The organism is Agarivorans sp. MS3-6 (assembly GCF_054112545.1).
On the sequence record NZ_CM134202.1, the window covers coordinates 4287763 to 4403105 of the forward strand.

Annotated in this window: 110 protein-coding genes, 1 pseudogene and 1 other annotated feature (1 of these 112 running past the window's edge); of the genes and pseudogenes, 61 read left to right on the plus strand and 50 right to left on the minus strand. The window is 43.8% G+C overall.

Translation table 11 applies throughout. From position 1 onward, the window contains the following. Both ACVFI8_RS19745 and ACVFI8_RS19750 read left to right on the plus strand, forming a co-directional pair. Nucleotides 1–1691, plus strand: partial view of a marine proteobacterial sortase target protein gene (locus tag ACVFI8_RS19745; protein WP_457872440.1) — the 3' portion only. It extends 526 nt beyond the left edge of the window; 1691 of the gene's 2217 nt are visible here — the last part of the coding sequence; its start codon lies beyond the left edge, outside the window; its stop codon occupies nucleotides 1689–1691. A gap of 114 nt (nucleotides 1692–1805) precedes the next feature. Then, the gene (locus ACVFI8_RS19750; RefSeq protein ID WP_457872441.1) at nucleotides 1806–2426 is read left to right on the plus strand and encodes a class GN sortase; all 621 of its coding nucleotides are present in this window, start codon (nucleotides 1806–1808) and stop codon (nucleotides 2424–2426) included. Between the two features lie 137 nt (nucleotides 2427–2563). Here ACVFI8_RS19750 and ACVFI8_RS19755 read toward each other — a convergent pair whose 3' ends face one another. Next, nucleotides 2564–3196 carry a DUF2959 domain-containing protein gene (locus tag ACVFI8_RS19755; protein ID WP_248711881.1) on the minus strand — a complete coding sequence of 211 codons (633 nt, stop codon included), beginning with the start codon at nucleotides 3194–3196 and terminating at the stop codon, nucleotides 2564–2566. Further along, nucleotides 3196–3423 (minus strand): hypothetical protein, encoded by a 228-nt coding sequence (locus ACVFI8_RS19760; RefSeq protein WP_248711880.1) that lies wholly within the window; start codon nucleotides 3421–3423, stop codon nucleotides 3196–3198. The genes ACVFI8_RS19755 and ACVFI8_RS19760 overlap by 1 nt, the downstream gene beginning before the upstream one ends. A 224-nt stretch (nucleotides 3424–3647) precedes the next feature. Between ACVFI8_RS19760 and ACVFI8_RS19765 the strand changes: the two genes are divergently transcribed. Further along, complete coding sequence (locus ACVFI8_RS19765; protein WP_457872442.1) at nucleotides 3648–4781, plus strand: exonuclease SbcCD subunit D; 1134 nt, start codon at nucleotides 3648–3650, stop codon at nucleotides 4779–4781. Further along, nucleotides 4781–7837: an SbcC/MukB-like Walker B domain-containing protein gene (locus ACVFI8_RS19770; RefSeq protein WP_457872443.1), complete on the plus strand. Its 3057-nt coding sequence runs from the start codon at nucleotides 4781–4783 to the stop codon at nucleotides 7835–7837. The genes ACVFI8_RS19765 and ACVFI8_RS19770 overlap by 1 nt, the downstream gene beginning before the upstream one ends. A gap of 49 nt (nucleotides 7838–7886) precedes the next feature. Here the strand turns inward: ACVFI8_RS19770 and ACVFI8_RS19775 are convergent, their stop codons facing one another. The 6 genes from ACVFI8_RS19775 to dinG all read right to left on the minus strand — a co-directional run bounded on the left by ACVFI8_RS19775 (nucleotide 7887) and on the right by dinG (nucleotide 13351). Beyond that, entirely contained in the window at nucleotides 7887–8630 is a 744-nt protein-coding gene (locus ACVFI8_RS19775) for an outer membrane protein OmpK (RefSeq protein ID WP_248711877.1), read from the minus strand. A gap of 314 nt (nucleotides 8631–8944) precedes the next feature. Beyond that, entirely contained in the window at nucleotides 8945–9133 is a 189-nt protein-coding gene (locus ACVFI8_RS19780) for a DUF2496 domain-containing protein (RefSeq protein WP_457872444.1), read from the minus strand. A 66-nt stretch (nucleotides 9134–9199) separates the two neighbouring features. Continuing rightward, entirely contained in the window at nucleotides 9200–9949 is a 750-nt protein-coding gene (locus ACVFI8_RS19785; protein WP_457872445.1) for a YccT family protein, read from the minus strand. Nucleotides 9950–9960: 11 nt separating this feature from the next. Further along, a complete protein-coding gene (priC, locus tag ACVFI8_RS19790; RefSeq protein WP_248711874.1) occupies nucleotides 9961–10569 on the minus strand; it encodes a primosomal replication protein PriC in 609 nt (202 codons plus the stop codon). After that, on the minus strand, nucleotides 10548–11327 hold the full coding sequence (locus ACVFI8_RS19795; RefSeq protein ID WP_248711873.1) for a TSUP family transporter: 780 nt from the start codon (nucleotides 11325–11327) through the stop codon (nucleotides 10548–10550). The genes priC and ACVFI8_RS19795 overlap by 22 nt, the downstream gene beginning before the upstream one ends. Next, nucleotides 11327–13351 carry an ATP-dependent DNA helicase DinG gene (dinG, locus tag ACVFI8_RS19800; protein WP_457872446.1) on the minus strand — a complete coding sequence of 675 codons (2025 nt, stop codon included), beginning with the start codon at nucleotides 13349–13351 and terminating at the stop codon, nucleotides 11327–11329. Before dinG ends, ACVFI8_RS19795 begins: the two co-directional genes overlap by 1 nt. Nucleotides 13352–13700: 349 nt before the next feature. On the opposite strand from dinG, the gene ACVFI8_RS19805 reads away from it, so the two are divergent. Then, on the plus strand, nucleotides 13701–14672 hold the full coding sequence (locus ACVFI8_RS19805) for a porin (protein WP_248711871.1): 972 nt from the start codon (nucleotides 13701–13703) through the stop codon (nucleotides 14670–14672). Nucleotides 14673–15069: 397 nt separating this feature from the next. After that, nucleotides 15070–16149 carry a porin gene (locus ACVFI8_RS19810; protein ID WP_457872447.1) on the plus strand — a complete coding sequence of 360 codons (1080 nt, stop codon included), beginning with the start codon at nucleotides 15070–15072 and terminating at the stop codon, nucleotides 16147–16149. A gap of 63 nt (nucleotides 16150–16212) precedes the next feature. On the opposite strand, the gene ACVFI8_RS19815 is transcribed toward ACVFI8_RS19810, so the two are convergent. Beyond that, entirely contained in the window at nucleotides 16213–16587 is a 375-nt protein-coding gene (locus tag ACVFI8_RS19815; protein ID WP_248711869.1) for a TraR/DksA family transcriptional regulator, read from the minus strand. Nucleotides 16588–16775: 188 nt separating this feature from the next. After that, nucleotides 16776–17714 carry a tRNA-dihydrouridine synthase gene (locus tag ACVFI8_RS19820; protein ID WP_248711868.1) on the minus strand — a complete coding sequence of 313 codons (939 nt, stop codon included), beginning with the start codon at nucleotides 17712–17714 and terminating at the stop codon, nucleotides 16776–16778. A 431-nt stretch (nucleotides 17715–18145) separates the two neighbouring features. Between ACVFI8_RS19820 and apt the strand changes: the two genes are divergently transcribed. The 4 genes from apt (at nucleotide 18146) to ACVFI8_RS19840 (ending at nucleotide 22052) form a co-directional block, all read left to right on the plus strand. Further along, nucleotides 18146–18691 carry an adenine phosphoribosyltransferase gene (gene apt / locus ACVFI8_RS19825; protein WP_248711867.1) on the plus strand — a complete coding sequence of 182 codons (546 nt, stop codon included), beginning with the start codon at nucleotides 18146–18148 and terminating at the stop codon, nucleotides 18689–18691. Nucleotides 18692–18705: 14 nt separating this feature from the next. Continuing rightward, entirely contained in the window at nucleotides 18706–20940 is a 2235-nt protein-coding gene (gene dnaX / locus ACVFI8_RS19830; protein ID WP_457872448.1) for a DNA polymerase III subunit gamma/tau, read from the plus strand. 71 nt (nucleotides 20941–21011) lie between these two features. Further along, the gene (locus ACVFI8_RS19835; protein WP_248711865.1) at nucleotides 21012–21338 is read left to right on the plus strand and encodes a YbaB/EbfC family nucleoid-associated protein; all 327 of its coding nucleotides are present in this window, start codon (nucleotides 21012–21014) and stop codon (nucleotides 21336–21338) included. 288 nt (nucleotides 21339–21626) lie between these two features. Then, the gene (locus ACVFI8_RS19840; RefSeq protein ID WP_248711864.1) at nucleotides 21627–22052 is read left to right on the plus strand and encodes a DUF3010 family protein; all 426 of its coding nucleotides are present in this window, start codon (nucleotides 21627–21629) and stop codon (nucleotides 22050–22052) included. Nucleotides 22053–22133: 81 nt separating this feature from the next. Here the strand turns inward: ACVFI8_RS19840 and asnB are convergent, their stop codons facing one another. From asnB to ACVFI8_RS19855, 3 genes are all read right to left on the minus strand, one after another. Then, the gene (gene asnB, locus ACVFI8_RS19845; protein ID WP_457872449.1) at nucleotides 22134–23801 is read right to left on the minus strand and encodes an asparagine synthase B; all 1668 of its coding nucleotides are present in this window, start codon (nucleotides 23799–23801) and stop codon (nucleotides 22134–22136) included. 194 nt (nucleotides 23802–23995) lie between these two features. Further along, a complete protein-coding gene (locus tag ACVFI8_RS19850; RefSeq protein ID WP_248711862.1) occupies nucleotides 23996–25588 on the minus strand; it encodes a cation:proton antiporter family protein in 1593 nt (530 codons plus the stop codon). A gap of 19 nt (nucleotides 25589–25607) precedes the next feature. Then, nucleotides 25608–26357 (minus strand): HAD-IIA family hydrolase, encoded by a 750-nt coding sequence (locus ACVFI8_RS19855; protein ID WP_305883127.1) that lies wholly within the window; start codon nucleotides 26355–26357, stop codon nucleotides 25608–25610. 132 nt (nucleotides 26358–26489) lie between these two features. Here ACVFI8_RS19855 and ACVFI8_RS19860 point away from each other — a divergent pair, with 132 nt between their 5' ends. The 3 genes from ACVFI8_RS19860 (at nucleotide 26490) to lpxM (ending at nucleotide 28941) form a co-directional block, all read left to right on the plus strand. Beyond that, nucleotides 26490–27506, plus strand: a complete 1017-nt coding sequence (locus tag ACVFI8_RS19860) for an adenosine deaminase (protein ID WP_248711861.1) — start codon at nucleotides 26490–26492, stop codon at nucleotides 27504–27506. Between the two features lie 67 nt (nucleotides 27507–27573). Continuing rightward, nucleotides 27574–27903 carry an antibiotic biosynthesis monooxygenase family protein gene (locus tag ACVFI8_RS19865; RefSeq protein ID WP_248711860.1) on the plus strand — a complete coding sequence of 110 codons (330 nt, stop codon included), beginning with the start codon at nucleotides 27574–27576 and terminating at the stop codon, nucleotides 27901–27903. Between the two features lie 90 nt (nucleotides 27904–27993). Beyond that, a complete protein-coding gene (gene lpxM, locus ACVFI8_RS19870) occupies nucleotides 27994–28941 on the plus strand; it encodes a lauroyl-Kdo(2)-lipid IV(A) myristoyltransferase (protein ID WP_457872452.1) in 948 nt (315 codons plus the stop codon). Between the two features lie 38 nt (nucleotides 28942–28979). Here lpxM and ACVFI8_RS19875 read toward each other — a convergent pair whose 3' ends face one another. The 3 genes from ACVFI8_RS19875 to ACVFI8_RS19885 form a co-directional block, all read right to left on the minus strand. After that, nucleotides 28980–29663 carry a DUF2982 domain-containing protein gene (locus ACVFI8_RS19875; protein WP_248711858.1) on the minus strand — a complete coding sequence of 228 codons (684 nt, stop codon included), beginning with the start codon at nucleotides 29661–29663 and terminating at the stop codon, nucleotides 28980–28982. 98 nt (nucleotides 29664–29761) lie between these two features. Further along, complete coding sequence (locus ACVFI8_RS19880) at nucleotides 29762–30058, minus strand: DUF1244 domain-containing protein (RefSeq protein WP_248711857.1); 297 nt, start codon at nucleotides 30056–30058, stop codon at nucleotides 29762–29764. A 140-nt stretch (nucleotides 30059–30198) separates the two neighbouring features. Further along, the gene (locus tag ACVFI8_RS19885) at nucleotides 30199–31188 is read right to left on the minus strand and encodes a DUF2333 family protein (protein WP_248711856.1); all 990 of its coding nucleotides are present in this window, start codon (nucleotides 31186–31188) and stop codon (nucleotides 30199–30201) included. A 336-nt stretch (nucleotides 31189–31524) separates the two neighbouring features. On the opposite strand from ACVFI8_RS19885, the gene ACVFI8_RS19890 reads away from it, so the two are divergent. After that, complete coding sequence (locus ACVFI8_RS19890) at nucleotides 31525–32079, plus strand: porin family protein (protein ID WP_248711855.1); 555 nt, start codon at nucleotides 31525–31527, stop codon at nucleotides 32077–32079. Between the two features lie 41 nt (nucleotides 32080–32120). Here the strand turns inward: ACVFI8_RS19890 and ACVFI8_RS19895 are convergent, their stop codons facing one another. Next, on the minus strand, nucleotides 32121–32423 hold the full coding sequence (locus ACVFI8_RS19895) for an ArsR/SmtB family transcription factor (protein WP_248711854.1): 303 nt from the start codon (nucleotides 32421–32423) through the stop codon (nucleotides 32121–32123). A gap of 106 nt (nucleotides 32424–32529) precedes the next feature. Here ACVFI8_RS19895 and ACVFI8_RS19900 point away from each other — a divergent pair, with 106 nt between their 5' ends. After that, complete coding sequence (locus ACVFI8_RS19900; protein ID WP_248711853.1) at nucleotides 32530–33450, plus strand: permease; 921 nt, start codon at nucleotides 32530–32532, stop codon at nucleotides 33448–33450. Between the two features lie 240 nt (nucleotides 33451–33690). Here the strand turns inward: ACVFI8_RS19900 and ACVFI8_RS19905 are convergent, their stop codons facing one another. Both ACVFI8_RS19905 and ACVFI8_RS19910 read right to left on the minus strand, forming a co-directional pair. After that, a complete protein-coding gene (locus tag ACVFI8_RS19905) occupies nucleotides 33691–35007 on the minus strand; it encodes a ferredoxin reductase family protein (protein ID WP_457872453.1) in 1317 nt (438 codons plus the stop codon). 312 nt (nucleotides 35008–35319) lie between these two features. Continuing rightward, a complete protein-coding gene (locus ACVFI8_RS19910) occupies nucleotides 35320–36990 on the minus strand; it encodes a SulP family inorganic anion transporter (RefSeq protein ID WP_248711851.1) in 1671 nt (556 codons plus the stop codon). Between the two features lie 307 nt (nucleotides 36991–37297). On the opposite strand from ACVFI8_RS19910, the gene ACVFI8_RS19915 reads away from it, so the two are divergent. From ACVFI8_RS19915 to ACVFI8_RS19925, 3 genes are all read left to right on the plus strand, one after another. Next, a complete protein-coding gene (locus ACVFI8_RS19915) occupies nucleotides 37298–37477 on the plus strand; it encodes a hypothetical protein (protein ID WP_248711850.1) in 180 nt (59 codons plus the stop codon). Between the two features lie 9 nt (nucleotides 37478–37486). Next, a complete protein-coding gene (locus ACVFI8_RS19920) occupies nucleotides 37487–38692 on the plus strand; it encodes an MFS transporter (protein WP_248711849.1) in 1206 nt (401 codons plus the stop codon). 356 nt (nucleotides 38693–39048) lie between these two features. Then, nucleotides 39049–39483: a universal stress protein gene (locus tag ACVFI8_RS19925; RefSeq protein ID WP_457872454.1), complete on the plus strand. Its 435-nt coding sequence runs from the start codon at nucleotides 39049–39051 to the stop codon at nucleotides 39481–39483. Between the two features lie 485 nt (nucleotides 39484–39968). On the opposite strand, the gene ACVFI8_RS19930 is transcribed toward ACVFI8_RS19925, so the two are convergent. Together ACVFI8_RS19930 and ACVFI8_RS19935 are read right to left on the minus strand one after the other, a co-directional pair. Then, nucleotides 39969–40190, minus strand: coding sequence for a polysaccharide lyase family 7 protein (locus ACVFI8_RS19930; protein ID WP_457872455.1), 222 nt, complete (start codon nucleotides 40188–40190; stop codon nucleotides 39969–39971). Next, nucleotides 40190–40357, minus strand: a complete 168-nt coding sequence (locus ACVFI8_RS19935) for a hypothetical protein (protein WP_457872456.1) — start codon at nucleotides 40355–40357, stop codon at nucleotides 40190–40192. Before ACVFI8_RS19935 ends, ACVFI8_RS19930 begins: the two co-directional genes overlap by 1 nt. Nucleotides 40358–40771: 414 nt before the next feature. Between ACVFI8_RS19935 and ACVFI8_RS19940 the strand changes: the two genes are divergently transcribed. Both ACVFI8_RS19940 and ACVFI8_RS19945 read left to right on the plus strand, forming a co-directional pair. Then, nucleotides 40772–41527: a hypothetical protein gene (locus ACVFI8_RS19940; RefSeq protein ID WP_457872457.1), complete on the plus strand. Its 756-nt coding sequence runs from the start codon at nucleotides 40772–40774 to the stop codon at nucleotides 41525–41527. Nucleotides 41528–41643: 116 nt separating this feature from the next. Continuing rightward, nucleotides 41644–42339, plus strand: coding sequence for a hypothetical protein (locus tag ACVFI8_RS19945; protein WP_248711846.1), 696 nt, complete (start codon nucleotides 41644–41646; stop codon nucleotides 42337–42339). A 55-nt stretch (nucleotides 42340–42394) separates the two neighbouring features. Here ACVFI8_RS19945 and yfcE read toward each other — a convergent pair whose 3' ends face one another. After that, complete coding sequence (gene yfcE, locus ACVFI8_RS19950) at nucleotides 42395–42940, minus strand: phosphodiesterase (RefSeq protein ID WP_248711845.1); 546 nt, start codon at nucleotides 42938–42940, stop codon at nucleotides 42395–42397. 497 nt (nucleotides 42941–43437) lie between these two features. On the opposite strand from yfcE, the gene ACVFI8_RS19955 reads away from it, so the two are divergent. Continuing rightward, a complete protein-coding gene (locus tag ACVFI8_RS19955; RefSeq protein WP_457872458.1) occupies nucleotides 43438–45789 on the plus strand; it encodes a CotH kinase family protein in 2352 nt (783 codons plus the stop codon). Nucleotides 45790–45915: 126 nt separating this feature from the next. Then, nucleotides 45916–46068, plus strand: coding sequence for a hypothetical protein (locus tag ACVFI8_RS19960; protein WP_457872459.1), 153 nt, complete (start codon nucleotides 45916–45918; stop codon nucleotides 46066–46068). A 32-nt stretch (nucleotides 46069–46100) separates the two neighbouring features. Here ACVFI8_RS19960 and ACVFI8_RS19965 read toward each other — a convergent pair whose 3' ends face one another. The 8 genes from ACVFI8_RS19965 to ACVFI8_RS20000 form a co-directional block, all read right to left on the minus strand. Continuing rightward, the gene (locus ACVFI8_RS19965; RefSeq protein ID WP_457872460.1) at nucleotides 46101–47408 is read right to left on the minus strand and encodes a DUF4832 domain-containing protein; all 1308 of its coding nucleotides are present in this window, start codon (nucleotides 47406–47408) and stop codon (nucleotides 46101–46103) included. A gap of 250 nt (nucleotides 47409–47658) precedes the next feature. Beyond that, nucleotides 47659–48504, minus strand: coding sequence for a hypothetical protein (locus tag ACVFI8_RS19970; RefSeq protein WP_248711842.1), 846 nt, complete (start codon nucleotides 48502–48504; stop codon nucleotides 47659–47661). Further along, nucleotides 48501–49613 (minus strand): LVIVD repeat-containing protein, encoded by a 1113-nt coding sequence (locus ACVFI8_RS19975; protein ID WP_248711841.1) that lies wholly within the window; start codon nucleotides 49611–49613, stop codon nucleotides 48501–48503. The genes ACVFI8_RS19970 and ACVFI8_RS19975 overlap by 4 nt, the downstream gene beginning before the upstream one ends. Before the next feature lie 507 nt (nucleotides 49614–50120). Next, nucleotides 50121–50303, minus strand: a complete 183-nt coding sequence (locus tag ACVFI8_RS19980; protein WP_248711840.1) for a hypothetical protein — start codon at nucleotides 50301–50303, stop codon at nucleotides 50121–50123. A 459-nt stretch (nucleotides 50304–50762) separates the two neighbouring features. Further along, nucleotides 50763–51194 carry a pilin gene (locus ACVFI8_RS19985; RefSeq protein ID WP_248711839.1) on the minus strand — a complete coding sequence of 144 codons (432 nt, stop codon included), beginning with the start codon at nucleotides 51192–51194 and terminating at the stop codon, nucleotides 50763–50765. A 178-nt stretch (nucleotides 51195–51372) separates the two neighbouring features. Beyond that, nucleotides 51373–51822 (minus strand): DUF4124 domain-containing protein, encoded by a 450-nt coding sequence (locus ACVFI8_RS19990; protein ID WP_457872463.1) that lies wholly within the window; start codon nucleotides 51820–51822, stop codon nucleotides 51373–51375. A gap of 385 nt (nucleotides 51823–52207) precedes the next feature. Continuing rightward, nucleotides 52208–52825: a GDSL-type esterase/lipase family protein gene (locus tag ACVFI8_RS19995; protein WP_248711838.1), complete on the minus strand. Its 618-nt coding sequence runs from the start codon at nucleotides 52823–52825 to the stop codon at nucleotides 52208–52210. A gap of 174 nt (nucleotides 52826–52999) precedes the next feature. Further along, nucleotides 53000–53341 carry a zinc ribbon domain-containing protein YjdM gene (locus tag ACVFI8_RS20000; protein WP_248711837.1) on the minus strand — a complete coding sequence of 114 codons (342 nt, stop codon included), beginning with the start codon at nucleotides 53339–53341 and terminating at the stop codon, nucleotides 53000–53002. Nucleotides 53342–54133: 792 nt separating this feature from the next. Here ACVFI8_RS20000 and ACVFI8_RS20005 point away from each other — a divergent pair. After that, on the plus strand, nucleotides 54134–54634 hold the full coding sequence (locus tag ACVFI8_RS20005) for a hypothetical protein (RefSeq protein ID WP_248711836.1): 501 nt from the start codon (nucleotides 54134–54136) through the stop codon (nucleotides 54632–54634). Between the two features lie 106 nt (nucleotides 54635–54740). Further along, the gene (locus tag ACVFI8_RS20010; RefSeq protein WP_248711835.1) at nucleotides 54741–55355 is read left to right on the plus strand and encodes a hypothetical protein; all 615 of its coding nucleotides are present in this window, start codon (nucleotides 54741–54743) and stop codon (nucleotides 55353–55355) included. 97 nt (nucleotides 55356–55452) lie between these two features. On the opposite strand, the pseudogene ACVFI8_RS20015 reads toward ACVFI8_RS20010, so the two are convergent. The 9 genes and pseudogenes from ACVFI8_RS20015 to hisG form a co-directional block, all read right to left on the minus strand. Next, a pseudogene (locus ACVFI8_RS20015) lies at nucleotides 55453–55745 on the minus strand (IS4 family transposase); the annotation flags it as partial. 912 nt (nucleotides 55746–56657) lie between these two features. Further along, entirely contained in the window at nucleotides 56658–57275 is a 618-nt protein-coding gene (hisIE, locus tag ACVFI8_RS20020) for a bifunctional phosphoribosyl-AMP cyclohydrolase/phosphoribosyl-ATP diphosphatase HisIE (protein ID WP_248711834.1), read from the minus strand. Beyond that, the gene (hisF, locus tag ACVFI8_RS20025; RefSeq protein ID WP_248711833.1) at nucleotides 57272–58045 is read right to left on the minus strand and encodes an imidazole glycerol phosphate synthase subunit HisF; all 774 of its coding nucleotides are present in this window, start codon (nucleotides 58043–58045) and stop codon (nucleotides 57272–57274) included. The genes hisIE and hisF overlap by 4 nt, the downstream gene beginning before the upstream one ends. Next, a complete protein-coding gene (hisA, locus tag ACVFI8_RS20030) occupies nucleotides 58035–58787 on the minus strand; it encodes a 1-(5-phosphoribosyl)-5-[(5-phosphoribosylamino)methylideneamino]imidazole-4-carboxamide isomerase (protein ID WP_248711832.1) in 753 nt (250 codons plus the stop codon). The genes hisF and hisA overlap by 11 nt, the downstream gene beginning before the upstream one ends. 1 nt (nucleotide 58788) lies before the next feature. Then, complete coding sequence (hisH, locus tag ACVFI8_RS20035; RefSeq protein ID WP_248711831.1) at nucleotides 58789–59397, minus strand: imidazole glycerol phosphate synthase subunit HisH; 609 nt, start codon at nucleotides 59395–59397, stop codon at nucleotides 58789–58791. 30 nt (nucleotides 59398–59427) lie between these two features. Further along, the gene (hisB, locus tag ACVFI8_RS20040) at nucleotides 59428–60504 is read right to left on the minus strand and encodes a bifunctional histidinol-phosphatase/imidazoleglycerol-phosphate dehydratase HisB (protein WP_256469272.1); all 1077 of its coding nucleotides are present in this window, start codon (nucleotides 60502–60504) and stop codon (nucleotides 59428–59430) included. Further along, a complete protein-coding gene (gene hisC / locus ACVFI8_RS20045) occupies nucleotides 60505–61563 on the minus strand; it encodes a histidinol-phosphate transaminase (RefSeq protein WP_248711830.1) in 1059 nt (352 codons plus the stop codon). A 1-nt stretch (nucleotide 61564) separates the two neighbouring features. Then, complete coding sequence (gene hisD, locus ACVFI8_RS20050) at nucleotides 61565–62851, minus strand: histidinol dehydrogenase (protein ID WP_457872468.1); 1287 nt, start codon at nucleotides 62849–62851, stop codon at nucleotides 61565–61567. 4 nt (nucleotides 62852–62855) lie between these two features. Then, nucleotides 62856–63755 (minus strand): ATP phosphoribosyltransferase, encoded by a 900-nt coding sequence (gene hisG, locus ACVFI8_RS20055; protein ID WP_457872469.1) that lies wholly within the window; start codon nucleotides 63753–63755, stop codon nucleotides 62856–62858. Between the two features lie 21 nt (nucleotides 63756–63776). Next, nucleotides 63777–63904 (minus strand) — a sequence feature (His leader region). Nucleotides 63905–64095: 191 nt separating this feature from the next. Between hisG and ACVFI8_RS20060 the strand changes: the two genes are divergently transcribed. The 7 genes from ACVFI8_RS20060 (at nucleotide 64096) to rnd (ending at nucleotide 71146) form a co-directional block, all read left to right on the plus strand. Further along, complete coding sequence (locus ACVFI8_RS20060) at nucleotides 64096–64311, plus strand: hypothetical protein (protein WP_248711827.1); 216 nt, start codon at nucleotides 64096–64098, stop codon at nucleotides 64309–64311. Between the two features lie 66 nt (nucleotides 64312–64377). After that, nucleotides 64378–66294, plus strand: coding sequence for an ATP-dependent DNA helicase (locus ACVFI8_RS20065; RefSeq protein WP_457872470.1), 1917 nt, complete (start codon nucleotides 64378–64380; stop codon nucleotides 66292–66294). Continuing rightward, entirely contained in the window at nucleotides 66291–66980 is a 690-nt protein-coding gene (gene tsaB / locus ACVFI8_RS20070; protein WP_248711825.1) for a tRNA (adenosine(37)-N6)-threonylcarbamoyltransferase complex dimerization subunit type 1 TsaB, read from the plus strand. The genes ACVFI8_RS20065 and tsaB overlap by 4 nt, the downstream gene beginning before the upstream one ends. 18 nt (nucleotides 66981–66998) lie before the next feature. Further along, entirely contained in the window at nucleotides 66999–67259 is a 261-nt protein-coding gene (locus tag ACVFI8_RS20075; RefSeq protein WP_248711824.1) for a hypothetical protein, read from the plus strand. Between the two features lie 22 nt (nucleotides 67260–67281). Next, nucleotides 67282–68115, plus strand: coding sequence for an alpha/beta fold hydrolase (locus ACVFI8_RS20080; protein ID WP_457872471.1), 834 nt, complete (start codon nucleotides 67282–67284; stop codon nucleotides 68113–68115). Between the two features lie 198 nt (nucleotides 68116–68313). Continuing rightward, nucleotides 68314–69975, plus strand: a complete 1662-nt coding sequence (fadD, locus tag ACVFI8_RS20085) for a long-chain-fatty-acid--CoA ligase FadD (RefSeq protein WP_248711822.1) — start codon at nucleotides 68314–68316, stop codon at nucleotides 69973–69975. Nucleotides 69976–70024: 49 nt separating this feature from the next. Next, on the plus strand, nucleotides 70025–71146 hold the full coding sequence (rnd, locus tag ACVFI8_RS20090; protein ID WP_457872472.1) for a ribonuclease D: 1122 nt from the start codon (nucleotides 70025–70027) through the stop codon (nucleotides 71144–71146). Here the strand turns inward: rnd and minE are convergent. The 3 genes from minE to minC are packed head-to-tail and all read right to left on the minus strand — an operon-like array spanning nucleotide 71121 to nucleotide 72937. Continuing rightward, nucleotides 71121–71384 carry a cell division topological specificity factor MinE gene (gene minE, locus ACVFI8_RS20095; RefSeq protein ID WP_248711820.1) on the minus strand — a complete coding sequence of 88 codons (264 nt, stop codon included), beginning with the start codon at nucleotides 71382–71384 and terminating at the stop codon, nucleotides 71121–71123. The genes rnd and minE overlap by 26 nt on opposite strands. A gap of 2 nt (nucleotides 71385–71386) precedes the next feature. After that, complete coding sequence (gene minD / locus ACVFI8_RS20100; RefSeq protein ID WP_248711819.1) at nucleotides 71387–72199, minus strand: septum site-determining protein MinD; 813 nt, start codon at nucleotides 72197–72199, stop codon at nucleotides 71387–71389. Nucleotides 72200–72229: 30 nt separating this feature from the next. Further along, nucleotides 72230–72937, minus strand: a complete 708-nt coding sequence (minC, locus tag ACVFI8_RS20105; RefSeq protein WP_248711818.1) for a septum site-determining protein MinC — start codon at nucleotides 72935–72937, stop codon at nucleotides 72230–72232. Between the two features lie 112 nt (nucleotides 72938–73049). On the opposite strand from minC, the gene ACVFI8_RS20110 reads away from it, so the two are divergent. From ACVFI8_RS20110 to ACVFI8_RS20125, 4 genes are read left to right on the plus strand one after another with little or no spacing between them, the layout of a single operon-like run. After that, nucleotides 73050–73334 (plus strand): YcgL domain-containing protein, encoded by a 285-nt coding sequence (locus ACVFI8_RS20110; RefSeq protein WP_248711817.1) that lies wholly within the window; start codon nucleotides 73050–73052, stop codon nucleotides 73332–73334. A 9-nt stretch (nucleotides 73335–73343) separates the two neighbouring features. After that, nucleotides 73344–74309 carry a lytic murein transglycosylase gene (locus tag ACVFI8_RS20115; RefSeq protein WP_248711816.1) on the plus strand — a complete coding sequence of 322 codons (966 nt, stop codon included), beginning with the start codon at nucleotides 73344–73346 and terminating at the stop codon, nucleotides 74307–74309. A gap of 2 nt (nucleotides 74310–74311) precedes the next feature. Beyond that, nucleotides 74312–74977, plus strand: coding sequence for a fumarylacetoacetate hydrolase family protein (locus tag ACVFI8_RS20120; RefSeq protein WP_457872473.1), 666 nt, complete (start codon nucleotides 74312–74314; stop codon nucleotides 74975–74977). Then, entirely contained in the window at nucleotides 74970–75425 is a 456-nt protein-coding gene (locus ACVFI8_RS20125; protein ID WP_457872474.1) for a YcgN family cysteine cluster protein, read from the plus strand. The genes ACVFI8_RS20120 and ACVFI8_RS20125 overlap by 8 nt, the downstream gene beginning before the upstream one ends. Before the next feature lie 132 nt (nucleotides 75426–75557). Here the strand turns inward: ACVFI8_RS20125 and ACVFI8_RS20130 are convergent, their stop codons facing one another. Next, entirely contained in the window at nucleotides 75558–77594 is a 2037-nt protein-coding gene (locus ACVFI8_RS20130; protein WP_248711813.1) for a methyl-accepting chemotaxis protein, read from the minus strand. Between the two features lie 310 nt (nucleotides 77595–77904). Between ACVFI8_RS20130 and ACVFI8_RS20135 the strand changes: the two genes are divergently transcribed. The 6 genes from ACVFI8_RS20135 (at nucleotide 77905) to ACVFI8_RS20160 (ending at nucleotide 83483) form a co-directional block, all read left to right on the plus strand. Beyond that, nucleotides 77905–79365, plus strand: a complete 1461-nt coding sequence (locus ACVFI8_RS20135; RefSeq protein ID WP_457872476.1) for a COG3014 family protein — start codon at nucleotides 77905–77907, stop codon at nucleotides 79363–79365. A gap of 12 nt (nucleotides 79366–79377) precedes the next feature. Then, a complete protein-coding gene (locus ACVFI8_RS20140; RefSeq protein ID WP_248711811.1) occupies nucleotides 79378–79767 on the plus strand; it encodes a YcfL family protein in 390 nt (129 codons plus the stop codon). 14 nt (nucleotides 79768–79781) lie between these two features. Further along, complete coding sequence (gene lpoB, locus ACVFI8_RS20145) at nucleotides 79782–80372, plus strand: penicillin-binding protein activator LpoB (protein ID WP_248711810.1); 591 nt, start codon at nucleotides 79782–79784, stop codon at nucleotides 80370–80372. 7 nt (nucleotides 80373–80379) lie between these two features. Then, nucleotides 80380–81408: a beta-N-acetylhexosaminidase gene (gene nagZ / locus ACVFI8_RS20150; protein ID WP_457872477.1), complete on the plus strand. Its 1029-nt coding sequence runs from the start codon at nucleotides 80380–80382 to the stop codon at nucleotides 81406–81408. Between the two features lie 47 nt (nucleotides 81409–81455). Continuing rightward, entirely contained in the window at nucleotides 81456–82004 is a 549-nt protein-coding gene (gene ycfP / locus ACVFI8_RS20155; RefSeq protein ID WP_248711808.1) for an alpha/beta hydrolase YcfP, read from the plus strand. A gap of 183 nt (nucleotides 82005–82187) precedes the next feature. Then, on the plus strand, nucleotides 82188–83483 hold the full coding sequence (locus ACVFI8_RS20160) for an NAD(P)/FAD-dependent oxidoreductase (RefSeq protein WP_248711807.1): 1296 nt from the start codon (nucleotides 82188–82190) through the stop codon (nucleotides 83481–83483). A gap of 107 nt (nucleotides 83484–83590) precedes the next feature. Here the strand turns inward: ACVFI8_RS20160 and ACVFI8_RS20165 are convergent, their stop codons facing one another. The 5 genes from ACVFI8_RS20165 to ACVFI8_RS20185 all read right to left on the minus strand — a co-directional run bounded on the left by ACVFI8_RS20165 (nucleotide 83591) and on the right by ACVFI8_RS20185 (nucleotide 90687). Continuing rightward, complete coding sequence (locus ACVFI8_RS20165; protein WP_457872478.1) at nucleotides 83591–84265, minus strand: 2OG-Fe(II) oxygenase; 675 nt, start codon at nucleotides 84263–84265, stop codon at nucleotides 83591–83593. Nucleotides 84266–85119: 854 nt separating this feature from the next. Beyond that, nucleotides 85120–85503: a DUF2919 family protein gene (locus ACVFI8_RS20170; protein WP_457872479.1), complete on the minus strand. Its 384-nt coding sequence runs from the start codon at nucleotides 85501–85503 to the stop codon at nucleotides 85120–85122. A 13-nt stretch (nucleotides 85504–85516) separates the two neighbouring features. Further along, nucleotides 85517–86659 carry a peptidoglycan binding protein CsiV gene (locus ACVFI8_RS20175; RefSeq protein ID WP_457872480.1) on the minus strand — a complete coding sequence of 381 codons (1143 nt, stop codon included), beginning with the start codon at nucleotides 86657–86659 and terminating at the stop codon, nucleotides 85517–85519. Continuing rightward, the gene (gene mfd / locus ACVFI8_RS20180) at nucleotides 86643–90134 is read right to left on the minus strand and encodes a transcription-repair coupling factor (protein ID WP_371923070.1); all 3492 of its coding nucleotides are present in this window, start codon (nucleotides 90132–90134) and stop codon (nucleotides 86643–86645) included. Before mfd ends, ACVFI8_RS20175 begins: the two co-directional genes overlap by 17 nt. Beyond that, nucleotides 90106–90687, minus strand: a complete 582-nt coding sequence (locus tag ACVFI8_RS20185; RefSeq protein ID WP_457872481.1) for a hypothetical protein — start codon at nucleotides 90685–90687, stop codon at nucleotides 90106–90108. The genes mfd and ACVFI8_RS20185 overlap by 29 nt, the downstream gene beginning before the upstream one ends. A gap of 212 nt (nucleotides 90688–90899) precedes the next feature. Between ACVFI8_RS20185 and ACVFI8_RS20190 the strand changes: the two genes are divergently transcribed. Genes ACVFI8_RS20190 through lolE form a run of 3 tightly spaced genes read left to right on the plus strand, consistent with a single transcriptional unit; the run spans nucleotide 90900 to nucleotide 94015 of the window. Next, nucleotides 90900–92084 (plus strand): lipoprotein-releasing ABC transporter permease subunit, encoded by a 1185-nt coding sequence (locus ACVFI8_RS20190; protein WP_457872482.1) that lies wholly within the window; start codon nucleotides 90900–90902, stop codon nucleotides 92082–92084. Then, on the plus strand, nucleotides 92077–92775 hold the full coding sequence (lolD, locus tag ACVFI8_RS20195; RefSeq protein ID WP_248711799.1) for a lipoprotein-releasing ABC transporter ATP-binding protein LolD: 699 nt from the start codon (nucleotides 92077–92079) through the stop codon (nucleotides 92773–92775). The genes ACVFI8_RS20190 and lolD overlap by 8 nt, the downstream gene beginning before the upstream one ends. Nucleotide 92776: 1 nt before the next feature. Further along, nucleotides 92777–94015 carry a lipoprotein-releasing ABC transporter permease subunit LolE gene (gene lolE, locus ACVFI8_RS20200; RefSeq protein WP_457872483.1) on the plus strand — a complete coding sequence of 413 codons (1239 nt, stop codon included), beginning with the start codon at nucleotides 92777–92779 and terminating at the stop codon, nucleotides 94013–94015. A 110-nt stretch (nucleotides 94016–94125) separates the two neighbouring features. Here lolE and ACVFI8_RS20205 read toward each other — a convergent pair whose 3' ends face one another. Beyond that, complete coding sequence (locus ACVFI8_RS20205) at nucleotides 94126–94629, minus strand: DUF2062 domain-containing protein (RefSeq protein WP_248711797.1); 504 nt, start codon at nucleotides 94627–94629, stop codon at nucleotides 94126–94128. A 68-nt stretch (nucleotides 94630–94697) separates the two neighbouring features. Between ACVFI8_RS20205 and ACVFI8_RS20210 the strand changes: the two genes are divergently transcribed. The 6 genes from ACVFI8_RS20210 (at nucleotide 94698) to ACVFI8_RS20235 (ending at nucleotide 101116) form a co-directional block, all read left to right on the plus strand. Continuing rightward, nucleotides 94698–96884 carry a DNA internalization-related competence protein ComEC/Rec2 gene (locus tag ACVFI8_RS20210; protein ID WP_457872484.1) on the plus strand — a complete coding sequence of 729 codons (2187 nt, stop codon included), beginning with the start codon at nucleotides 94698–94700 and terminating at the stop codon, nucleotides 96882–96884. Between the two features lie 56 nt (nucleotides 96885–96940). Continuing rightward, nucleotides 96941–98689 (plus strand): lipid A export permease/ATP-binding protein MsbA, encoded by a 1749-nt coding sequence (msbA, locus tag ACVFI8_RS20215; RefSeq protein WP_248711795.1) that lies wholly within the window; start codon nucleotides 96941–96943, stop codon nucleotides 98687–98689. After that, a complete protein-coding gene (gene lpxK, locus ACVFI8_RS20220; RefSeq protein ID WP_457872485.1) occupies nucleotides 98689–99675 on the plus strand; it encodes a tetraacyldisaccharide 4'-kinase in 987 nt (328 codons plus the stop codon). The genes msbA and lpxK overlap by 1 nt, the downstream gene beginning before the upstream one ends. Then, nucleotides 99659–99847, plus strand: a complete 189-nt coding sequence (locus ACVFI8_RS20225; protein ID WP_248711793.1) for a Trm112 family protein — start codon at nucleotides 99659–99661, stop codon at nucleotides 99845–99847. Before lpxK ends, ACVFI8_RS20225 begins: the two co-directional genes overlap by 17 nt. Then, a complete protein-coding gene (gene kdsB / locus ACVFI8_RS20230) occupies nucleotides 99844–100578 on the plus strand; it encodes a 3-deoxy-manno-octulosonate cytidylyltransferase (RefSeq protein WP_248711792.1) in 735 nt (244 codons plus the stop codon). The genes ACVFI8_RS20225 and kdsB overlap by 4 nt, the downstream gene beginning before the upstream one ends. Before the next feature lie 61 nt (nucleotides 100579–100639). After that, a complete protein-coding gene (locus ACVFI8_RS20235) occupies nucleotides 100640–101116 on the plus strand; it encodes a DUF2947 domain-containing protein (RefSeq protein ID WP_248711791.1) in 477 nt (158 codons plus the stop codon). Between the two features lie 89 nt (nucleotides 101117–101205). Here the strand turns inward: ACVFI8_RS20235 and ACVFI8_RS20240 are convergent, their stop codons facing one another. After that, nucleotides 101206–102477 carry a citrate synthase gene (locus ACVFI8_RS20240; protein WP_248711790.1) on the minus strand — a complete coding sequence of 424 codons (1272 nt, stop codon included), beginning with the start codon at nucleotides 102475–102477 and terminating at the stop codon, nucleotides 101206–101208. Between the two features lie 336 nt (nucleotides 102478–102813). On the opposite strand from ACVFI8_RS20240, the gene sdhC reads away from it, so the two are divergent. The 11 genes from sdhC to ACVFI8_RS20295 all read left to right on the plus strand — a co-directional run bounded on the left by sdhC (nucleotide 102814) and on the right by ACVFI8_RS20295 (nucleotide 114942). Next, the gene (gene sdhC, locus ACVFI8_RS20245) at nucleotides 102814–103257 is read left to right on the plus strand and encodes a succinate dehydrogenase cytochrome b556 subunit (RefSeq protein ID WP_248711789.1); all 444 of its coding nucleotides are present in this window, start codon (nucleotides 102814–102816) and stop codon (nucleotides 103255–103257) included. Beyond that, nucleotides 103251–103592, plus strand: coding sequence for a succinate dehydrogenase, hydrophobic membrane anchor protein (gene sdhD, locus ACVFI8_RS20250; protein WP_248711788.1), 342 nt, complete (start codon nucleotides 103251–103253; stop codon nucleotides 103590–103592). The genes sdhC and sdhD overlap by 7 nt, the downstream gene beginning before the upstream one ends. A gap of 5 nt (nucleotides 103593–103597) precedes the next feature. Continuing rightward, complete coding sequence (sdhA, locus tag ACVFI8_RS20255; RefSeq protein WP_457872487.1) at nucleotides 103598–105367, plus strand: succinate dehydrogenase flavoprotein subunit; 1770 nt, start codon at nucleotides 103598–103600, stop codon at nucleotides 105365–105367. A gap of 11 nt (nucleotides 105368–105378) precedes the next feature. Further along, complete coding sequence (locus ACVFI8_RS20260; RefSeq protein ID WP_248711786.1) at nucleotides 105379–106092, plus strand: succinate dehydrogenase iron-sulfur subunit; 714 nt, start codon at nucleotides 105379–105381, stop codon at nucleotides 106090–106092. Nucleotides 106093–106215: 123 nt separating this feature from the next. Beyond that, a complete protein-coding gene (gene sucA / locus ACVFI8_RS20265; protein ID WP_457872488.1) occupies nucleotides 106216–109020 on the plus strand; it encodes a 2-oxoglutarate dehydrogenase E1 component in 2805 nt (934 codons plus the stop codon). 21 nt (nucleotides 109021–109041) lie between these two features. Next, the gene (gene odhB / locus ACVFI8_RS20270; RefSeq protein WP_248711784.1) at nucleotides 109042–110220 is read left to right on the plus strand and encodes a 2-oxoglutarate dehydrogenase complex dihydrolipoyllysine-residue succinyltransferase; all 1179 of its coding nucleotides are present in this window, start codon (nucleotides 109042–109044) and stop codon (nucleotides 110218–110220) included. A gap of 92 nt (nucleotides 110221–110312) precedes the next feature. Further along, nucleotides 110313–111479 carry an ADP-forming succinate--CoA ligase subunit beta gene (sucC, locus tag ACVFI8_RS20275; RefSeq protein WP_248711783.1) on the plus strand — a complete coding sequence of 389 codons (1167 nt, stop codon included), beginning with the start codon at nucleotides 110313–110315 and terminating at the stop codon, nucleotides 111477–111479. Continuing rightward, nucleotides 111479–112351, plus strand: a complete 873-nt coding sequence (gene sucD, locus ACVFI8_RS20280) for a succinate--CoA ligase subunit alpha (protein WP_248711782.1) — start codon at nucleotides 111479–111481, stop codon at nucleotides 112349–112351. Before sucC ends, sucD begins: the two co-directional genes overlap by 1 nt. A 162-nt stretch (nucleotides 112352–112513) precedes the next feature. After that, complete coding sequence (locus tag ACVFI8_RS20285) at nucleotides 112514–112987, plus strand: hypothetical protein (RefSeq protein ID WP_248711781.1); 474 nt, start codon at nucleotides 112514–112516, stop codon at nucleotides 112985–112987. Nucleotides 112988–113501: 514 nt separating this feature from the next. Next, complete coding sequence (locus ACVFI8_RS20290) at nucleotides 113502–114134, plus strand: SGNH/GDSL hydrolase family protein (RefSeq protein WP_248711779.1); 633 nt, start codon at nucleotides 113502–113504, stop codon at nucleotides 114132–114134. A gap of 49 nt (nucleotides 114135–114183) precedes the next feature. Further along, complete coding sequence (locus ACVFI8_RS20295; protein WP_457872489.1) at nucleotides 114184–114942, plus strand: hypothetical protein; 759 nt, start codon at nucleotides 114184–114186, stop codon at nucleotides 114940–114942. Nucleotides 114943–115343: the final 401 nt, after the last annotated feature.

The window sequence follows — 115343 nt, forward strand, 5'->3', positions numbered from 1 at the left end:
TTAGTTATCAGCAACAAGTGGCATACCAGGATGGGGAGTTTAGTTTGCGTTTTCCTATGGTAGTTAATCCGCGTTATACACCGCAAATATTTAGAGACCAAATGGCAAATAGTTTGACTGATGAGCAAGGCAACAGTTTGTCGCTTGCTTCGTTGATGGAGCAGTCATATCAGCCATCGCCTAGCAGTCGTTATGATGATGTTGTGCAACTAATGCAGCATAGCTTTCGCCAATATGCACAAGCTGAGCAACAAACACCTCCGTTAAAGGCAAATATACACATTTCCCTAAATAGCGGCTTTGAGTTAGACACCTTGCAAAGTGAATATCATCCTATTGCTAAGACAGTACGCGATGATGGCAGCATCGATATTCGCTTATTAAACACTGATGCTAATCGTGACTTTGTATTGAAATGGCGACCTATTATTGGTTCGCGACCCGAGGCCGCGGTGTACAGTCAGCATGGGCTTACTCATCAACCCCGTGGTCAGTTAAACAAAGATGATTACGCGCTGCTAATGCTTATGCCTCCGCAAGGCGATAAGGCCGATCTACTTAATGTGCCGCGTGAGCTAGTGTTGGTGATAGATACCTCTGGGTCTATGTCGGGTGAGTCAATGATTCAAGCCAGAGAGGCGTTGCATGAGGCCTTACGCGGCTTAGACAGTAACGATTATTTCAATATTATTGAGTTTAATTCGAACTACCGCCGCTTTCTGGCTAAATCCGTTGTGGCTAATAGTCACAATTTGTACCAAGCCAAAGCATTTATTAACGGCTTACGCGCTGATGGCGGCACCGAAATGTTTGGCGCATTACAGGCAGCACTAAGCGATGCCAAGCAGAATGAGCAATCACAGAAACGGTTACGCCAAGTGATCTTTATTACCGATGGCTCGGTGAGTAATGAAGCCGCGTTGTTTGAGCTCATCAATAACCAACTGGGTGATAGCCGCTTATTTACCATTGGGATCGGCTCAGCACCCAATTCCCACTTTATGCAACGCGCCGCCGAGCTAGGTAAGGGCACGTTCACCTATATTGGTAAGCAGAGTGAAGTTAAACACAAAGTCACTAGCTTGTTTGAGAAAATCGCGCACCCGGTAGTGAGTGACGTTCAACTTGCCTTTAGCGACGGTACCGTGCCTGAATATTGGCCTGCCAATATCCCTGATGTGTATCGCGGCCAACCCTTGATGGTGAGCATTAAATTCGCGAGTGGCTCGCAGCAACAATTGGTGATTAGCGGCAATATTGGAGAGCAATTCTGGCAGCGTAATGTCAATCTGCAAAGTGCTAATTATCCAGCTAGTCAACAAGTCGCAGGCTTAGATTTATTGTGGGCGCGTCAACAGATCGCCGCCTTAGAGTTAAATAAAAACGCTGCCAATAAGCCACGAGTAGACAAGCAAGTATTAGCGCTGGCACTTAAATATCATTTAGTTAGCTCGCAAACAAGTTTGGTGGCCGTAGACTTAAGCCCTGCTAAACCTCAGGGGATAACTGCGCTAGACAAACAGCTTGATGGGGGCATGCCTAAAGGTTGGCAAGCGGGTGGCGTATTACCACAAACATCTACCTCTAGCCGATTAACCATGCTAGTTGGATTACTGCTGTTAATGGTGGCACTTGGATTGATTTATCAACAAGGTAGGGCTGGCGCAAACCCACCGTTGCAGCAGCGTTGACCCGCTAATGGCTCAATGCGTTGATGCGGGCACCAAGCTAGGCCCGCATTAGCCAGCACCTACAGCCCCTACCTTTTCACCTCAGATACCATTGCCTAACTGTAAGGATTTGATATGAGCATCAGCTTTTTGGCAAAACACCCTGTGCCTTGCGCGTTGTTTCTACTTGGTTTGTTAGTGTTAAGCCATGGCGCATATATTCAAGCAAAGGCCTATTTAGCACAATATTTAATTGCTCAAGCTTGGCAGCAAACCTTAGATGACCAACAACCCCATAAACCTTGGCAATGGGCCGATACTTACCCTGTCGCCAAGCTTAGTTTTGTGACAAAACAAGAAAGCATCGGTTTCAAACACCAAGTAGACTCTGTGTTTGTATTAGCGGGGGCGTCGGGGCGCACCTTGGCTTTTGGCCCTGGCTTAGTATTGAGCGGGGCAAACATAGGTGAGGTCGGCAACACCGTGATAGCGGGTCATCGCGATACCCACTTCGCTAACTTAGCCGCCATAAATAAAGGCGATCTACTGCAAGTTGAAGACAATAATGGTGGCGTATTACTGTATCAAGTGGTGAATACTCAAGTTGCTCATCAAAGCGATACGCATTTTATGGCGCCTAGCGACGATAACCGCTTAACCCTGATTACCTGTTATCCCTTTAATCAGCTCAGTGGCGGGGCAGAGCAACGCTACATTGTAGAGGCATTGTTGGTGAGTAAACCTAGGCCGATATAATGTCTGTTGAATAGCCTTGGTCACTCAATCTGCGTAGATTGGGTTGCGAGAAAATACAGGTAGGTAGGTTAAACCCCTAGAGAAAAGGAACTCTCTAAAAAAGGCTACAAACATGGATTTGTAGCCTCGGCCATCGCTTACTTCATCGTTGCGATAAATTTGTCAGACTCTGCAATTGCTTTGCTCATTTGCTGAATAACATCGGCCACTTCTTGTTCTAAACGAGTAAACTCTTTACCCACTGCGCCAATTGCCCGAGCATTGAGGTTATGTTTTAAGTACAGTTGATTGTCGTTTAAACGGCTTAGTACTGGCTGCATTTGGGCTTCCGCTCGGCGCATGGCTTTAAGCATCGCTGCATAACGCTTACGTGTGTCGTTCAGTTGTTGTTTACTCTCGGCTTTTAGGCTGGTGGACTGGTATTGTTCTAGCTCTTCTTGCCATTCATCAAATAGGGCCTCAGCGACACTGTCTACTTCGTCAATTCGTTCGCTTACGGTTTCGGCAGCCGCTTTAGAGTCTTGGTATTGCTCGTTGACATCATCGTAGACAGCTTCCAAATCACCACCATCAAATTGGGTGAGGCTTTTAAGTTGCTCTAGCGCCGATGTGAACTGTTGCTGCGCATCCTGTTGGCTTTCTTGCGCTTCTTCGACCCGATCTACCAATATTTCACGTTTGTGATAACCCACTTTTTCCATGGCTGAATAATATGTCGACTCACAGCCAAATAAAAAAACGACCAAAACGAGAGATGTGAATATTTTCATTAGCTGCCTCCTGGCTTAAAGCGCGCCGCATCGACAATGGCCCAAATATGAACGATCACCGCAATAATAACAGGTACGATCAACCACCAAGCTAGGTAACCGCCACCGGTAATAACAAAAAATAGAAGGGCAGGCAAAAAACGCCCTTGTACTAACTGGCCAAGACCTGGAATAAAAAAGCTACATATAGCGGCAAGTACATTGCCAGTTGAACCTTGCTCGGACACGCTTCATCCTTGGATATTTAGTGAGTAATTATCGGTATGTTGCCAGACTATTTGCTTGCGTGCGAGTTTCAATAATCGATTTTACTTAAAAGCTGCAATTTTTCGCGACAGTATCGCGTTGCAGCGGGCTTATCGATTGCTATCAATCTGCGGCTTGGCGATAATAAGCCCCAGCGTTGTTTGAGAAACATCTGTTTTCTCATTTACTTACCCACGGATATTGAATGAAATTTCTCCACACTTCAGATTGGCACTTAGGCCGGCAATTGCATAACCAATCTTTACTCGAAGATCAGCAATATGTGCTGGAGCAAATTGTCGAACTTGCTCGGCAACATAGGGTGGATGCATTGCTCGTAGCCGGTGATATTTTTGACCGCTCTGTCCCCCCTAGCCAAGCAGTAAAAGTGCTGGATGATATTCTGCACCGCTTTATTAACGAGTTAGCGATACCGGTCATTATGATTGCCGGTAATCACGATGGAGCGCAACGCTTGGCTTTTGCCGCTAGGCATATGCGAGACTTACATATAATAGGGCCTTTAACAGACAGCATTGAACCGATAACGCTTAGCACCAAAGCCGGTGATACAGTGCAATTCTATGGCTTGCCTTACGCAGAGCCAGCCACCGTTAGGGAAGTATTTAACTGCGAAGTGACATCTCATCAAGAGGCGATGCAAGTATTACTAGAGCAAGTGACGGGACACGACAGCCAAGGCCATAACAAAGTCGTGATCGCCCATTGTTTTCTGGACGGTGGTGATGAATCTGAGTCAGAGCGGCCCTTAAGTATTGGCGGAGCTGACAAAATAACGCCTAGTTTATTTAGTGATTTTGCCTATGTGGCACTTGGCCATTTACATGGCCCACAGTATAAAGGCGAGCAGCATGTGCGCTATTCGGGGTCACCATTAAAGTATTCTTTTAGCGAACAACATCACGCTAAGTCGATTACTTTGGTTGAACTCATTGGTGAAGATTGCCAGATAGAATTACTCCCGTTAAAACCTTTGCGCGATGTGCGAATTATTGAAGGTATGTTGGTTGATGTGCTTAAAGCTGGCGAGATAGATCCTAATAAAGACGACTACTTAATGGTCAAGCTCCTTGATAAGTCAGCCATATTAGATGCCATGGGCAAGCTTAGATCCGTTTACCCCAATGTTTTACATTTAGAACGTACCGGTTTAATGGCAGAAAACAGCCAGCTTGTGCAAAATCGCGAACATGTAAAAAAGGGTGAATACGCCATGTTTAATGACTTTTTCTCTCAAGTATCGGGTGAAGACCTCAGTGATGCTCAACAAAGCCTGCTAAAAGACACCATAGAAACCTTGCACCGTGGAGACCAATAATGCGCCCAATTAGTTTAAACATGAGCGCCTTTGGCCCCTTTGCGGGGAATGAGTTTATCAATTTTAGTCTGTTAGGGCGCAACCCCCTGTTTTTGCTAAATGGGCCAACCGGTGCCGGTAAAACCACAATTTTAGATGCCATGTGTTTTGCCTTATACGGCAAGAGCACCGGTGACGAGCGTGAAGCCGCACAAATGCGCTGTGATTTGGCGGATGAATCACTACTTACCGAAGTCAGTTTTGAGTTTGAATTGGGGGATCTGCGTTATCGGATCCGCCGAGTGCCAGAGCAAGCAAGGCTTAAAAAGTCGGGAGACGGTTACACCCAACAAAAACCTGAAGCGCAGTTAGTTCGCATTGAACAAGACGGTAGCGAGAGTTTACTGGTGCCTGCAAAAGTCTCTGAAGCTAATAGTGAAATAGAACGTTTAACCGGGCTAGACGCAGACCAATTTCGGCAGGTAATGGTATTGCCGCAAGGGAAATTCCGTCAGCTATTGATGGCCGATTCTAAAGAGCGAGAGAAGATCTTTAGCCAGCTGTTCCAAACCCATATTTACCGCAGAATCGAAGAGAGTTTAAAAAGTCAGGCAGCTAGCATTCGTAGTGCGGCAACCGAACAAAAAAATATTCGTGAAGGGATATTGCAAAGCGCTAACCTCACTGAACAATCCAGCCTAGAGCAAGAGCTAGACCAGTTAAAGCCAGCTTTAGAAGCGGCCTTGGCAGAGAAAAAACAAGCTGCAGAAAGCTGTGATAGTGCCAGCAAGCAATTTGAAGCAGCTAAGTTACTCAGCGCAGACTTTACAGAACTCACAGCCTTGAAAGCCGCAATGGCAGAGTTGAATAAACAAAAATCTGGGGTTGAGAAACAGCAACAGCAATTGGAACAGGCCAGAGCTGCGCTAGCCATTGAGCCCTTTGATAAAGCTAAGTTACAACGCTTTAATGAGGCGAAACAAGCCAGTTTGGCGCAAAGCCAATCTGAAGCAGCGTTAACCAATGCCAAGCTAGAGCTTAAAGAAACCGAGCAGCAATTTGCATTGCTTCCTGAAAAACAAACACTGTTAGGTTCAGCTGAAGAACAGCAACGTGTGTTGTTAAGCTTTAAACCGCTTATCGCAGAGCTAGAACGATTAACCACTGAACTGAAGGTCAATAAAGACAAATTAAGCCTGCAAACACAGCAAGGTAAGCAGCTAAATCAACAGCTTAGTGACATCGCGGCTGAAAAAATAGCCTTGCAGCAACAGCAAGCGGCGCTTCGTCAACAAGCCGATACTCAAGTAGAGCAACAAAAGGCCGTCAGCGCGGCTGAACACAGTTTGCAGTTAGGCCTACAGTTAACCAAGCTGGATGAAACGTTGGCAAGCAACCAACAGCTTATTGAGCAATCTATTGCTCAAGGTCAGCGCATGGCATCTGAATATAACGCTGCCCAACAACACGCCAACCAAATTCAGCTAAGCTGGCACCAAGGACAAGCTGCCATCATGGCGCAGCGCTTACATGCAGGCGATGCTTGCCCAGTTTGTGGCAGTATAGAGCATCCGCAATTAGCTCAAAGCCTCCAGCAACTCCCTACAGAGAGTGATGTAGAGCAAGCTCGGTTGCTTGAACAGCGTGCACAAGAAAAACTGAGCGAGGCGCGTCAACAGCATAAAGCCTTAACGGTGCAACAAGCGGCATGGAGCGAACAACATAAAGGCTTGATTCAGCAACTAGCCAATAAAGCTCAGCTCAGTGTAGAGCAGCTAAGTGCTGAATTGCTGCACGCTAAGCAGGCACTAGAAGCCGCCCAGCACGCGCATGCTAAAGTGACAGCATTACAAACTCAGCTGGAACAAAATGCGCAGTCAGAGCAGGTAACCCAGCAGAACATTGAGCAAGCTAGGGAGCTTTACCAACAAATAAGAAGCCAAGTAGATGTATTGCAAGGGCAGCTGGCTCAGGCTCAACAACGTTTACCCGAGCAATACCGAGAAGCCAATTTGCTAGAGCAGGCTATTGAGCTTCAATTAGCAAAAGTAACCCAGTTAAAACAAACTATTCAGCAATTAAATGATAGCCATGCTAAAGCGCGAGAAGCCTTGACCGCGGCACAGGCGGCTGGGCAGGCGGCACAGCAAAACTTAAAGCTGGCCCAAAACGCCTTAGCAGAAGCGCAACAGATATTTGCAAAACAGCTAGAGCAATCTAGCTTTGCCAATGAAAACGCGTTTAACATGGCGTTGATTAGTGACCAAGAGATTGCTGAACTTGATGCAGCAGTAGCGAGTTTTAATCAGCAATACACCACTAAAACGGCGCAGTTTGATCAGTTAAAACAAAAATTGAAAGGCAAAAAGGCGCAAGATTTAGTCGCGCTAGAGCAAGCACTGAAGGACTTAGTTGAAAAGCGTAATCAAACTGATACTTTATGGAACCAGCTAAATAGTCGCACACTTAACTTAAGTGATATTCAACAGAAACTGTTGGCGGCAGATAAAAATGCAGAAGGCTTACAAGCCAAGTACCAAGTGGTTGGAACCTTGGCCGATGTTGCTAATGGCCAAACCGGAAACAAAATCAGCCTGCAGCGCTTTGTATTAAGTGTGCTGTTAGATGATGTGTTGTTGCAAGCTAGTCAGCGCTTACAGTTAATGAGTAAAGGGCGTTATCAGCTTATTCGCAAAGAACAGCGAGCCAAGGGTAATAAAGCGTCTGGCTTAGAGCTTGAAGTTGAAGACAGCTATACCTCTAAAGTGCGCTCGGTGGCCACCTTAAGTGGTGGCGAAAGTTTTATGGCCGCTCTTGCTATGGCCTTAGGGTTATCTGATGTTGTACAAGCCTATGCGGGTGGCATAAAACTCGATACCTTGTTCATTGATGAAGGCTTTGGCAGTTTAGATCAAGAGTCACTAGATTTAGCGATTCGCACACTGATTGATTTGCAAAGTTCAGGGCGAATGGTGGGGGTTATTTCTCATGTAGCTGAAATGAAAGAACAAATCACCAGTAGAATTGATGTAACTAAAAGCGGCAGTGGAAGTGCAATACAGCTTATTGTTCCTTAAATGAAAAAGCCAGGATTAGCCTGGCTTTTTGCTCATCACGTTTGCAAACTTAGAAGTTGTAACGTAGTGAGTAAATTACAGCATTTTGGTTACCGATAGTGCCTAGCTTGTTGTAAGCATAGCGGTATTGAATACCCGTTGTTACGTGGTCTGTTGCATCCCACCAAAACGCTAGAGCGCCGTTTGCTGATACGTCGTCGTTTTCACCAGAGATATCTGTGTAGTCAGACTTACGAGCGAATTCAGATTCGTGCCAGTTAGAGATCCAGAATTTTTGATCCCAAGCTGTGAAGTTATATACTGCAGTCCAACCAAGCATACCACCGTTAAAGCCAGTGAAACCATCGTTCCAAGCTGGGTTAGTGATTGTCATATGTGCGCCAATCCAAGGCGTGAAGAACCAACCATCACCTTGTAGGCGGTATTGGCCACCTAGTACGGTATTGTTTGCCGAAAAGCTTTGTGAGTCAGTGGCATAATGCTGAGCATATAGACGGAAGTCTGAATCAGCAATTTTGTATGCAACGCTACCTTTGTATGCTGTACGTAGTTCGCTTGAACCATCTTGTACGTTTTCTAAGTCGAAGAAACCGTATAATTCACCCCAGTCAAAACCTGCACCGCCTTCTAATTCTAGGTAGGCAAAATCTTCTTGGAAACCAGTACGGTCTTGGGTGTTTTTTGACCAGTCAAGGTAGTTAACGCTAACGTTACCAAACCCGTATAAATATTCTGCGCTTGCTGGGGCACTCGCTAATAATGCAGCAGCTGAAAGTAGTGCGATTTTTTTCATTTGGTAGTTCCTTGTTCACATTTAGGTGAATTACCGTGGTGTGTATTGTTTTGAGTTCACGGAGGATTTTATAGAGGAAGCTAAACAAAGTTCAGTGCTATATCACAAATAACAGCCTATTTTTTAAGCGAATGAGTTATAGTTACCGAATATGTTTAAAAGTGTGTTGACTATTGCTGAAAAAAGTGTGCAAAGTTATTTGATGGAAATGTTAGTAGTGAGTGTTGCTTGTTACGCTGAATTAGCAATCGGTAGTAGTGGTATCTCAGTCTATTTTTCAATCATGCCACGTATTACAGAGTTCATAAGGGGGGCTAAACGGCGCTATTATGTGCAGTCACATCGTGGTCGTTATCGTTATTGGCTTGCAGTTTTTGTTGGCAATCGTTGGATACAATTGCTAAAGCATCTATCGCTGTTTGAGGGTCAATATGGTTTTCTTCGAGCAACTGAATGAGGTCAACGGCTAACTGAACATGCTTAGGGGCAGAGGCGAGTGACATAATTATCCTGAATCAAAGTGGAGAGGGAATAAGGCCTGAATGATAAGCGTAATTCAGGCCTTCATGTTATTGCTGTTGAATGACCCAAATTTGAAACTGTTTACGGGTGGCTGCATCGGCTCGTTGGTACCAAAACTGTAGCATTTGCAGCTCTGTGTTATCACCAGCGGGCACCATCATCTCACTATCGCTTACAGGGGGCTTTACGCTATCACTGGCCACTACCGCTGTAGCAGCCACTGCTGCAGTGGTTGCTGCTGCAGTGTTAGTAGAGCTGGTTACTGCGGTTTCTGCTTTTGGAATCGTACTCGCAGCTACAGCTGCTGTAGCCGCCACGGCAGGGGCGTTACCTGCTTGTGTGGCTTCTATTTCTGCGATTTCTTCTAAGTAATCACGAGAAAATTGAACACCTGGCTTCATCGGGAGTAGGTAATGGCTCTCATTCACTTTGCTGCCATTTTTGTCGCTGAGTGTAAATGTAGGCTTTGCCGCGTATTTCTTAGCGCGATTTATGCTTGTTTCCTGTTTTGCCTTTAGCACTATGTCTTGGCCTTGCTTAATATCAAGATTAATGACAATAGGTGTAGATTTAATAATCTCAGAATTATTACTAGAGCCAACGTTATCGCTGTAACGAACAACCACTTGGTGCGAGCCCGTGTCTAGTTTAGCTTTGGTTTTACTGAAAGCGCCGGTCGACTGTTTATCAACATACATAATTTCAAAATGACTGGGTGTAGAAAAGCTTGCCGCGTATGCGCTCCAGCTTGCTAAAAAAACAAGAGATAAGCTTAAAACCTTAACTAAGAATCGCATGAATTACTCCTTTAACGGGACTCTAATTGATTAATTTTCTGTTCTAGTTTCCAAGTAGTTTTCTGACACTCACCTAAACGACTCTTTAAGCTGAGGATCTCGGCGCTTAGTCTAGCAGTATCTGTCTTGGGATTACTACGAATAAGTACTTGGTTTTTTTCCGCAATTTTTTGTTGTAACTGTTGCTCAAATTGCTTTTGCTGTAATAGCTTGTCTTGCAGTTGCGGGCGGTCGCCTGAATTAATTATTTTCTCAAGTTTTTTCTGCCAACTGGCTACGCGCTGCTGTTGGGGGATGAATTGGCGCTTCTGGTAGCGTTTTACTTTGTCTATTTGGGTTTGCAACATGGCAAATTTGCCAACAAATCGATCACAGTAGATTTGCAGTAGTTCTATATCTTTACTGAGTTGGCTTAAATGATAAATATGTAATAGGTCGCGTTCAAGCTCACGAACATAGTCGCTAAACAAGTCACTTCGGCAGCTGAAGCGCTCGTCTAAGACTGCCATTTTTGCATAAGCGCTTCTTTCACCTTGCAGGTCGCGTTGATCGGCTTGTAGCCTTAATTGCTCAAGTTTTATGCTTAATTTTTTTAGTTCTAACTGAACCATGCTTGCCATGCTAATTTGCCTGCGATAACCATTACTACAGTAATAAATACTGGGCGGATAAATTTGGCACCAAAATGAATCGCTGAATGAGCGCCAACCACGGCACCCAGCATAATGCTCACTCCCATTGTTAAGCCAATGGCCCAATTCACATGACCTAAATACACAAAGGTAATAAAAGAAACAAAGTTGCTGGTGAAATTCATCGCTTTGGCTAGGCCTGATGATAGCAAAATATTCATTTTATACATGGCCATTGATGATACGGTCCAGAATGCGCCCGTACCTGGCCCAGCGACACCATCGTAAAATCCCAAGCTAAAACCTTGACCAAGCATTTGCTTAGTGAGCTTTTTGTTGGCTTCGGGTAGCACTGCCTGACCGTCTGCTTGCTTCCTATTAAAGATGGTATACACCGCGGTTGCCATAATCACTAACGGCAGAAGTTTCTCCAACCATTGCGTACTAATGAAATCGACGATAAAGGTGCCAAAAAAAGCACCAATTGCAGTCGCGATAAAGCTCCAGAACCAAAACACCGGATTAAATAATTGTTTCCGGTAAAACGTCCACGCGGCGGTACTTGAACCAAAACTTGCCGCAAGCTTGTTGGTTCCCAATGCAATGTGCGGTGGAAGGCCAATACTGAGTAGCGCTGGAATAGTCAGTAAGCCACCACCACCTGCGATGGCATCAATAAAACCGGCGGTTAAGCCTATTCCAATAATAAGGAATAAAACAGAAGGGTCGAGTCCCAATTCCAGCATTAATTATCACTTCTTTTATATGGAGGTAATGCAGCCAGTAATTGGCTGCCATAGCGGCGAGAACTTAGCCGACTATCAAGCAGCACGATTCTACCTGAATCACTTTCTTTTCTCATTAACCTTCCGCAGCTCTGTACCAGTTTTCTACTCGCGCTAGGTAAGGTCAGTAACATAAACGGATTTTGATTGCGGCTTTCGAGTAACTCCGCATGGCTAGCCATAACCGGTTCGGTAGGCACTGCAAAAGGGAGCCTAGCGATAATTAAGTCAGTTAACAAGTCTCCGGGCAGATCGATACCTTCACTAAACCCAATGGTGGCTAAAATTGTACTAGTTTGTTGTTGTTTTATGCTGGCGCGGTGTTTTGCAATGACTTGTTGGTTGGTTAATTGGCCTTGAATCCACAGATTCTCTAAATTGTGCTGTTCTAATTGTTGCGCGACTAGGTCTACCAAACGGTAAGAGTTACAAAGTACCAAAATGCCACCTTTATGTTGCTGAGCCTTAATTATGTACTCGGCAACATCGCTAGCAAAGTTTGGCTGATCGGGTTCGGCGATATTGTTGGGAACGTCAAGCGTCACTTGTTGATAGTTAAAAGGAGAGGGGAGTTTTATCAGCTGTTCACTCGGCAATTTTGCTAAACCGATTTGGGCTAAGTAGTAAGAAAAGTTACCAAGTGCACTTAAGGTGGCTGATACCGCAATCACCGAAAAAGCATCTTGCCACAATAAGTGTTGTAAAACCCCGCCAATCTCAATCGGTGAACTACAAATCATTATTTCTTTTTCTTTACGACTAAACCAAAAAGCATAGTTCTTTTGATTATTTTCATTGGCGTAGCTATAAAGGGTATCAACCCAAGATTCGGTTAAATGTTGTAATATACTTAAGCGGCTAAGTAATCCCTCAGCTTGGGATGATTTTAACTGATTATCGGCCACACTTTCTTGAATTAGGCCAGCGAAGGTTTGTAGGCTGACGGTCAGTTTATTGGCTTCTTTATGGTAGTTACTTGCGATATTAGTGATAGCGCTGGGTGTTTTAGCTAAGGCAAAACGCCAATGACCACTTTGATCGAAGGCTTCTTTATGAAGGGTGGCTATATCTTTCAGTTTATTAAAGCAACGATGAAGTTCAGTACAGGCTTCTTTTAGCCTTAAACTGGCACTGGCTATACCGGAAGGGTTGATTAAGCTGGCTAGCTCTTTGTCTAGTGCTCTAATACTGTCAATTTCTTTTAAGGCGTGTTGTAGGCCTAGTTGATTAGCACTGGCGTCGCGCGCAATGTCGGGAAATTGATGCGCCTCATCTAATATATAAATGCAATCTTCTGCTGCAGGTAGAATGTGGCCACTACCAGCATGTAAGTCGGCCAGTAAAAGGCTGTGATTAGCGACGATGACATCGGCTTTCTTAAGACCTTTACGGGCTTTATGGAACGGACAACTTCTATGCCGGGCAGATTGCGCTGAACAACTTAAGCCATCTACTACAACATGCTGCCATACCTGCCAGGGTATTTGGCTAGGCCAGGTATCTCTATCGCCATCCCACTTTCCTTGTTGAAGAGCAACGGCCATCCGTTTTACCAGGCCAAGGTGTTTTGGCGTTAAGCCAACTTCTGGCGCAATCGCCGCAACCAGTTTATGAGCGCAACAATAACGTTGACGACCTTTAGCTAAACAAAATTGAAATTCTCCGTGAGCGGCAAGATGAACTAAAGGTATGTCGCTATCAATCAGCTGTTGCTGCAACGCAACCGTCGCTGTAGAAATAACCACTTTCTTATTTAAGGCTCTTGCTAAAGGAATTGCTGCCAAAAGATAAGCCAGAGATTTACCGGTACCGGTGCCAGCTTCAGCCAAAAGTACCCGATTTGATTTATCAATGTCGCCCGCGATTGTTTTGGCAATTTGAGCAATCAAAGCAGTTTGTGCAGGTCTAACCACAAATGTTGGATTTTGCTCCTGAAGAGTCTTGTACCAATGGCGTATTCGTTGCTTGTTTTTATCCGTTAACATGAATTTCTCAATCTAGTTAAGCACTTAACTGTGAAGTTTATCGTCTATTGCTAGTAGGCTTGGAGATATATACCGACATAATACACTGGAAAAAGGTCAAATATTTAACTTTACTGCTGTTAGAGGTGGATCACGTTTTTTGGGGAAATACACACCGTTATCACCGCTAAGAATAGTTTAACCGCTTTAAATGCACGTAGATACGGGGTTTTACGTGATTTTATAAAAGTTCAATTTTTTATTGCAATAATTTTTCAGCTTGATAATGTATTGGCCAGACAGTGAGAAATCACTGTCGCACAGGGAATTTAAGGAACAAGTGTTTAATTGCTAAGAAGGCACAGGAAAAATGAAAAAAACTATTCTAGCGGTAGCAATACCAGCATTATTCGCAGCATCAGCTCAAGCTGCAACAGTATATGACGCAGACGGCGTATCTGCAGATGTTTACGGTCGTATGCAGTTTGATATTTCTGACAGCGGCGAAAATACAGACGGTACTGGTTCAGCGCGTATGGGCTTTAACGCTAAGTCAGTAATCGCTACAGGCGTATCTGGTGTTGCTAAAGGTGAGTGGCAATTAGCTTCAGAATCAAGTAACGCAACTAAATTCACTGCGCGTCACTTATACGCTGGTTTTGAATTTGATGATGCGGGTACTGTAGTATTCGGTCAATCTGATACTGCTTTCTACCAAGCTGTAGCAGCAACTGATATCTTCAACACCTACGGTTACGAAGCTTTCTCTCTAATTGAAGATGGCCGTCAAGAAGGTCAAATCATCTACTCTGGTGAGTTCGGTGGTTTCTACGTTGGCGCATCTTACCAGTTCCGTCGTCCAGACTTTTCTATCAGCATCGGTAACCCAGAAGATCCTGAATATGTAGAAGTTGGTAACCTAGATTCAGGTTACGCTGCTACTATCGGTTACAACTTTGACTTCGGTCTTGGTGTTTACGGTGGTTACCACGTAGAAAAATTTGAAGAAGCAGACAAGAAGAACATGGCTCTTTCAGCTTCTTACTCTTGGGAAGACCTATACTTAGGTGCTGCCTTCGTAGGTACTGACCTTGACGGTTCTAAACTACAAGGTTACGACCTAGTAGCTTCTTACGACATTAACGCTACTACTATCTACGCTGGTTATGCAGCTCAAGAAGGTAAAGGCGACCTAAGTGATTTAGGTGATACTGCTGATGCAGCTAAACTAGGTGTTGCTTACAAGTTCAACAGCAACATGAAAGTTTGGGGCGAGTACTTGGTTGACGGTCTAGAAGATGCTGATAACCAGTGGACTGTTGCAGTACAATACAACTTCTAAGTTGTTTTAATGAGTTAAACATCTTTGGTGTTTAAACATTATATATAAGCTCGCTTCGGCGAGCTTTTTTGTGTGTATTTTTCTCATTTAGTTTCTCATAGCCCCACCAATTATTGTTTGAGTTGCCACTTACTTTTAGTTGTTGCCGATAGCGACTTATTCATTTTGCTTATATCTACTAGTCATTGATTAGATGAAAGTTTTGCTTTATTGCCTATTGCGTTCGGTATAAAACCAAAAAGTTCACTTTTTTTGTAGAAAAATCTTGAATTAAGTCTAATTATCAGCAAATATGTCGGCCGTAAGAAGGACTTTACTGCTAAGGAAGCCATTCGCAGGACATTAGAATGGATCATGGAAGAGATAATGTATTAATCTCAAAATAGGCAGTGGAACATTGAATAAGACAATTTTAGCAATCGCAATTCCAGCATTATTTGCAGCTGGTGCAACTAACGCCCAAGAAATTTACAACGACGGCGAAAACGCATTCTCAATTGGCGGACGTCTTAACCTTATGGTTGAGTCTGCGAATGAAGATGGAGAGCGTGACGCTCGTGCAGAAGACAACGCATCGCGTATTAACCTAAACTTCTCTCGTGAATTAACCAATGGCTTCGCTGCACGCGCTACCATGGAATATGGTTTAGACAACCCAAATGGCGATAGCAGTAACCCTTTCTTCAATCGTTTAGGCTTTTTAGCGTTAGATCATGATGATTATGGCTCATTATCTTTCGGTAAGCAGTGGTCTACTTACTACAGTGTTGTAGGTAATACTGATGTATTTTGGGTATACGGCGGCACATCTATGGGTATCTACGATGGCGCAACTGGCATTAACTCTGATGGTGAACTTACTGGTGGCCACGGTGTTGCTGGCACAGGCCGTGCAAACGATGCGTTACAATATAATGGCAGCTTCGGTGGTGTTAACTTAAGCGGTCAATACCAATTCGCAGATCAAAGTAATGGCCGCAAAGACAGCTACTCGGGTGCTATTTCTTATGACTTTGATTTCGGCCTTAATGTTGGTACAACCTACCACCAGATGAACCGTACAGCTGAAGCAATGAGTGATGTAAAACGCTCAAGTGGTGGCAATTCTGGTGATGCAAAACTAGCTGCTCTAGCTGCAACTTACAATCAAGGTCCTATTTACGCTGCAGTAACCTACGGTGAATTTAAAGACCACGTTTCTTTTGATGGCGAAACTGTTTCAGAAAAAGCTATCGGTCATGAAGGTGTAGTTGCTTATACACTAGACATGGGTCTCCAGCTTTACACTGGTTGGAACGTACAAGATGACAAAGCTGCTAATTCTTTAGGTGAACTTAAAGAAGGTTACGTTGGTGCAATGTATGATTGGAATAATATCTTACTTTATACTGAATACCGTAACAGCAAAGAAAAAGACGTTGTTGGTGTTAAAACCGACGATAACCGCCTAGCTGCGGGTGTTCGTTACAACTTCTAACTTTATCGAGTAGAAGTAAAAAGGCCACCGAAAGGTGGCCTTTTTGTATCTGCAGTATTCATGCTAAAGCGCAAAGCTTTCACGCCGCTTGGTGAGTCGATGCTTATCACTACAAATCTGACAACGTTGAGTGCTAGGGTCGTTATTTAATCGCTCAATCTCAATAACTTCCTCACAATCACTGCACAGTCCGTACAAGCCTAGATCTACTTGGCAAAGAGCCGCGTCTACGCGTTGCAATTGTTTTAGCTGAGCATTTAACTCTGAAAATTGTAATTTTAAAGCCTGATCGATGAGCTGTTCGTTACTCAGGGATTGCAGCTTCTCAGCGGTTAACTGCAAACTGGTTTTTTCAGAAGCAGTTAAAAATGAGATTATTTCAGACTTTAACTGCTCTAATTGCTGCGTTAATCGCAGTTGATAATCTCTAATTTCCACATCTACGCCCAAATAATAAGTGAGTTTGCAGTATAAACAGCCAGCTAACTGACAGGATATGATGTGAATCAAACCAGCAGCCTATAAAGTTATATAACTACTTTTATTAGGGTTTTGTTGATCTATTACAGAAAACGGATATTTGATACGAGGCTTCTTATCAGCTGCGATGAATGGCAAAGGGTCACTTAGTCTTCCTGTTGTTCCCTAATCGCTTTAATAATTGATGGCGTATCTTTAAAGCTACGTATGGTTCTAAATAGCTGGTCTGCTTCAGGATAATAGCCCGTCAAATAGCGCAGCCATTGCTTTACCCGACTTTGGTAGTATTTGGCTTTTTCACTCGTGATTTCATGTTGCGAATAGCGAATAAGCAATGCAATTACTGCCTGCCACGCTAGGGGCTGTTCTTCTCCGCGAACCACTTTGGCTAGGTTAGGAATGGTTAAAGCGCCTCGGCCAATCATTACATCGTCGCAGCCGCTTGCTGCTTGGCATTGCAAATAGTTTTCTCTATTCCATACTTCACCATTGGCAATAATAGGAATAGAGAACTGTTGTCTCACTTTTTTGATGTAATGCCAGTGAGCAGGGGCTTTGTAACCATCAAGTTTAGTTCGAGCATGAATGGTTAATTCATCAGCGCCGGCTTCTTGAACCGCTTGAACAATCTCAAAACAGTCGTCCTTGTTTTCCCAACCTAGGCGGATTTTGGCTGACACGGTATGTTGCTTGGGCACTGCTTGGCGAACGGCTTTTATCACGTCATAAATTGATTGTGGAGCTTTTAACATTGAAGCCCCGCCACAACTACCAGTAACGGTATTGCTTGGGCAACCAAAATTTAAATCTAGCCCATGAGAGCCTAACGCGATGGCGCGAGCGGCATTTTCGGCCATAGGTTGCGGGTGCTGACCTAATAACTGAACTCGCACAGGAGTCATGTTGTCTATGTACCCGTCTTGATATAACTCGGGGCAATACTTATAGAAAACTTTGTCCGGTAAAGCGGTTGTGGTGACGCGAATAAACTCAGTGACACACCAGTCATATCCGCCACAACTAGACAATAGCTGACGCATTGACGCGTCTGCGACACCTTCCATTGGGGCTAACACAACTCGCATAACGAACCTTCACTGAAAAGGGCGCCATTCTAACGGTTTGGGCTGTTAGTCGCTAGCTATATTCTAGTTAGATGGAGCAAACTACGTTGCTAAACCCTAAAGATAACACCCTTTTTTTGTGGGTATTTATTGGCTATATAGTTTAGTATAATTGATCTAGATCAATGTTGATTGAAATTAGTTTTAGGATGTTTTCCAAATGGACCAGCAGTTTAAAGAAAGTTATAACGTATTCTATTTCCTAGGTTTTGTAGTGGCTTTACTGATACCAACCTTGCCGTTAAGCCTGTCTCTAGTTAAAATTTTAGCTTAATTATCCCTCTCTTTTGCTTGAAGCTGCTCGTTGCTTTATCGCTATAAACTGAGATAATTAAAGATTGTAAATAGCGCCCACCTCGATTGGGCGTTTTTTTTGGAAAATGGAAGCCGGTATGAGCAGCTCTAACCTTGAATATATTAAAAGTGCAATCAAAACTATCCCTAACTACCCTAAAGAGGGAATCCTATTTAGAGATGTCACTAGCCTAATTGAAGATCCGAAAGCATTTGCTCTGGTTATTCATGAATGGCAACAGCGCTTTGAAGACTTAGGTATCACTAAGATTGTTGGTACTGAAGCTCGCGGGTTTATTTTTGGTGCCCCGCTTGCTTTAGCCTTAGGTGTTGGCTTTGTACCGGTGCGTAAACCTGGAAAGTTACCGCGACAAGTGATTGGCGAAAGCTATGAGCTTGAATACGGCATGGATACCCTTGAAATTCATACCGACGCCATTAAGCCTGGGGATAAGGTGCTTTTAGTAGATGATTTAATCGCCACTGGCGGTACCGCTGAGGCTTCAGTGAAATTGATTCGTCAACTAGGTGGCGAAATAAACTACGCGGCTTTTGTGATTAATTTGGTAGACTTACCTGGCGCTCAAAAATTAACGACCTTGGGCGTAGAATCAACATATTTAGTTGAGTTTGAAGGCGAATAGGACTTTTATATTTAATGAATTACCAAGCACTAGCAAGAAAATGGCGGCCAAAAACCTTTCAACAAGTGGTTGCACAGCAACACGTTCTTGCGGGCTTAATTAATTCTTTAGACCAGCAGCGCCTGCACCACGCTTATTTGTTTAGTGGTACGCGTGGTGTGGGGAAAACTACCATCGCGCGCTTGTTCGCCAAGAGCTTAAACTGTGAGCAAGGTGTATCATCTCAGCCCTGTGGAAAATGTAGCAATTGTATAGAAGTCGACCAAGGTAATTTTGTTGATTTATTAGAAATAGATGCCGCATCTCGAACTAAAGTTGAAGATACCCGTGAACTATTAGATAACGTGCAGTACAGCCCAGCGAAAGGGCGTTACAAAGTTTACCTTATCGACGAAGTTCATATGTTATCGCGCCATAGTTTTAATGCTTTACTTAAAACGCTGGAAGAACCACCTGAACATGTTAAGTTTCTACTGGCTACTACTGATCCCCAAAAGCTGCCGGTAACGGTATTGTCCCGCTGTTTACAGTTTCACTTAAAAGCGTTAAACGAAGATCAAATCTCCAAGCAATTGGCTCACATTCTCGATGCAGAGCAAAGAGCCTATCAACCTTCGGCACTAAACGCATTAGCCCATGCTGCTGATGGCAGTATGCGCGATGCTTTGAGCCTTACCGACCAAGCTTTGGCTTTGTCTAACCAACAACTTGAATATCAGCAAGTACTAGACATGTTAGGGGTGCTTGATCCCCATCAGTTACGACAACTGCTATGCCATGTTGTTGCAGGGCAAACAGAGTCGGTATTTAGCAAAGTATCTGAACTAGCGAGCTTGGCTCCCGATTATGAGTACTTACATCAGCAACTAGCTGAAATTATTCATAAGGTGTCGATGGCGCAGGTTTTACCTGCTAGCCAATCAGATGAAACTATTCAAATGTTGGCTGAGCAATTAGATGCTCAGTTATTGCAGTTGCTTTATCAAATAGTGATTACAGGCAAACGTGATTTTGCTTATGCGCCTAATCCCAGAGTCGGCTTTGAAATGACCGTATTAAGGATGTTGGCTTTTCAACCGGTTAGCGCAGAAACGGCGCTGGTTGGTGAACCATCGATAAACGCATCGCCCTCTAATGCGGAGCTTGAAGATAGTAGCTTGGTCAAGGAGCAGCAAGAGATATTAGAGCAGGCCACTCAACAAGGCTATCAGTTGCAGCCCCAACCTGCGCAAACAACTCATGAAACTCCTCTTGTAGAACAAGATAAAGCCGAACGGGAAAACCAAAGAGAACAAAGTATTGCTAAGTTGAAAACTCAGCTTAGAGCAGATGATAAGCAATCATCGCCAGACAAACGGGTACAAAGTAAACCGATTGTTGATGCACCTAAAGTCGAGCCTCACACCACGCCAGTCGAAGCTGTGTTACCCGCCGCTTCAATACCGGCTAGCTCTGCTAATAGCGAGCAGTCAATCACTCAGACAAGTGAACTCAATGAGCAGCTGCCGCCAGTTGATGATAGTTATTATGCTCAATTAGCCGACAGAGATGATGAGCAAGCAGAGCATGATCCCGCTTACTCTGTAGACTATATGCCCTTGGATGTTGAAAGTGCTTCAGCCCCTGCCGCTTCAGTCGCACCTGAGCAGGCTACGCCGATTGAAGATACTGCGTCGTTATTGCAATTGCGTAGTCAGCTTAGAGGGCGGGGTAAATCCGAAAAAAAGTCTGAAGGGGCGCAAGCCTCACTAAATATTGATCGATTAGCGACTTCGACGTCGCAAGCGAATATAGCCGATGGTGTTGGCCATTCTATTGAAGAGCCACTGCAAGCCGCAGAAAAGCCAAGTTTTCAAGCGCAAGCTAGTGATGAAAATGAACGTTGGGCAGAAATGGTAAATTATATGGAGTTAGGCCCTATTGCTCGCCAGATTGCGATCAATTCCCTTTATAGTTTTGATGGGACTAACGTCGGCTTATTACTAAAGCCAGACTTATCCCATCTACCTAAACCAAGTTCACTGACAGAGCTAAAACAACAACTTTCAGTTTGCTTAAAAACCGAGGTTGAATTGCGGATTGAAGTCGGTGAAGACTTAGCACAAAAGACGCCTTTAGAGTTACAACAGCTGCTTCATATTAAGAATACCGAAGCAGCCGTTCAACGTTTACTCGGCGATCAGAATATACAGATCCTTCAGCAACAGTTTGGGGCTGAATTAGACAAAGAAAGCGTGAAATACCACTGAACAACTTGATTTCCGACATTATTACCGATGTAATGTCGCTGTTATAACTAATAGAAGAGAAGAGTGTAGTTATGTTTAAAGGCGGAATGGGTAACCTAATGAAACAGGCGCAGCAAATGCAAGATCGCATGCAGCGCGCTCAAGAAGATATCGCTAAAATGGAAGTTACCGGTGAAGCTGGCGCAGGCCTTGTTAAGGTGGTTATGTTAGGTAACCACAATGTGCGCCGAGTTGAGCTAGACGATAGTTTAATGGAAGACGATAAAGATATGATCGAAGATTTGTTGGCCGCTGCGGTTAATGATGCAGTGCGCAGAGTCGAAGAAACCAGCAAAGAAAAAATGGCTGAAGTAACAGGTGGTATGCAGATGCCTCCTGGTATGAAAATGCCATTTTAATCTGACCAATACTTAATGCTGATGAAAAAGGCCGCTAAGCGGTCTTTTTTAATGGCTGACAGCTAATACAACGATTTCTCATAATTTGAGCATTGTTCAGGGTGAAGGTCGAGACTCAAAGCGTAATGGATTTTGTGATTAGAATAAGCTTTTAACCAAATTCATGGCTAGTGTTGTTCGGTTTTGCTGCGCAATAACTAGATTGTACAATTAGCTGCTTTGGTAAAAGTTCTCTCTGCTTTGTTGTCAGCATGTTTTATACTAATTTTTTTATACTTGGGTTTTATCATGAAAGTTTGTGGCGTCGAAATAAAAAGTAACGAAGTAATTGTTAGCCTGTTGACCTTAGAAGACGGCTTGTTTTTAATACCTGATTGCCGGGTGCGACGATTAACGCTCACTGATATTAATAGTACCCAGCACCTTCGCGAATTTCAGTTTGCTTTTACTAAACTTATGAGTGACTACAAAGTCGAAGTGGTTGCTATTAAGCAACGACCAATGAAAGGCAAATTTGCCGGTGGGGCAGTAGGTTTTAAAATGGAAGCCGCCATTGAGCTGATTGCCGACCTTAAGGTTGAGCTGATCTCAGCACCACAATCTAAGCAAGTACTAAAAGATAACCCCATGCCTGTTGAGTTTACTGCAACTGGCTTAAAAGCCTTTCAAGAAGTTTCTTTTACTGCCGCTTATGTTGCCTGCATGATTCAGTAATACACTTCAATTCGCCAATAAAAAAACCGATGCTGCGGCATCGGTTTTTTGTTTTTAGCGGTGGTTCAAGCTAAAAAGTGTTTAGTAGGCTTCGTTGTGTACTGACAGTACCGCGCGTCCAGAAGGATCGGCGTTATTAGCAAAGCTGGCATCCCATGCAATCGCCTCAGGCGTTGAACAGGCTACAGATTTACCGTGAGGTACACACTCTGCCGCCGAGTCTTGTGGGAAGTGCTCTTCAAACATGCTGCGGTAGTAGTAAGCTTCTTTAGTATCTGGAGTATTAATTGGGAAGCGGAATGCCGCATTAGCTAATTCTTGATCAGATACTTCCAGTTCAACTAACTCTTTTAAACTGTCGATCCACGAGTAACCAACACCGTCAGAGAACTGCTCTTTTTGACGCCATGCCACTTCAGCGGGTAGGTAACCTTCAAAAGCTTCACGAACAATATGCTTTTCGATTTTATCGCCAGCACACATTTTCGCTTCAGGATTGATGCGCATGGCAACATCCATAAACTCTTTGTCTAGGAATGGTACACGGCCTTCAATGCCCCAAGCAGCAAGCGATTTGTTAGCTCGGTTACAATCGAACATGTGTAACTTCTCAAGCTTACGTAAAGTTTCCTCATGGAATTCTTTAGCATTTGGCGCTTTATGGAAGTATAAGTAGCCACCGAATATTTCGTCAGCGCCTTCACCCGACAATACCATTTTGATACCCATGGCTTTAATTTTACGCGCCATTAAGTACATAGGAGTAGACGCACGGATAGTGGTTACGTCGTAGGTCTCTAGATGGTAGATAACGTCTTGAAGCGCGTCGATGCCTTCTTGAACCGTGAAGTGAATTTCGTGGTGAACAGTACCTAAATGGTCGGCCACTTTTTTGGCTGCAATAAGGTCTGGAGAACCGACAAGGCCAACCGCAAAAGAGTGTAGCTGTGGCCACCACGCTTCAGAGTTGTCGTTGTCTTCAATACGTTTGTCCGCGTAAATCTTAGTAATAGCAGAAATGACTGAAGAATCTAAACCACCAGACAGTAATACACCGTAAGGTACGTCACACATTAGTTGGCGTTTAACCGCTGCTTCTAAAGCAACTTTTACATCTTCCACGCTAGCATCGTTGTTTTCTACGTTGCTGTAATCCATCCAGTCGCGTTCATAGTATTTAACGGGCTCGCTGCCATTTTTACTGTATAAGTAATGGCCTGGAGGGAACTCACTAACGGTTTTACAGATAGGTGTAAGAGCTTTCATTTCTGAAGCAACGTAAAAGTTACCGTGCTCGTCGTAACCAGTATATAGCGGAATAATACCGATATGGTCACGACCAATAAGGTAAGCATCTTCTTCTGCATCGTATAAACAAAAACCAAAAATGCCGTTTAAGTCATCTAAGAACTCAACGCCTTTTTCTTTGTATAAGGCCAAAATGATTTCACAATCAGACTCTGTCTGAAATTCAAAATCTACATTTAACTGAGCTTTAAGGTCTTTGTGATTGTAAATCTCGCCATTAACAGCAAGAGCATGCGTTTTCTCGGGATTATAAAGAGGTTGTGCGCCAGTATTCACGTCAACAATAGATAAACGCTCATGTACTAAGATGGCATTTTTTGAAGTGTAAATACCTGACCAGTCTGGGCCACGGTGGCGTAAACGTTTTGACATCTCTAGTGCTTGCTTACGCAATACACTGAGGTCCGATTTAATGTCTAGAACTCCAAATATGGAACACATACTCTTCCCTTAACTACTTTGTGTTTGCTCTCGAACAAATGGTACTTCGCCATTTATCCAAATATTGCCTTCAATTTGCCAAGATCAGAAATTATTGCAAGCCCTGAAAGGTATTTTTTGCTAAAAAAAGCCAGAAATCGATGAATTATTAACAAACTGGCTATTTTTATAAGTCTTTCTGTAAAATTTAGGCCTTATTCTGGTGGTTTATTGTTAGCAATTAACTGCGCATGTACGTGATCGGCAAAACCCGCACCTGCTTCATTGTATAAGTTGAACACTTCATCTGCACCAAGCCGTTTTAGCTTTTCAGCGTCATCTGCAAACTGAGCGATTGCCGCAATTTTTGCATTAAACGGTCCTTTTTGCAGCTGTTTTAAAGCGTATTGATTACCGTGGTGATGAGGCATGGCTAACAACACTAATTTTAAGTCGGTAGAGGGGGCCAGTTTTTCCCAAAAGTCGGAATCTGTGGCATCACCTTGAATAACCGCTCGACCACTTTCAATTTGATGTTGAATTTTTTCTAAATCGGTATCAATACCGATCACTAAGTCAGGATAATACTGTTGCAGCATATCGTAGGCGCCTTCACCAATTCGGCCCATACCCAAAATGACTACCTGCATTTGACCAAGTTCAATGGGTTGATCTTCAAGGTGTAGTTTACTGCGCTGCAAGCGTTTTAGCGCTGGTCGAATAAACTGGTAAATGATGTCAGCGTTTTTATGTACGGGCGCTGCCACTAAGAAACTAATCGCCACCGCGAGGGCTAAGGTAGCCATCCAGGAGGCATCAACCCATCCTAACTGCACCGCAACCGCGGTCACAATTAATCCAAACTCACTGTAGTTTGCTAAACTCATCGCGCCTAAAAAAGACGTGCGCGAACGTAATCTAAATATCAATAGATAGAGGAGATAGAAAGTAGATTTTACGACCAGTAAGCCAACTAAAAATAACGCTATATAAATCGACTCTACACTCAGTTCACTCGATAGACCGATGGAGAGGAAGAAAGCCACCAAAAAGAGCTCTTTAAAGCTGAATAGTGCTTTGGCCATACCACTCGCCGCGGGATGCCCGGCTAACAACATACCTATCATTAGCGCCCCTAAATCAGCTTTTAAACCGACCAGATCGAACAGTTGTGCGCCGAGTACAAAAGTGAGGAAAAACCCCAAAACTAGTTGTAATTCACCATGGCCAACCCGGTTGAGTAAACGATAAAGCAGTGGCCTTAATGGCAGTAAAATTAACAACAGCGGGGCGTACATGGTGGGAAGCTTGCCAGTAGTCGCTGCTAAGAACACCACGGCGAAGATATCCTGCATAATCAATACACCGATGGCTACTCGGCCATACAGCGCATTCATTTCACTTTTATCTTCTAATACTTTTACAGCGAATACGGTGCTTGAAAAACACAGTGCAAAAGCGAGTACTAAAATACCATTGCTGGAGAGTTCACTAATGCTGCTAATACCAAACCATTTTACCGCTGAAAGGGTGCCTACAAATAGCAGCATGTTGGTACCTAAATGCGCGGTAGCTGTTCCCCATACTTCTCGTTTGAAAAGGGTTCTAACGTCGAGCTTTAAGCCTACAGTAAAGAGCAGCAAAGTAACGCCTAAGTCAGCGCAGGTAGAAATAAGTTCGTTTTGCTCAAAGCCTATTTCACGCAGCAGAAACCCTGCAGCTAAAAAGCCAATCAATGGCGGTAAATGAGCCAAATGAGCGAGAAATCCCGCCAAAAAGGTGATTGTAATTAGTAATGAGATATCCATTGTTACCTAGTTTTTATATTTATACGATGTCGATAGCGGCCACATTGGGAAAAATATAATTGGGTCTAAATGGCACCATATCGATGTCTTGTTCACTACTTACCCCCGACAGCACTAGAATGGTTTCTAAGCCAGCTTGAAAGCCCGCTAATATATCGGTGCGCAGATTGTCGCCAATAATGACAGTGTCTTCAGCATGGGCGCCAATTTTGTTTAATGCGGCGCGGATAATCCAAGCGCTAGGTTTGCCTACAACGAAGGGCTGGCGACCGGTGATTCTTTCAATGGGGGCGCATAAAGAGCCGCAGGCAGGGCTCATGTTGGGGCCGTGGGTGTCTGGATTAGTCGCAATAAATTGTGCCCCTTGAGCAACAAATTTGGCAGCATGTTGAATCATATTCCAGTTATAGTTTTTGGTTTCTCCTACTACTACAAAGTCAGGGTTGATGTCGGTAATGGTGAAACCTGCACTATACAGTTCGTGTATTAAAGCCCCTTCGCCAATCACGTAGGCTTTGTTGCCATCTTGTCTTTTCAAAAAATCAGCCGTCGCCATCGCTGAGGTATAGAAACAACTCTCTGGAATATCGACCCCTGCAGTTTGAAAGCGGTTTTGTAAGTCTTGTGGGGTCTGTGCTGGGTAATTGGTTAGAATTACCAATTTGGTCTTCTGTGCCAGTAGACGTTCGATAAATGCTTTGGCTCCGTCGATTAACTGGTTGTCGTGTAACAACACTCCATCAATGTCACAAATGACTGCTTTACTCATTATTCTTCCTTAGAACCAGAAATATCACTAATTTAGGGTAACGTAGAGTGCCCAAAAAGCGCTAGGAAAAAATAACTTATCAGCAACAATAGTGAGAATCTTTGTTAAGCTCAGAAGAAAAAGGAGTAATTGATGTCTAATAAGTCCGAATTTATTAAAAAAATACCTAAAGTTGAGCTTCACTTACATATAGAAGGTAGTTTAGAGCCTGAGTTAATGTTTAAGTTGGCAGAGCGCAACAATATAGTTTTACCTTATCCATCGGTAGATGCCCTTAAACAGGCTTACCAATTTAGTAACTTGCAGGAGTTTTTAGACCTCTATTATCAAGGGGCTGAAGTACTGCAAACAGAGCAAGATTTCTATGATTTGGCTTGGGCTTATTTCGAAACGTGCCAACGTGATAACGTATTACATTGCGAAGTATTCTTTGACCCGCAAACTCATACCGAAAGAGGGGTAGCGCTTGCTAATGTTATTAGCGGCTTAGTCAGGGCTAAACAACAGGCCAAGCAACAATATGGTATTACCTGTGAGTATATACTGTGTTTCTTACGTCATTTATCACAACAATCTGCCATTGACACCTTAAACGCTTGTAAACCGCATTTGCAGCATATTATTGGCGTGGGTTTAGACTCCAGTGAACAAGGGCACCCCCCTGAAAAATTTCAGCAAGTCTTTGCCATGGCTAAAACTCTTGGATTACAACGTGTAGCGCATGCTGGAGAAGAAGGGCCTGCCAGTAATGTCACTAATGCTTGGAAGCTACTCGATGTATCTCGGATCGATCATGGCGTTCGTTGTTTAGAAGATCTTGAGCTAGTGAAACAGTTGGCAACTGCCAAAATGCCATTGACCGTTTGTCCGTTTAGTAACGTAAAACTAAAAGTAGTAAAGCAGTTGGCTGACCATCCATTACCCAAAATGTTGCAACATGGTTTGGCGGTAACGATTAACTCTGATGACCCCGCTTATTTTGGTGGGTATTTGTTAGACAACTTGCAAGCTTGTGCTGATACCTTTGATTGGAATATACAGCAAATAGCCGATTTAAGTACTACGGCTGTGCAGGCAAGTTATGCCAGTGACCAGCGAAAAACTGAGTTAAGTCAATTAATTGATAACTGTGTAGCAGAGTTTACTTAGTCAACTTGTGTTTTTTGACTCGCTGACACCATAGTTAGAGATGTATTAAGCGTTAAGGAGTGTGCCGATGTACGTAGTGTTATTTCGTTGGAAATTAAATGAAGAACATCTTCAGTCTTTTAAAGAGGGATGGTCGGAAATCATTCACTTTAATATCGATAAATGCGGGGCTTTAGGTTCGCGCTTACACAAAGCGTCTGATGGTACTTGGATATCATATTCGCAATGGCCAAGCCGTGAGCATTGGATTAGCTCTAAAGAGTTTGAACCACAGGTGCAAGATGCGCGATCAAAAATGCGTAAAGCGATTCTATGGCAAGATGAACCACTACTAATGGCACCGCAGTTAGACCATTTTGTTTCGTCTAACCTTGATGCAACCCATTCAATATTATGAGGTGCTTGGCGTGCAGACTTGCTTTACCTGCTAAGGCCAGTAAACTGACGCGCAGTTTAAAAATATCTATGTGGGTTGTGTTCTATCGCTATGTCTAAGTTTGAGTCTCAAGCATTTTCTATTCCTTTCTCAAAGGCTTGGTTAGCCCCTAAATACTGGGGCTCTTGGCTACTCGGCGGTCTAATTATTTTGTTTGCGTTTGTTCCGGTTAAAATTCGCGATCGGATCGCAGTAGCTATTGCTAATAAAATCTTTAACTTAAAGGCCCTAAAAAAGCGCCGGGCTATTGCAGATACTAATTTAGAGTTATGCTTTCCAGAGATGAGCGCCTACCAGCGTGAGCAGGTCATGCTGAAAAACATGCAGATTTTTGCTCAGCTTATTTTGGGGGCGGGCGAAATGACCGTTCGTTCTAAACGCTACTTGCAAGGCAGAATAGTGGTTGACGGTGAAGACAATATTAAAAAGCTGCTAGATAACAACGAACGCTTTATTATTTTGTTGCCACATACCTACCCTGTTGACTTTTTGGGCACTTACTTTTGTACTCGTGGTCATGATATGTGCACCATGTTCAAGAAAACCGGTGACCCGATTGTTGATTGGGCGATGGCGAAACAACGCACCCGATTTGGTGGCGTTATTTTTGAGCGAGATGCGGGTATTAAAACCTTGATTAAGGCTGTACGAGCGGGTTTTGGCTGTATCTACCTACCAGATGAAGACTTTGGCCCTGAAGCCAGCCTAATGACACCATTGTTTGCTACTCAAAAAGCCACCTTGCCCGTGCTAGGGAAGATGACTAAGTTGAGTGGTGCTAAGGTGGTGCCTATCTATGCTGGGTATGACAGCGAGTTACATAAAGTTAAATTGTATATTCACCCACCAATGCAAGACTTCCCAAGCAACGACGTTGCTAACGATACCTTGCGTATGAATCAAGAAGTAGAGAAACTCATTTTGCGCTCACCAGAACAATATATGTGGACATTGAAATTGCTGCGCACTGTTGAAGGTAGTGATAAACCTAGGTATTAGTAGGTTAAAATGCCTCGCTGTATCACTAGGCATGTTATCTAATGATGACTTATCGCACTATTTTTGTAGTTGCGTACCAGAGCCACAAAATCTTCTGCTTCTCTATCTAAAATGGTTTGGTCAATTAATAAATCGTAGCCGGTTAACTCACGTAGTTTTTTCATGCGATTGGCAAACATGCCGGTAAGTCCGGTATAAATTTTGCCACTGGCAGACTTAAAATAGTCGTCTTCAATCAAATGGTCACTCACATGACTATCTTGGCAATGTTGGCAACTGCGTCTTAGTGATGCCAGTAAGGCTGCACGTTGCTCGGTGAGTAAATGGGCTGATAGGCGAGGTGATAAACTGTCCAGTAGGTAATCAGGATCGTTTAAGCGCAATCCTACGTAGTTCATATCATGCCAATTTAAACCGTCATGTAAGCGCGGTATATCGATCCTTTGAAGTTTGTCCCAAGGCAAACACCAGCCGCCATAACGATGGTGAAACTGCAAATGGTCATAACAAAGCACCACTGAGTAAACCGGTTGTAACAGTTTTTCTACGCCTACTCGGATCCCCAAATAAGCGAGAAAAAACAGCATTGAAGCAACAATCGATACCAACACCGCAGGCACATAAAGTGTGCTAACAGCCAGCAACGCGAGCAATGAACCTGCCAACACCAGGGTTTTTGCGTTGTTGCCAGCCTTGCTTTTAATCCATATTGATTTTGGCATCTACTCACCTCAATCATCGTTGGTTTAGTTAACTATACGGACCGGATGAGTAATGCGCTCATTGCAGCTCAAGTTTTAGGGTTTGTTCGTTCCGTTGCTTATTTGGATTTAGCGGCTTCTTTTGCTTTGAATATGGCCATTTGCTCATCGGTAGCAGGCAATTGGTGATGCTCTTTCCATTGTGAGTAGGGCATTCCGTAGACTTTTTCGCGAGCTTGTTCATAGCTTAATGTTTCACCCTGCTCTTCGGCAGCGCTTACCATCCATTTAGCTAAACAATTACGGCAGAAATCAGCCAAATTCATCAGTTCAATATTTTGCACTTCTTTGTGTTGGTCTAGGTGTTCTAGTAAGCGCCTGAAAGTGGCCGCTTCAATTGCTTGTTGCTTGTCCATGAGCGTTATATCCAAAAAGAAAAGTTAGGGCAGTGTAAATCGACAAAAGCAGCGAATCAACGCTGCTTTTGTTGTGGGTATTTATTCGTAACGGTTGAGCGTTGCTATTGGTGTTTTAAAACCATCAACGGCTAAGGAGCCTAACCATTGGTAAGCAAGTTATTTAAGTTAATGATGGCGGCATTAGCTCTAGATATATAGTTAGCCATCACCAAAGAATGGTTTGCAACTAAACCAAAGCCTGTACCATTCAAAATCATCGGACTCCAAATCGGTTCTTGGGTAGCCTCTAGTTCACGAACAATTTGGCGAACCGCAATGGTGGCGTTTTTCTTCTCTAACACCCCTTTAAAATCTACTTCAACCGCTTGGAAGAAGTGCAATAGCGCCCAAGCCTCGCCACGAGCTTCATAAAATACATCGTCAATCTTCCACCAAGAAGTTTTTACCATGGTTTCTGAAGGCGTAAATGTCGACTGCTCAGCGCCTTCCTCACCAACTAAGCTGGTATTTAGTCGCTCACGGCCTACGGATGCGGATAGCTTTTGAGACATACCGCCAAGCCGAGATTGCACCTCGTTTAACCAAGTCACTAAGTTATCGGCCCTGGCATAAAATTGAGCATTGGGATCGGTAGGGTCAGCGAGTTGGCGGCGATACTCTAATAGGGCCTTGATCGCTTCTTGGTATTCGCCCTCTGCGCTGGGTAACTGCCAACTAGTGTGGTCAATGTTAAACTTGGGTTGGGCTATTTTTAGCTGAGCATGCTCAACTGATTGAGCTTGAGAGCGACTAAAGTCTTTACGCATAACCAGCGATAAATCACGTACCTGGTTTAATGCGCCTAGTTCCCAGCTAGGCATGTTGTCCATGAATACACTGGGCGGCATTTTGTCATTACTGAGATAACCGCCTGGTTTATCTAATAGGGTTTGAGCCACAAAAGCCAAAGCGGTAGTCGTCGCATAGCCTGTCACCATCTCTTGCCCATCAGCTACCGCCTGTTCTTGCGAGTATAGCTTGATGTCGATGCGCTCAGGTTCGGAGCTCCAGATAACGGCAACAATGTAATTAATGATTAAAAATATTAAGGCAAAAATAACTACTTTACGGCCCGTTAATTGGAACATCGCTAAATCCTCTCATTATCTATTCTGTTCAGCATAGTCAACTTAGCAATTTAATCAATAGCTTAACTAGATTCAATCAGCATAACTATAGATAAATAATGCCAGGGGAAATCGCTAAATCACTCAACAATAGCCATCTTGTAAATGTGTCTTATGCAGCCCATATTAGAGCGTAAATAGCTAAAGAAATGACTGTGTTTAAAACCACCCTAAGCGGCAGGTGCTATCGCTAATTGCTGCTGATGGCTTGTTTCAATTTAGCACAAATAATGAGACTATTAGCCCACTTAAAAACATACAAGGAGGTAATAAAATAAAGGTTTAAAGGTGTTTCAGGTGTTGTTTTTTCCAATCATTAGTCGTAAATCTAGGTTCATTTCTTTTTTATTAGTCGCTACGTTTTTATTGTTTAGCACTCAACCTAAAGCCAGCACGGCTACAACCATCCCTTGGGCGGCCGCCTTTATCGATTATCAGCAAGCCACTGATGATATGTTGGGGATTACCATTGCGGTAAACCACTATGATAAAAACTACTCTCGCTGGGGCTACTATCTGGGTTATGCAAAATCTAAACAACAAAGCCTGCCGTTAGACGCCCCCGCACAAGGTCAGCGTGATTTAACCATGCTACGGATTGGACTTAGTTACAGTTTATCTAATGATATTAGTGTTTACGGTGGTGGGGCCTTGCTTGAAGACACGCAACAATACACCGATGGCATTACGCTATTTTGCACCGACTGTGAAGCCGAGTGGCATACAGATACAGACAAAAGGTGGGGCGGTGAAATCGGTTTACGTTATGCGCCGACCAAGCATCTTATATTTGGCATCGGTTATAACTCGGCGATAGAGGGCGGGGTATTTAGTCTCGGATATCGCGGCTAATGAGCGCTTATAAAGCTCTTTACCGAAAGTTTTAGAGGTAGTTACCCTTGCTCTAGTTGTTCGTCGGCACAGCATTCATCTTGTAAAAAGCTAATCACTGTTTGTAACTTATCGAACTCGGCTATGCAAAATAAGGTTCGGCCCTCGCGCCTTTGCGATAATAAGCCTGCAGACACTAAACCGGCTATATGGTGAGATAAAGTAGAGCCAGGTATCGATAACTGCTCTTGCAGGCCACCCACTGCGATACCTGCATGGCCAGCTTTAACCACTCGTCGAAAAACATTTAAACGAGTAGGGTGACCTAATTCCTTAAGGGCTTTAGCAATTGTGTCGGTATTCATTTTAGGCTCCGCTTAATTATATATTTCGATATTACTGGAAATAACTTGATCATTCTAGCCGCTGCCTTTATATTTCGAATATTCTAGAAATATGGGTTTATTTGAAATGTTATTTATAAATAGCGAAATGGTTATGCAAGCACTAAACATGTTTGCTTTCTTGGCACTAGAGCTAAGCGTGTTGTTTTTAGCAATTAGTTACTTAGTGGGAGTACTGCAGCACTACATCTCTCCAGAAAAAATCCAACGCATACTGAGTGGAAAAAATGGCAGTGGTTATTTGGTGGCTGGTTTTCTGGGGGCGATTACACCATTTTGTTCGTGCTCTACCATTCCTTTTTTAAAAGGCTTACTTAGAGCGAAGGCGGGCTTTGGCACCATGATGGTGTTTTTGTTTGCCAGCCCCTTACTAAACCCCATTATTATTGGTTTGTTTGCGGTAACGTTCGGCCTAACGGTGAGCGTGTTCTATTTTGTCATCGCGATGGGTGTTTCAGTGGTTGCCGGATACAGTTTAGAGAAACTAGGTTTCGAAAAATATGTCAAAGCCGAGGCTTATCTTAGCCCAGAAAAAAGCTGTGCAGGCTCGACGTGTGGCGCTAATACCATAACGACACCAAGCAAGTGGCAACTTATTTGGAATAGTACGTGGGGCGATTTTAAGAAAGTATTACCTTACCTGCTTGGTGGTATTGCAGTGGGCTCTCTTATTTATGGTTTTATGCCAAGCGAGTTCGTCGCTAAATTTGCCAATGATGATAATCCTTTGGCAATACCTGTGGCGGCGGTGATTGGTATCCCCTTGTATCTTCGTGCTGAAGCGGTGATTCCTTTAAGCGCAGCATTAGCGGCAAAAGGCATGAGTTTAGGCGCGGTGATGGCTCTGATTATTGGTAGTGCTGGCGCCAGCTTAACCGAAGTTATTTTACTCAAATCTATTTTTAAAAACCCAATGATTGTGGCTTTTTTGATGGTGATTTTGAGTATGGCAATAAGCGCTGGTTTCCTCTACAACGTTATCTTCTAAGCTAAGAAGGAGCGAGCTTAATCTGCGCTTGCTACCACAAAAAACTAACTAATGTATGTTGTTTTACTGTAGTTACTCGGTGCTTTCCTTTAGGGCCCAAATAAAATGGACCTGTGTTTATAGCTCTAGTACTTGTTAAAGGTTTAGGTGGAAACTGAATTGTTCTAGATCTTAGATAAACTCTCAGTATATTGACGACAATTCAGTCCCTAGCTTAGCCATTGTGGCTAGTATAGGCGTTTAGCGCATTTCAAATAGCTCTTCATGGTAGTGTGCTAAGTTGTAACCTTGTTTGCTCAAATCTCGCTTGATTGCGGCAGAGAACTTAACCGGCCCACAGAACCATATTTTGCGTGTGAGTAAATCATTGATCTGTTGCTGCAATGTTTCAACGCACAATAAAGGTTCCTGTTTATCGACAATGGTAAGCGTAACATTGGCGTTAACAGCTTGCTGCTGAAGTTCGTCAATAAGCTGTTCATCTGGCGTATCGGTGCAGTAATACAAGTCAGTTTTAACATTATTCATTGAGGATTGACGCTCCTCCAAGATGGCCTTAAAGGCAGCAATGCCAATTCCTCCGGCTAACCATAGTTGTGGAGCGGGGTCGCTAAAATTAAAACAGCCGTAAGGCCCTTCAACTTTTACCGCTTGGCCGATGCTAAGCGTATTTTTTAGGGTTGAGGTAAAGTCACCCAACTCTTTAATCATAAAGCGCATATTGCCACTTTCTGAATAGGCTGACGCAATAGTAAATGGATGAGGTTCTTCACCAGGGAATTGCACAAAAGCAAATTGACCACTGTGATGACCACGCCAACGAGGCACATTTAGCTGTAGATCTACGACTTTATTTTGCGCCGAAAAGTTAAAACTGGCGACCTTAGCAAGGTAGTGTTTGGATTTACCAATACGCCCCAATAAGCTGTAAACTGCGGCAAGGCTGCCGGCGGCTATCAGCGTTAAACAAAAGTAGGTAATCGGGTAGGGCCAATAACTGTGTTTAATCAGTATTGCCGAGTGGAAAGCGATCACTAAAAACGCAACTGACATGAGCTTATGAGAGAGCTTAAAGCCTTTATAGCGAATAAGGCCGACAACAGCGACAATAGATAAAACCACCAAGGTGTAAAAGGCCAATTCCCCTAGCTGCTCGGCTAAACCTCGTAGTGGTTTAACGAGGGCATAAAAGGAATCAGGGTTATTGGGGCCGCCACCCTTAATGGGGCGCTCTAGTAAGCCCGCCCCCACTAAGTACTTAGGCACAATGGCGATAAGCCAGTGAACGGCACCAGTTGATACTGCTGCGATACCGGTCCATTTGTGTAAGCGGTAGGATTTATCTAAGCCGCGGGTAAATTGTTCAATTAACGGCAAACGTAAGGCCAGCAGCATGGTAAGGCTCATTAAAGTAACCGCAATCATCCCGCTATACTGGACAAAAGCGGCACGCCATTGGAAGAAGTTATCGTAAGGCAATAAATGGGCCTCTGCGTGAAACCACATGCCTGTAATTACTGCTATAAGCAGCGCTGCAGTTATCTTAAATTTTCTCATGATGGGCCTCACTCTTCTCTAAGTATTAAGTATACGCGGGCCTATATAAAGCAAGGTAAACAGGAGTAAAGAAGTGTAAACATGGCTGATTTTCGCTCTAGGCTTAATCTACCGAGTGAGTTCTATCTCAGAGGAAAGAGTGGGTAGGGGAAGAGAGTATCGAAGTGAGTCAATTATCACAGTTGTGAACCAAGCTAATCTGCAAGTGAAAAGTGAGTAAAACAAGCATTGAATTAAGCTTAATGATTTAGTCAGTTAAGCTTAATTCACGTGTTGCCAGCCTGTTAGAGTCACAGAGACATGTTTACAAACCTAACTCACACTCAATGGCTTGATTTCAGTCGCTACATGTTTAAGAGCGGCTTGCAAAGCTTGCTCTCTAAACGAGTAAACATTGTCGTCTGAGATTAATTCCAAGATATTAAATTTTTCTAATTGTTGGCGTGTTTGGGTGTTTGGACACAGCAGTAAAACTTCACAATGAGCATCTTGGGCATCTTTAATCGCATTTTCTAGCGCCAAGCCTACGGTGACATCGATCATTGGCACGTCGGTTAAATCTAAGATCATTACTTGGTAATCAGCAATGCTAGAGTGTTGGCGCGATATCGCTTTTGATACACTAAAGATCATTGGCCCAGACAAGTAGAAAAACAACACCTTACCGTCAGCTTGATCTAACAGTGCCCGCTCACTGTCGGTGAGAGGAACATCATTTTCATCTGCATCACTGATCGCCTTCACTTGGCGGGCTTGCTCTCTGCTTAGCTTCTCAATGATGATGATATTAGAAATAAATACACCTAGTCCAACAGCGGCAATGAGGTCAACAAAAACGGTCAGTAACATCACCCCATACATGATGGCCATGCCTTGGATGCTGACTTTGTGGGCGCGTTGAATAAAGCTCCAATCTAGAATGTTGAAACCCACGTAAACAGCGATGCCGGCTAATACTGCCATAGGGATAGGTTCGGTAAGCCCACCCGCCACCAGTACCACTAACGCCAGTACCAATGCACGCACCATGCCCGAAATGGGGGAGCGCGCACCCACCTGAATATTGGTGACGGTGCCCATGGTAGCACCCGCTCCAGGTAACGCACCGAATAGACCAGAAATCATGTTGGCTAAGCCTTGGCCGCGTAGCTCTTTATCTGAATCGTGCTCTTTTCGGGTTAAGGAATCTCCAATAACGGCGGTAAGCAGGGTATCTATACAGCCTAAAGTACCTAATACTAAGGCATCAATCACCATGGTGGTAAACATCTCAGCATTAAAATGAGGTAGCACTAATGAAGGCAAACCAGCCGGAATTTCACCGATACGGCGAATACTTTCGCTATCAAATAAAAATACCGATATCAGGGTAACGGCCACTAATGCTACCAGTTGTGCAGGCACGTATTTTCTATATTTTTTAGGGAAATAAAACAATACCGCTAAGGTCAGTAAGCCTAAAAATAGCTCACTAAAATCGATGTTTTCTAAGGTTTCTGGTAGCGCTGACAGCGTGCCTACTACTCCACCAGCGGGTGCTGAGTGACCGAGTAGGGGAGACAATTGCAAAATGATTAAGATCACGCCAATTCCAGACATGAAACCTGAAATTACGCTATAAGGCATTAAAGTGACGTATTTGCCCAGTTTTAGGGTGCCCAATAGTACTTGAAAAGCCCCTGCCATCATTACCACCGTAAATGACATCGCCATACCCGTTTCTGGATACTTAGCCATCATACTGGTTAGTACCGCTGTCATGATAACGGTCATTGGGCCGGTGGGTTCAGAGATAAGGGTGTTTGAACCGCCGAACAAGGCAGCAAAAAAGCCCACCATTATCGCGCCCCAAAGGCCTGCCTCAGCACCCGCACCAGAGGCAACACCAAAGGCGAGAGCTAAGGGTAAAGAGATAATAGCAGTGGTTACACCGCCAAACAGATCACCTTTGAGATTAATATTGTCAAAACGATTTCCGAGCACAACTCATATCCCTGTTAAAAAAAATCGCGTAATGTTAGCAAATGTTTTCCCACAAAAGAATCTCACTAAGCAAGCTGTTTTTTCGCTAGGGCATATAGTTAACACAACGCTCAAGCAGCAATAAGCTCTCCTAAATTGAGCCTAAGCAACGCAGTTAAAGTGATTGGCTTCATTGTTGGCTATCACGCACTATTCCAATCAGTTCGTATATATGCATAAAAATCATAAGCTACCTTACATATCGTCATTTGATTCGCCCTTGCCAATTATCTAGTATGCCGGCCCTTATTTCCCTTAGAAGTGCGGTATGTTTTCACAATCTATGTTTGGTGAGCTGCTCAGAATAACCCTTTTATTAGTTTTAAGCTTAAGCGCTGTACACCATTATCAACCCTTGTTAGACCTGCTTGCCGAGCAAGCAATAAATAGCGGCTGTCACCAGCAAACCGCAGAGTCAGCTAACCATGATTCTCACCACCATCATTAAGAGCATTGCATGAGTATTTTTCGTTTTCCAGTATTGGTTTGGCTTGGCATTGGGATACTAATTGTCAGTTTAGGGATCCGGCAATCGTTTGGTATTTTTATGATACCCATCTCTGAACACTTTCAAACCGGGCGAGAGCTGTTTAGTTTTACCATTGCACTGCAAAACTTACTATTTGGTGTATTTCAGCCTTTTGTCGGTATGGCATCAGATAGATGGGGAGCCAAACGGATCATCATTGTTGGAGCTATTGCCTACGCACTAGGCTTAGGCTTAACCTCTATCGCGACCACGCCAAGTATATTGTATTTATCCTTAGGCGCTTTGGTGGGGCTTGGATTGAGTGCCACCAGTTATGTCATCATCCTGGGGGCGGTGGCCAAGGTTGTACCCGCCGAGCATGCCAGTAAAGCTTTTGGCTTAACTACGGCTGCAGGTTCCTTTGGTATGTTTGCTATGATACCTGGCGCGCAAACCTTATTGCAGCAGTTTGACTGGCAAACGGCCATGCAGGTATTTGCCATGTTATGTGCTTTTATCGTGGCTTTTGTACTGTTTATGAAACCTGATAAGCCAGCAACGCCGCAAATACAGGTGACTGCTCAACAAACCTTAGCCGAAGCCTTAAAAGAAGCTTTTTCTCATCAAGGTTACTGGTTAATTCATGCCGGTTTTTTTGTTTGCGGTTTTCATGTCATGTTTATAGCTACCCATTTGCCTAGCTACTTAGCGGATAAAAATTTGCCCGTGTCTAGTGCCGCGATGGCGCTGGCCTATGTGGGGGTTTTCAATATTTTTGGCTCGTATTTTTGGGGCATGATGGGCGATAAATTTAATAAGCGTCATGTGATGTCAGCCTTATACTTTTTCCGTGCGTTAGTGATTGCCGGATTTGTTAGTTTACCGATTACAGAATACTCGGCTATTGCTTTCGGTGCAGCCATTGGTTTTTGCTGGTTAGGCACGGTGCCGTTGACCTCGGGCTTGGTTCGTCAGATATTTGGGGCGCGTTACCTCGCTACCTTGTATGGTTTGGTTTTCTTTACCCATCAAGTGGGCAGCTTTTTAGGGGCTTGGGTTGGCGGCAGAATTTACGATTATTATGGTTCTTATGAGCCAATTTGGTGGTCTACGGTGATATTGGCTTTATGTGCGGCCTTGATTCACTTTCCTATAAATGACCGCCCTGTAGCACGCCTACAAGCTGCCATATAAGTATCGCTATTATCACTTAACGTCAATTAGCTTAGTTTCGTCATTTGGCTAAGCAAATTGACACTTAGTCCGGGTTAACTAAGCGCTTACAGAATGAATGATATGACCCCAGGTGAAATGTTCTCTTGCCGTATCGAAGCGCTAGGTAACACAATGACTATAACCATCCTGTGTGAAGGTATGTCAGACACTGCTCAAGTGATTGATATGAGAAAAAGTGGATACAATGTCGGTGGTAAATACTGACCCAAGTCAAACTGTCCTGAAAAAAACTAAAACTGGCGCAACAAGCAGATCTTTTATTGTTGGTTAGTACTAAACTTATAGTGATTAAATAAACAAACGAGGAGCACCTCATGAGCTATCGTCATATTTTAGTCGCCATTGATTTATCGCCGAATAGCAGGAAATTAATCGACAAAGCTATTTTGTTAGCTGACGCCCTAGACGCAAAATTGTCGCTGATTTATGTTGATGAGACAGCCTATGATGCCGCTTTTAGTGGATTGATTGATCTCGACCTTGCGGCAATAGAGCCCTTGCATCCGAGCCTTAAAGAATTTGCCAACCAACTCAAAGCCCTTGTCGCAGACACTGACTACCCAATCGAAAACCAGTTGGTTATGCACGGGGATTTGAGTGTAAGTTTAGATAACACCATTAAGCACATTGAGGCTGATTTGATCGTTTGTGGTCACGAGCATAGTTTTTGGCATCGCTTAGCTTCTAAACATCATGAGTTGGTGAATAACGTGTCGGTAGACTTACTGGTTATCCCTTTAGATAAATAAATATTAATCGGGATAACGAACGCGAAACCGGCTAGCGATTAGCTTGTTGAGTATTTTGTCGCTAAAGAGAGAAGTATTTACTACTTTCTGCACGCAGAGGCTTTTGGCAGCACTACTAGCAGGCCGTAGCCTGCGAATAGTGCCACATTGGACTTACCAGTACTAGTGGTTGCCGTAAGAGGTTTTTAACTCATGGAAGCTAGTCTGGGTATCACCCGCTTCAATACCATTGTTATAGCATCCTGTGCCCCACACGGGGGGCTCTGTACCTTGGTAACACTGGTTGTATGCACCTGCTTTAAATTACATCCAATCTGCACCCTACTCAGTATCAAGTGTCTGGTCTAGTTAACCGGAGACAAGGTTAACGCGGTTAACAATAGTTTCTCGGTTTTCACTTTTACCTCGAATGAAGGTTAAGGTCATCGTGTCGCCTTTCACATCCACATCCACATCCACATCCTATGAGATAATTTCGCCCAAGCTTATTCCATTTTTAGGAGAGTCATCTTTTTGAGTGAGAGTGAAGTCACCCCAGACATTGTGCGAAATATCATAGCGTTTTTTTGGGCAGGATTAATTTTATAGTTCCAGAAAATAGACCCTTTGTCGTGGTTTGGCATTTTACGATAGTAGATCTTCAAGGGCTCATTTTTAGAGCCATGAATTTGCCCAATTACCGCAGGAAAAGTAGGGGTTAGCATCATTACCACTGGTGCTTACCCAGGTCTGGATGGGTATTGAGCACCCAATTATTACGTGGGTGTTTGTCGCCATACATCATGTTGCCTTTACGCACCATTTCGCTAAATTCACTGCGAGCGTTTTTACTGTTCTTGGTGGTTGGCGCGGTGTTTAAGGCTCTAAATAGCATCGCACCGTTTTCTGGGTCTGTTTAAAACCCTTGGTTGTTGCGAGGAAGCGGCTTCTCAATATTATTTAGGTCGTTTGCTACAATTTCTAATATCGGCCATTTCCCGGGCGGTTTGGGCTCTGGTAGGTTAATTTTCCAAGCAGTTAAGTTACTATTTTGAGATGGCGCTTTGCTAGGGTCTAGCTTAAACGGACCAAAGGTATCCGCCGCACCAACACTATTGGCTTACAACATAGCTGCGCAGCCACAGATTACATAATTAGCTAACAAAATGCCCCCCTTTAGTAGGAGTAGGGCGCTTACGTTATAGTTGTTGCCTAAGGCTAACTCTTTGCCCATTATCTATAAGTCGTCTATATCTAGGTGATGAGCACAATAAATAAGTTCAAGCGTCAACTAAATTAGGAAATGTGAATGAAAGCCACCATGATGAGTACGTTGATAGGTGTCATGTTGTCTGCGCCTCTTATGGCTGACATTCCGACTGAAATAACCCTTGCTACAACGCATTGGGCCCCTTACACCTCAGGAGACAGCCAACACAATCCAGGGATAGTGTCTGAATACCTCAGTGAGATCCTCGCGAAACATCAAATTACTTTAAGCATTGAGTACTACCCGTGGACGAGGGCAATAAAATTAGCCAATACAGAAAGCCATATACATGGACTGCTTACTGCGGTTCATAAAGAAGCGCCAGAACTATTGTTTACGCAGACTCCAATCATGAACTATAAAATGAGCTTCTTTACGACGAGCGATTCTAATTGGCAGTTTACCGATAAAAACTCATTGCAAACGCTGCCTACGCCATTTGGTGTTATTGCAGGTTATGGATACGGAGAACCCATAGATAGCTTCATTAAGGATCCCAACAATCGTAATAGCATACACTCTATCAAAGGCGATAATCCGCAAGCGAGATTAATCAAAATGCTGGAATATCAGCGAGCGGCGGTCATTATTGAAGATGAGCGAGTGATTCAACGTTTTATTCAAGACAAATCCCATGTTCGTTTTGCCGGAACATTAAATCAATCACCCTTTTACCTTGCTTTTAAACCAACACTTAGTTGGGCGAAAGAAGTCATCCTCCTATTAGATAAAGAACTCGCCGCTCCCGAAAACCACCAACGCTTAGCAGAGATAACTGCTAAATATGTACAATAAGTTGGCTAGGGATAGCTAAGCCCAGCTAATTATCCATCTCGGTTATTATGCTATTGTTTTTTATATAAATAACTTCTGCTACACTGCGTTTTTTTCAATAAAGGAACGCAACGACAATGTGGATGTTGTTCAGCAAAATGCTCCAAAGGAAGGGGTCTATCAAAGTGTTTGTGGTTATTTGTATGCTACTGCCAAACCTTGCCAATGCCGAGCTAGGCTATGGGGACTACGCAAAAGAAAATAACTGGGATCTACTGTTAAGTTTAGGGGCTACCTATGGCGGTGATAATATCGCTGAAGCCTATTACCTTGATGAAAACTATAACGTTGTCGATGATGCGATTATTAAAGGTGGCGGCTTATTTAAAGCCAGCATCGGCGTTGACTGGCCGCTGGTGGATGATTTTCGCATTATCACAAGTGCGGGTTACCACGTAGATAGCCAATTTAGTTTTGCTAGTACTTCAAGCGGTAACCAAGGCATGTGGTTTACCCGTTTTGTTCTAGAAGCCTTACCTTACTACCAAATTAGCGATTCGTTTAAGCTAGGTGGCGGCCTCACCTATCATATGAGCAATAAAGTGGGTGGGCAGTTTATCGGCAGCGACCAAAAGTATTACGCTCGTTATGAGGATACGCTAGGTTACACCGGGTTTATCGGATATATGTTGGGCGAGTCTCGCTCATGGCTTGAGCTGCGCTACACCCATATTAAGTATGATTTAGAAACCGCACCTTTTCTTGAAAGTTTCTGTACATCTAACTGTGACGGCAGTCATGTAGGCTTGATTTTTCATTGGGCTATTTTGTAATTCAGTGGGTAACCCAATAAAAAACCGCTGTTAAGGCGGTTTTTTATTGTTTCAATTATAGCAACTCGCAGCTTAGCAATACCCCGTGGTCACTTAAGCGACATACCTGTAGTTGCTGTTCGGTGATCAGCGCATAGCTTGCTTGCCAAGATTGACGAGGCATAGAAACCGACCCGGGATTGAGCAAGAAATGCTTACTTACTTTGCTGGCTTGCGGAATATGGCTATGGCCACTCACCAATATGTCGCCCTCAGCCAAAGGCGGTAATTTCTCTGGGCCGTAGTTATGGCCATGACACAAAAACACTTTACGTTTTGCCATTAACAATTGGTTATAGTCTGCTAATAACGGAAAGTCACACAGCGCTTGGTCCACTTCGCTGTCACAGTTTCCTCTTACAGCAATGATACGCTCAGCAATGGCATTTAAATCCGCGGCTACCGCCAAAGGATCATAATGCTCGGGTACTGGATTTCTTGGCCCATGGTTAAGTACATCACCCAAACAAATCAAATGGGAAGCACCGCTATGTTCAAACGCTGCCAATGTGAGCCGTAAAGCTTGATGGTCGCCATGAATATCGGAACATATAAACAACATAGGGTTCTCCTCTGCGCCTAACAGCAGCAAGTTATAAATATCAGCGAGCCAAATGGGCTTAGTAGCCCGAAGAGCAAAGTGGCTGATTTTATCGTGAAATAGCAAAATATACAGCAGTATTTCAATTCCTTGCCTGGTAACAATTACTGACCTTGCTGGCTTTCTACAGCAACAGAATCTAAGTAGGTGTGAGTTAGGAGAGGCTAGGGGGAATTGGGTGTTTGCTTGACGACAGCAGTCTGCAAATCTATTGAACTAAAAGAGACTGTTAACCGTCGGAGTATAGCAGCTGAATATCTTGATATTTGGGTCTTCGTCGTTAATGATTGATTTGTTATTATTTGTGACCTAAGGCCTATTTTTAGTCTTTATATGATGGCTCATACCGAGTGAGTTCAAGCCTTTAATAAAACCTTCACATTCACTTTCACTACTTGGGTACACTGCCGTATGGCATAGGGAAATTGCACAATCGTTTATATGATATGGAGTGATAAATGTTCAATAAATCAACGTTAAGCTTGGTAGCTTCTCCCCGCTTACTGGTGGCATTACCGGTATTGTTAGCGAGTTGCGGCGGCGGTGATGATCCTGCTCCTGCTCCCGAGCCACCCATAACATTCTTCGTATCAGGGGCAGTGACCGGCACTCCAGATTATGGTGTATTAATGGTATCGCTAAACGGCGGCCTACCAGAGCCTATTCAAATTGCCAGTGCTGGAGACTCTGCTGGCACATTTAGTTTTCCTGATCGCTTGCTTGAAGGTGCCAGTTATCAAGTAAGTCTAGCCGACTTGCCCCCCCGCATACACTGTGAAATTGAAAATGGCAGCGGTGTTGTACGTACTGATAACATTACGAACATTAGCGTTAATTGTACTCCGGTTGTGTTGGCGGCTGGTGATTTTACTTTATCTGGCAGTATCAATGGTTTAGCCAATAACACCAGCGTGCAACTAAGCCTAAATGGCGAAGAACAGTTAGTTGTTTCTCAAAATGGTCGTTTTATGTTTGAGACCACTATGCTTGACCTTCAAGGTTACCAAGTCGACATAGAACGAGATCCTGCTCGGCAAGAGTGTGAGATCGAAAACGGTGAGGGGTTTATAACTGCCAACGACGCCGCTGATATCATTATTTCATGTGAGCAAGATGGCTCTGCCGGTATTTTCGCCACCGATCGCTTGCATAATGTGCGCATCACTATGACAGCGCAAGAGTGGCTAGCCTTTGTGTTGGACACAGAGCGAGCCCGCTACACCAATGGTGATGCCCATGGTTGGGGCGCGTGGAATTTATGGACCCATAGTGAAGTGTATCGAGAAGTGACTTTTGAATATCTCGATGACAATGGCGATGTGATTGAGCAGCTCGATCATGTCGCCTTTAAAATGCGAGGTAATACTAGCCGCCAGTGGCCCGAAAAATGGTATCAACAAGATGATGAAAGCTGGACAGCCAAACCTAGCCGCTTCCACTTCTCACTGAAATTTGACGAAGAGTTTGATGATGACGAAAGTGTTTATGCCTGTATTGATGATGACGGCCAACCAGCGGCTGTAGACAATGCGCATTGTAGTATGCGTGTAGGGCGCGATATTCCCGACGTGCCAGACAATGATGGTCGCGAGTTTAATGATGTTGAAAAGCTCTACTTCAAATTTAACAAAGATGACCCTAGTTATCAGCGTGAAATGCTCGCTCATGATCTATTGAATACCGCGGGCATCCCCACCAGCCGAATGGCGCATGCCAGCGTTGAATTAGTGCTCACCGGAGAGCAGGGCGAAACCTTATATGGGCGGTCGTTGCCGCAACGCTACAATATGGGCGTATTTATGATGGATGAGCCGGTTGATAAGCCATATTTAAAGCGGTATTTCGGTGAAAATGGTTACCTATTTAAGGTGGGAGGCGGAGACTTGAGCAGCGCCGATGCTGCTAACCCAAACTGTACTCCCTACGAGGATGGCTCAGGCTACGTTAACAGCAATTTCTGTTTGATTGGTGTTGAGAAGTCAGATCCCGAAGATAGAGAAGATTGGTTGGGCAGTGACAACTTCCTTAATCCGGATTTTGTAAACAGTGATATTAACGACAACGGCGGTAATACCTCACAATTTGCCCCTTATCGGCCTACTTACGATATGAAGAGTAAGAAGAAATCGATTGCTGATGCCAGAGTTGAATTGCAAAACTTTATGCATTTTGTGCAAAGTGAACCAACGGTAGCAGAATTAGCCGAGCAATTTGATATTGATGGTTTTGTAAGAGCGCAAGCTGGTGACATTGTGGTGGGTGCGGTTGACCATTATGTGCGTGTAGCTAACAACTATTACCTTTACCTCAATCCAATAACAGAGAAGTGGACTTACCTCACCTATGACTACGACTTTACCTTCCGTGATAACCACCCTGACGCGTGGGGAAGTCATGTTGATGCGTTTAGAGATGTCGCCGGTAGTTATGTGTTCCCAGGCACGGGGAGCAGAGATTGGCGCAGCGAACGCTTACAAGGCGTAACCCCAATCCTTTGGGACATCGTGTTCGCCGATGATGTGTACAAGCGCCGCTTATATCAGGAAATTAAACGCATCCTTGATACACAGATGGACTGGGATAGCCAACTGAAAGCGACGTTAGCATCGCGTCGAGAGATGATTGAATCTACCGTACTGGCTACTGATGCAGCAAACCCGCCAGGTTGTGAATTAATCTATGATAGCCGCGCGATTGATGCTGCAGCCAGCACTCCATTATGTGATTCTGGTGATGTATCGATGAAAGCGTTTATACAGCAAAAAGTAAGGGTATTGCGTAAGGAATTAGCCAAGCACGGTATCGAATAAAAACAATCTAAAGTAAAAGGGTCAGCTTACGGCCCTTTTGTTGCTCAAACGGGAGGGGGGGGGAATTACGTCACTGCCTGTTTTTCGCTTAGTAAAGACGTTACTAGCGAACAATGTGACCCCTCTGTGATAGAAAGTTATGGCGATGAGAAAGGTTTCTATGACGTGAATATAACGGTAACGGGCTATCAGCAATGGGCAAAGCAGGGCATAGAAGTAAGCGTTGATATGTGTGGCTTAGTCACCGTTGAACTAGAGATACCACTTACAGCGCTATAAATATAAGCCTCATTGATAGTCAGTGCTGTAATTTATAACTTAAGCCATTCTCCCTCATATTCTTTATTGGCAAAGCGCAGGGCAGATCCGCCTTCCATAGGGTTTGGTATGCGTAAGCTAATTTGGGTTGCACGGCTATCAATTTTTATGTGCCACTCGACTGGTTTACCGGGAAGAATTTGCGATAGCTCCCAGTCTGGGTAAATCGTTTGCGTTTGGCCATTGGATAACATGGTGCGGAGCTCTATAGGCCAGTTGTAATAAAAGGGTGCTACTCCACGGTTTTCAATCTTTAGTATTAGCTGGTCACCTTTGCGGGTGACTGTAGATACATGAAGTTCATAGCCCATTTTTCTCACTTCAATCATCGCGCGTTTTTTGCGTTCTTCTCCGAGGGTAAATCTCTCTGCAAATAGCCCTGAGTCCATCAGCCAACTCACGTGTGTTTCAGAAACACATTGGGCGAAATTTTGTTGCTGCTTTATAGGCTGTTTGGTAAATATTGTCGGCCATAACTCAGGCCTTATCTCGCCCCCAATGGGGACTGTTTTCCACTTATCTGTCATCTGCGCTTGCTTTAATAAGGGGATGAAAAACCAGCCTTCAGAAGGGTTGCCTGTATCTAACGTACCCCAAGCAAAAGAGTCATCATGGTAACCCAGCTGGTTCGTTCTATTATCTGCGTATTGAGGGTTGTTTTCCCCTGCAGGGTAACGCAATAAAACAAAAGTATCTCGGAAGGCGCTTTCGTAAGATGTGATGATGTCTTGTTGTACTGATTTGTCAGCCCATAAGTCAGTTCGTGGATAAGTGTGCCATTCCCCCCAAAGTCCTAATATGCCCGCCGTTATAAAGGCAATTCGAGGGTCTCCATCGTATTTTTCCCCCATGGCGAAAATGAAATCACGTATCGCTTTACGTAGGCGCAGGTCGGCATAATTGGGCGTTATTACTGATTGCTGATTAGCCGTTTTCCAATGAGTGACGATTAGTCCTTCGTCTAATAGAAACTGGGGGATCGCTGTTGGTTTCCCTGGGTACTCCAAATACACGCGGAAAATGGCCTGTTTACCGCGTTTCTTACTGTCATTGAGGCTTTGTTCAATCGCTTGCCAGTCAAAATTGCCCCAGCCTTTCATTATCTGCGCCATGCCTATATAACGAAACTCCATCGAATGCGGAAAACGTTCTTTTTTCCATTCATTTGCGTAAGGCACCAAGCCTTTGAGAGGATTATCAACGGGGGCTGCTTGGTATTCTAGGCTAGCCGCTTGGGTATTAAACACCACCAATAAGCTAACTGCCATAATTGCAATTTTTCTGGGTAGCTTCAAGGTCATGGTAAACACTCCATGTTTGTTGGATACAAGGGTTAAATGTTGAACTGCTGGTGGATTGGCTGCTCACTGCTTAGTCGCATGTGATATAACAGAATACTACCAAGAGTGAAGCGGCGCAGTAGTTAATTGGATGGATATTGTTGAACGGGATAGTTAAACATTGACAGCGCCCTAATGGCTAACATGTAAGCGTGTATTTAGATGGCGAAGCCTCATTTAGCTTCGCCAAAATAAACACCCATGTATTTAGTTATAACGTAGGTATTTGGCTGATGATACTAACCCCCTCGTTACTGACTAACAGTTGGGTAACACCTGACTCACCAACCAGCATTAAACCTTGTTCTGTCGCCAGTACATCTTTACAGCTAAAAACATCGTTAAGCGTCTGCTTAACCAGCAAGTGACTAAATTCAGCCGCATCGTCAGGGTTCACCTCTAGTTGCAGGGCCACTAAGCCTTCTACAGCATCACACACGTAGAGCAGCCCTTCGCGATAAGCCAAGCCAATGGGTTCGGCTAGCTGTCTATACTCAGCTAGGGGTAAACTTGTGTGCCGTTCAAATTCGGCCCCTTCATCTATTTCCTGCTGAGTAGGAGGAACATAAGCCAAAATATCAGCAATGCTATCCACAAAAACGCCGTCTCTAATTGTTAACTCATCTTTATTACCATCACGGGTTGAATAATAAGCTAAGCCATCGTGAGCAACTACCGGGTCGAAAGCCCTTATGTGGTTTAAGTCTGCAATCCAAATGGGTCTGTCGGTAGCGACTTCGGCGGCGCGGTATATTGTTATTCCATTAGGCTTACCATGCAGTATATGGCTATCTTGGTAAACGTGCAGCGTTTCTACATTCCAACCATAACGGTTAACGAATTCAGTGCTTAGCGGCTCCTCCGAGTGAAGTACCGACACATCATTGTCAGCATTCACGGCGTGTAGATTTTGCTGAAACTCAACCAAGGCTGCTAATGAGCCGACTTGACCAGTTCCGGTATAAACGATAGTACCGCCTCCGCTAGTCTCAGAGCCGCAGCCGGCCAAAGCTAATGCGGTAGCTATAGTACTAAACCAACGTATAACCATGCTCATAACAAATCCTCCAAAGCCCAGAAGTAGAACGGTTTACCTTCAGCATTTTTGTAGCCAATTACCAAGCCGTATTCATGATCCAAACTAATTGCTTGGTATTCTTCTGTTGCTTCGTTAATTTGCGCGAATATTGTTCCTTGAGGGATTAGATTGTCATAGTAGGGACGCTCTAGTGCCAGCTCATCTGTGACCAAATTATTTAAGTCGTTGAGATCTATCATTACCAAATCAGTTAGTGCGGCTACTACGATCATACCTTTATGGATCAGTACGTCTGATGCACCAGTAACATGAATAAAACCTAAGTAAGCGGGGGTGCTACTATCGCTATTGTCAAACACATATACGCCGCGAAGCTCTGATACAACAAACATTAAATCCTGATGCAGATACAGCTTACCGGAGTGCTCCAAACCAACAAATTCTTGTATAGCGGCTCCACCGTCCACATAGCTTTGGGTTAGCGGGTTGGCGTTTTCAGCGCTAAAGCTAATGTGTCTGTTAGCACGAAAGCTCGCCCAATCCAAATACAGGGGTTCTACAGCGCAAATGGCTTGGCTTTGGTCTGGATAGGTACAAATTTCTCGGGATAGCTCGTCCACTGATTTATTCTCATAGCTGCCCAGCATCATGCTACTACCTACTAACACTGCCAGGGGGGCGGCAAAGCGTGTAGAGTTAACTTTGCTTGATATTGGAGCGTGATGACCACGTAACAAAACACAAGACACTAGCGTAGCTGCAAACAATGCTGCAACATCCATCCACTCGAAGTTTCCATAGCTGAGTACACCAAATTGGGTTGATGCTTGAAAAAATTCAAAGCCAAGATCAACAATCAGCCAAAATAATGGAATGGTAAGCCAGCGTTTTTTCTCGGTTCCTAGTAAACCAGCAGTGAAAAGACTCATCCCCAGAACATGTAAGAAGCTTGGAAACCATTCCGATGCATAGCGAGGCAGCTCGATTGGAGTCTCGAATAACTTTATCCATTGATAAGCGGGGATGGCATCAAATAATATTTGGGGTTCTCTGAAGTTGGCATAAAACAACATGCCAATCACTCCTGTGAATACTCCCCACCAAAACAAATTGGGGTTCTTTATCATCGTCACTTCCTTGTAAGCTAAATATTAAGAATGATTTTAACAATAAAAAAGGGGGGGTGTATAAACAATTGATTTTTATGTTGTTAACCATGCAGAATTAAATACGAAATCTGTGAATGAAAGCGCTATCAACATTATGCGCTATGAGTTTTTCGCTTTTGAAGGGGCGCAAATAAAGAGGGGCGGACATTTAGTGTAAAACCTGACAAGAATTGAGTTCAAATCTTCATTTGAATGTGTTCCGGCCTTTGTGTTCATTAATCATGGCTCGGTTGACTCGTTCTTCCACTTGCTGTTGAGTGACATCGTTAAGTGCAGTATTGGTAAAAAATCAGTGGCTAGCTGAGGTAAATATGTGCTTATTAATCGCTCGCTTTCCGCTTTGGGAAATCTAATATTTAACCAATAAACGTTGAGGTTCGGGCATAGCTTAAAGAGCATCGTTGTACTTAATCTGTTTGCAATTGAACTTCACTCCACCCCGTGTTTATTAGTGCTTTATTGTTCTTAGTGGCATGCAACCGTCCATTCGGTACTAAATGGCGCGATGACCACTTCACCCAAATCTACCGAACCTTTAGCGTTGGTAGGTAAGCCAATCACTTTGCTGTTCGCGGTGTGGTTTCTTTCCCTAAATTGATAATAAAAGTGTCGAATACTTATTTGAAACCCCCACCTGTTCTGAACCATTTCGCTGAGGCGTTCGGGCGAATAGAAAAAGCCACGAGGAATAGGGTAGCTTGGCCTGTGTTCATCAGTTGCTTGTGGTGATAAGTAAAATCGTTGCTAGAAAGCCAGCGACGCGTAATGTGATACTACTAATCAGGGCATCTTCTGCGGGCGCGCCGTTGTCATTGGCAAGGTGAGCGGCCCGTAACAACCTAAGCGATTACACGCCTTGCAATTTTGGTAATAGGCATAGCTATATAGGCTATAGCTAACCACAACACGCTGAAACCAATTAGCCATCCTCTTAGGGGGGGCGAACTATTTTGTAAGACTTTGCCACGCTTACACACCTCTATGCGATAGCTACATAGTAATAACTAAAATAAACGATTAACTAGCTCAGCTTAGTAAGTCTACATATCCAAAAAATGCCCAACCATGCCCATCATCGGTGCTGTTTAAGCCTGATCGTGATTCATGCTATAAAAATAGTTGCTGATTGTACTCACAGGGGCTAAGGCTTTGATAGTTAGGCGTTCGGCATTGCCAACGTATACCTATTGTGTCACTTGGCTCGGGTTTTAACTGGATAACTCCATTATGTACACCCGATTTCTTATTGTAAGTAAGTGTAATGATGCCTGCTTCAGACACATGTAAACTTGTTAGTGATTGGCCTCTATATTGTTCAGGAGAAGCAATGCCTAATTGTTGGTTTGAGGATGGAAACTCTCCATTGATACTAAAATAAACGTCTATTTGTGCTTTAACTTGACCACTAATGGAAAGCCCCTCAATAAGGTAGGCATTTGCGGCATATTGTAGGTTACGTTTTTGGTTGAGTAGCTCTAAGCCTAAAAAACACACCATTACAGCAATCACTATCGTGAAGAATATTTTCAAATAAAACATATTGGCGATGATCTCTAATTAAATAAGCGCTGGTTAATGGCTAGTTTATCACTTGCGATAATTTGTATACAAAAAATTATTTATTTCGTGTAGTCAGTATGTAAACCCTTAACGTTGATAACGTGTAAGAGGTAACATGACAATGGCTTAATATTTATTTATAGCAATAATGCCATTGCTAATAGTCATAACGCTTTCCGCAGTCTACAACATCGGCATTAGATTTAGTTAAGCATTTATAATAGTTGTGCACTTTACCGTCAGATGACTTGCACTCGCTTAACGACATTTGATTTAGCGCTCCTTTCAAGTTTATATTTCCAGGGTATTTTTTTAACAGTTTTTTTACTTGCGCTTCACCTCTGTTTACGGCTACTAGGCAATTTATTGGCGATGGAGTGTCATAGTCGGTGTTATCTGAGCTCAAGGTACTCTGTGGGGTGTTAAATGTGGGCGATAGTTGTATATCAACTTCATTGTAACTTATATCCATTGGAGGAAATTGGCTATAGTGGGCAGTCCCACTTTCATCCGTCCATGAGTAGATTTTTGCAAATAGACCATTCGATATTGATAATAACAAAATAAATAGAGTTACTAATCTACCCGTTGTTCTCATTGGTGGCATCCTTATCACTAATTTCGATATTTATATCACTAGTGGATTTTTATTAATAGCCTTAGTGATTTTTTTATTATAATTGATGGTTTTTTTAGTGATAACCGTGAAGGCAGGGCGTGTGAACTTAATATGTTAAACTTCTGAGGGGCTGTTCCTGGTGGAACTGCGCAACATGACATTATCGTTTGCATTTCCATCATGATTTCTACCTCATATAAACATTAAATGAAATTTATATGAGCGCCGCCGCTAAGCCAATAATATCCATTGAATCATCTTAAGCCGTGACATTAGTATCCTTAGCTTTAATCACCAGATAGATGTGGTTGATAAAGAGTATACAGAGCATTACTTAACCAATTGACCATACATATTTTTATAGGTTATTTCACTATAACGCTTGGAGCTTAGCGTTCACGGCTTTTGCTAAAATTTGATGCTGGGCGCTATTCAAGTGTACGCCATCCTTTGGGTCAACCTTCACCAGCTTCGCCGCATCAAGATAATCACAGCCAAGTGAGTGAGCAACAACGTGGTAATGCTCTGCCAGCAGCTTGGATTTTTCATCAGCGCCACTAAAGTACCGAGCAAAATCACCGGTTTTATTAATGGTGGGTGGTGCAATCATTAGTAGATTAGGTGCTGTGATATGCTGGCTTAGGCAATGTGCTTGCAACTGTTTAATCATGCGGCCTTGGTTTGCGGCTACTTGCTCTGCACTTAGCTTAAAAGCGGGGTATAGGTCGTTAGTGCCCAGCATCAATACTAAATAGTCAGCTTGATGCTTTTTGACGGTATCTAACAAGTCAGTTATGCCGCTACTTAGGCCAAAATCTGTGGCATTCAGGTAGCTAGTACGCCCCGGTTTACCTTCTTCAATTATCTGAAATGCGTCGCCAAGTAACTGGGCTAATATGCCGGGCCAGCGAGCATTAAAGGCCAAGCGTTGGCCATTTTCAGGTGAGTAACCCCAAGTATTTGAGTCACCGAAGCAAAGCACTGTTTTCATTTCAATTTAACCTTAAACTCATCTTCAATCTCGCTACAACTTGACGATGACTTTAGCCTTATTCGCTTGCCAGTGTATTGACTTAAGCTAATTGTTGTTATTTCAATGAGTAGATTAAGACATAAAAAAACCTGCATAAGCAGGTTTATCATTTAGCGCTAGTCATTGGCTTAATTAGCTTTGTTTTCTTACAAACTTTGACTTAAGCATCATGTGGCCGTGGCCATCTACTTTACAGTCGATATCGTGGTCAGAATCTACAAAGCGCTTAATGACCGCCTTGGTGCCTACTTTTAGTACCAGCGATGAACCTTTCACTTTTAAGTCTTTAATCAAGGTGACTTTGTCGTCTTCAGCCAATAGGTTGCCTACCGCATCTTTTAATACAATGGCATCTGGGTCAACGGCCACCTCGTTAGGGTTCCACTCATGAGCGCATTCAGGGCAAATAAGTAGCGAACCATCTTGGTAAACATAGGCCGATTCACATTGTGGGCATGGAGGGAGATCGCTCATGATAGTTTCTCTTTAGTCTCTAATTTATGGTGGCTCAGCAAACGCGCATCTAAGCCACAATGACGTTAGGTGAAATAACACCTATGGTTTGTGGCGTTATTGTAGGGAAGATTGCGCCTATCAGCCAGTGCATACTATTGATTGATGTCAGAGAATGTTGAACTTTGGTGTTAAACCAGTGGATTTGTGGGAGTAGGTGGGTGATCTACCGCGATTGAGTGCTCTTGGCTATTGTGAAGCGTTTGGCCTAGGGGCGACGCCTTGAGCGTTGAATAGCTAAAGCTGATACAGCAAAACAAAGGTCGCCCAGCATTATCGTTACTCTTCATTGCTCAGTGACAAGCAGCCTGCGCAACTCGCAGCGCTTCATCATTTGTCACTTACGCAATTCAGCGATAATGAAGGTGCAGGTGAGTTAACTCATAGAGAAGCGGAGCCTTGTGTTGGTTCGTACTAGTCTGATGTTTTTCTACTGTAAGTTCTAACTCGTTTATGCCCCGTTACGTGTTACCGCTCCTTCAAAACTACTCTTAATAAACCTATGTACCCTTAATTTTTCTACTTTAGTGGACAAAGCTCTGTGATTTTATACAGTGCCGTTGTAATTCCTACTTTCTGCAAGTGATTGCATACTTTCATGCTGATGTTTTTGTTATTTTTCGAGCTAGGTGGCTGATGTTACTTAGGAAAGGTGATAACCTTGTTTTTATCAAATGTATGATAAGAGGAAAAATTCCTTGTTTAAACAAGGGGTTTTTCCTCTTAATAAGTTGTTAGGCAGAGTAAATACACATGAGTGACCCACATTGGACAAGTTACGTTGGGATGGTGACTGGCATTGTTGGCTCAATTGCCGGTATTACTGGAGCAATTGTGGCTTCACTAAGCTTAAAGAAGACTCGCGAAATTAAGGCTTTAGATTTACGTCTAACTTTAAAGAAAAATGTTAACGAGTTTAGATCCCTGCTAATTGAAACCGAAGAATTACTACCGAAAATTGATAATTCTAGAAAAAGGGTATTCTCCGCTACTGGCAAACTCGGCTCAGGGGAAAGGAAAAAGTGGGAAATGGACTTTGAAAAAGACACTGATTCTCTTGAAGTTATCTCGAATACATTCCAAAGAGCTGAGAAAGATCTAGATACCGAAAGTTATAATGGCTTAGAGCATAAGCTAGATTCACTCAATCAACTTAAGTATCGACTAGATAGTATTTACAAAAAATATAGTGATGCCTATCAGGATGATGAGAAAACACGCGCTAGGATCAAGGATTTTCATGGTATAGCCTAACAAACTGATCAAACAAGCTCCCTCTGGTCGCCGGAACTCACTTCGTTCGTCCGGTTATCAACGACGTTAGCCAGCTAAATAAGTTCAGTTCAAATATGAGATTAATATGGAAGTTAATTATACAAAGTATGACGCAGAATCGTTACTTGAAGCTCTATCAGGTATTGATTCAAAATTGTATCCAGAAAACTATGCCGCTCTAACCGCAGAGATTGCGTCTCGACGTAACGATATTGATGAGTACTATCAGCAGGAAGCTGAACGCACGAAAAATAGATGGAATAAAACCCAGTCTAGTCTGGGTGTAATGCAGATACTCACAGCTATTTCTGTGCTCGTTATGCTTGTTCTCTCAATTTCAAATACACATGGCATTGTAATTTTTGCTACTGCTCTAATAATTGTGCTCAACGCTACTGCAGGGTTAACACTCTTAAAACGAAAATCTCAATTTTATATACTGTCCTACTTGAATCAAGGACTTCAGGTATTCTCGTTTGGCATGGGTACTTTTTATTATAATTACTATGGCTTAGGCGGTGTATTTTTAATGGTTGACTGGGTAAATGAAACCTTTAATTGGATTTCAGCCTCATTCAACCTTGGAGGCTCTGTCTTTGAATTTTCAAACGAGTATAGCTTAGGATTCGTTCAGATCGATATCCTAGCCATATTTATTATCTGGCTAATTTCAAAGTGTGATTCGAAAACAGCTGGCTAACAAAACGCCCAATCCGACACTTAACGCTTGGCATTTTTGCTTCGCAAAAGTATACGCCAAGGTTTCGTGCGGTTTAGCTAAGCGCTGGAGGATCCCCTCATAAATCTTTGAGTCCCGAAGCGTGAGTTAACCAGCGAAACGTATTAATCGCCCAACGTATTCGCTGTTCTGTTATCACATACTCAGGCCTTCGCCGTACTTCTTTTCCTAATCTTACTACCGATAAAACCGCCCGTTTGCAGATGGTATTAGCCTGAAAGTGTCGTTGCCATCCAACCTGTTGTGCCACTAAACCTAACCACCATAAAATGATGTCTGCCAGCATTGCTATCAGCAGTAGTACGCATATCGGCGAGGACATCGTGAACGGCTATGGCGCAAACCAAAGCCCGAATGAGCCTAAGTGAAATTACACGAAGGGGTTGTGGCGTTATTATAAGGAGATTGCGTCAATCAGCCAGCGATTACTATTGATTGATGTTAGAGATAATTGAACTTTGGTATGTCAAAAAGTAGTCTAACTAATTGTTAATAAATTTTGTAGTTTTAGAAACGTTGAAAATGGATGTGCGATACCCTAAGAGTTGATTATTTTGAAAGTCAACACTGTGGCCATGATAGGCAAGCTAGAACTCTATAGATAAAAATGTTTATAATGTTTTTATAATTCTATTTTTTCAATGGCTTGTTCACTTCTATGCATTGGTATGAACCACCTGGCTTTATGTCTTGGAGATTTTTTAGCACAAAAAAATCGTCAAGCAAGTTTACGATTTGTATTGGCTTTTTCGTGGCTGCAATCTCTGTTCTAGCTTTACATGTATTAGAGCTTACAGATGGCGAGAGAGAAGGTATAAAAGTGATATTCATCATTGGCTCTACTTTGGTTACTGTATATATTTATTATTGGCTAAATCAATATATACACCTCAATCGCGTTCATGTTTGGATTACTGACTCAGGGATTATTCGTTGGCCACTTTATTCGCGAGGTTCTAGAGTTTGTATAGCTTTTTCTGAAATAGAGTCTTTTACTTTTAGTGAAGAGCAAGCTAGGTGGTTTTCATTTTATGTATGTCATATAAAGTTGAAGCCCATGAACTCCTATCATTCAGACAACTTCGCCTTTGGCATTCCCTATGTCTTTTTTAGAGTAAACCGAAGACTGATAGAAAAAAGGTTGAAATCTAAGCCTACGGCAAAACAGTTAATGTCGACGTATTAATGATATTTAAGCTCTAATCTAATGGAATAAAAAACCAGCATTACGCTGGTTTTTTATTGGCTATTAAACTCTTGGCTTTACTTATGCCTTGCCTGCAAACAAGCCACTACTTCATCAAAACCCACTTCTTGTTTTTCTAGCAATACCAGTAGGTGATACAACAAATCTGAGCTTTCGTTGACTAATTCTTCGCGGTCGTTGGCCATGGCTGCTAGGGCTACTTCTACACCTTCTTCACCCACTTTTTGGCAAATGCGTTTAGTGCCACGGGCAAATAAGCTGGCGGTGTAGCTTTCTTCTGGGTCGGCTAACTTACGCTCGGCCAATACTGCTTGTAGTTGGGCAATAAAGGTAAGCTTAGGCTCGCTGTGGCCATCAAAACAACTTTGAGTACCTTTATGACAAGTTGGGCCAATAGGCTCTACAGCAACCAGCAGTGTGTCTTGGTCGCAGTCTAAGGTGATGCTTTTAAGCTTAAGTACGTTGCCTGACGTTTCACCTTTGGTCCATAGGCGCTGTTTAGTGCGGCTAAAGAAGGTAACGTGCTCGCTATCTAAGGTTTTAGCCAGTGCGTCGCTGTTCATGTAACCCAGCATCAGTACTTGGCCGCTGTGGTCGTTTTGTACCACGGCAGGGATCAAGCCTTCAACTTTGTCCCAATCGATCTGTTGGTTTAACTGTTCAAATTGGCTCATAGTCGAATTGCCACCTCTTGTTGTTTGAGATATTGCTTTAACTCACCAATATCAATAATGCTTTTATGAAATACGCTGGCCGCTAATGCGCCATCTACGTCGGAAATTGTAAAGGCGTCTTTAAAATGCTGCATTTCGCCAGCACCGCCAGAAGCGATTAATGGCACATTACAAATCTCTCGTACTCGGCTTAGTTGCTCTAAATCGTAACCTTGGCGTACGCCATCTTGGTTCATTACGTTGAGTACTATTTCGCCCGCGCCTCGTGCTTGTACTTCTTTCACCCAGTCAAAGGTGTTCCAAGTAGTGGTTACGGTGCGTTTTTCGTCACCCGTAAACTGTTTCACTTGGTATTGCTGGGTTTCGTCGCAGTAGTAAGAATCAATACCTACCACAATGCACTGCACGCCAAACTTGTCGGCTAGCCGAGTGATTAAACTAGGGTCGGCCAAAGCAGGAGAGTTGATCGAGATTTTGTCGGCGCCGTTTTGCAAGGTGCGGTTGGCGTCTTCAATGGTTTTAATGCCACCGGCTACGCAAAACGGAATGTCGATAACTTCGGCTACGCGACTTACCCAGCTTTTATCTACGACGCGCTCGTCTGAGCTGGCAGTAATGTCGTAAAACACCAATTCGTCGGCGCCTTCTTCAGCGTAACGTTTGGCTAGCGGTACAATGTCGCCAATAATTTCGTGGTTACGAAACTTAACGCCCTTGACGACCATGCCGTCTTTTACATCTAGGCAGGGGATAATTCGTTTAGCTAGCATGGGTGCCTCCTTGCTGCCAGCAGGCGATGGCTTGCTCAACGTTGAACTTACCTTCTAGCAATGCACGGCCAACAATTACCCCGGAAACGCCAGTATCAGTAAGCGCTGCAATGTCATTTAAGTCGCCAATGCCGCCTGAGCTTTGCCAGTGAATATCTGGGTACTGGGCACATAACTCGCGGTACAAACTTACGTTTGAACCCTCTAGCGTGCCGTCTTTAGATATGTCGGTACACAATACGTGCTTAAGACCAACAGGCGCATAAATAGCCACGAGCTCTTCAATGGTCACGCCGCTGTCTTCTTGCCAGCCCGATACTGCTACTACCTTGTTGCCTTGTGCGTCGATGTTAATGTCTAGCGCCAGTACAATGTGCTCGGCGCCGTATTTTTTCATCCACTTGGCCACTACTTCTGGCTGCTTTACTGCGGTTGAACCAATCACCACGCGTTCTGCACCTGCGTCGAGCAAGTCTTTTACATCTTGTTCGCTACGTACACCGCCACCAATTTGAATTTTGGCAGGGGTGTTTTTAAGTAACTGGGCTATCACATCTAGTTGGCGAGCACTGGTATCTTTAGCGCCGTCTAAGTCTACAAGGTGCAACCAATCAGCGCCTTGGCTGTGGTAGTCACTAAACTGGGCTTGTGGGTCGTCACCGTAGATGGTTTTTTGCGCGTAATCACCTTGGAATAAACGCACAATCTTTCCGTCGATTAAATCTAAAGCAGGAATGATCATGTTACATCTCCAAGAAGTTTTTAATGAGTTGCGCACCGGCTTGGCCGCTACGTTCTGGGTGAAATTGCACCCCGTAAAAATTGTCTTTGTTTACTGCAGCAGTAAAGGCGTTGCCGTAATCACACTGAGCAATGGTCGCGGCGTTCACCGGTAGTGCGTAGCTGTGTACAAAGTAGAAGTAACTGCCAGCCTCAATGCCTTTAAACAGTGGGTGATTGGCCGTAGGCTGAATTTGATTCCAACCCATGTGGGGTAAGCGTTGGCCGGCGTTAGGCTTCATTAAACTTACAGTGCCGGGTACAAGGCCTAAGCAAGGTACTGGCTGTTCAGCTTCTTTGGCACCGCCTTCAATGGAGAATTCAGCCAGCATTTGCATGCCTAAACAAATACCCAGTAATGGCTTTTTAACTTGTTTTACTAAGTCGATAAGCTCACGGTCGGCTAGGTTTTTCATCGCCTCGGTGGCAGTACCTACTCCGGGTAGGAACAGCTTGTCAGCCCCAAGGATAACCTGTGGGTCGCGGCTAACCGTTACCGGAAAGCCTAAACGTTCTACGGCAAATTTTACCGAAGATAAGTTGGCACATCCTGTATCAATAATTACGTTCATTGTTGCTCTTATCCTTTTAAACGCTGGCGCTTATAGCGTGCCTTTACTGCTAGGCATGGCATCGCCAGATTTAATAATGGCTTGACCCAGCGCTCGACCAAATACTTTAAACAGGGCTTCTACCATGTGGTGAGTATTTTTACCGGTGGTTTCTAGGTGCAGGGTACAGGCCATGGCGTCGCTTAACGAGCGGAAGAAATGAATCACCATTTCGGTAGCAAAATCACCAATGTTATCGCGCGTAAAATCGGCTTTAAACTCGAGATGAGCACGGCCACTTAAATCTAAGGCACACTGGGCTAAGCATTCGTCCATTGGCAATACAAAGCCAAAACGGCCAATGCCGCGCTTGTCGCCTAACGCTTCTTTAAGGGCTTGGCCAAGCGCAATGGCGGTATCTTCTACACTGTGGTGGTCGTCGATGTGGTAATCACCCACTACTTTACAGTTAAGCTGAAAACCGCCGTGGGTAGCAATTTGGTCAAGCATGTGGTCAAAAAAGCCCAAGCCAGTATCAATTTGGCTGCCACCGGCGTTGTCTAAATCTACCGCAATGCTAATTTGAGTTTCTTTGGTATTGCGTTCAACCTTGGCTTTGCGGCCAAGTTGAGTAAGCTGTTTTTCAATGGCTACCCAGTTTAGGCCATCGCGCTGGTATTGCAGGCCTTCAAGCCCCATGTTCTCGGCTAGCTGCATATCGGTGTGGCGGTCGCCAATCACGTAAGAGTGAGCAAAATCGATAACACCGCTTTTAAGATAGTCTTTTACTAGGCCTAGCTTTGGCTTACGGCAGCTGCAGTTATCTTCGTCGAAGTGCGGGCAAACTAGCACGTCGTCAAACTTAACGCCTTGCGACTCAAAGATATCCATCATGTAGTTTTGCGCGAGGTGAAAATCGGCTTCAGGGAAGCTGTCGGTACCTAAACCATCTTGGTTAGTCACCATCACTAAGCGGTAGCCGTTAGCTTGTAGCTTGAGCAATACAGGGATCACTTGAGGCTCTAGTTTTACCTTTGCTACGCTATCAACCTGTTTGTCGGTGATAGGTTCGTCGATCATGGTGCCGTCACGGTCGATGAATAAGATCTTTTGTTTTACTTGGCTCACTTAAGTTCGCTCCAATCCTTGAATTGCTAATACAGTAGCGGCCACTTCTTGCTGGTTACCAATACTGATGCGTATGCAGTTTTCTAAACGCGTTTTGTTGGCAAAATCTCGCAGTACTATGCCTTGTTCGCCCAGTGTTTTAAAGACTCGGGCTGAATCATCAAAACGAACCAATATGTAATTACCGGTAGCCGGGAAGATTTCTTTAACAATGTTGAGTTTGCTTAAGTCTGTAACCGCTTGGCTGCGAATAGCGTTTAACCTTGCTACCCGGTCACGCATTACCTTAATACCGTCGCTATTAAGGGCTTTAGCGGCAATTTCAGCTACTGGGCGAGCAATTGGGTAGGGGGCAATCACCTTACTCATTACATCGATGACTTCAACATTGGCAACGGTAAAGCCACAGCGTAAACCCGCTAAAGCAAAGGCTTTAGATAGGGTACGAGTGATAACTAGGTTATCGTAATCTGCCAATAACTTAACCACGCTTTGCTCTTCACAAAACTCAATATAGGCTTCGTCTACGACCACTAAGGCCCGATCTTTTTGGGCGCTTAATAACTCACACAACTTGGCATGGTCGAGCATATTGCCGGTGGGGTTATTAGGCGCGCACAAGAAGATAATCTTGCTGCGTATTTGCGCAAGTGCTGCGTAGTCTGGGTCAAAGTTAGCGTCCAGTGCGACGGTTTTAATTTCAACCCCAATGGTTTCAGCGCTGACGGCATACATGCCATAAGTTGGCGCACAAATCACTATGCTGTCTTCGTTGGGCTCGCAAAAGGCGCGAATCAGTACTTCAATGGCTTCGTCGGCGCCACGGCTGGCTAATACTTGGTTTGGCTCTACACCTGCGTAGGCCGCATAACCGTTGATCATGGCGGCGGGTTGAAACTCTGGGTAACGGTTTAATTCGTCACCTAAGTAGCTAAAATCGCTAACGTCTGGGCTTTCGTTGGCGTTTAACCAAACTTCGCCACTGCCGCCAATGCGACGGGCGCTTTGGTAAGGCACAAGCGCTTGGATCTTTTTGCGGGCTAATAATGTGACCGACATGTTATTGCTCCTCGCCTAAACGGATGGTTACCGCACGGCGGTGGGCGTCTAGCCCCTCTGCGTTGGCGATGGGCACTACCGCAGAGCTTAAGTCTTTTAAGCCTTGCTGAGTTAACTCTTGAACCGTAAAACGCTTCATAAAGTCTAAGGTGCCTAGGCTTGAATAAGTGCGGGTATAACCGTAAGTAGGCAAGGTGTGGTTGGTACCACTGGCGTAATCGCCTACTGATTCTGGCGTCCATTCACCGAGGAAGACACTGCCAGCGTTTTTAACCTTGGGTAGTAGGCTTCGCGCTTGCTCGGTTTGTATAATTAGGTGCTCTGGGCCATACAGGTTACTCACTTGTACTGCTTGCTCTAAATCAGTGACGACTACAGCGGTACTGTGTGATAGCGCTTGGTCGGCAATATTATTGCGACTAAGCAGCGCTAATTGGCGAGCTAATTGGCTGTTTACCGCGGCGGCTTGGGCCTCTGAAGTGGTGACCAATATAACTTGTGAATCGGGGCCGTGTTCAGCTTGTGATAACAAATCTGCAGCCACAAAAGCGGGGTTAGCGCCTTGGTCGGCAATCACCAATACTTCTGAAGGGCCAGCGGGCATATCAATAGCCGCACCTGCGTGGTCGCCACTGACTTGCTGTTTGGCCTGGGTGACGAAGGCATTACCTGGGCCAAAGATTTTATCCACTTTGGCGACGCTTTCGGTGCCGTAAGCCATTGCTGCAATGGCTTGTGCGCCACCAGCAGCATAAATTTCGTCTACGCCACACAGTTTCGCGGCATATAATATCTCTGGCGCAATCGGTGGTGGTGAACTTAACACCACTTTTTCACAGCCAGCAATAGCAGCAGGAATAGACAGCATTAATACCGTAGATGGCAGCGGGGCAGTGCCACCAGGCACGTATAAGCCTACTTTATCTATCGCAGCGTAGTGCATTTCGCAACGTACGCCCGGCTGCGTTTCTAAGCTGATTGCGTGCGGCTTTTGCGCTTGGTGAAATACTTCAATATTGGCTTTTGCTTGCGCGATAGCTTGCTTGAACTCATCACTTAAACCTTGCTCGGCGGCTTCGATTTCAGTTTGGCTGACTCGAACAGCGCTTAAGCTAGTTTTATCAAACTTGGCGGCCAGCGCGATTAAGGCTTGGTCGCCTTGATCTCGCACCTGAGTGACTACATCGGCAACTATTCCGGCAATGTCGGTTGAGCTATTTACCGCAGGGCGGGACAGCACCTGCAGTTGTTGCTCGTTTGATAGTTGGTTCCAAATTACCGTTTGCATGGGTTTATCTCAACATTTTCTCAATTGGCATTACCAAGATAGAGCTAGCACCTAAGGTTTTTAGCTTTTCCATGGTTTCCCAGAACAAGTTTTCAGTGCTGACTACATGTAGCGCTACTTTATCGTCATCACCGGCTAGGGCTAATACGGTTGGGTGCTCGCTACCTGGTAATAAGTCAACAATTTGATCAAGATGTGTTTTAGGCGCGTGCAGCATGATGTACTTGCTTTCTTTGGCTTCCATGGTGCCTTGCATGCGCATGAGTAAACGGTCTAACAAGTCTTGGTGCTCGTCACTTAGCGTGTTTGTAGACTTAATTAATACGGCTTGCGAGCGGTAAATGACTTCCACTTCTTTAAGGCCGTTGGCTTCTAAGGTAGCGCCAGTAGAGACTAAGTCACAAATGGCGTCGGCTAAGCCTGCACGAGTAGCCACTTCTACCGAGCCTGCAAGCATACAGGTTGAAAATGGTACGCCTTGCGCGTCTAAGTAACGCTTAAGAATACCCGGGTAGCTAGTAGCGATTCGCTTGTTCGCTAAACATTGCGGGCCGGTGTAATCAAATTCTTCGGCTACGGCTAGCGAGAAGCGGCAATCGCCAAAATCTAAACGCTTTAGTACTTCGCAATCGGTAGGGTCGTTTTGCGCGGTACGCAGCATGGTTTCTTCTTCAAGTACGTTTTCACCCACAATACCGAAATCAACAACACCATCCATTACTAGACCTGGAATATCGTCATCGCGCACCCGTAGTAAATCTACTGGCATATTTTCAGAATGGGCTATCAGGCGTTGTTGGCGGAGGTTGATTTTCATTCCGCAGCTTTTTAATAGTGCCTGTGAATCATCGCTTAGGCGTCCAGATTTTTGGATGGCGATGCGTAGTCGTTTTTGCTCTGTCATGTTGTTGTCCCTAATTATAAAACTAAAAAACCCCCGGGAGGATTACCTTCCGGGGGTTTGCAATATTGTAATATTCTACCACCGGAAGCTGTATATAAGCTTCCAGCAGATAACCGCCTGAAGCTTATTCTGGATGATGGTGGTGATGATGCTTCGTTTGGTTAAAAATCATGTCACGTTCCTGTCAACGTTACTTTGCCTTCATGGCAAATTCAGGCCATAAAGTTACCAATCTAGACGTAAATTGCAACCATTTTTTAGTGGCTTTTTATTATTCTATTCAAGTTGTGCAAAATATGACCGATAATTAGATAAGGAGTGTCAAAAAGGAAGGTGAGTTTTGAGCCAAGACGCAATTATACCTATTCTGCCACGACCATTGCCCGCACCTGATGGCAAGCGCCCACCATTGCGCACCGATAAAGTGGTGAAAAAAGGAAAGATAACCGGCACAAATGATATTCAGGTACGTCCAAAGTCGAGCCATGAGCACGCGCAGCAGAAGCACAAAAAGCCGGACCCCGATGAAGAACATAATATCGACTTGTTTGTGTAGTCTAGGTTTGGTCTATATCTAGCAGCCTGTTATAGTTGCGGCGACTTTTGCTTGCCGGAACAAAGATTGAAACAACAGTATTTTGCCAACGATGGTTTGTTATCTAGCGCTATCGACGGTTTTTCTCCTCGCCCACAACAACAAGAAATGGCTACAGCGGTTGCTGCTGCCATAGAAACCAGTGGCAGTTTATTGGTAGAAGCAGGCACCGGTACCGGTAAAACCTTCGCTTATCTCGTACCTGCCATGGATAGCGGCAAAAAAGTGGTCATCAGCACGGGGAGTAAGGCACTGCAAGATCAGCTATTTACTAAAGACTTGCCCAAGATGCAGAAAGCCCTCAAATACACTCAATCTGTCGCATTGCTTAAAGGGCGCTCTAACTATCTATGCATTGAGCGGCTTAACAGCTTTTCTCATTATAGCTCCGGCCAAGACCGTAACACCCTCGCAGAGTTAGTCAAAATCAAACGTTGGGCGCAAGGTGAAGACACCGGCGATATTAGTGATTTAGGCCCGGTGGCTGAGCGCTCTGACGTGTTTCCGCTGATTAGTAGTACTAACGACAATTGCTTAGGGCGAGATTGCCCCTCTTACAAAGAATGCTATTTAGTTAAGGCTCGTAATAAAGCTTTAGAAGCAGATTTAGTGGTGGTGAATCATCACTTATTTTTTGCCGATATGGTGGTAAAAGAAACCGGCTTTGGTGAACTGATCCCTGAAGCAGACGCTTATATCTTCGATGAAGCCCATCAACTGCCCGATATTGCTGCTAGCTATTTTGGGCAACATTTTTCCAGTCGACAAATTGTTGACTTATGCAGTGACATTGAGCTTTGTTATAAAACCGACTTGCGAGATATGGCGCAGTTGCAAAAAGCGGCTCAAAAGTTAGAACGCGGTATTCGCCAATGCCGTTTAGCCTTTGAAGGGCTGCGTGACCGGGGTGAATGGCGGCCCTTAGCCAAACAGCATCGCTTTGCAGAAATGATGGCAGTACTAAAAGAAGACATGGATTTTGTCTACCAAGTACTTAAGTTGGCTTTATCGCGCAGCGAGTTGGCCGATTCTTGCTTCGAGCGCTTAGCCAGAATGCGGGGGTTATTTGATAAAGTAATGGCGGTAGATACCACTGGTTTTAGCTATTGGTACGAAACTACCCGTTTACACTTTACCTTAAACATCACCCCGTTAAATATTGCTGAACGGTTTAATAATGAAGTTGAAGAACGCGACGCTGCTTGGATTTTCACCTCGGCAACGTTGGCGGTAGATGGTAATTTTCAACACTTTCAAACGCAAATGGGCTTAAATGACGCCAGTAGTATGCTGTTAGACAGCCCCTTTGATTACCAGAAACAAGCCCTGCTGTGTGTGCCGCGTTATTTGCCTGAAACTAAACAGCACAATGCTGAGCAATTAATGTTAGATCAACTTGCGCCAGTTATTGAGGCGAATGGCGGGCGTTGTTTCTTTTTGTGCACCAGCCATAGAATGATCCAAAAAGTAGCCGCAGAATTACGCCTACGCACTGAGCTGTTAGTGTTGGTACAAGGTGAAGCCGGCAAACAAGAGCTACTGAATGAATTTGTAGAAGATGGTAACGCGGTGTTGGTCGCTACCAGTACTTTTTGGGAAGGGGTAGATGTTCCCGGTAAGGCCTTGTCGTGTGTCATCATTGATAAGTTACCTTTTGCCGCGCCCGACGACCCACTATTAAAAGCGAAAAGCGAAGATTGCCGTTTACGTGGCGGAGACCCTTTTCGTCAGGTATATTTGCCGCAGGCGGTTATTAGCCTGAAACAAGGGGTGGGGCGTTTAATCAGAACCCAAGCCGACCATGGCGTAGTGATTATTTGTGATAATCGCTTGGTTAACCGTGATTATGGTTCTTTGTTTATCAGTAGCTTACCCGCCATGCCGCGCACTAGAGAACTATCAAAAGTATTAGAATTTGTAAAAAATAACGCTGAGGAATCATGACAGCAAACATATTAGCTTTAGATACATCTACCGAAAATTGTTCCGTAGCCTTGCAATGGCAAGGAGAGATCTTTAGTAAACAAGAATACAGCCCAAGAGATCACACGCTTAAAATATTGCCTTTTGTAGAGCAAATATTGGCAGAAGCGGGTGCTAATTTGCAGCAACTTGACGCAATTGCTTTTGGCCGAGGACCTGGCAGTTTTACAGGCGTACGTATTGGTGTCGCAACAGCTCAAGGCCTCGCCTTTGGTGCTGATAAGCCGATGATAGCGGTATCGACCTTGCAAGCCATGGCGCAACAGGCCTTGGTTACTCACCAACAAGAACACTGCTTTGCGGCGATTGATGCGCGCATGGGTGAAGTCTATTGGGGAGAATACCAAGCAGAAGGCGGAATCATGGGGTTGGTTGATCAAGAATTGGTGATTAAACCTGAGCTATTGGGCAGCAATCAGCAGTCAGCTGCAGCAGTGGGCACCGGTTGGCAAACCTATCAGGAATTACTCTGTGGTCAATTTTCTGGCGCAAAAGTGCTAGAATCAGTGTTGTACCCAACGGCACGAGATATGCTTAAGTATGCTCAGCTTGCGTTTGAAAAAGGCGATACCGTGAGTGCAGAGCACGCCGAACCAGTTTACTTACGTGATAAAGTCACTTGGAAGAAGCTGCCCGGTAGAGAATAAGTAAAGGGATAAATAAATTTGAAAATTCAGGGCCTTGGCCAGCCCATCCAGCAGCAGCCTAAGATAAAACCAACCAACAGCACTACAGAATTAAGTGTTGTGACTAAAGCGCCAAAAGGTGTGGTTCCTTGGGCCGCCATGGATGAGCACAGTGTTGAAAAACTTCGTTACGACCACCAAGCGGGTGGTGGTGAAGCTGTGTCTCACTATCAAGATGTTGCCAATCAGTTAAAACGCCAACAGGTAAATGAGATGTTTGGCATCGACCTATTCGCTTGAACGGTGACTATAAGCGAGTGCAATGAACAATAGCTTATCCTTCGAAAATCTCGGACTCTCCTATCTAGAACAGCCAGCAAATAGCCCCTACTGTTTGGTCATGTTACACGGCTGGATGGATAACGCGGCAAGTTTTACTCCCTTAATCAAGCAACTAGACGCGGTACATTGTATTGCTGTTGATTTCCCCGGCCATGGTCATTCAGCGCATCGCCAAGGCCATTATCATTTTGTTGACTATGTCGACGATGTTTACGGTTTTTTAGCCGAACTTAAGTTAAATAAGCCAATAGTATTGTTAGGGCATTCGCTTGGTGCATTAGTCGCAACGACCTATGCTGCAGCCTTCCCTGAACAGCTAGTTGGGTTAGTGTGTATCGACGGTATCGGCCCTTTAAGTATCAATGAGCAGGCGACTACCGAGCATTTAGCCAAGGCCATTCGTCAACGCCACAAGCAAAAACATACTAAAGGTTTTGCAGAACTCAATTATGCGATAAAGCTGCGAGCGAAGACCAATGGCTTATCAGAAGACAATAGTCGCTTGTTGGTTGAACGCGCGGTGATGCAGCGCGATGGACGATGGTATTGGCGGCACGATGAAAAATTGAAGCTTAGTTCACCACTTCGCTTTAGTGAGTTACAAGCCAAAAACATTTGCCAATCTGTGCCTTTTGCTAGTTTACTGATCGCTGCCAGTGAATTTCCGCTATTAACACCAGATTATATCGCTTTGCGCCAAAGCTGGTTTAGCCAGCTAGAGACCCAGATGGTAAGTGGTGGTCATCATTTACATATGCAGAATCCGCAAGCGGTAGCAGAGCGACTTAGGGCCTATATTAAAACAATTGTTTGAACCACTTCACTGTTTTACATCTTATCCACTACGCTTAATGTTAAATTATTGTTATTTTAAACGGCGTATGAAACAATCGTTTGAATCTTAGAGCTAAAGCTCTATATCCAGAGTTGCTACCAAGTACATAATAAATTTCATAATAAAACTTGGCAGGCCATTTATACTTAATGTAATTGAAATGTTTAGGAGAACTGCGTGGATAAGGTTTGGCTTAATCGATACCCTAAGGATGTTCCTGCAGAAATAGACTCAACGCGCTATCAAACCTTGATTGACGTGTTTGAAGAGGGTGCTGCCAAGCATGCCGACAGAGTAGCATTTATCAATATGGGACAGGTGATGACTTATCGCCGCCTAGAGGAGCAATCAAGAGCGTTTGCTGCCTACCTACAAAACGAATTGAAGCTAAAGCGCGGTGACCGAGTCGCCCTGATGATGCCAAATTTGTTGCAGTATCCCATTTGCTTATTTGGTGCCTTACGAGCAGGTATGGTGGTCGTGAATGTTAATCCACTTTACACGCCTCGTGAGCTAAAACACCAACTTAATGACAGTGGTGCTAAAGCTATCGTTATTGTTTCTAACTTTGCCCATATCCTTGAAGAAATAGTCGAAGAAACCGGAGTTGAGCACGTCATTCTCACTCGCTTAGGTGACCAACTGTCTGCGACTAAACGCACGTTGGTCAACTTTGTTGTGAAATATGTTAAGAAAATGGTACCTAAATACCATTTGCCGCATGCTCAGTCGTTGCGTTATGTATTGTCTAAAGGTCAGCACTTACAATATGTGCGACCTGAAGTGAACAGTGAAGACTTGGCCTTCTTGCAGTATACCGGTGGCACTACAGGGGTCGCCAAAGGCGCCATGTTATCGCATAGCAATATGGTCGCCAATTTACTACAAGCCTTAGGCATTGTAGGCCCTTGTTTACGTGAAGGAAAAGAGATTGTTGTAACGGCTTTGCCGCTCTACCATATCTTTGCTTTGACCGCGAACTGCATGGTATTTTTTGCGTTGGGCTGTCAAAACTTATTAATCACTAACCCTCGTGATATTCCTACTTTTGTAAAAGAACTTGGTAAAGTGCCATTTACCGCTATCACTGGGGTAAATACCCTGTTTAACGCCTTGTTAAACCATGCGGACTTCGCCAGCTTAGATTTTTCTCTATTACGCTTGTCTCTTGGTGGTGGCATGTCAGTTCAACGTGCCGTTGCCGAGCGTTGGCAAGAGGTCACTGGATCGCGCTTAATTGAAGGCTATGGCTTAACTGAGTGCGCGCCATTGGTAACGGTTTGTCCTTACGACTTGGAAGCATACAATGGCAGCATTGGTTTACCGGCGCCGTCTACAGACATTAAACTGGTTGATGACGATGGTGCAGAAGTCGCTGAAGGTGAATCGGGCGAAATCTTAGTGAAAGGCCCTCAAGTTATGCAAGGCTACTGGCAGCGTCCCGAAGCAACGGCTGAGTCAATGCCGGGTGGATGGTTTGCCACGGGGGATATTGGCACCGTTGATGAACAGGGCTTTTTCCATATTGTAGACCGTAAAAAAGATATGATTTTGGTGTCTGGATTCAACGTGTTCCCTAATGAAATCGAAGAAGTCATTTCAGGTAATGCCAAAGTGCTTGAAGTGGCCGCAGTGGGCGTCCCTAATGAGGTGAGCGGCGAAGCGGTTAAGGTATTCATCGTTAAGAAAGATGACTCTTTAACCGAGAAACAGATTGTAGAACATTGCCGAGAATTCTTAACCGCCTATAAAGTGCCTAAATTAGTTGAGTTTAGAGATGAACTTCCTAAAACAAATGTGGGCAAGATCTTGCGGAGAGCCTTGCGCGACGAGGCATAAACCGTAAAATAGATGCTAATCTGACGCTTTCCACTAGGACGCCGCAATTTTGGCAGACATTAATTTTGAAATGATAGAAACAGAGGCGCAACTTGCGCCTCTGTTGCGTTATTTAAATGAACAATCCCCGTTAGTTCTTGCTCTTGATACTGAATTTGTGCGCACTAGAACCTACTACGCGCATTTGGGCTTGCTGCAAATTTATGATGGCATTCGGTGTTATTTGGTCGACCCCTTAGTGGTAGATATGCCCCCACTATGGCATGCTTTAAGCAAACATCACTGGGTACTACATGCTTTTAGTGAAGACTTAGAAATCATCCAGCGTGTGAGCGGCCAGTTTGGGCTTTCTGTGTTTGATACACAGGTTGGAGCCGCTTTCTTAGGCCATGGTATTAGCTTGGGGTATCAGCGCTTTATTGATACTGAATTAGGTATTCAAATAGATAAAGGTGAATCACGCACTGATTGGTTAGCGCGGCCTTTGCGAGCCTCTCAGCTTGATTACGCAGCCTTAGACGTTATTCACCTGTTACCTGCCTATCTCAAAATTAAGCAACAGCTAGAAGAGCAGGGGCGTTATCAAGCTGCCTTGGAAGAAAGTGCACGTTTAGCGGCCTTTAAGCAGCGCGAGCCTAATTTGGATGAGTCATATAGAGATATAAAGAACGCCTGGAAACTTAACCCACAACAATTGGCGGTGCTAAAAACACTGGGCAGCTGGCGTATTCAGCAAGCAATTAGCCGTGATTTAGCCATTAACAATGTGGTTCACGGTGACAGTTTATGGACCATTGCCCGCTATCAGCCCCAAAGCATGGAACAATTACAACGACTTGAATTACCTGCTCAGGAACTAAGGATCCATGGCCATCGTTTACTGAAATTGGTGCAACAAGGGCAAAAAGTACCTGCAGCCGATTATCCTAAGCCAATCAAGCGTATTGTGGATTACCCTGATTACAAGAAATGTATACAAGAGCTGAAGGTGGTAGTGACGAAGGTTTCAGAGGAGTCAGGTTTGCCAGAGGATGTATTAGCGAGCAAAAAGGTACTCAATCAATATTTGTCTTGGACATGGAAAAGTAACCAGCAAGCGACAGAGTTACCTCTACTGCTTACTGGTTGGCGTCAGCCTTTATTTGCTAATCACGTTGCTCAGGAAGCGTAATATTTAATTCTAATACGCTTATGTCGTCAGTCTTGTTATCAAGGCTGACATTGACATGTTCTGAGTTGATATCAACATACTTTTTAATCACCTCAATGATGTCTTGCTTCATTGCGGGTAAGTAGTCAGGACCACTGCGTTGGCCACGTTCGTGAGCAACAATAATTTGCAGTCGTTCTTTGGCGGTTTGCGCCGTTTTAGACTGTTTTGTTGTGCGAAAGTAGTCTAAAAGAGACATTTTTATCCTCCAAATAAACGGCTAAATAAGCCTTTTTTCTGTTCTTCAAGAAAGCGGAAATCTACATTTTCGCCAATCAATCTGCTAACCGCATCATCGTACGCAAGGCCAGCATCACTTTCAGTATCTAAAATCACTGGTTCGCCTGAGTTAGAGGCTTTGAGTACCGCCGGTGATTCAGGGATAACACCTAGTAGTGGAATAGCTAAGATATCTTGTACGTCTTCTACACTAAGCATATCACCTCGGTTAACGCGTTCTGGGTTATAACGGGTTAACAACAAATGTTCTTTTACCGGTTCTTTACCTTGTTCTGCACGCTGAGACTTGCTGGCTAACATACCCAAAATTCGGTCTGAATCACGCACCGATGATACTTCTGGGTTGGTGGTCACAATGGCCTCATCAGCGAAATATAAGGCCATAATTGCGCCTGTTTCAATCCCCGCTGGTGAATCACACACAATATAATCAAAACCTTGTTCGGCGAGGTCATCTAGAACCTTCTGGACGCCTTCTTTAGTCAAGGCATCTTTATCACGTGTTTGCGAAGCAGGCAAAATGAACAAGTTTTCAGTACGCTTATCTTTGATTAACGACTGGCTTAGGTTTGATTCACCTTTAATCACGTTAACAAAATCGTACACAACGCGACGTTCACAACCCATAATTAAATCAAGGTTTCGTAAACCAATATCAAAGTCGATAATTACGGTTTTAAACCCCTTGATCGCGAGGCCTGTACCTATGGCGGCACTTGATGTGGTTTTACCCACACCACCTTTGCCGGAGGTAACAACGATAATCTTAGCCATTATCTTTCCTTTATATATTCGTTAACTAGGTTAACTTAAATTACTAAATACGATTTGCTGGTCTTCTACATGGATGCATTGGGGTAAATCGGCGTGGCTGCCAATTTGTTCATGCAACATATAAACACCAGCAATAGAAATGAGTTCTGCCTGCAAATTTTGGCAAAATATTTTACTGTCTTTTCGCCCACTCGCGCCGGCTACCGCTCTGCCGCGCAGAGCGCCGTAGATGTGTACGTTACCATCAGCAATGACTTCAGCACCGTTACCCACAGAACCAATAATGATTAAATCTGAGTTTTGCGCATATATCTGTTGGCCTGAACGAATTTGACCGCGGACCACTTTAGTGGGTACGGCTTCTGGTTGAACGGGGGCGGGCGTTGGCGCTTTCTCTGTGGATGGCTCAATAGGCTTGGCTTTTGCTTGCTGAGAACCACTGGTCATGACTGCCAAACCCGCTGATCTGGCTGCTGTTTTTTGTTCTGTGGTTTTACAGCCAGTCACGCCGACTAATACAAAGTCTTGCGCTTCGACTACTTCTTTGAGTTGGTCAAAGTCAAAGTCACTATCCACTTCACTAACATTCACGACAATAGGTGCACAATTAAAGAACTGCGGAGCTTGCGCTACCTTTTCCATTAACTTGTCATTTAATGACTTTAAATCATTATTTCCTAGGTAAACCACTGAAAGAGTGAAGTTAGTCCCTTTAAATTCTATTTCCTGTCCGGACATGAACAGCTGATTCCTTTTACTTTTGTATTCGAGCAATGACGCTTGGTGATTTATTCTGATATAGTTTGCATTTCAGCATAACCCGATCAGCCTTTAGGATACTAACATTTTCATGTTCTGTGCAGTCTATAAAAGTCTCAAAAAACAGCAAACTTATCTCTATATTGAGAAGAAAGACGATTTTTCCCAAGTTCCCGAATCTTTAATTGATCTTATGGGCGCGAAAGAGCTTGTCATGATTGTCCCTAAAAGGCCTAACAAAGACTTCGCGATTGTCAGTATTGATGCTTTAGAAAAAGCCTTTAAGGAGCAAGGTTACTATTTACAATTGCCTCCACCACCAGAGAATTATCTTAAACAGCACTTGGCTGCGCAAGCCAAAGCTAAAAATAAATAGGGGAAGTGAGTGAATAAAATTATCAGTGCGCTGCTATTTTCGGCTGCCTTCGCGTCACACGCTGAGCCGGGCTTTGATAACTATGTAGAGCAGCTTAAGGTTGATGCGGCGGAGCAAGGTATTTCTCAAGCAACAATTGATGCGGCTTTTAACAACGCTAAGTTTTACCCGCGAGCGGTAAAGGCCGACAAACAACAACCGGAGTTTAAGTTAACCTTAGATACCTATTTACCCAGAGCGGTACCTGAGTGGAAGGTTCAACAAGCTAGGGCTTTGTATAAAAAACACTACCCGCTACTTAAAGAGATTGAAAAGAAGTATAAGGTTCAACCTCGCTTTATTATCGCCTTATGGGGTGTTGAATCTAATTTTGGTAAGTTTACCGGTAATTACAGTGTGATATCGGCATTGGCAACAATGTCATATGAGGGGCGCCGTGAAGCGTTTTTCAAAAAGGAACTGATGCACGCGCTTAATATCTTAGAACAAGGCCATATCAGTCCAGCAAAGATGAAAGGGTCATGGGCAGGGGCAATGGGGCAGGTACAGTTTATGCCTAGTTCATTTTTAAGTTTTGCTCAAGATTTTGATGGTGATGGCCATAAAGATATTTGGAATAACACCGCTGACGCGTTGGCGTCAGCAGCCAACTATTTAGCCAAAAGTGGTTGGAATGATGACCTAACTTGGGGGCGCCAAGTTAAACTACCTGAAGGGTATGACGCTAGCCATTCAGGTCTTAAAATTAAAAAGAGTTTAAGTGAGTGGCAAGCGCTTGGTGTTCGTCGCTATGATGGCAGTGATTTACCGATTCGTGATATTGCGGCCTCTATTGTGCAACCAGATGATGCACAAGGCAGAGCCTACCTGGCTTACGATAATTACCAAGTATTGATGAAGTGGAATCGCTCTCACTATTTTGTAGCTGCAGTGGGTACATTAGCTGACCGCATTTCTTATCCCCCGGTGTTTTAATTATGTATCAACATATTGATGAGAGTGGCACAGTTTTACCATTTGCAGCTCACAAAGCGGTATGTGTAGGGCAAAACTATCTTGCTCATATGCAAGAAATGGGAGGAGCACCCGCCAAACAAGCGGTGTTTTTCATTAAGCCTAAAACTGCGTTTATTGCTGTACAAGACGTTATTGAGATCCCGCACCAGTTTGGCGACGTTCACTACGAGCTTGAGCTTGCTTTATTAATTAGCAAACCGCTAAAAAATGCCACGCCAGAGCAGCTTGATGATGCGGTTTGGGGGTATGCCGCGGCGCTCGATTTAACCTTGCGAGATGTTCAGTTAGAGCTAAAACAGCGTGGCCACCCTTGGGAACGAGCCAAAGCGTTTGACAAGAGCTGTGTGCTTAGCCATTTCAAGCCCATCAATAGCTTGGCAGAGTTGGCTGAAGTTCCATTGAGTTTTAAACAAAATGGCATAGTTAAGCAGCAAGGTTCAACGGGGCAAATGATTCGAAATATGACCAAGTTGTTATGTGAGGCGTCGGCATGTTTCACTTTAGAGCCGGGGGATGTGTTATTAACAGGCACACCCGCAGGGGTTGGCCCCTTATCGGCTAATGATAAATTACTATTGAACGTGGCCGATATAGCGGTTGAAACTGAGGTTGTATTGAGTGAGTGAAGTAAGATTTTGGGAAACCAAAACCTTGGCGCAAATGACTGCCCAAGAGTGGGAGTCATTGTGTGATGGATGTGGTAAGTGTTGTTTGTCTAAACTGATAGATGAAGATACCGAAGAACTGTATTACACCAACATCGCCTGTATACTATTAAATAGTAAAACCTGCCAGTGCAGTGATTACAGTAACCGCTTTGCCAAGGTGCCAGATTGCGTAAAAATCACTTTGGATGATATTGACGCCTTCCATTGGCTGCCGCCAAGTTGTGCGTACAAGCGCTTAATTGAAGGTAAACCTTTGCCTGAGTGGCATCCCTTGCTGAATAAAGGCAAAGGCTCAGAAATGCATAAACGAGGCGCTTCAGTACGTGGCAAGATTGTTTGTGAAACTCAGCTTAATGGCCCTTCGCAAAATTACATTGTGCGTTGGCCATTGGATGAATGTGAATAAGCCATCTGAATGAGTAGGTTGTGAGCTAAACAGCACAAGCGGCGAAAACAAACAGACATAAAAAAACCGATGATAAGCTATCATCGGTTTTTTTTATGCCGCCTGTTGTTTAGACAAGCTGATGGCTAAGGCCTATAGCGTGAAGCGTTTAACCAGTGAGTCCTGCTGTTGCGCTAGCTCGCCTAATTCTTCACTGGTGCTGGTTACGATTTCGATGCTCTCGTAGTTTTCGTCACTGATATCAGAGATCCTATTTAGGTTGCTTGATATTTCGGCACCCGTGGCTTGTTGTTCCTCGGCGGCCGCAGCAATCTGGCTACTCATATCTGAAATCTGAGTGATGATGCCCTGGATTTCTTCCATGGCGCCGTTGGCATCTGAGGTTTGCGAAATACTCGCCTGCATCTCGGATGAACATTCTGACATCACTGATACTGCGCGCTGTGCGCTTTTTTGTAGATTTTCAATCATCGATTGAATTTCTGTTGTAGAGTTGGTGGTTTTTTGGGCTAGCACTCTTACTTCATCGGCTACTACGGCAAAGCCACGGCCTTGCTCGCCAGCTCGAGCTGCTTCAATCGCTGCGTTTAATGCCAGCAAATTGGTTTGGTCTGCAATACCGCGAATAACGTCCAAAATAGAACCAATGCTATTACTCATGCTATCGACTTCACCAATAACCGAGCTGCTGTGTCCAAGCTTTTCGGATAATTGATGAGTGGTGGTGATGTTGTTACTCATTACTTGGCGACCAGAGTTTGCCGCTTCTTCTACTTCCATTACTTTCTCTAAGGTAATGTTAGCGCTTTTCGCTACTTCACGGACTGATTGCTCCATTTCGGTCATGGCAGCGGCTACAGATGCCGTTTCTTGACGTTGATTGTTAAGTTCATCTTTGGCTGTGTTTAAGGTCGTTGAATTACCTTGTGATACATTTGATAAACTTTCTGCCGCTTGGCTAATATCATTCAGTACTGAACGCATTTGTTCCATCATGCTATTCGCCGAGTCTGCCAACTGGCCAAATTCGTTGGTACTTTGGTAATCAACGGTTTCTGTCATATCGCCAGCCGCCGCTGCTTTAAGCGTTTTAAGCAGTTGCCTTAGCGGTTGTTTAATCGAGTTTGCAACATTCCACGCGATAAAGATGGCGAGTGGAATAACGATTGCCATGGCAATGATCAACTGAATTCTACTGGCCTCTAACATGCGAGTCGCATTTGTTGAGGCTTGGTCAACTTGAGCGTTAGCAATATCGTTAACACCCGATAATTGGTCGATAGCATTAGTAATAAGCGTTGCGGTGTCTTCGGTACGCTGGGTAATACCTTCTTTCACTTTTACTACTTCAAGGTGCTTGCTGAGTACGCCATCTTCTTTGGTTGCGTCTTTTACAAATTGATCAATTTGGTGTCCCATGTCGTTACGTAACTCTGGGATCTCTTCTTCCAAATTAGAGGTGGCATCTAAAAAGTTTTTAAGTAGTTTTTGGTTGCGCTTGAGAATGACCGCGACTTTTTTAGAGTCGTTAGTATTGATACCTTCTAAGGTGTTTAATTCAATGACGGCCATGGCATTTAAGAAGCTTTCGGCAGCCCAGCGAATGTAATCATCATTTAGAGCCGCTACGGTATCAGACAGGTTCTTTTTCAATTGAGGTAGCATGACCGACAATTGGTTAGTGCTGCGTTTTACCGCTTGTAGATCGTCTAGGTATTTTATGTTGTCAGCCATGACTAACTTAGCAACTTGAAAATAGCCTTGATCCAAGGTGTTTAGCGTATCTAATTGCGACTGTAATTCTGCATTACCTTCTGCCATAGAACGCAAAGTACCTAACGACGACACAAAATCTAATTCACTTTGTTCGAAAGAGGCACTGCTGGCTTTGATGGTTTCAGGGTCAATTGAAGTTAATGCATCTTTGAAGTACTTATCAGCACTAAGCAAATCGACGGCAAATTTACTACTTTGCAGTACCAACGGTGTGGCTTCTTCAGTAATGAGGCTTAGTTGTTGATTGAATTTACTACCTGTCTGTAATGACAGAATATTGGTTAACACCATCATCAGCACCAAAACGCCAAATCCTATGTTAACGCGATGAACAATTGAGATGTTTTTAAAAAATGTGAGCGATGCGGCTACGTTTAGTGACTTTTTCTTCATAATTCCTCTACCAACCGATCTATTAGCTGTTTTTAGTTTTTATATTATTATTATTTGTTAAAAGTATGCCTTGAGTTGTTGTTGCTTACTACCTGAGAGATCACAACTCTATCGTGGAGGCCTGCATTTCTACTATAGTTAACGGTGAATATTACTCAAACTTTATCAATAAAAAATAAAAGGGTGGTTGATTGCTCATAATTGCAGCAATTACATCAATTTTCAGGATAAATAAAACGAGGGGATTATGCCTTCATAGGAAAATAGTTTATAACTAGCGATTAACAGCGTGTAGTTTTGGATGATATTGATGCATAGGTTTTTTCGCCAGTGGGGCCTTGTTACCCAACGACGTTTTGCTTGTTCAAATTATCGGTCTTTTTGTCGCGCTTGGCTAGCTGCTTTGTTCTTTTCAATCTGTTTAGCAGGGTGTTCTACTGCGGTATTCAGCGATTTGTTTGTGAGTTATGAAGAGCAGTTAAGAGCAAGTCGTTATCAGCTTGGGTCAGGTGAGTTTGAGCTGGCGGCTGATTTATTGGCCGAGGGAAGAACCTCAGATAATAGCTATTATTTAAAACAATTAGAGAAAGGCAGAATGCTCTACCTCGCTGGTGATTATGCTGCCAGCCAACAACATTTCACCAAGGTAGATGAGCAACTCAAGTATTTGTCTAGGCAAGCCGAGTATCGATTATCCACGGGTTTGCAACAGGCCTCGGCGCTTGCCACTAACGACAATTTTATCGATTATCATATTCCGGTATATGAGCAAGTCATGCTGCATCACTATCAGGCTATCAATTATCTTAATAGTCAAGGCCTAGAGTCTGCGCTGATAGAAGTCCGTCGTGCAGCGATGATCCAACAACAGGCAATGCAAGAAGCGCCCTTGAGTTTAGAAGAGCAATTGCATGACTACCAAGCGCAATACCAGCAGTTAATGGACCAATACCCACAATTAAATTCTCAAGACAAAGCCTTAGATAATGCTTATCAAAATGGGCTCAGTTTTGCACTGTCAGCGACACTTTATCTGGCTGCAAATCAAGAAGATGACGCTTACATTGATTTTCGCAAAGCATTAGCTCTAGCGCCACATAATAGCTACCTACAAGCTGAGGTCGCACGTTTGGGTAAAAAATTATCCATGTCTGATTATCAAGAATATACCCCATTAACCGGCAAGCCCTTAAGTGGTGAACAGGGGGTGTTAGTGGTACTTCATGAACAATCAATTGTGGCTGCTCGGCGAGAAGCGCGTTTTACTTTACCCTTGTACAATCATAATCGCTGGGAAACATACACGGTTGCTCTTCCTGTTATTAGTGGTAATGCTCAGGTGACCATTCCATTAACGATAGATGTAGAGGGTCAAGTTTTTTCAACCGAGCGGTTAATTCAAATCGATAGTTTAGCGGCTAAGCAATTGCAACAAGACCTTCCCGGTATATTGTTGCGACAGATCCTTCGTGTCATCACTAAAGATCAATTTAGACAAGAAGTGAATAAGGGGAAATCAGCTGATGATGAGAATTGGGCTAATGCTTTAATCAACGTTTACAATATAATGTCGGAACGAGCAGATACTCGAAGTTGGCAGACCCTGCCAGCTTTAGCACAAATTGCGGTTAAGCCTTTAACTCAGGGCAGCCATACTTTGCATTTAGATGGCTTGGTTCAGTCTGAACTACCGATTGATATTAAAGCCGGGCGGGTAACCTTAATGTTAACTAACGACTTAGGTTCACCCGCTCAAGTGTTTAATTTATAAAAGAGGGTTCTTATGAAATACTTTATGCTGCTGTTTATGTTGTTGGTGGGTTGTACCACCGATACCTCAGGTATTGCTGCCGACTCTCAAAAACCTGACGGCAAACAATGGTTAATTGTTGATAACCTCACTTTAGGCCGAAAGCTAACAGTACTTGATGCTGCCACGCACCAAGGCATGGACCGTTTACGAGGGGTTGCCACGATACAGTCTTTGTTCAAAGGTGATTTAGATCTGCAGTATCGTTTCTATTGGTATGACAGCAATAATGTTCAAATTGATAATGCTACCAGCGCATGGACGCCGCTAAGTTTGCATGGAAAGCAACAAGTTCAAGTTCAGTCTGTGGCTTTGGTTAATACTGCAAGTCACTTCAAAATTTATGTTAGAGAAGTCCATTAACAGAGAGATATCCCATGAAAAAACGCGTATTAGCCGCATCGGTATTAGCGCTTGTGCTAAGTGGTTGTTCTAGCCAAGTGTCTTACGGCGACCCACAAGAAGTAGAAACGGTGAACGTCGATTTTGGTTCAAGTGATCTACAAAAGATTGCTGGAGAAATGACTGAATCAATGATTTCTTCGCCTTTGTTAATTGATATTACGTCTAACAATCGACCTATTGTGTTTGTTGAACGGATTAAAAACAAAACCACTGAGCACATTGATACAGAGTCAGTGACTGATTCTATTAGTACCAAGCTTCTACAATCGGGCAAATTTCGCTTTGTGGATATGAGCCGAGTCAATGAAGTTCGTGACCAGCTTGATTATCAAAATGACGGAGGTTTAGTCGATCCGTCTAAAGCTATCGCTTTTGGACAGCAGGTCGGTGCTGAATACATGCTATATGGCAATTTAGCCAGCATCGTTAAAACTAATAAGAAAACTAAAGATGTTTACTACAAGATGACAATGCGTTTAATGGACTTACAAACCGGCATCGTTGAATGGGCTGATGAAACAGAGATCCGCAAAGCCGAAACTAAATCTACCTTTGGTTGGTAAGTATTAGATGGGTCCATTATTTATAGATTTACTTGGTACTGAACTTAGCGCGGAAGAGCGCGAAATGTTGCAACACCCACTTGTTGCAGGGGTAATTCTGTTTAGCCGAAACTACCAAGATAGGGCGCAGTTGATCGCCCTTACTCGTAGTATTCGCGCCGCTAGTCAACGAAAATTACTTATTGCGGTTGATCACGAAGGCGGTCGAGTACAGCGTTTCAGAGAACAGTTTTCGGCTATCCCTGCTATGGGCTTAATGGCAAAAGGGGCTGAAATACTTAAACTCTCAACGACAGCGTGGGCGAAGCAATTAGGTTGGTTAATGGCCGCCGAGTTACGAGCGTGTGATATTGATATTAGTTTTGCTCCAGTGTTAGATATAAATGGGGTGAGCGATGTCATTGGCTTACGCGCATTTAGTGCCCAGCCCAGTGAGATTATTCTTAGCGCTAGCGCATTTATCGATGGAATGGCGTTGGCGGGAATGAAAGCCACGGGTAAACACTTTCCAGGGCACGGAAATGTCAAAGCTGATACTCATCATTTTGAAGCGCGTGACGAGCGTCCATATGCTGAGATTAAACAGCAAGATATGCAAGTTTTTGAAGCCCTTATCGCGCAAAATAAATTGGACGCAGTGATGCCTGCGCATGTTATATATAGTGACGTAGACGAGCGTCCCGCTGGATTTTCAAAGATATGGTTACAACAAATATTGCGTAAAGAGCTCGCTTTCAAAGGCTTAATTTTTAGTGATGACCTTAGTATGAAAGGTGCTGCCATTGCAGGTGACCATGTAGATCGTGCCGAGCAAGCTCTTGCTGCCGGTTGCAATTTATTACTTGCATGTAATGATCGCCAAGCAAGCATTCGATTATTAGATGGATTACAGCATCAGCGTGTGCCGCAGGCAGAAGGTCTCATTGGTAAGTCTTATCCTCATAATTGGTCAGAGCTTGAAGCGCAAGCTCAGTATCGAGAAATTGCCACTCGTGCTACACAAATAGTGCAAATGAGTAGTGAATGGGAAATTTAGTCAATACACTTAGTATTAATGCGTGATTGTAAGGAAGGAATGGCAGGATGATTATTTATCTACACGGCTTTGATTCTACAAGTCCGGGTAACCACGAAAAAGTGCTTCAGCTTCAGTTTGTCGATTCTGATGTGCGCCCTATTAGCTACAGCACCGTTCACCCTCGACACGACATGAGCCATTTACTTAAAGAAGTTCATAAACAGTTAATGTTAAGTGCTGAAGAAGAAGTGGTTATTTGTGGGGTAGGTTTAGGGGGATATTGGAGTGAACGCATAGGGTACTTATGCGGAATTCCAGCCGTTATTTTTAATCCTAATTTGCATCCAGAGCAAAATATGCAAGGGAAAATAGAACGCCCTGAAGAATACTTAGATATTGCAACTAAATGCGTATCTGAGTTTCGCAGTAAAAATAAAGGTAATTGCACGGTTGTATTATCTGAAAATGATGAAGTACTTGATAACAAGGTATCTGAGCAAGAGCTAGCTGATTATTATCAGGTGATTTGGGATAAAGAGCAAAGTCATAAGTTCAAAGACATTAGCCATCATCTGCAGCTAATAAAGTCTTTAAAACGTCTGCCCAGTCTATAGAAAGTCATTTTTTAATCAAAGAGGGATTAAATCCCTCTTTTTTATTGGGTGCTTTTTGTGATCTCAATCAAGTTACGTATAATAAGCGCATATTAGCTGGGTGTCGAAGGCGACCAAATTCTAAAAATATTGCCTTTGTAGTAAAGCTAAACACTTCAAGTTGTTACAAGGAAACAATCAAGCATGACTAGAATCGTTGTAGTTGGTGGCGGTGCCGGTGGCTTAGAACTGGCGACGCGCTTGGGTCGTAAGCTCGGGAAAAGCGGCAAGGCAAGCGTGGTACTGGTAGATAAAAATCGCACTCATTTATGGAAACCACTATTACATGAAGTGGCAACCGGCTCATTGGATGCAGGCATAGACGCCTTAAGTTACCGCTCACATGCTGCTAATCATGGCTTTGAATTTCAATTAGGAGAAGTGGCTGACCTAAGCCGTGAAGATCAACTCGTCACACTTAAACCGATGGTTGAAGAAGGCAAAGAAGTTTTGCCTGCACGCCAGCTAAATTATGACTATTTGATAATGGCTATTGGCTCTGTGTCTAATGACTTTAATACTAAAGGCGTTAAAGAAAACTGTATCTTTTTAGATAACCCAAGCCGTGCTGATCTATTTCATCGCCGTATGCTAAACCGTTTCTTGCAATACTCTCAGGGTGACGAAGCTCAGCAAGGCGAGAAAGTGCGTGTGGCGATTGTTGGTGCTGGGGCTACCGGGGTTGAACTCTCAGCCGAGCTACATAACGCGCTTGACCAATTGCGTGCCTATGGAGTACCGAATCTTAGTCACTCAAGCCTAGCGGTAACACTGGTGGAAGCCGGTGAAAAAATCCTACCTGCTTTACCGGTGAGAATTTCTGGTTCAGCACATGCAGAATTACAAAAAATGGGCGTTGATGTTCGCACAAATACCATGGTTACCGAAGCTACAGAGCAAGGTTTAACGACCAAAGATGGCGAATTGATCAAGGCCGATTTAATGGTGTGGGCAGCAGGTATTAAGTGTCCAGATTTTATGAAAGAAGTCGGTGGTCTAGAAACCAACCGAATTAATCAATTGGTAGTACGACCTACCTTGCAAACATCGCGTGACAGCAATATATATGCGATTGGCGATTGCGCCAGTTGTGCCCTTGGCGAGAAAGGCTTTGTCCCTCCTCGTGCTCAATCGGCTCATCAAATGGCGACCTTAGTATATAAAAATATTGTTCGCCAAATGGAAGAAAAACCATTGTTGGAGTTTGAATATAAAGATCACGGCTCTTTAGTATCGCTAAGTAATTACTCTACTGTTGGCTCGCTAATGGGGAATTTAATGCAAGGCTCTATGATGATTGAAGGGAGAATTGCCCGCATGGTATATATATCTTTATATCGGATGCATCAAATCGCGCTACATGGTTACATGAAAACGGGCTTAATGATGCTAGTTGGACGTATAAACCAAGTATTAAGACCAAAGCTAAAACTGCATTAGATTGTGATCTTACGACTGTAAGCAGCCTTAGGGCTGCTTTTTTGTGGACAGCCATTTAAGGTGGCAGGTCTAGTGCGTTATTTGCCCATGCTGTGCCTTGTTGTCTTTTACAATGGCGGGTCGGCTTTGACCGTTACAGATGTATTAACCCGAAACCAACCTGCGATAGAATACCGGTCTCGCTTAGTACTGAGCACTTCATGAGGAAACTCTTCACTGAGAAAGGCAACCAAAGTGCCTAAAAGAGGCACAACGTTAATCCCGTCTTTGTCATCATCATCTTTATAGATAACCAGTTCACCGCCATCAGCCTGAGTCCAGCCAGAATTAAAATAGGCGACAATTGATATAACACGATTGGCTTCACCACGAAAAGCATCATAATGCCGCTTATAATAATCCCCCGGCCCATAATGCGAAAAATGGCTTTCGAATGAAAATAGACCGAGATATAAACGCCGGTTTAAAAAACGTTGTAAATGGGATATCCAATCTAGCCAGTCTCTTCCCGCTTGACTGTCGTTGGTTACCCAACAAATTTCATCGGTTCTGACAAATTCATTCTTAAGGTAGGTATCGCCTCGACCGATGCCAGCATGTTTAAACTTATCAGCTTCTATTAATTGTTGATGTTCAAATAGAGAGCTTGTTAAGACTTCAGGCAACGCTGCAGGTCTTATGCTGAAACCTCGCTTTTCAATATCTTGTGCGATAAGAGCAAAAAGAGACTGGTCAATCGGGCTCAAGCCGCGTACGGATGAGGTGTTGTTTATGGCAACCAAACTATTTACCTGCTTAATTTAGGTAACGGCGATGGTTTATATCGCGGCTAAATGAGATAACGAGGTGGTAAGCAACACGGTGTGCTCACGGCTAAAAGTGCCACCTGCGGTGGTTAGTTTTAATCGAGGGTTTCGCAGCGTTCGAAATCCGATTATTCGTTGTATAAAGAGTGTCTTAGCAGTAATGAGTACAGTATTAGCGCTTTAGCATTGTGGTATCAACATACAGAATCTCTTCTATATCGAACAACCCTAATAGCGGGTTTGGAACCAGTGATGGTGCCAGAGCAGGGGGGATGACTATCGCTAATCTCCACTTTAGCACTTAATGGTATTTTTAATCTGAAATACCTCTTGTTTATTTATCAGTTTTGTTAAGACCTTGTATGAAAAAGGGCTCGGGATTGAGTGCCTATCAGTAGGGCTTTCTCCTGCTGAGTTTGATGAATGAGTGATTACGTTGCTCAAACTGAGAAAACTAAAATAAACCTTTGATAGACCGTTAAGTATATCTATGAAGGAACTCAAGCTTTTGAACTCGCTTTTTTCCAGATTGGTTTACTTGAAGCTTGGACAAAAACCATGCTTGGCAGAATCACTGACTCGACCAAATACTGTCTAAAGAATTAGCATCTATCTCAGTAACAGTGTTGATATTGAATCTTTGAGTTAGAGCGGCACTCCCGGAAATGTTGGCGACAGCTCAAGATATTAACAACGCTAGGGTTATCGCTACGCTCAAGGTGGGTGAAACGCAGCAATAATTCTCTTTCAGATATGTTTGCCTAATGCTAGCGTTTACGTTCATTGGCAGCCAGCAGTTCGTAGTAATAACGAAGCTGTATAGAGGCGACTTAGGGCTTTTCTAGTGCTGACTTAAATACGATAAAACTGATCATTAGACTAAGCCATAGGGTGACCGCATTAAGGGCTTCGAAACGCCAATGTTTCAGGTTTAGTGTTTGTACTTGGCTGGCTATATCAACCAGCAATAAAGCAAAAATACCCCATAATTGAGCTCTTATAGAGAGTTTTTGCCAGAGCTTGGGGAACACCAGACGAGTGAGCGGCAATGCGCCCATGGCTAAACCAAGGTAAAACCAATGGTGGTCGGGGTAGAGTAGCGCTAATATCTTGTCTCCTACCTGGCGAGAGCTTGCCGCAATCGCCAGCAATAACCAAGTGCGGCTTAACAGCGCACAAGCAAATAGTACGCTGGGTTGGTTGGCTAATAACATAAAGTGTAAGGGCTTATGATGCTGGAGTTTCAACCGTGGTTGTCGGCTCTGTGATGCTTGTTTGTGTCGCAACATCAGCATCAAGAGTGGTTTCTGCGCTCTCTGCTATCGGCAAATCACCAGCCGACTGATTTAGTTGGGTTTGTGCTTCAGGGCTCTTACGGATTTGAATTAGCATTCCCATTAAAGGATGATCAAAATAGTGTATTTCACCAGAGCGTACTCGGCGTTTTTGATCAAATTTAAAGCTATGCAATTGCTCTTCAGTTTCTATATCGGCAATTAAGCTGCCTTCATTAGTCACCGATTGTTCGGCGGCTAATACCACCACTTGAGGCTCTTCTATGGCATTGTCAGTTTGTTCTGTTGGTGATAGTGCCAATTCTTCTGGTAGGCTAGATTCAGCCTCAATATGTTCGCTTAATACTTCAATTTCCACCGGACGCTTTAGCAGCAATTCAGTTTCTATATACAAATAGTGCTGTAAATAGACGCGTATACCACCGTCAAGCTCCCAAATAGCAGGGGCTGGTTCTGGTGCTTGGCCAAAATTATTGGCGGAACTATCAGCCTCATCGAATAAGGAAATGTTCTCGGCTGTCAAATCCAAGTCACCACTGTCATTGGCGATGCCTTGTTCAGAAAAATTGATTGAACCAAGGAGTCGACCTTGCTCGTTAAAACGTTGTGAAAAGTCTTGTCCCGCTTGAACTTGATAGTGTTTTGCACGGTTGCGTGGTGCGACTATTTCTCTCCAGCCAATATGTAGCAAGGGGCTGAAAGCCGCATGTTGTTGAAGCTTGCTAAATTCTTGATTCAATTCTAATTGAGCAGCACTTAACATCGTTCGCTGAGTCGCGCCTGTGATTGGCCAACCACGGCCATCAATGCTTACGGGCAATTTATCAAACCGAGGAGCGATACATGGTTCTTCGTTGCAACCAAATAGCGGTGCTAACAAGGGGGCGCTGGTCGCCACGTTTAGCTGCTGTGGTTGTGGCCAAAATTCTTGGCTACTCTCAACCGTGACATTGCGTTTAAAGAAGATAACTTCAATGTCGAACCAGCGAGGTTGTTCGGCCATAGATGGCACACTAGTAAGACCTATTGCGGTTAAGCTGATTAAGCGTAGTGCGTTTTTAAGAGTCAGTCGCATTGGCAGTAAATTGCTCCAATAATGATTGAATTAAAGATAGGCGGGATTCTGGTCCTTCGCTGGGTACAGCAAATTTCAGTTTATTAGCGCCTTCCATTCTATAAATGGCTGGTTGGGATTGTAACAGGCTTACTAAAAAAGCGGCATTAACTTTTGTTGATTCAGCAAATTCTACTACACCGCCTTTGGGCCCTGCCTCCACTCGCTTAATACCAATATTATCTGCCATTATTCTCAGCTTTTGGACATTAAAGAGGTTTTTGGCGGGCTCGGGTAACAACCCAAAGCGGTCGATTAACTCTACTTGTAACTCACGCATTTCTGGTTCGTCGTTGCAGTTAGCGATTCGTTTGTACATGGTTAGGCGCGTGGTAACATCGAAAATGTAGTCGTCGGGCAGCAGTGCTGGCACTCTAAGCTCAATTTCACATTGCTCGCTTTGGCTCAGATCCCAGTTTAGGTCTTGGCCATTTTTTAATGCTGTGACAGCGCGATCGAGCATTTCCATGTAGAGAGTGAAGCCTACCGCCTCAATTTGGCCACTTTGATCGTCACCAAGCAACTCACCAGCGCCACGAATTTCCAAGTCGTGAGTGGCTAAAGTAAAGCCAGCACCTAAGTCTTCCAGTTGCGCGATCGCATCTAAACGCTTTACCGCGTCTTTAGTGATCAATTTAGGTGGAGGAGTTAATAAGTAGGCATAAGCTTGGTGGTGCGAACGGCCTACACGGCCACGCAGTTGGTGTAGTTGGGCTAAGCCAAAGTTATCAGCGCGGTTAATGATAATGGTATTGGCGCTAGGGATATCAATCCCTGTTTCAATGATCGTGGTACAGACTAATACATTGAAACGTTGGTGGTGAAAGTCTCCCATGATGCGTTCAAGCTCGCGCTCTCGCATTTGACCATGGGCAACGGTAATGCGCGCTTGAGGTAACCATTCTCGCAGTTCTTGAGCGACTCGGTCGATGGTATCGACTTTATTGTGGAGGAAGTAGACTTGGCCACCGCGCATTACTTCACGGCTAATGGCTTCTTTAATTAAAGCTGGATCATGCTGACGTACGAAGGTTTTTACTGCTAAGCGCTTGGCTGGCGGGGTGGCGATTATTGATAAGTCGCGCATGCCACTCATCGCCATATTTAAGGTTCTAGGTATGGGCGTAGCGGTCAAGGTTAGAATATCGACGTTGGCGCGCATTGCTTTAATTTGTTCTTTTTGCCTCACCCCAAAACGGTGTTCTTCGTCGATGACCAGTAAGCCTAAATCTGCAAATTTAACGTCTTTACTCAGCAACTTATGAGTGCCTATCACTATATCCACCTTACCTTCGGCAAGATTTTTAAGGACTTGGTTTTGTTCTTTAGTGGTTTTAAAGCGGGATAGTGAGGCGACTTCAATCGGCCAATTAGCGAAGCGGTCGCTAAAGTTATCTAAATGCTGTTGTGCAAGTAGGGTTGTGGGCACTAATACCGCGACTTGCTTACCGCTATTCACCGCCACAAAGGCAGCCCGCATAGCGACTTCAGTTTTACCAAAGCCTACGTCACCACATACTAGGCGGTCCATGGCGTTAGGTGTTTGCATATCGCTCAACATAGCCGTAATGGCTTGTTCTTGATCGTCGGTTTCTTCAAATGGGAAATCGGCAGAAAACTGCTGATAGGCCGCTTCGTCTATGTCATAACCAAAACCGGGTTTGGCTGCTCGTTTGGCATAAACTTCTAATAATTCGGCGGCAACGTCTCGAATCTTTTCTGCTGCTTTCTGTTTAGCTTTCTGCCATTGATCATTACCCAGCTTATGTAATGGGGCTGTATCATCGTTGCTACCAGAATAGCGACTAATAAAGTGTAACGCGTTTACCGGCACGTATAACTTGGCTTGATTGGCATATTCGAGGCTGAGAAATTCAGTTTTTATGCCGCCATTTTCAAAACTGGTTAAACCTTGGTAGCGGCCGACACCGTGCTCAATATGCACAACCGGTTGACCTATGCTCAATTCTGCTAGATTGCGAATTAATACATCTGGATTAAGCGTTTTATTGGACGCTTTGCGTTGTTTGGCGCGTACCTTATCGCCTAACAAATCCGTTTCGGTAATTAATTGTACGTCTGGGTCGTTAAGTTCGAAGCCGTTTTCGACCGGCGCAACGACGATAGCTAAGGTGTCTTTACTTGCTACAAAGTGGAACACACTGTCATGATTTTTAAGCGTTAATTTGAGAGGGCTAAGTAAGTTTTTTAGCGCTTCTCGTCTACCTTCTGTTTCAGCGATAAAACATGTTTTGGGTTTTGGGTGGTGCTCGAGATAATGGCTTAACGCTTGTAAGGGCAGGTTCAAGCGATGGTTTACACTTAAATCGGGTAGCGCATGAGCGGCTAAATTCAATTTACCTTTACCGTTCCGGTCTGGGCCTTTGTTCAGCTTTATAGCAGAGTAGGGTTTGAGTTCTTTAAAGCATTGTTCAACGCTCAGATAAAGTTCATCAGGTGGTAAAATGGGGCGAGCTCGATCGTAACGGCGGTTTTCATAACGCTCGCCGAGTTCATGCCAGAATTGTTTGCCCGCTTGTTCCAAATCGCCAATTTTTAGCACCACCGTTTCAGCTGCTAGTTGGTCAGTCAGGCTTTCGGTATGGTGATGAAACAACGGCAGGTAGTATTCGATGCCTGCCGGCATAATACCTTTAGACACCTGCTGGTAAATAGATTCTGCTTCACGGCTTGGTTCAAAGCGGTCGCGCCATTGTTGGCGAAAAGTTTCGATACCGTTTGGATCGCTTGGAAATTCATGAGCAGGCAGTAAAGTGATACTTGTTCGTTGCTCAGCGCTACGCTGAGTATCGGGATCAAACTCGCGAATACTGTCTAGCTCATCGTCGAAAAAGTCTAAGCGAAACGGCTGCAAACTTCCCATTGGAAAAAGATCTAATAAACTGCCGCGCAGTGCAAACTCTCCATGCTCCATGACTTGGTCTACATGTTGATATCCGGCGCTCACAAGTCGCTCTTTAAAAGCATTGAGTTTTAACGACTGACCGACCTTCAATTGCAAACTATGTTTGGCAATGTACTCAGCCGGAGCACAGCGTTGTAGCCAAGTAGCAATAGGGGCTATTACGACACTTTGCTGATCTTGGCTGAGTTGGTTAAGGCTTAAGATTCGCTGCGAAACAATGTCTTGGTGTGGTGAAAAGGTATCGTAGGGCAGGGTCTCCCAATCGGGGAGTAAGTGCAGTGTACGAGTCGGTTTTAAACCGTTGACTTCCCTTTCAATCTGTAACGCGCTGCGAGTATCTTCGGTGAGAATGACTAACGGGCCATTAATACGGTTAATGTATTCGAGTATCACAAACGCCAAGGCACTGCCGGGCAAGTTGCTAACTTGTTTTTTATCGCCTGTAACGTCAGGAAGAGGTAAATTTAGTAACACTGTGGTCTTAATCCTGTTCGGCTTGCTGGCGAGCATCGGCTCGTGCTTTTAATTGTTGGCTTTGTACGTGCAAGCTTGCCCTAACAAGGGCTTCGACATCTTCATCACGGATCCATTTATAGCTTATTTCTAGCAAGTGCTCACTGCGATGGGCAATCGGCGTACTCTGTTTTACTTCACCATAACAAAACACGGCTGTTGATTCTTCAGGGATAAATATTTTTAGTTTTACCAGTTGACCTTGAGGTAAGGCCTGTTTCCAGAAACAGTGAATTTCTGATCCACCGAATTGGTGGCTCAAGGTACGATGTTCTTGGCTATCTTGTTGCACCAATACATAACTTAATACTCGATTAAGCTTCTGCTCTTGTGCTTGCAGGTAAGCCAGTAATTGTTCTCCTGCCTCGCCCAGTTGCTTGATGGCGCGTAGGCTTAATAAAGATTGGTGTTGCCCTGGGTTCGCTAAGATAAATGGCTCAGGAATGGTGGCTTCAAATTGTGCGACTGATTGAGGCAGAGCAGTTTCTGTAACTAATTCCAAATTGACATTTAACTTATGGGTGACACTAAAATACTGTTGTTCTTGCATACTTCCCTACAAGCGCCGCGCGGCGAGTAATCAAATAGACCATGCTGTTAAGCGTAGTTGAAGGCGAAATTACAACAAGTTGTGTAGAGGATTGCAAATAAACTGAATATCTTTGTTTTTTATGTGATTAACACTGGTCTCTCTCTTGTTGGGTGATGGTACGCACGGTATGATGAGCCCGATTTTTATGCCTATGGATGAACTTAGCCTAGATGAAATTGATTGGCTTTATAGCATGGCGGTTCTCTCGAGGAGCCAAACAGCAGCGCTTTGCTTCTTTTGTAAGTTGGTTCTCTACGTTAGGGATCACTCTGGGGGTGGCGTCGTTAATTACTGTTATCTCGGTAATGAATGGTTTCGAGAATCAATTAAAACAACGAATTTTGAATTTGGTGCCCCACCTTACCTTTTCGGAACAGCAATTATTACCGTCGTCGCTATCCGGTTTTGAGCAATCCCCTCTGGTGCTCAGTGAAGTCGTATTACAGAGCCCTAACAACTTACACGCAGCGATGATGCAAGGTATCGATGTGAAGCAGCAAGTCGATGCCGAGCTATTACGCAAGAAAATGTTAATAGGCGATTTAGATAGCCTAACTTCTGGTTCATATAATGTGGTTATTGGCATTGGAGTCGCTAATGCGCTTGGCGTAAGGTTAGGGGATACGATCCGCTTATTAGCCACTGAGCGCTTGGTATATACACCTATTGGTGAGATGCCCTCACAACGAAACTTTGTTGTGTCAGGCATTTTTGAGTTTGCAGCAGAAGTTGATAAACAGTTTATCTTAGTGAACATTGACGATAGTGCCCGTTTGTTACGCACTTCACTTAAAGATATTAGCCAGCAACGTATTTTTCTCGATGACCCATTTCAAATAGAAACCATCGCTGAGCAGTTAGAGCAACAAGCTTTTGAATTTCAAGATTGGCGTAGTTTTTATGGTGAATTATTTGCCGCAGTAAAAATGGAAAAGAATATGATGGGCATGTTATTTTGCCTCATTATAGCGGTAGCGGCCTTCAATATTCTCAGTAGCCTTGTAATGATGGTAGGTGAAAAGCGCGCCGATGTGGCTATTTTACAAACCTTGGGTTTATCGCGAGACAAAGTGGTCATGGTGTTTGTAATGCAAGGTGCTTGGAGCGGCTGTATTGGCGCCGCCGTCGGGGCCTTAAGTGGTTGGTGGCTTAGCAATAATATCAACATGGTAATGTCGGGCTTAGGCTTGAACTTCGCGGCTAATCTGGGTGGCTCTGGCTTACCGGTTTTACAGCGAAGCGATCAGATTATTTTTATCACGGTAGCAGCCATGTTGTTAAGCATAGTTGCTACTATTTATCCCGCTTGGCAAGCCAGCAAAATTCATCCCGCAGAGGCACTTCGTTATGAGTGAGTTAAATGCTCAGCCTGTTTTAGTGGCAAAAAATATTTGTAAAACCTATCAAGATGGAAATCAATTTACAGAAGTACTGCATGGCGTAGATTTTGCTGTCTATCCCGGGGAGGCCGTTGCCATTGTTGGTAGCTCTGGTTCAGGTAAAAGTACTTTATTGCACATTCTTGGTGGATTAGATGAAGCCAACCAAGGTGAGGTGACCATTGAGGACCAGCGAATTGATGGTTTAAGCAGTAAAGAGTTGGCTCAGCTACGTAACCAAAAATTAGGTTTTATCTATCAGTTTCATCATTTACTCGGTGAATTCTCAGCGATTGAGAATGTTGCTATGCCGCTGCTTATTGCCGGTGAGTCTAAAAAAAATGCAATGGCGAAAGCGCAACGTTTATTAGAGCGAGTAGGTTTGGGGCATCGCTTAAAACATCGTCCGGCAGAGTTATCAGGTGGAGAGCGCCAACGCACAGCGATTGCACGCGCCTTGGTTAATCAGCCTAGTTTGGTATTGGCAGACGAACCGACCGGAAACTTAGATAGCCATAGTACGGAGTCGATTTATCAACTGATTTTGGAATTGAACCGTGATTTAAATACTGCTTTCGTGGTCGTTACTCACGATTTGGCGTTAGCCGCCAAGTTTGGTCGCCAAGCTTATATGCAAGACGGTAATTTTGTAACGAAGGGCCAATAAAATGCGCTTGCCTTTATCTGTTTTTATCGGTTTACGCTACCACCGCGCTAAAAATAGCAATGGCTTCATCTCGTTCATCTCTGCGTCTTCCACCATTGGCATTGTGCTGGGAGTCGCCGTACTCATTATTGGTTTATCAGTGATGAATGGCTTTGAGAGAGAGTTACGTGACCGTTTTTTAGCGATTGTTAGTCACGGCGAACTGGAAGCTGTAAACCCTCCTTTAGCGGACCATGAGCAATTACTCGGCAATGCGCGTGAACACACGCAAGTATTAGGAGCAGCCCCCTATATAAGCTTTAGTGCCTTAGTTCAAAAAGGCAAAGTGATGAAAGCACTCTCCCTGAAGGGTATTGATCCGAGTCTTGAAAAGTCTGTCACCCATTTACATCAGTATGTGGGAGATGATGCTTGGCAGGCGTTGAGCGATGTTAAGCCACAGCTTATCTTAGGGGCGGGCATTGCGGCGTTATTAGATGTTGAAGTGGGTGAACAAGTGACCTTATTGCTGCCTAAACCAGGTCAGCACAGTAAGCTTAGTTCGCCACAGCGAATCCGGGTAAAAGTAGTGGGATTAATGAAAGCTGGCGGGCAATTAGATAACCAGCTCGCCTTTATTAATTTGCGCTATGCTCAAAACCTGATGCAGTGGCAAGATGGTGTCTCGGGTATTAGTTTGAGAGTCTCCGACCCTTTAGATGCAGACAAAGTGGTTCGGTCTGTAGCTAAATCGTTCCCCCAACTGGTATACATAAAAAGCTGGATCCGCCAGCATGGTTATTTGTATCAAGATATTCAGTTAGTCCGCACCATCATGTATGCCATTATGCTACTAATAGTCGCGGTTGCTAGTTTTAACATTGTGTCTACGCTAATCCTCGCCGTCAGCGAGAAACGTGGCGATTTGGCTATTCTTAAAACCATGGGCGCTACTGATAGTAGCTTGCTAAGAACATTTATTGTGTATGGTTCTTACAACGGTGTTTTGGGCTGTTTTTGGGGAGCGGTAATTGGCGTATTAGGGTGCTTTGGCTTACCTAAATTGGTGGCCTTGGTAGAAACAATGCTTGGCCATACCATACTTTCGGCTGACATATATTTCATCGATTTTCTACCGGTTAGATTATTGTGGACAGATGTTGCTGTGGTGGTATCTGCGGCGTTTGCGTTAAGTATGCTAGCGACGATTTGGCCAGCGTGGCAAGCCACTCGAGTTAAACCTGCTCAAGAATTAGGTTGATCTATTTGATTTATGGAAGTGAATTTTAAGCTTGGTGGAAAGAATGACCATCAAGCTTAATCAGAACTAGCCAAGTCAAAGTAAAATGCTGAGTAAGCCGCTATTGTTGCTTAGCGACGTTTTCTGTAACGGCGTCTAACCGAGTAACGCCATAAAGCATTAATGGCAAAATATCCTACTGCTGAAAAGAATACCCCACACACAAGGCTGCCTAGCAAAAAGGCTGGGCCAATCGTTGCGATTAAATGCTCTAACCCCTCCCAAGATAACTCTAAGTGATAATCCGCCAAAGGTTGGCTTAATAACTTGGTACCCACAAAGTAACAAAAATAGAATATTGGTGGGATCGTAAATGGATTCGAGATCCATACTAGTGCGACAGATAAAGGTAAATTAACGCGAAACAGAATGGCCAATGCGGCGGCAATGATCATTTGTGAAGGCAAGGGGATAAAGGCAACAAATAAACCTATAGCAAAGGCACCCGCAGCTGAGCGTCGGTTAAGATGCCACAGGTTAGGATTGTGCAACCAATCACCAAAAAACTTTAAATGCTTATGAGCCTTTAAGTCTTCAGTTTTGGGAATAAATCGTTGTATGGTCTTTTTTGGCATATAGTTTGTTATTGATAATAAACTTCTTAATAATTATGAATGCATTTCTTTTAGCAAGTTTGCTAGCAATGACATCATCACTCATGTGGCCGAGTGTTCTCAGCCTAACAGCCTTATATGTGAACTATATTGCATTGGTAGTGTTGCTCTGGAAACGTCACTACTTTATTGCTGGCTTCTTATTTGGACTTTGCTGGATCGCCAGCCACGCCATTCATTACCAATCTTGGGTTGATAGCGTACAACAAAAGGCCAGCAACTTTAGCATACATGGCAGCGTGTTGGCAGTTGATAATAATCAATATTGGCAAAAAATAACGGTAAGTATAAGCCAACTCAATGCTAAACGTAGTTTACCGTTGTGGCGGCCTAAAGTTATCTTATATCAGACTAAGAAATCTAAACAAGGGTCGCTTCAGCTTAGAGTGGGTCAATCGATACACGCGGTTGCCCGGTTAAAACCTGCTGTCGCCAGTTTAAACCCCGCAGGTTTTAATTATGCGCGCTGGTTAGTGTCACAATCCGTTATCGCTAAAGGCAGCGTTATATCATTGTCTGCGGAACAGAGCCAAGCTTCATTTCGTAGTGATTTGATTTCGACATTAGCGAATCAGCTACAGGCTTACCCATACGGCGGTGAAATGCTTGCCTTAATGGTGGGGGACAAGCGCTTGCTGAGTGACCAGCACATGCGCTTATATCGGGAAGCGGGGCTCAGCCACCTATTCGTATTATCAGGTTTACATTTAGGGATCATCGGGCTTTGGTCTTGGTATCTAGCAGCCTTTATCTGTCTGTTAGCGGGCAAGCAGCCTAGGCCAGTTTTGGCAGCGTTTAGCTTCATTTGTTGTCTTATTTATTGCTGGTTAGCGGGCTGGCAATTGCCGATGATTCGAGCGTTGATCATGTACGGCGGTGCTTTATCTACTGGTTTATTGCTCAGTCGTCGACCCTTGTGGCAGGGTATCTTAGTCAGTGCCTTTATTATTTTACTGCTGTGGCCGTTTAGCATATATAGCAATAGTCTTTGGTTATCATTTTCTGCAGTATCGATTGTACTATTGTGCCTGTGGATAGGCCCCAATAATCGTTTACTTATGCTGGTGTTTATTCAAGCTTCAATCAGTATTTTATTGATTCCAATTCAAGTTTTGCTGTTTGGTGTATTACCAAGTGCCGCGGTGTTGATCAATTTGGTCGCCGTGCCCATATTTACTGTATTGATGGTACCCATGGTCATGCTGCTGATGGCTTTATTGGTGAGCGAATGGGATATTTCCCAGCCATGGGCTGGGGTTGTTGATCAACTTTTTGCTTGGCTTCATCAAGCCTTAGTGATGATAAGTAACTATCAGGCCCTTAGCTTGACTCTACCGAAAGTGTCACTCGCTTTGCTCATAGTGATGGGCGGTTGCGGAGTGGCCTTACTGTTATATCGGCGCTGGCTGGCGGTGGTGTTTCTTAGTTTAGCTATCAGTATTCCGGCTATTTCGGCTATTTGGCTGAACCAACCGAAATGGCAGATTTTGGTTCTTGATGTTGGTCAAGGCTTGTCGGTACTTATATTGCACAATGACGAAGCCCTCATTTACGATAGCGGGGCGCGTTTTCGCAGCGGTTTCAATTATGCAGAGAGTGTCATTATACCGGTATTACGAGACCGACAAATTAAGACAGTGAAGTATATCATTACTAGCCATGGTGATAATGACCATGCTGGAGGAAGAGAGATTCTTGAGCAACGTTTTACATCTGCTGAAAAGTACTATGGACGAGACAAGCGCCTTCCCAAAGAGCGCTGTTCTGAACGAGTGCAATGGGCTGAATTAACATTGAGTTTTACGATTGCCGATAGCGGGCATGGGAATCAAGGGTCATGTGTCGTTTTTATCGAGGATGGACACTTTAGTTTGTTGCTTACTGGGGATATTGAGAAGCAAGCAGAGCAAATGCTATTGGCACAGGGATTAGCGTCCAGTACATTTTTAGTTAGCCCACATCACGGAAGTAATAGCTCTTCCTCTACTCCCTTTATCCGACAGCTAAAACCAGCAGTCGTTATACATAGTAGTGGAGCCTTTAATCGTTTTGGTTTTCCCAGTGATCAAGTTCTACAGCGCTATGCTGGCAGCCAGCAACATATCACCGGAAAGGAGGGGGCGATAACAATTAAAATTTATGACCGTTCATATCAAATAGAAAATCAACGCTATCGGCTAACTAGCCCATGGTATCAACAAATCATCAGTTGGTGATTTACCTATAAAACGCTAAACTAAGGCAATTTTTCCGATGGAATAACTTTGTCCTTATGATTCCAGAAACAGCTACCGATACAAAAGCAAATTATCTGCGCCTACTGAGCTACGTTAAAGATCGCAAGATTGGCTTGATAGTTGCCATTATTGGCATGATTGGTTATGGCGCCGTAGATACCTTATTTGTCTATTCGATTAAGCCGCTTATAGACGAAGGACTGACGGGTAATAACCCGGCAATACTCACTTATATGCCGATTTTTGTTTTAGGCATTGTACTACTACGTGGGCTATGTGGCTTTGCCAGTAGTTATGGCATGTCTTGGGTGGGGGGTCACCTTGTGATGAAGATCCAACGACAGATATTTAATCACTTAATGTTGATGCCCGTTTCATTTTTTGACAAAAACCCGACCGGAACTCTTTTGTCCAAAATTACCTATGACTCAAACCAAGTTAGCACGGCTGCAACCGCCAGCTTGGTTAACTTAGTGCGAGAAAGCGCCACCATAATTGGCTTGTTATGCTTAATGTTTTATAACAGCTGGCAACTATCTCTAATCTTTTTTGTCATTGGTCCTCCGGTAGGTTTTGCCATTAGCATGGTCAGTCGACGTTTTCGTAAAATTAGTACGCATTTGCAACATGCGGTGGGTAATGTCACCACCACTACTGAACAAATGTTAAATGGCCATCGTGAAATATTGTCCTTTGGCGGGCAACCCAAAGAAGAACAACGCTTTAACGAAGCGAGCAATATGATTCGTCGCCAACAAATGAAAATGGCAACGGTAGGCGCGATTGCCAACCCTGCGGTGCAGTTTATCGCGTCGATTGGTTTATCTATTGTATTATTTGCCGCTTCGTCACCTGAGCTAGTTGCCGAGCTGTCTCCTGGTACTTTCACTATTATCGTCACGTCGATGATGATGTTGCTCAAACCTCTGCGTGTGATTACCCAGCTAAATAATGATGTACAACGGGCTATGGCTGCCTGTACTAGCTTATTTACCGTGTTAGATATGGATACCGAAACAGATACTGGTAGGCATGAAGTGTCTGCGGTTAACGGTGATATTTGTTTCAAAGATGTTTCTTTTAAATACCCCACTAAGAATGAATTGGTATTAAAAGGAATAAACTTAAATATTGAAGCTGGTCAAACGGTGGCGCTAGTGGGTCGTTCAGGTAGCGGTAAAACCACTATTGCAAGCCTACTACCTAAATTATACGAAGTAACCAGTGGAGCGGTATTAATCGATGGCCTCCCTGTTCAAGATTACCGCTTAAAAAGTCTACGAAATCAATTTGCTCAAGTTTCTCAAACAGTACATTTGTTTAGTGGCACTATTGCTGAAAATATCGGTTACGCCAAAGACGGTGCAAGCCGAGAAGAGATAGAAAGAGTGGCTGAAATGGCCAACGTTTCAAGTTTTGTTGAAAAATTTGAAGATGGTTATGACACGATGATTGGAGAAAAAGGCGTCATGTTGTCTGGCGGTCAAAGACAACGTATCGCTATTGCTCGTGCTTTACTTAAGGATTCACCAATATTGATTCTTGACGAAGCGACATCAGCACTCGATACCGAGTCAGAGCGTAAAATCCAACAAGCTATCGATAGAGTGTGTTCAGATCGCACTGCTATCGTCATTGCTCACCGTTTATCTACTATTGAAAGCGCAGATATGATTGTTGTACTAGACGAAGGGGTAATTGTAGAGCAAGGTAGCCATGCTGAGTTGATGGACATAAAAGGAACTTATTACCAGCTTCATCAAATTCAGTTTGGTGAGAAGTAGTGAAGTTTTGGTACCAAGCATGTAGGCAGCACCCAGTGAAAACTGGCTTGTTGCTACCACTGAGTTACTTGTTCCGATTGGTTACCGCTCTTCGTCGCTTAGCATTTCGATGCGGCATTCTAAAGGTTTACCAAGCCAAGGTGCCTGTAGTCGTTGTAGGCAATATTAGTGTTGGTGGTAACGGAAAAACACCGGTAGTGCTAGCGCTAGTTGAGGCGGCAAAGCAGCAGGGCTTTCGCCCCGGAGTCGTCAGCAGAGGCTATGGAGCTAAAGCGCCCAGTTATCCTTATAATGTGGATAGAAATAGCTTGCCTGCGCACTGTGGGGATGAGCCTCTACTCATCCACCTACGCACAGAATGTCCAGTGGTGGTCGACCCCAATCGCTCGCAAGCCTGCCAAGCTATAATTGAGCATGACGTAAACCTAATTATTTGTGATGACGGTATGCAGCATTACGCCTTAGGTCGTGACCTTGAAATTGCTGTTATTGATGCTGAACGACGCTTAGGTAATCGTTTGTGTCTACCGGCTGGACCTTTAAGAGAGCCACCAGTTCGGCTTCGCTCGGTAGATATGATAGTGACGAATGGACAACCGGCTTTTTCCAGTGACAGCTTTGAGTTAACACTGCAAGCTTGCCCCATTAGACGAGTGAACGATAATAGCTTGGCCGACAACTTAACGTTCGCAGATCTTGCGTTCGCTGGTATAGGCAATCCGAAGCGCTTTTTCGAATCGCTTAAACAGTTAGGTATTGAGGTCTCGGAACAGTTAGCCTTGAGTGATCATCGACGACTGGAGCCTGAGCAGCAGCGAGAGTTTTTCAATAAAACACTGATTATGACTGAAAAAGATGCGATAAAATATCGTCAATCCGCAGGTGAAAATTGGTATTATTTGCCAGTTGATAGCAAGTTGCCAGAGAGCTTTTATCAACGATTCTTTAGTTTATTACAGGAAAAAACTGATGTCCGTCGATCATAATTTGTTAGAAATTGTTGCTTGTCCGCTGTGTAAAGGTAAATTACATTACGACAAAGTGAATAATGAATTAGTCTGTAAATTTGACCGCTTGGCTTACCCTATCAAGGATTCAATCCCGGTGTTACTGGCTGATGAAGCGCGAGAAATGTCTGCCAGTGAGTTGCCTCAATGAAGTTTGTAGTGGTTATTCCTGCTCGTTACCAGTCTACCCGTTTACCTGCTAAGCCTTTGCAAGACATTGCCGGAAAAACCATGATTGAGCGGGTCTATCTTCAAGCTTGTCAATCAGGGGCTGAACGGGTGGTCATTGCCACCGATGACCAACGTATCGTTACTGAAGCACAACGTTTTGGTGCTGAAGTGGTATTGACCGCAGCAACTCATGAGTCAGGTACAGAGCGCTTAGCTGAGGTGTGTGACAAGCTAGCATTTGATGCCGATACAATTGTCGTTAATGTACAAGGCGATGAGCCTCTCATTCCACCGGCTGTTATTAGTCAGGTTGCAGGTTTATTAGACGCTGCTCCGGATGTGAAGATGGCAAGTTTATCGGTACCCATCACTCATGATACTGATATTCACGATCCCAATGTGGTGAAGGTTGTTTGTGATAAACAAGAGCATGCTTTATATTTCAGTCGAGCAGCAGTGCCGCATGAACGTGATGGCGACTGGCAAATAGGTTCGCATTTTCGCCATATCGGTATTTATGCCTATCGCGCCCATTTCGTCGGCGAGTATTTGAAACTCACTCCTTCACCATTAGAAAAGATGGAAAAGTTAGAGCAGTTACGGGTGTTGTGGCATGGTTATAAAATAAAGATGGCAACCGCCATTGAAACACCCGCTCATGGCGTTGACACCCCGGAAGATTTAGAAAAAGTACGTGCCTTACTAAGCTAAATATCGGCAAACGCTATTGAGCTGATCTTTGGTTTTTTCTGTCACCAATATTAGAGAACGAATGAATTATATTGCCTTAAGTGAACACAAAAAAGCGTGGATATTTCGCCGAACCGACCTACCTATCAGCGAAGACGATACCACAGCGATTAAACCTATGACCGAAGAACGAGCGGCTGTTCTATGGAAAGATCTGGTGAGTAAGCAGGTAGACCACCCCGACTTTTTTAAAAAAGGTGATTGGGCTTTTAGCCTAGACACATGGAGTGAACAGGGTAATTGGGAAGATGTCTGGGATAGCCAGCAAAAGTCACTTCCCGATGAGTTACTTGAGCATTTACAGTGGCAAGATAACACAGTGGTTTATTATTGTAATGATCAGCGCTCAGTGATTGAAACCACTTGGGATGTATTTAAGCGGTGTTGGAAAAACTTTTTGTTCATGGATGATGGGGCTTTACTTATTGCAAAAAAACGCAGCGAAGTGGCTCAGTTTTTGTCTAATGGCAGTTACCAGTTAGGTCATAAACCTAAGTAGTCATAGCATTGTTTAACTATTTGAACGTATAAAAAATCCGAAACAAATGTTTCGGATTTTTGTATTAAGCGCTTAGTAAAGTAGTTTTTCTACTTAAATGGTCGTTGAGGTTCGCCAGTATATAACTGTCTTGGTCGACCAATGCGTTGCGTAGACTCTTCCATCATTTCTTTCCAGTGTGCAATCCAGCCCACGGTACGAGAAAGAGCAAAAATCACAGTAAACATACTGACTGGAATGCCGATCGCTTTTAAAACGATGCCTGAGTAGAAGTCAACATTAGGGAATAACTTCTTCTCTTTGAAGTAGGGGTCAGACAACGCGATACGTTCTAATTCCATTGCTACATCCAATAATGGATCATCAATGTTTAGTTCGTTGAGTACTTCATGACAACTTTCACGCATAACGGTAGCGCGTGGATCGTAGTTTTTGTAAACCCGATGACCAAAGCCCATTAAACGGAACGGGTCATTCTTGTCTTTAGCACGTTGAATAAATTCTGGTATGCGATCTACCGAACCAATTTCTTCGAGCATGTTCAAACAAGCTTCATTAGCTCCACCGTGAGCAGGACCCCATAGACAGGCTATGCCAGCAGCGATACAAGCAAATGGGTTTGCACCAGAAGAGCCCGCTAAACGAACCGTAGAAGTTGAAGCATTTTGTTCATGGTCTGCATGTAGGGTAAAAATGCGGTCCATGGCTTTTTCTACAACAGCACTCACCTTATATTCTTCAGTAGGTACTGAAAACATCATATTAAGGAAGTTTGCTGCGTAGCTTAAATCGTTGCGAGGATAAACGAAGGGTTGTCCTGCTGAATACTTGTAGCTCATTGCAGCAAGAGTCGGCATTTTTGAAATCAAGCGGTAAGCCGCGATTTCACGGTGGCGTTCGTTGGTGATATCCATTGAGTCATGATAAAACGCAGATAATGCGCCAACCACACCAACCATAATAGCCATTGGGTGTGAATCACGACGGAAGCCTTGGAAAAAGTGAATCAGCTGTTCATGCACCATAGTATGGCGAGTGACGGTGGTTTTGAATTTTTCGTATTGCTCGACGTTTGGTCGCTCGCCGAATAATAGAATGTAACAAACTTCAAGGTAATCAGCATGTTTTGCTAGGTCTTCGATAGAGTAACCTCTATGCAACAAAATGCCTTGCTCACCATCGATGTAGGTGATTTTTGATTCACATGAAGCGGTCGCTAAGAAACCTGGGTCAAAGGTAAAATACCCTTTCTTACCTAGTGTTCGAACATCAATTACGTCATGTCCTGCTGTACCAGACATAATAGGCAAATCATATGCCTCTTGGCCTGGTAGCGTTAGGGTGGCTTTATTGTCAGCCATAGCACGTCTCCCTTGCTTATTCTAATTGTATTGTTTTTTTGGATACAAAGCGCAGCACATTCTGACCCAGAACTAGGTCTATTGTCAATTAGCCTTGGTTGTGATTTGTGGGTACTTATATCGAAAATGTTAAAAATACGATTTAAGTTGGCTGTTTCGTAGCGTTAAAGTAGCCAAATGAAGGAAATGTTAATTGTATTTGTATTATGCGAGAGTTATACTTTATTCGAAGCGTGGCGCTAGTCCGAGCATTTTTTGCACAATGGAAATGTTGGTTTTTAGACTTTAGTCTAGTTTTAGGCCTTAAGTTCACAAAATTAACATTATCGCAACTCAATGCACTGTCCAGAGCCTGACTTTATAATCATAATAATACTCAAGGACCTGAGTGGGCAGAGAATCGTGAAAATAAAACAAAGACCAGTAAACCTCGACCTACAAACCATCAGATTTCCCATTACTGCTATTGCATCCATCTTGCATCGTGTTTCCGGTGTGATTACTTTCTTCGCCTTAGCTATTTTGTTAGGCCTACTCGCAGAGTCCCTTCACTCTGCAGAGGGTTTTGCAAATGTGCTGTCTATAATGGATAACTTCTTTGTAAAGTTAATCTTGTGGGCAAGCTTAACGGCGCTGATGTATCACATTGTGGGTGGAATACGCCACTTGATCATGGATATGGGCTATTGGGAAGAGTTAGACAGTGCCTCGTCTAGCGCTAAAATCTCATTCATTGTCACCGCTGTATTAGCGTTAATAATGGGAGTAATCGTATGGTAACTAACGCTGCAACATTTGGCCGAAGTGGAGTGCATGACTTTTTGCTCATCCGCGCAACAGCCATAATTTTAACTTTATACACCCTTTATATTATTGGCTTTATTGCGTGTACTGACGTGACTTACCAATCTTGGAGTGGTTTTTTCGCTTGGCTTCCAACCAAAGTTTTCACACTGCTAGCACTGCTATCTATGCTCATCCATGCTTGGATTGGCTTATGGCAAGTACTCACTGATTATGTGAAATGTGCGGCATTGCGAATGGGTTTACAGTTTTCTTTAACAGTTCTAGCGCTTGTTTACGTAGCTAGTGGCTTGTTTATTATTTGGGGGTAGGTCGAGTGGCTATTACTATTCGAGAATTCGATGCCGTAGTTATTGGCGCTGGCGGCGCAGGTATGCGTGCCGCTTTACAAATTTCAGAAGAGGGCAAATCTTGCGCTCTTATATCTAAAGTATTTCCTACGCGCTCTCACACCGTATCAGCCCAAGGCGGTATTACGGTGGCCTTAGGCAATTCACATAAAGATAATTGGCAATGGCACATGTACGATACTGTGAAAGGTTCAGACTACATTGGTGACCAAGACGCTATTGAGTATATGTGTAATGTGGGCCCAGAAGTCATCATTGAATTAGAAAAAATGGGTTTACCCTTTTCTCGATTCGAAGACGGTTCTATCTACCAACGACCATTTGGTGGTCAATCTAAAGAGTTTGGTGGTGAACAAGCTGCGCGCACAGCGGCTGCAGCAGACCGCACCGGTCATGCTTTGTTGCATACGCTGTATCAACAAAATGTTAAGAAAAAGACCACCATCTTTTCAGAATGGTATGCACTAGATTTAGTGAAAAATGCTGACGGCGATGTTGTCGGTTGTACCGCAATGGATATCGACAGCGGTGAAGTGGTGTACTTTAAAGCCAAAGCCACTGTGTTGGCGACTGGCGGAGCAGGACGAATTTTTGCTTCTACTACTAATGCCCACATTAACACCGGCGACGGCGTAGGCATGGCCTTGCGTGCTGGTGTACCGATTCAAGATATGGAAATGTGGCAGTTCCACCCAACGGGTATCGCAGGAGCGGGTGTATTGGTGACAGAAGGTTGTCGTGGCGAAGGCGGTTATCTACTCAACAAAGACGGCGAACGCTTTATGGAGCGTTACGCACCAAATGCTAAAGATTTGGCCGGTCGTGATGTTGTCGCTCGCTCTATGATGACTGAAATTCGAGAAGGTCGTGGTTGTGAAGGCCCATGGGGTCCGCACATTAAACTCAAACTTGACCATTTAGGCGAAGAAGTTTTAGAGAGTCGTTTACCCGGTATTTGTGAACTATCTCGTACCTTTGCTCACGTTGATCCAGTTAAAGAACCTATCCCTGTTATTCCGACTTGTCATTATCAAATGGGGGGAGTGCCGTGTAATGTTAATGGTCAAGCCATAACCCAAAATGACAAGGGTGAAGACGAAATTATTACGGGTTTATTTGCGGTAGGTGAAATTGCTTGTGTATCGGTGCATGGAGCTAACCGACTTGGTGGTAATTCTCTACTTGATTTAGTGGTATTTGGTCGCGCTGCGGGTAAGTTCCTTGGTGAGTATCTCAATGATGACATCAATATGGTTGACGCAACAGAGGCAGAGTTAGAGGCTGCTATGGCACGTTATAATCGTTGGGAAAACTCTACGGCCGACGGTGAAGACCCGGTGCAAATTCGTAAAGACTTACAGCAATGTATGCAACTTAACTTTTCGGTATTCCGAGAAGGTGAGTCGATGGCTCAGGGCCTCGAAGAGCTTCAAGCAATTCGTAAACGTCTCGAAAACGCGCGTCTTGATGACAAATCAACAGACTTTAATACTCAGCGAGTAGAGTGTTTGGAATTAGATAATCTTATGGCAACGGCTATCGCAACTGCCCATGCTGCTAATTTCCGTACTGAGAGCCGTGGCGCACATAGTCGTTTCGATTACCCTGAACGTGATGATGCAAATTGGCTATGCCACTCGTTGTTTAGTCCAGATACTGAGTCCATGGGGCGTCGTGAGGTGAATATGTCACCTAATCTACGTGAAGCATTTGAACCTAAAATTCGCACATATTAAGGAGGCGGCAAATGAACGTTAATTTTTCTTTGTACCGCTACAACCCAGATACTGATGCAAAGCCAAAGATGAAGTCATATCAGCTTGAGGTCCCTGAGGGCTCTGATATGATGGTACTAGATGCTTTGATTTTACTTAAAGAACAAGACCCTAGCATAGCTTTTCGTCGCTCTTGCCGCGAAGGGGTTTGTGGTTCAGATGGTATCAACATGAATGGCAAAAATGGTTTGGCATGCATTACACCGCTGTCAGATCTCTTAGGAAAAGGGGATATCGTGATTCGCCCCCTTCCTGGTCTACCTGTAGTCCGCGACCTAGTTGTGGATATGGGGCAGTTTTATGATAACTATGCTCGCATTAAGCCATTTTTGATTAATGATGAGCAAATTCCACCGGCTCGTGAGCATTTACAGAGCCCAGAAGAGCGCGAAAAGATAGATGGTATGTACGAATGTATCCTTTGTGCATGTTGTTCTACTTCTTGCCCATCTTTTTGGTGGAATCCCGACAAATTTGTTGGCCCAGCTGGCTTGTTAGCCGCTTATCGTTGGTTGGCTGATAGTCGTGATACAGCAACAGATGAACGCCTAGCAGAATTAGATGATGCATTTAGCGTTTTTCGTTGCCATGGCATCATGAATTGTGTAAGTGTTTGTCCTAAAGGATTAAACCCGACAAAAGCTATCGGTCACATTAAATCGATGCTGATAAAACGGGCTGTTTAGCAAATAGTTAATTTTTTTATTAACTGCTTCTAAATAGCCATTTTACCTCGGTAGAATGGCTATTTTTTTATCAAACCCTATTAAGTCAAATAGTGACGTAGAAAAGAAAGGGATAGCGTTTAAATGCAAAATGGCGTAATGAAGGCCTGGCTAGAGTCCTCGCATTTAGCTGGTGCTAATTCGACCTATATTGAAGACCTCTATGAGGCATTTTTAGAAGACCCTTCGTCTGTATCAGAAGAATGGCAGCAGGTATTCTCTGATTTACCCGCTGTAGATGGTGCAGTAGAAGACACCCCTCACGCTCCTATCCGTGATTATTTTCGTCGTTTAGCGAAAGACACATCACGATTTAGTTCTCCGGTAGAAGATCCACAACACGGCGCCAAGCAAGTTAAAGTATTGCAGTTGATTAATGCTTATCGCTTCCGTGGCCATCAACATGCCCAATTAGACCCTCTAGGTCTTTGGCAGCAAGAACGTGTTGCTGATTTGTCTCCCGAGTTTCACGCCTTAGATAGTGCAGATTTCGAAGAAACCTTCAACGTAGGTTCTTATGCTATTGGTAAAGACACCATGGCGCTTAAAGACATTCATAAGTCTTTACTGAAAACTTATTGTGGCTCTATCGGTGCCGAGTATATGCACATTACCGATACTGACGAAAAACGCTGGATCCAAAGCCGTTTAGAGTCGGTAGAAGGTCAAGGTGAATTTACTCAAGAAGATCGAGTACGCTTTTTGAAAAGCTTAACCGCTGCTGAAGGCCTTGAAAAATACTTAGGCGCAAAATTTCCAGGGGCAAAACGCTTTTCTTTAGAAGGCGGTGATAGCCTTTTGGTGATGCTCAAAGAAATTGTTCGTTCTGCTGGTATTCAGGGAACCAAAGAAGTGGTGGTGGGCATGGCTCACCGCGGGCGTCTCAATGTACTGGTTAACGTATTAGGTAAAAATCCATCAGAGCTATTTGATGAGTTTGCCGGTAAAAAGCACGATGAAACTTGGGGCACTGGTGATGTTAAGTACCACCAAGGGTTTAGTTCAGATTTTGCGACCCCCGGCGGTAACGTACACATGTCATTGGCGTTTAACCCATCTCACTTAGAGATCGTTAATCCGGTGGTTATGGGGTCAGTTCGTGCTCGTCAAGATCGCCGCGCGGGTGAAAACTGCTTACCGATTACTATCCATGGTGACTCGGCTATCGCGGGTCAAGGCGTAGTACAAGAAACTTTTAATATGTCACAAGCTCGTGGCTTTAAAGTTGGTGGTACGGTTCGAATCGTGGTCAACAACCAGGTTGGTTTCACTACGTCTAATCCAAGAGATACGCGCTCTACTCAATATTGTACTGATATTGCCAAAATGGTTCAGGCGCCTATTTTCCATGTAAATGGTGATGACCCTGAAGCGGTAGCATTTGTTAGCCAAATGGCCCTTGATTACCGCAATACCTTTAAACGTGATGTAGTTATCGACTTAGTATGTTACCGACGTCATGGTCACAATGAAGCCGATGAGCCTAATGCAACGCAGCCTTTGATGTATCAAAAAATTAAGAAACATCCTACGCCGCGTAAAGTGTATGCCGACATTATGATCGAGCGCGGTCAGTTGGAAAGTGCTGACGCTACCGCATTGGTTAATGGCTATCGCGATCAGCTTGATAATGGTGATTGCGTCGTTGAAGAATGGCGTCCAATGACTGAGCACAGTGTTGACTGGCGACCATACTTAGGGCACGAATGGGATATGGACTACGATACGTCGCTGTCTATTCAAGCTGTTCAGGACTTAGGCGAGCGTCTGACTACATTACCTGAAGAACACGTTTTACATCCGCGAGTTCGCAAAATCAATGATGACCGAGGCCTAATGACTCGCGGCGAAAAGCCGGTTGATTGGGGTTTTGCCGAAAACTTAGCGTATGCGAGCTTGCTTGATGAAAAGCAAAATATTCGTATTACAGGCCAGGATTCAGGTCGGGGAACTTTTTTCCACCGCCATGCGGTATTACATAATCAAACTGATGCTTCTACCTATGTGCCGTTGAAGAATTTATCTGAAGAGCAAGGCCATTTAGCTCTGTTTGATTCGGTGTTATCTGAAGAAGCGGTGCTCGCTTTTGAATATGGTTACACGACTGCTGAGCCTTCAACCTTAGTCATCTGGGAAGCACAGTTTGGCGATTTTGCCAATGGTGCCCAAGTGGTTATCGATCAATTCTTATCATCTGGTGAGCAAAAATGGGGCCGTATGTGTGGCTTAGTGATGTTGCTTCCTCATGGTTATGAAGGGCAGGGGCCAGAGCACTCATCTGCGCGTTTAGAGCGTTACTTACAACTTTGTGCCGAGCACAATATGCAAGTATGTGTGCCCTCGACCCCTTCTCAGGTTTACCACATGTTACGCCGTCAACAGGTTCGCCCTATGCGTCGTCCGTTGGTAGTTATGTCACCTAAGTCTTTGCTACGTCATCCACTAGCGGTGTCTAGTCTTGAGGAGTTAGCCGACGGTAAGTTTTACAATGCTATTGGTGAAGTTGACGAGTTAGACCCTGCGCAAGTTCGCCAAGTAGTCATGTGTTCGGGGAAAGTTTATTACGACCTGCTAGAACAGCGCCGTAAGAATGAGCAAACAGACGTAGCATTGATACGTATCGAGCAACTCTACCCATTCCCAGACCAAGATGTTAAAGAAATCTTTGAGCAGTACCAACATGTTGAACGATTTGTGTGGTGTCAGGAAGAACCACTAAACCAAGGTGCTTGGTATAGTAGCCAACATCATTTTAAATCGGTAATCCCTGCCGGAGCAGACTTACGTTATGCTGGTCGACCAGCATCTGCGTCACCTGCGGTTGGGTATATGTCCCTTCACTTGAAACAACAACGCGCGCTAGTTACTGATGCGTTGACAGTTGAATAAAAAAGAATAAAGGAAGCTTTAATGAGCATTGAAATAAAAGTGCCAGACCTACCTGAATCAGTAGCGGATGCGTCGATTGCCACGTGGCATAAACAGCCAGGCGATACAGTAGAGCGTGACGAAGTTATTGTTGATATCGAAACCGATAAAGTGGTGCTTGAAGTGCCAGCAATGGAAGCCGGTGTTTTAGAAGAAATTATCGAAGCAGAAGGCGCTACGGTTCTTGGACAACAAGTGATCGGCAAAATGAAAGCAGGCGCAGTTGCAGGCGAAGAAGTGACTAGCAAGACTGCAGACACTAGCGCGGCAGACAGCGGCGACGAATTGTCTCCTTCTGTTCGTCGGTTGGTGGCAGAGAAGGGCATCGACGCATCTGCAATCAAAGGCACTGGCCCAAGTGGTCGTGTTACTAAAGAAGATGTTGAAGCACATATTGCTAAACCAGCCGCCTCAGAAACTAAAGCTAAAGTAGACGCCGCTCCACAAGCGCCTCTATCTTCACGTAGCCAAAAACGTGTAGCAATGACACGGTTACGTAAGCGTGTTGCAGAGCGCTTATTAGAAGCAAAAAATACCACAGCGATGTTAACTACCTTTAATGAAGTTAACATGAAACCCATCATGACGTTGCGTAAGCAATATCAAGAAGTGTTTGAGAAGCGTCACGACATTCGTTTAGGCTTTATGTCGTTCTACGTTAAAGCGGTGGTAGAAGCGCTAAAACGTTTCCCTGAAGTTAACGCCTCTATTGATGGCGATGAAATTGTTTACCACAACTATTTCGATGTCAGCATTGCTGTCTCAACGCCGCGTGGTTTAGTGACACCTGTGCTGCGTGATTGCGATTTGCTCAGTGTTGCCGATATCGAAAAAGGTATTCGCGAACTAGCAATTAAGGGCCGTGATGGCAAACTCACCGTAGATGAGTTAACCGGCGGTAACTTCACCATTACTAACGGTGGTGTATTTGGCTCTCTAATGTCAACGCCAATTATTAATCCGCCGCAAAGTGCCATTTTAGGCATGCACAAAATTCAAGACCGACCAATGGCTGTGAATGGCCAAGTGGAAATTCTACCAATGATGTACTTAGCGTTGTCCTATGACCACCGTTTGGTAGATGGAAAAGAGTCTGTTGGTTTCTTGGTAACCATTAAAGAGTTACTTGAAGATCCAACACGTTTGTTGCTCGACGTGTAATAAAAGTTTGTTTTGGGCCTGAATTTCAGGCCCTTATTCGGAAAGGTGTGCAGCACCTAACATGTATCCCCTAACACTATGGATAGAACATCATGAATTTGCATGAATATCAGGCCAAGCAATTATTTGCCGACTATGGCTTGCCAGTGCCAGAAGGTTACGCCTGTGATACCCCACAAGAAGCAGCTGAAGCTGCGGGCAAAATCCCTGGCACTACATGGGTAGTTAAAACTCAAGTTCACGCAGGTGGACGCGGTAAAGCCGGCGGCGTAAAAGTAACGTCTGATAAAGAAGAAATTAAAGCATTTGCCCAGCAATGGTTAGGCAAAAACTTAGTGACTTATCAAACTGATGCTAATGGCCAGCCAGTATCAAAAATCTTAGTAGAAGAGGCTTCAGATATTGCTAATGAGCTGTATTTAGGCGCTGTTGTTGACCGTGCTTCACGTCGGGTGGTGTTTATGGCATCAACTGAAGGTGGCATGGAAATCGAAAAAGTTGCTGAAGAAACGCCTGAGTTAATTCATCAAATGGCGATAGACCCATTAGTCGGTCCTCAAGCCTATCAAGCGCGTGAATTGGCATTTAAGTTGGGCCTAGAAGGTAACCAAATTCGCCAATTTACTAAAATCTTTATCGGTTTAGCTGAAATGTTCACTGATCATGATTTAGCCTTGCTAGAAATTAACCCACTGGTCGTGACTGGTAGTGGCGATTTAATCTGTCTAGACGGCAAAATTAACATCGATTCAAATGCGATGTATCGCCAGCCTAAACTGCGCGAGATGCACGATCCTTCGCAAGAAGATGAGCGTGAAGCGCATGCTGCACAATGGGAGCTAAACTACGTAGCGCTAGATGGAAGCATTGGTTGTATGGTAAATGGTGCTGGCCTTGCGATGGGTACCATGGATATCGTGCAATTACATGGCGGTTCTCCAGCCAACTTCCTTGATGTTGGTGGCGGTGCAACTAAAGAACGTGTTACAGAAGCATTCAAGATCATCTTGTCAGACGACAAAGTGAAAGCTGTACTGGTAAACATTTTTGGCGGTATTGTTCGTTGTGATTTAATCGCTGACGGTATTATTGGCGCCGTAGAAGAAGTTGGTGTGAGTGTACCAGTTGTTGTTCGCCTTGAAGGTAACAATGCAGAATTAGGTACCCAACGTTTGGCTGAGTCAGGCCTTAACATTATTGCAGCAACCAGCTTAACTGACGCTGCAGAGCAAGTAGTTAAAGCAGCGGAGGCCAAATAATGAGCATTTTAATCGACAAAAATACCAAGGTGATCTGTCAGGGTTTCACGGGTGGACAGGGTACTTTTCACTCAGAACAAGCGATTGAGTACGGAACCCAAATGGTGGGTGGTGTATCACCTGGTAAAGGTGGTCAAACGCATTTAGGTCTGCCTGTATTTAATACCGTAAGTGAAGCAGTACAAGCTACTGGCGCTGATGCTACAGTAATCTATGTACCCGCGCCATTTTGTAAAGACGCTATCTTAGAAGCCATTGCTGCAGGCATTAAAATCATCATCACTATTACTGAAGGCATCCCAACTTTAGATATGCTTGACGTGAAAGTGAAGCTAGATGAAGCCGGTGCACGTATGATTGGCCCTAACTGCCCAGGTGTTATCACGCCTGATCAGTGTAAAATTGGCATCATGCCTGGTCACATTCATCAAGCAGGTAAAGTGGGTATCGTATCACGTTCTGGTACACTCACTTATGAAGCGGTTAAGCAGACTACAGATGAAGGTTTCGGTCAATCTACCTGTGTTGGTATCGGTGGGGACCCCATTCCTGGTTCAAACTTCATCGACATTCTAGAAATGTTCCAAAACGACCCTAAAACCGAAGCCATTGTAATGATTGGCGAAATTGGTGGTAGTGCGGAAGAAGAAGCTGCGGCATATATTAAAGCCAATGTAACTAAACCTGTTGTATCTTACATCGCGGGTGTTACAGCTCCTCCTGGCAAGCGCATGGGCCACGCTGGTGCCATTATCGCTGGCGGTAAAGGTACTGCAGCAGATAAGTTTGCTGCCTTAGAAGATGCGGGTGTGAAAACGGTTCGTAGCTTAGCCGATATAGGCAAAGCACTCCGTGAAATTACCGGCTGGTAAGCATTAAACTCTTTATGAAGGCGCCAACAGGCGCCTTTTTTTTGGTCGCTGCGGCTCAAACATTGCTCTAGATGTCGCCACTCTGCTTTATAACTCGCGCACTCACTATCTCAATGAAATTGAGTATCAAGACCAGTTTGCGCAGAGCGTGAATTTAAACCGATGCGTTGGATCAAAAACCATTTACCATTAGATCGTGGCAACGCTGACAACCCTGCGTTTTTAATTGAACCGGTGGTGTTGGTTGGTGACTTGGACAAAGATATCGCTGGTCGAATCAAATACTCCTCGCAAGCGGGTCGTCAAAAGTTCTTAGATGAATACAAAAAGCTTCAGTTGATGGACTTGTCTGAAGTGCATGCAGGTGGTGCTGGTAACGCGCCAATTTTGGGACAATACCTTGCCAAAACCATTTTGAATAAACACACCAGAAGCTTTATAAACGAAGATTGGCGTCATATTCATTCTTACTTAGTAGACTCTTGTGGGATTAAAGCTAACCGATCGCGCTTGTATTTCTATATCTTTAGTGCGGGCGGTGGAACAGGTTCTGGTATGGCTTCAGAATTTGGATTAGCTCAACAATTTTCATACTTAAGTAAAACTTTCGACTACCAAGTTTCTCAGTCTATCTAGTCTGATAAACGCGACTCTTTTGTGTTTGAACCTATCTTCACTTCGGGTATTTTTATCTTGCCCAACATCTCAGGTAACTGCATTGAAGTATAAGAAGCCTTGCATATTAATGCCGGTAGATTGTTGTGTAAGTACCTTTATGAAGAGTGGGGTTTTTCTTATATTAAAAATTTGACTATCAATATTTATTTTAAAGAAGCGAGTTTTTTTGAAAATATTGATATTATTCGACTGTGAAAACAAACAATGTATCCTGTTAAAATTAGCGAATATTCAAAGTTAATGCTTCGTGAATTTATAAATATGTTAATCTCATTGGGAAAAGCAGTAGTTGTAGAAGGTGTTGGTTCCATTGAAGAGCTTGGTATGCTTAAGTCAATGGATTCTAAGTATTTTGTTCGGTTATATTATTCTTACTCTTACTCTAAAATTGTTCCAAAACATATAACGGACAAATTTGATGAAGTTTTTAAGAAGTAAGAATAGGTGATAAAAAATAATGGAGGCGTAACTTATGAACCCAGAAGATAAAATAACTATATTGTTTCAAGGGGATAGTATTACAGATGCAGATAGAAATAAAGAAGATGGATTTGATTTAGGTCATGGATATGCAATGATGGCGGCGTCAATGTTTATTTCAGAACAGCCAGAGCGAAATATACAATTTCTAAACAGAGGGATTAGTGGTAATAGAGTTATTGATTTAAAAAATCGTTGGGAAGAAGACTGTACGGCTCTTTACCCATCAGTGGTTTCAATATTTGTCGGTATAAATGATTGTTGGAGAAGGTATGATGATAATGATCCAATCAGTATTGAAACATTCAGAAATCATTATAAAGATATACTATTACAGGTTAAAGACAAAACAAACGCTAAAATTATAATAGTAGAACCATTTGTTTTACCTTATCCAGAGGATAGAATTAAGTGGAGAGAAGACTTAGATCCAAAGATTAATGTCATAAGAGAATTAGCACGAGAATTTGATGCTCACTTACTACCATTGGACGGTATTATGAATCAGGCATCAGTCTATAGAGAACCAAGCTTTTGGGCTGGTGATGGTGTACATCCATCCTATACGGGACATATGCTCATTGCCAAAGAATGGCTAAAAATTCTTCATAAAATAGTAATGTAGAACGCGAAAGCAACGACTCTCCTGAAGATGTCATGAGGCGGATCCTCCCTTGGAACTCTATGATGCTCTACATAACGATATCATGCGTTATGTAAAGCAAGAAGAAAGTGAGAATGGCAAAGACATAAACATAGACATAGACGTCAATACCATTGAGAAATATGCCAACCAATATATCTCTCAGCAAATTTTTAATATCTTGACCGCAAAAGCAGTGACCACAGACTACGATGAAAACTATTCCCGCCGCGCGGGTATAGATATTTCTGAAACAGTCCGCTTGGGTGCTAACGACTTATTCATGAGCATGGCTGGGCCTGTAGCCTACGCAGAAAGTGTCGTAAATAAATCAGTCAATGATGATGTAAACATCGATGAGTTGTTCTTTAGAACGATTGATTTTCCGCACTTCACCCGTGATACCCAAGCTATTGAAGGTATCAGCATTCTACCTATTGAATCTCAACGTTATAAGCAGTCATTAAATAAGTATCAAGAAAGCAATTATGATGCAGAGGAACTCAACGAACTACACTTCTTTAAGCACCGCTCGTCGGTTATTTCAATTATTTCGTTACCTAAAGACTATAAACTGTCATTTATGGATCTGAATAAACTAAAAATTCATATCAATACGTTGTTCCCTAATACAACGCTAAAACGTTATGCCTTAGTTATTGGTGCCTCAGCTAACTTGTCGTTAACTACTCTAGTGGCTAAAAGCCCTTGCTTAAGTGACGACTTTTTAACGCTGGTAGTGGCTTACATTAAGCGCTTTCGCCAAAGAAGAATATCGCTACAACGATGATATAGACCAAGCTATTTTGCGCTTTATTACCTAAGATGAGTTTGACCCTGAAGAGCTACAAAAGTTTTTGTTGGAGTTTGAAAATCCAGCGAAAATATTGGATACCAATTGGTATGCAATTAAGCCGATGTATGAGAAGAAATATCGTGAGTTGATTGGTGAGCCGAACAAATTTTTTCGATTAACGATATCCGCTTACACGTTAAAAGCGTTAAGAATTCGATTAAGCATTTACGTGAAATCTATCGTCATCGGATCAGCAAAACTAATATTTTGTCTTTAGATAATAACGTTAATGGGGTGATTAGCTTGTCTACATCGTTGCATGCTAACGAACCGGTGGACGATGCCAAATAACTAAAAAGGGGCTTCAGCCCCTTTTTTGATGAGTACACTTAAAC

Coding starts and splice junctions, on each gene's coding strand:
- minC (WP_248711818.1), bottom strand. CDS start 72,937: ATGTCCGGACAGGAAATAGAATTTAAAGGGACTAACTTCACTCTTTCA.
- ACVFI8_RS19855 (WP_305883127.1), bottom strand. CDS start 26,357: ATGAGTAAAGCAGTCATTTGTGACATTGATGGAGTGTTGTTACACGAC.
- hisF (WP_248711833.1), bottom strand. CDS start 58,045: ATGCTAGCTAAACGAATTATCCCCTGCCTAGATGTAAAAGACGGCATG.
- ACVFI8_RS19935 (WP_457872456.1), bottom strand. CDS start 40,357: ATGCTATTTAGAGCCTTAAACACCGCGCCAACCACCAAGAACAGTAAA.
- ACVFI8_RS19980 (WP_248711840.1), bottom strand. CDS start 50,303: ATGGTTCAGAACAGGTGGGGGTTTCAAATAAGTATTCGACACTTTTAT.
- sucC (WP_248711783.1), top strand. CDS start 110,313: ATGAATTTGCATGAATATCAGGCCAAGCAATTATTTGCCGACTATGGC.
- sucD (WP_248711782.1), top strand. CDS start 111,479: ATGAGCATTTTAATCGACAAAAATACCAAGGTGATCTGTCAGGGTTTC.
- ACVFI8_RS19905 (WP_457872453.1), bottom strand. CDS start 35,007: ATGAGAAAATTTAAGATAACTGCAGCGCTGCTTATAGCAGTAATTACA.
- ACVFI8_RS19880 (WP_248711857.1), bottom strand. CDS start 30,058: ATGGACAAGCAACAAGCAATTGAAGCGGCCACTTTCAGGCGCTTACTA.
- hisH (WP_248711831.1), bottom strand. CDS start 59,397: ATGAACGTAATTATTGATACAGGATGTGCCAACTTATCTTCGGTAAAA.
- lolD (WP_248711799.1), top strand. CDS start 92,077: ATGAGTGAGTTAAATGCTCAGCCTGTTTTAGTGGCAAAAAATATTTGT.
- ACVFI8_RS20185 (WP_457872481.1), bottom strand. CDS start 90,687: ATGCAAGAACAACAGTATTTTAGTGTCACCCATAAGTTAAATGTCAAT.
- ACVFI8_RS19820 (WP_248711868.1), bottom strand. CDS start 17,714: ATGCGAGTTGTGTTAGCCCCAATGGAAGGTGTCGCAGACGCGTCAATG.
- ACVFI8_RS19940 (WP_457872457.1), top strand. CDS start 40,772: ATGAAAGCCACCATGATGAGTACGTTGATAGGTGTCATGTTGTCTGCG.
- apt (WP_248711867.1), top strand. CDS start 18,146: ATGAGCAGCTCTAACCTTGAATATATTAAAAGTGCAATCAAAACTATC.
- ACVFI8_RS20175 (WP_457872480.1), bottom strand. CDS start 86,659: ATGCGACTGACTCTTAAAAACGCACTACGCTTAATCAGCTTAACCGCA.
- ACVFI8_RS20160 (WP_248711807.1), top strand. CDS start 82,188: ATGACTAGAATCGTTGTAGTTGGTGGCGGTGCCGGTGGCTTAGAACTG.
- lolE (WP_457872483.1), top strand. CDS start 92,777: ATGCGCTTGCCTTTATCTGTTTTTATCGGTTTACGCTACCACCGCGCT.
- ACVFI8_RS20290 (WP_248711779.1), top strand. CDS start 113,502: ATGAACCCAGAAGATAAAATAACTATATTGTTTCAAGGGGATAGTATT.
- ACVFI8_RS19900 (WP_248711853.1), top strand. CDS start 32,530: ATGTTATTTATAAATAGCGAAATGGTTATGCAAGCACTAAACATGTTT.
- ACVFI8_RS20285 (WP_248711781.1), top strand. CDS start 112,514: ATGCGTTGGATCAAAAACCATTTACCATTAGATCGTGGCAACGCTGAC.
- asnB (WP_457872449.1), bottom strand. CDS start 23,801: ATGTGTTCCATATTTGGAGTTCTAGACATTAAATCGGACCTCAGTGTA.
- ACVFI8_RS19920 (WP_248711849.1), top strand. CDS start 37,487: ATGAGTATTTTTCGTTTTCCAGTATTGGTTTGGCTTGGCATTGGGATA.
- ACVFI8_RS19990 (WP_457872463.1), bottom strand. CDS start 51,822: ATGCCACCAATGAGAACAACGGGTAGATTAGTAACTCTATTTATTTTG.
- ACVFI8_RS20140 (WP_248711811.1), top strand. CDS start 79,378: ATGAAATACTTTATGCTGCTGTTTATGTTGTTGGTGGGTTGTACCACC.
- sdhC (WP_248711789.1), top strand. CDS start 102,814: ATGCACTGTCCAGAGCCTGACTTTATAATCATAATAATACTCAAGGAC.
- ACVFI8_RS20225 (WP_248711793.1), top strand. CDS start 99,659: ATGTCCGTCGATCATAATTTGTTAGAAATTGTTGCTTGTCCGCTGTGT.
- ACVFI8_RS20135 (WP_457872476.1), top strand. CDS start 77,905: ATGCATAGGTTTTTTCGCCAGTGGGGCCTTGTTACCCAACGACGTTTT.
- tsaB (WP_248711825.1), top strand. CDS start 66,291: ATGACAGCAAACATATTAGCTTTAGATACATCTACCGAAAATTGTTCC.
- kdsB (WP_248711792.1), top strand. CDS start 99,844: ATGAAGTTTGTAGTGGTTATTCCTGCTCGTTACCAGTCTACCCGTTTA.
- ACVFI8_RS19805 (WP_248711871.1), top strand. CDS start 13,701: ATGAAAAAAACTATTCTAGCGGTAGCAATACCAGCATTATTCGCAGCA.
- ACVFI8_RS19795 (WP_248711873.1), bottom strand. CDS start 11,327: ATGCTGGAATTGGGACTCGACCCTTCTGTTTTATTCCTTATTATTGGA.
- ACVFI8_RS19985 (WP_248711839.1), bottom strand. CDS start 51,194: ATGTTTTATTTGAAAATATTCTTCACGATAGTGATTGCTGTAATGGTG.
- ACVFI8_RS19865 (WP_248711860.1), top strand. CDS start 27,574: ATGTACGTAGTGTTATTTCGTTGGAAATTAAATGAAGAACATCTTCAG.
- lpxM (WP_457872452.1), top strand. CDS start 27,994: ATGTCTAAGTTTGAGTCTCAAGCATTTTCTATTCCTTTCTCAAAGGCT.
- ACVFI8_RS20170 (WP_457872479.1), bottom strand. CDS start 85,503: ATGTTATTAGCCAACCAACCCAGCGTACTATTTGCTTGTGCGCTGTTA.
- lpoB (WP_248711810.1), top strand. CDS start 79,782: ATGAAAAAACGCGTATTAGCCGCATCGGTATTAGCGCTTGTGCTAAGT.
- ACVFI8_RS20080 (WP_457872471.1), top strand. CDS start 67,282: ATGAACAATAGCTTATCCTTCGAAAATCTCGGACTCTCCTATCTAGAA.
- hisG (WP_457872469.1), bottom strand. CDS start 63,755: ATGACAGAGCAAAAACGACTACGCATCGCCATCCAAAAATCTGGACGC.
- ACVFI8_RS20190 (WP_457872482.1), top strand. CDS start 90,900: ATGAAATTGATTGGCTTTATAGCATGGCGGTTCTCTCGAGGAGCCAAA.
- ACVFI8_RS20205 (WP_248711797.1), bottom strand. CDS start 94,629: ATGCCAAAAAAGACCATACAACGATTTATTCCCAAAACTGAAGACTTA.
- ACVFI8_RS19955 (WP_457872458.1), top strand. CDS start 43,438: ATGTTCAATAAATCAACGTTAAGCTTGGTAGCTTCTCCCCGCTTACTG.
- ACVFI8_RS19840 (WP_248711864.1), top strand. CDS start 21,627: ATGAAAGTTTGTGGCGTCGAAATAAAAAGTAACGAAGTAATTGTTAGC.
- ACVFI8_RS19780 (WP_457872444.1), bottom strand. CDS start 9,133: ATGTCACTCGCCTCTGCCCCTAAGCATGTTCAGTTAGCCGTTGACCTC.
- ACVFI8_RS19970 (WP_248711842.1), bottom strand. CDS start 48,504: ATGAGCATGGTTATACGTTGGTTTAGTACTATAGCTACCGCATTAGCT.
- ACVFI8_RS19925 (WP_457872454.1), top strand. CDS start 39,049: ATGAGCTATCGTCATATTTTAGTCGCCATTGATTTATCGCCGAATAGC.
- ACVFI8_RS19965 (WP_457872460.1), bottom strand. CDS start 47,408: ATGACCTTGAAGCTACCCAGAAAAATTGCAATTATGGCAGTTAGCTTA.
- ACVFI8_RS20010 (WP_248711835.1), top strand. CDS start 54,741: ATGGAAGTTAATTATACAAAGTATGACGCAGAATCGTTACTTGAAGCT.
- ACVFI8_RS19860 (WP_248711861.1), top strand. CDS start 26,490: ATGTCTAATAAGTCCGAATTTATTAAAAAAATACCTAAAGTTGAGCTT.
- ACVFI8_RS19995 (WP_248711838.1), bottom strand. CDS start 52,825: ATGAAAACAGTGCTTTGCTTCGGTGACTCAAATACTTGGGGTTACTCA.
- ACVFI8_RS20235 (WP_248711791.1), top strand. CDS start 100,640: ATGAATTATATTGCCTTAAGTGAACACAAAAAAGCGTGGATATTTCGC.
- minD (WP_248711819.1), bottom strand. CDS start 72,199: ATGGCTAAGATTATCGTTGTTACCTCCGGCAAAGGTGGTGTGGGTAAA.
- ACVFI8_RS19765 (WP_457872442.1), top strand. CDS start 3,648: ATGAAATTTCTCCACACTTCAGATTGGCACTTAGGCCGGCAATTGCAT.
- hisD (WP_457872468.1), bottom strand. CDS start 62,851: ATGCAAACGGTAATTTGGAACCAACTATCAAACGAGCAACAACTGCAG.
- yfcE (WP_248711845.1), bottom strand. CDS start 42,940: ATGTTGTTTATATGTTCCGATATTCATGGCGACCATCAAGCTTTACGG.
- ACVFI8_RS19785 (WP_457872445.1), bottom strand. CDS start 9,949: ATGCGATTCTTAGTTAAGGTTTTAAGCTTATCTCTTGTTTTTTTAGCA.
- sucA (WP_457872488.1), top strand. CDS start 106,216: ATGCAAAATGGCGTAATGAAGGCCTGGCTAGAGTCCTCGCATTTAGCT.
- ACVFI8_RS20210 (WP_457872484.1), top strand. CDS start 94,698: ATGACATCATCACTCATGTGGCCGAGTGTTCTCAGCCTAACAGCCTTA.
- ACVFI8_RS20260 (WP_248711786.1), top strand. CDS start 105,379: ATGAACGTTAATTTTTCTTTGTACCGCTACAACCCAGATACTGATGCA.
- ACVFI8_RS20240 (WP_248711790.1), bottom strand. CDS start 102,477: ATGGCTGACAATAAAGCCACCCTAACGCTACCAGGCCAAGAGGCATAT.
- ACVFI8_RS19750 (WP_457872441.1), top strand. CDS start 1,806: ATGAGCATCAGCTTTTTGGCAAAACACCCTGTGCCTTGCGCGTTGTTT.
- ACVFI8_RS19775 (WP_248711877.1), bottom strand. CDS start 8,630: ATGAAAAAAATCGCACTACTTTCAGCTGCTGCATTATTAGCGAGTGCC.
- ACVFI8_RS19975 (WP_248711841.1), bottom strand. CDS start 49,613: ATGATAAAGAACCCCAATTTGTTTTGGTGGGGAGTATTCACAGGAGTG.
- msbA (WP_248711795.1), top strand. CDS start 96,941: ATGATTCCAGAAACAGCTACCGATACAAAAGCAAATTATCTGCGCCTA.
- priC (WP_248711874.1), bottom strand. CDS start 10,569: ATGGCAAGCATGGTTCAGTTAGAACTAAAAAAATTAAGCATAAAACTT.
- nagZ (WP_457872477.1), top strand. CDS start 80,380: ATGGGTCCATTATTTATAGATTTACTTGGTACTGAACTTAGCGCGGAA.
- ACVFI8_RS19875 (WP_248711858.1), bottom strand. CDS start 29,663: ATGCCAAAATCAATATGGATTAAAAGCAAGGCTGGCAACAACGCAAAA.
- ACVFI8_RS19850 (WP_248711862.1), bottom strand. CDS start 25,588: ATGGATATCTCATTACTAATTACAATCACCTTTTTGGCGGGATTTCTC.
- ACVFI8_RS19770 (WP_457872443.1), top strand. CDS start 4,781: ATGCGCCCAATTAGTTTAAACATGAGCGCCTTTGGCCCCTTTGCGGGG.
- ACVFI8_RS20110 (WP_248711817.1), top strand. CDS start 73,050: ATGTTCTGTGCAGTCTATAAAAGTCTCAAAAAACAGCAAACTTATCTC.
- ACVFI8_RS19895 (WP_248711854.1), bottom strand. CDS start 32,423: ATGAATACCGACACAATTGCTAAAGCCCTTAAGGAATTAGGTCACCCT.
- ACVFI8_RS19915 (WP_248711850.1), top strand. CDS start 37,298: ATGTTTTCACAATCTATGTTTGGTGAGCTGCTCAGAATAACCCTTTTA.
- ACVFI8_RS19885 (WP_248711856.1), bottom strand. CDS start 31,188: ATGTTCCAATTAACGGGCCGTAAAGTAGTTATTTTTGCCTTAATATTT.
- ACVFI8_RS19835 (WP_248711865.1), top strand. CDS start 21,012: ATGTTTAAAGGCGGAATGGGTAACCTAATGAAACAGGCGCAGCAAATG.
- minE (WP_248711820.1), bottom strand. CDS start 71,384: ATGTCTCTTTTAGACTACTTTCGCACAACAAAACAGTCTAAAACGGCG.
- dinG (WP_457872446.1), bottom strand. CDS start 13,351: ATGTTAACGGATAAAAACAAGCAACGAATACGCCATTGGTACAAGACT.
- odhB (WP_248711784.1), top strand. CDS start 109,042: ATGAGCATTGAAATAAAAGTGCCAGACCTACCTGAATCAGTAGCGGAT.
- ycfP (WP_248711808.1), top strand. CDS start 81,456: ATGATTATTTATCTACACGGCTTTGATTCTACAAGTCCGGGTAACCAC.
- ACVFI8_RS20130 (WP_248711813.1), bottom strand. CDS start 77,594: ATGAAGAAAAAGTCACTAAACGTAGCCGCATCGCTCACATTTTTTAAA.
- dnaX (WP_457872448.1), top strand. CDS start 18,706: ATGAATTACCAAGCACTAGCAAGAAAATGGCGGCCAAAAACCTTTCAA.
- ACVFI8_RS19945 (WP_248711846.1), top strand. CDS start 41,644: ATGTGGATGTTGTTCAGCAAAATGCTCCAAAGGAAGGGGTCTATCAAA.
- mfd (WP_371923070.1), bottom strand. CDS start 90,134: ATGCTCGCCAGCAAGCCGAACAGGATTAAGACCACAGTGTTACTAAAT.
- ACVFI8_RS20000 (WP_248711837.1), bottom strand. CDS start 53,341: ATGAGCGATCTCCCTCCATGCCCACAATGTGAATCGGCCTATGTTTAC.
- ACVFI8_RS20005 (WP_248711836.1), top strand. CDS start 54,134: ATGAGTGACCCACATTGGACAAGTTACGTTGGGATGGTGACTGGCATT.
- ACVFI8_RS19930 (WP_457872455.1), bottom strand. CDS start 40,190: ATGATGCTAACCCCTACTTTTCCTGCGGTAATTGGGCAAATTCATGGC.
- ACVFI8_RS20120 (WP_457872473.1), top strand. CDS start 74,312: ATGTATCAACATATTGATGAGAGTGGCACAGTTTTACCATTTGCAGCT.
- hisA (WP_248711832.1), bottom strand. CDS start 58,787: ATGATCATTCCTGCTTTAGATTTAATCGACGGAAAGATTGTGCGTTTA.
- ACVFI8_RS19755 (WP_248711881.1), bottom strand. CDS start 3,196: ATGAAAATATTCACATCTCTCGTTTTGGTCGTTTTTTTATTTGGCTGT.
- sdhD (WP_248711788.1), top strand. CDS start 103,251: ATGGTAACTAACGCTGCAACATTTGGCCGAAGTGGAGTGCATGACTTT.
- hisIE (WP_248711834.1), bottom strand. CDS start 57,275: ATGAGCCAATTTGAACAGTTAAACCAACAGATCGATTGGGACAAAGTT.
- hisC (WP_248711830.1), bottom strand. CDS start 61,563: ATGTCGGTCACATTATTAGCCCGCAAAAAGATCCAAGCGCTTGTGCCT.